Source organism: Phocaeicola coprocola, assembly GCF_041333015.1.
Lineage (GTDB): Bacteria > Bacteroidota > Bacteroidia > Bacteroidales > Bacteroidaceae > Phocaeicola > Phocaeicola coprocola.
In genome coordinates this window covers 1038086-1153428 of sequence record NZ_JBGKGM010000001.1, presented here as the reverse complement: position 1 = coordinate 1153428, position 115343 = coordinate 1038086, and the positions used below count along the sequence as shown (strand labels likewise).

83 protein-coding genes, 6 tRNA genes, 3 rRNA genes and 5 pseudogenes (2 of these 97 running past the window's edge) are annotated in these 115343 nt (G+C 42.1%); 48 read left to right on the top strand and 49 right to left on the bottom strand.

Annotated elements, in window-relative coordinates; translation table 11 throughout:
- Together ACDG22_RS04830 and ACDG22_RS04825 are read left to right on the top strand one after the other, a co-directional pair.
- Positions 1–462: the final stretch of an ISAon1 family transposase gene (locus ACDG22_RS04830; protein ID WP_370858798.1), read on the top strand. It extends 531 nt beyond the left edge of the window; the window shows 462 of its 993 coding nt (coding positions 532–993); its start codon lies off the left edge, out of view; its stop codon occupies positions 460–462.
- Positions 463–479: 17 nt separating this feature from the next.
- Positions 480–572: pseudogene (locus ACDG22_RS04825) on the top strand (amidohydrolase family protein); the annotation flags it as partial.
- A 76-nt stretch (positions 573–648) separates the two neighbouring features.
- Here the strand turns inward: ACDG22_RS04825 and rrf are convergent.
- The 5 genes from rrf to ACDG22_RS04800 all read right to left on the bottom strand — a co-directional run bounded on the left by rrf (position 649) and on the right by ACDG22_RS04800 (position 5711).
- A 5S ribosomal RNA gene (gene rrf / locus ACDG22_RS04820) occupies positions 649–757 on the bottom strand.
- An 86-nt stretch (positions 758–843) separates the two neighbouring features.
- Positions 844–3723: ribosomal RNA gene (locus ACDG22_RS04815) — 23S ribosomal RNA — on the bottom strand.
- 104 nt (positions 3724–3827) lie between these two features.
- Positions 3828–3904, bottom strand: a tRNA-Ala gene (locus ACDG22_RS04810).
- Positions 3905–3985: 81 nt separating this feature from the next.
- A tRNA-Ile gene (locus ACDG22_RS04805) sits at positions 3986–4059 on the bottom strand.
- A gap of 124 nt (positions 4060–4183) precedes the next feature.
- Positions 4184–5711 (bottom strand): 16S ribosomal RNA (locus tag ACDG22_RS04800).
- The 16S, 23S and 5S rRNA genes sit together here with 2 tRNA genes alongside, the layout of an rRNA operon.
- 516 nt (positions 5712–6227) lie before the next feature.
- Between ACDG22_RS04800 and ACDG22_RS04795 the strand changes: the two genes are divergently transcribed.
- The 5 genes from ACDG22_RS04795 to ACDG22_RS04775 all read left to right on the top strand — a co-directional run bounded on the left by ACDG22_RS04795 (position 6228) and on the right by ACDG22_RS04775 (position 14845).
- Positions 6228–6407, top strand: coding sequence for a hypothetical protein (locus tag ACDG22_RS04795; RefSeq protein WP_370858797.1), 180 nt, complete (start codon positions 6228–6230; stop codon positions 6405–6407).
- 508 nt (positions 6408–6915) lie between these two features.
- Positions 6916–9297, top strand: a complete 2382-nt coding sequence (locus ACDG22_RS04790; RefSeq protein WP_007568303.1) for an ABC transporter permease — start codon at positions 6916–6918, stop codon at positions 9295–9297.
- Between the two features lie 12 nt (positions 9298–9309).
- Entirely contained in the window at positions 9310–11682 is a 2373-nt protein-coding gene (locus tag ACDG22_RS04785; protein ID WP_022125695.1) for an ABC transporter permease, read from the top strand.
- A gap of 27 nt (positions 11683–11709) precedes the next feature.
- Entirely contained in the window at positions 11710–12387 is a 678-nt protein-coding gene (locus tag ACDG22_RS04780) for an ABC transporter ATP-binding protein (RefSeq protein WP_007568300.1), read from the top strand.
- 88 nt (positions 12388–12475) lie between these two features.
- On the top strand, positions 12476–14845 hold the full coding sequence (locus tag ACDG22_RS04775; protein ID WP_270230966.1) for an ABC transporter permease: 2370 nt from the start codon (positions 12476–12478) through the stop codon (positions 14843–14845).
- 206 nt (positions 14846–15051) lie between these two features.
- Here the strand turns inward: ACDG22_RS04775 and ACDG22_RS04770 are convergent.
- Together ACDG22_RS04770 and ACDG22_RS04765 are read right to left on the bottom strand one after the other, a co-directional pair.
- Positions 15052–15139: transfer RNA gene (locus ACDG22_RS04770), tRNA-Ser, on the bottom strand.
- A gap of 100 nt (positions 15140–15239) precedes the next feature.
- Entirely contained in the window at positions 15240–15944 is a 705-nt protein-coding gene (locus ACDG22_RS04765; RefSeq protein WP_040311962.1) for a M48 family metallopeptidase, read from the bottom strand.
- Between the two features lie 299 nt (positions 15945–16243).
- Between ACDG22_RS04765 and ACDG22_RS04760 the strand changes: the two genes are divergently transcribed.
- Together ACDG22_RS04760 and ACDG22_RS04755 are read left to right on the top strand one after the other, a co-directional pair.
- On the top strand, positions 16244–16555 hold the full coding sequence (locus tag ACDG22_RS04760) for a hypothetical protein (RefSeq protein WP_022125697.1): 312 nt from the start codon (positions 16244–16246) through the stop codon (positions 16553–16555).
- Positions 16556–16595: 40 nt separating this feature from the next.
- A pseudogene (locus ACDG22_RS04755) lies at positions 16596–17072 on the top strand (hypothetical protein); the annotation flags it as partial.
- Between the two features lie 347 nt (positions 17073–17419).
- Here ACDG22_RS04755 and ACDG22_RS04750 read toward each other — a convergent pair.
- From ACDG22_RS04750 to ACDG22_RS04710, 9 genes are all read right to left on the bottom strand, one after another.
- The gene (locus tag ACDG22_RS04750) at positions 17420–17884 is read right to left on the bottom strand and encodes a hypothetical protein (RefSeq protein WP_204460370.1); all 465 of its coding nucleotides are present in this window, start codon (positions 17882–17884) and stop codon (positions 17420–17422) included.
- Positions 17874–18383 carry an RNA polymerase sigma factor gene (locus ACDG22_RS04745; protein ID WP_007568294.1) on the bottom strand — a complete coding sequence of 170 codons (510 nt, stop codon included), beginning with the start codon at positions 18381–18383 and terminating at the stop codon, positions 17874–17876. The genes ACDG22_RS04750 and ACDG22_RS04745 overlap by 11 nt, the downstream gene beginning before the upstream one ends.
- Before the next feature lie 65 nt (positions 18384–18448).
- Positions 18449–19222 (bottom strand): acetylglutamate kinase, encoded by a 774-nt coding sequence (gene argB, locus ACDG22_RS04740; RefSeq protein ID WP_007568293.1) that lies wholly within the window; start codon positions 19220–19222, stop codon positions 18449–18451.
- A 17-nt stretch (positions 19223–19239) separates the two neighbouring features.
- The gene (gene speA, locus ACDG22_RS04735; protein ID WP_007568292.1) at positions 19240–21132 is read right to left on the bottom strand and encodes a biosynthetic arginine decarboxylase; all 1893 of its coding nucleotides are present in this window, start codon (positions 21130–21132) and stop codon (positions 19240–19242) included.
- Positions 21133–21160: 28 nt separating this feature from the next.
- A complete protein-coding gene (locus tag ACDG22_RS04730) occupies positions 21161–21688 on the bottom strand; it encodes a shikimate kinase (protein WP_007568291.1) in 528 nt (175 codons plus the stop codon).
- A complete protein-coding gene (topA, locus tag ACDG22_RS04725) occupies positions 21688–24018 on the bottom strand; it encodes a type I DNA topoisomerase (protein ID WP_007568290.1) in 2331 nt (776 codons plus the stop codon). Before topA ends, ACDG22_RS04730 begins: the two co-directional genes overlap by 1 nt.
- Before the next feature lie 224 nt (positions 24019–24242).
- Entirely contained in the window at positions 24243–25910 is a 1668-nt protein-coding gene (locus tag ACDG22_RS04720) for a TonB-dependent receptor (protein WP_022125699.1), read from the bottom strand.
- Positions 25907–28930, bottom strand: a complete 3024-nt coding sequence (locus ACDG22_RS04715) for a tetratricopeptide repeat protein (RefSeq protein ID WP_177593767.1) — start codon at positions 28928–28930, stop codon at positions 25907–25909. Before ACDG22_RS04715 ends, ACDG22_RS04720 begins: the two co-directional genes overlap by 4 nt.
- A 21-nt stretch (positions 28931–28951) precedes the next feature.
- Complete coding sequence (locus ACDG22_RS04710; protein ID WP_118482909.1) at positions 28952–29479, bottom strand: NUDIX hydrolase; 528 nt, start codon at positions 29477–29479, stop codon at positions 28952–28954.
- Positions 29480–29671: 192 nt separating this feature from the next.
- On the opposite strand from ACDG22_RS04710, the gene ACDG22_RS04705 reads away from it, so the two are divergent.
- The 3 genes from ACDG22_RS04705 to ACDG22_RS04695 all read left to right on the top strand — a co-directional run bounded on the left by ACDG22_RS04705 (position 29672) and on the right by ACDG22_RS04695 (position 30984).
- On the top strand, positions 29672–30079 hold the full coding sequence (locus ACDG22_RS04705) for a hypothetical protein (protein WP_270230280.1): 408 nt from the start codon (positions 29672–29674) through the stop codon (positions 30077–30079).
- Between the two features lie 114 nt (positions 30080–30193).
- On the top strand, positions 30194–30658 hold the full coding sequence (locus tag ACDG22_RS04700; protein WP_007568285.1) for an Lrp/AsnC family transcriptional regulator: 465 nt from the start codon (positions 30194–30196) through the stop codon (positions 30656–30658).
- A gap of 2 nt (positions 30659–30660) precedes the next feature.
- Positions 30661–30984 carry a DUF4491 family protein gene (locus ACDG22_RS04695; protein WP_007568284.1) on the top strand — a complete coding sequence of 108 codons (324 nt, stop codon included), beginning with the start codon at positions 30661–30663 and terminating at the stop codon, positions 30982–30984.
- Positions 30985–31096: 112 nt separating this feature from the next.
- On the opposite strand, the gene buk is transcribed toward ACDG22_RS04695, so the two are convergent.
- Both buk and ACDG22_RS04685 read right to left on the bottom strand, forming a co-directional pair.
- Positions 31097–32161 (bottom strand): butyrate kinase, encoded by a 1065-nt coding sequence (gene buk, locus ACDG22_RS04690; RefSeq protein WP_007568283.1) that lies wholly within the window; start codon positions 32159–32161, stop codon positions 31097–31099.
- 12 nt (positions 32162–32173) lie between these two features.
- Positions 32174–33094, bottom strand: a complete 921-nt coding sequence (locus ACDG22_RS04685; protein ID WP_022125702.1) for a phosphate acyltransferase — start codon at positions 33092–33094, stop codon at positions 32174–32176.
- An 81-nt stretch (positions 33095–33175) separates the two neighbouring features.
- Between ACDG22_RS04685 and ACDG22_RS04680 the strand changes: the two genes are divergently transcribed.
- Both ACDG22_RS04680 and ACDG22_RS04675 read left to right on the top strand, forming a co-directional pair.
- Positions 33176–34936, top strand: coding sequence for a gamma-glutamyl-gamma-aminobutyrate hydrolase family protein (locus tag ACDG22_RS04680; RefSeq protein WP_022125703.1), 1761 nt, complete (start codon positions 33176–33178; stop codon positions 34934–34936).
- Positions 34937–35163: 227 nt separating this feature from the next.
- Entirely contained in the window at positions 35164–36546 is a 1383-nt protein-coding gene (locus ACDG22_RS04675; protein WP_007568274.1) for a FimB/Mfa2 family fimbrial subunit, read from the top strand.
- A gap of 83 nt (positions 36547–36629) precedes the next feature.
- On the opposite strand, the gene ACDG22_RS04670 is transcribed toward ACDG22_RS04675, so the two are convergent.
- Positions 36630–37211, bottom strand: a complete 582-nt coding sequence (locus ACDG22_RS04670; RefSeq protein ID WP_007568272.1) for a DUF3109 family protein — start codon at positions 37209–37211, stop codon at positions 36630–36632.
- 213 nt (positions 37212–37424) lie between these two features.
- Here ACDG22_RS04670 and ahpC point away from each other — a divergent pair, with 213 nt between their 5' ends.
- The gene (gene ahpC / locus ACDG22_RS04665) at positions 37425–37991 is read left to right on the top strand and encodes an alkyl hydroperoxide reductase subunit C (RefSeq protein WP_007568270.1); all 567 of its coding nucleotides are present in this window, start codon (positions 37425–37427) and stop codon (positions 37989–37991) included.
- A gap of 21 nt (positions 37992–38012) precedes the next feature.
- Entirely contained in the window at positions 38013–39569 is a 1557-nt protein-coding gene (gene ahpF, locus ACDG22_RS04660; protein ID WP_022125705.1) for an alkyl hydroperoxide reductase subunit F, read from the top strand.
- An 89-nt stretch (positions 39570–39658) separates the two neighbouring features.
- Here the strand turns inward: ahpF and ACDG22_RS04655 are convergent, their stop codons facing one another.
- The 5 genes from ACDG22_RS04655 to ACDG22_RS04635 form a co-directional block, all read right to left on the bottom strand.
- The gene (locus tag ACDG22_RS04655; protein ID WP_270672607.1) at positions 39659–41188 is read right to left on the bottom strand and encodes a PH domain-containing protein; all 1530 of its coding nucleotides are present in this window, start codon (positions 41186–41188) and stop codon (positions 39659–39661) included.
- Positions 41175–41690 (bottom strand): PH domain-containing protein, encoded by a 516-nt coding sequence (locus ACDG22_RS04650; protein ID WP_270243486.1) that lies wholly within the window; start codon positions 41688–41690, stop codon positions 41175–41177. Before ACDG22_RS04650 ends, ACDG22_RS04655 begins: the two co-directional genes overlap by 14 nt.
- Before the next feature lie 306 nt (positions 41691–41996).
- Positions 41997–43511: a 2,3-bisphosphoglycerate-independent phosphoglycerate mutase gene (gene gpmI, locus ACDG22_RS04645; protein WP_007568260.1), complete on the bottom strand. Its 1515-nt coding sequence runs from the start codon at positions 43509–43511 to the stop codon at positions 41997–41999.
- 219 nt (positions 43512–43730) lie between these two features.
- A complete protein-coding gene (locus ACDG22_RS04640; RefSeq protein WP_270230284.1) occupies positions 43731–45164 on the bottom strand; it encodes a calcineurin-like phosphoesterase C-terminal domain-containing protein in 1434 nt (477 codons plus the stop codon).
- 194 nt (positions 45165–45358) lie between these two features.
- Positions 45359–45961 carry a ribonuclease HII gene (locus ACDG22_RS04635; RefSeq protein WP_007568256.1) on the bottom strand — a complete coding sequence of 201 codons (603 nt, stop codon included), beginning with the start codon at positions 45959–45961 and terminating at the stop codon, positions 45359–45361.
- Positions 45962–46136: 175 nt separating this feature from the next.
- On the opposite strand from ACDG22_RS04635, the gene ACDG22_RS04630 reads away from it, so the two are divergent.
- The 9 genes from ACDG22_RS04630 (at position 46137) to ACDG22_RS04590 (ending at position 61489) form a co-directional block, all read left to right on the top strand.
- Positions 46137–47756, top strand: a complete 1620-nt coding sequence (locus ACDG22_RS04630) for a tetratricopeptide repeat protein (RefSeq protein WP_370858796.1) — start codon at positions 46137–46139, stop codon at positions 47754–47756.
- 367 nt (positions 47757–48123) lie between these two features.
- Entirely contained in the window at positions 48124–51231 is a 3108-nt protein-coding gene (locus ACDG22_RS04625; RefSeq protein WP_022126270.1) for a SusC/RagA family TonB-linked outer membrane protein, read from the top strand.
- A 25-nt stretch (positions 51232–51256) separates the two neighbouring features.
- Positions 51257–52759: a RagB/SusD family nutrient uptake outer membrane protein gene (locus ACDG22_RS04620; protein WP_022126269.1), complete on the top strand. Its 1503-nt coding sequence runs from the start codon at positions 51257–51259 to the stop codon at positions 52757–52759.
- 83 nt (positions 52760–52842) lie between these two features.
- Positions 52843–53121 carry a LysO family transporter gene (locus tag ACDG22_RS04615; RefSeq protein ID WP_007568248.1) on the top strand — a complete coding sequence of 93 codons (279 nt, stop codon included), beginning with the start codon at positions 52843–52845 and terminating at the stop codon, positions 53119–53121.
- On the top strand, positions 53118–53720 hold the full coding sequence (locus ACDG22_RS04610; protein ID WP_007568246.1) for a lysine exporter LysO family protein: 603 nt from the start codon (positions 53118–53120) through the stop codon (positions 53718–53720). Before ACDG22_RS04615 ends, ACDG22_RS04610 begins: the two co-directional genes overlap by 4 nt.
- A gap of 17 nt (positions 53721–53737) precedes the next feature.
- Positions 53738–56905, top strand: coding sequence for a glycoside hydrolase family 2 TIM barrel-domain containing protein (locus tag ACDG22_RS04605; RefSeq protein ID WP_022126268.1), 3168 nt, complete (start codon positions 53738–53740; stop codon positions 56903–56905).
- Between the two features lie 43 nt (positions 56906–56948).
- Positions 56949–58868 (top strand): MGH1-like glycoside hydrolase domain-containing protein, encoded by a 1920-nt coding sequence (locus ACDG22_RS04600; protein WP_022126267.1) that lies wholly within the window; start codon positions 56949–56951, stop codon positions 58866–58868.
- A gap of 172 nt (positions 58869–59040) precedes the next feature.
- The gene (locus tag ACDG22_RS04595; RefSeq protein ID WP_022126266.1) at positions 59041–59415 is read left to right on the top strand and encodes a BlaI/MecI/CopY family transcriptional regulator; all 375 of its coding nucleotides are present in this window, start codon (positions 59041–59043) and stop codon (positions 59413–59415) included.
- 13 nt (positions 59416–59428) lie between these two features.
- The gene (locus ACDG22_RS04590) at positions 59429–61489 is read left to right on the top strand and encodes a M56 family metallopeptidase (RefSeq protein WP_177593775.1); all 2061 of its coding nucleotides are present in this window, start codon (positions 59429–59431) and stop codon (positions 61487–61489) included.
- Positions 61490–61844: 355 nt separating this feature from the next.
- On the opposite strand, the gene ACDG22_RS04585 is transcribed toward ACDG22_RS04590, so the two are convergent.
- The 8 genes from ACDG22_RS04585 to rimP all read right to left on the bottom strand — a co-directional run bounded on the left by ACDG22_RS04585 (position 61845) and on the right by rimP (position 72032).
- A complete protein-coding gene (locus tag ACDG22_RS04585) occupies positions 61845–63062 on the bottom strand; it encodes an aminotransferase class V-fold PLP-dependent enzyme (protein WP_022126264.1) in 1218 nt (405 codons plus the stop codon).
- Positions 63063–63074: 12 nt separating this feature from the next.
- Entirely contained in the window at positions 63075–64418 is a 1344-nt protein-coding gene (gene sufD / locus ACDG22_RS04580; RefSeq protein WP_022126263.1) for a Fe-S cluster assembly protein SufD, read from the bottom strand.
- A 2-nt stretch (positions 64419–64420) separates the two neighbouring features.
- Positions 64421–65173, bottom strand: coding sequence for a Fe-S cluster assembly ATPase SufC (gene sufC / locus ACDG22_RS04575; RefSeq protein ID WP_022126262.1), 753 nt, complete (start codon positions 65171–65173; stop codon positions 64421–64423).
- 15 nt (positions 65174–65188) lie between these two features.
- On the bottom strand, positions 65189–66664 hold the full coding sequence (gene sufB, locus ACDG22_RS04570; RefSeq protein WP_007568230.1) for a Fe-S cluster assembly protein SufB: 1476 nt from the start codon (positions 66662–66664) through the stop codon (positions 65189–65191).
- 13 nt (positions 66665–66677) lie between these two features.
- Complete coding sequence (locus ACDG22_RS04565) at positions 66678–67178, bottom strand: CvpA family protein (RefSeq protein WP_007568229.1); 501 nt, start codon at positions 67176–67178, stop codon at positions 66678–66680.
- A 130-nt stretch (positions 67179–67308) separates the two neighbouring features.
- Positions 67309–70230, bottom strand: a complete 2922-nt coding sequence (infB, locus tag ACDG22_RS04560) for a translation initiation factor IF-2 (protein WP_177593781.1) — start codon at positions 70228–70230, stop codon at positions 67309–67311.
- Between the two features lie 73 nt (positions 70231–70303).
- Positions 70304–71560, bottom strand: a complete 1257-nt coding sequence (nusA, locus tag ACDG22_RS04555) for a transcription termination factor NusA (protein WP_007568225.1) — start codon at positions 71558–71560, stop codon at positions 70304–70306.
- Positions 71561–71564: 4 nt separating this feature from the next.
- Entirely contained in the window at positions 71565–72032 is a 468-nt protein-coding gene (rimP, locus tag ACDG22_RS04550; RefSeq protein WP_007568223.1) for a ribosome assembly cofactor RimP, read from the bottom strand.
- Positions 72033–72213: 181 nt separating this feature from the next.
- Here rimP and ACDG22_RS04545 point away from each other — a divergent pair, with 181 nt between their 5' ends.
- A complete protein-coding gene (locus ACDG22_RS04545; protein ID WP_007568221.1) occupies positions 72214–72621 on the top strand; it encodes a hypothetical protein in 408 nt (135 codons plus the stop codon).
- A 12-nt stretch (positions 72622–72633) separates the two neighbouring features.
- Here ACDG22_RS04545 and ACDG22_RS04540 read toward each other — a convergent pair whose 3' ends face one another.
- Complete coding sequence (locus ACDG22_RS04540) at positions 72634–73938, bottom strand: sensor histidine kinase (protein WP_270243500.1); 1305 nt, start codon at positions 73936–73938, stop codon at positions 72634–72636.
- Positions 73928–75304 (bottom strand): sigma-54-dependent transcriptional regulator, encoded by a 1377-nt coding sequence (locus ACDG22_RS04535; RefSeq protein WP_007568217.1) that lies wholly within the window; start codon positions 75302–75304, stop codon positions 73928–73930. Before ACDG22_RS04535 ends, ACDG22_RS04540 begins: the two co-directional genes overlap by 11 nt.
- Before the next feature lie 200 nt (positions 75305–75504).
- Between ACDG22_RS04535 and ACDG22_RS04530 the strand changes: the two genes are divergently transcribed.
- From ACDG22_RS04530 to ACDG22_RS04505, 6 genes are read left to right on the top strand one after another with little or no spacing between them, the layout of a single operon-like run.
- Positions 75505–76863: a TolC family protein gene (locus ACDG22_RS04530; protein WP_302559108.1), complete on the top strand. Its 1359-nt coding sequence runs from the start codon at positions 75505–75507 to the stop codon at positions 76861–76863.
- Positions 76864–76877: 14 nt separating this feature from the next.
- A complete protein-coding gene (locus ACDG22_RS04525; protein ID WP_177593787.1) occupies positions 76878–78128 on the top strand; it encodes an efflux RND transporter periplasmic adaptor subunit in 1251 nt (416 codons plus the stop codon).
- Between the two features lie 12 nt (positions 78129–78140).
- A complete protein-coding gene (locus ACDG22_RS04520) occupies positions 78141–80495 on the top strand; it encodes an ABC transporter permease (RefSeq protein ID WP_370858795.1) in 2355 nt (784 codons plus the stop codon).
- An 11-nt stretch (positions 80496–80506) separates the two neighbouring features.
- On the top strand, positions 80507–82858 hold the full coding sequence (locus ACDG22_RS04515; protein ID WP_370858794.1) for an FtsX-like permease family protein: 2352 nt from the start codon (positions 80507–80509) through the stop codon (positions 82856–82858).
- 15 nt (positions 82859–82873) lie between these two features.
- A complete protein-coding gene (locus ACDG22_RS04510) occupies positions 82874–85237 on the top strand; it encodes an ABC transporter permease (protein WP_022126253.1) in 2364 nt (787 codons plus the stop codon).
- Between the two features lie 11 nt (positions 85238–85248).
- The gene (locus tag ACDG22_RS04505) at positions 85249–87576 is read left to right on the top strand and encodes an ABC transporter permease (RefSeq protein WP_022126252.1); all 2328 of its coding nucleotides are present in this window, start codon (positions 85249–85251) and stop codon (positions 87574–87576) included.
- 87 nt (positions 87577–87663) lie between these two features.
- Here ACDG22_RS04505 and ACDG22_RS04500 read toward each other — a convergent pair whose 3' ends face one another.
- Complete coding sequence (locus ACDG22_RS04500) at positions 87664–88074, bottom strand: PH domain-containing protein (protein ID WP_270230294.1); 411 nt, start codon at positions 88072–88074, stop codon at positions 87664–87666.
- A gap of 699 nt (positions 88075–88773) precedes the next feature.
- On the opposite strand from ACDG22_RS04500, the gene ACDG22_RS04495 reads away from it, so the two are divergent.
- The 7 genes from ACDG22_RS04495 (at position 88774) to ACDG22_RS04465 (ending at position 96529) form a co-directional block, all read left to right on the top strand.
- Positions 88774–89727 carry an IS110 family RNA-guided transposase gene (locus tag ACDG22_RS04495; RefSeq protein ID WP_007566304.1) on the top strand — a complete coding sequence of 318 codons (954 nt, stop codon included), beginning with the start codon at positions 88774–88776 and terminating at the stop codon, positions 89725–89727.
- Between the two features lie 565 nt (positions 89728–90292).
- Positions 90293–92059: a signal peptide peptidase SppA gene (sppA, locus tag ACDG22_RS04490; protein WP_007568203.1), complete on the top strand. Its 1767-nt coding sequence runs from the start codon at positions 90293–90295 to the stop codon at positions 92057–92059.
- 15 nt (positions 92060–92074) lie between these two features.
- Positions 92075–93184, top strand: coding sequence for a tetraacyldisaccharide 4'-kinase (gene lpxK, locus ACDG22_RS04485; protein ID WP_118482951.1), 1110 nt, complete (start codon positions 92075–92077; stop codon positions 93182–93184).
- Positions 93141–93950 (top strand): purine-nucleoside phosphorylase, encoded by an 810-nt coding sequence (locus ACDG22_RS04480; protein WP_007568200.1) that lies wholly within the window; start codon positions 93141–93143, stop codon positions 93948–93950. The genes lpxK and ACDG22_RS04480 overlap by 44 nt, the downstream gene beginning before the upstream one ends.
- 8 nt (positions 93951–93958) lie before the next feature.
- Positions 93959–94999 carry a thiamine-phosphate kinase gene (gene thiL / locus ACDG22_RS04475; protein ID WP_007568198.1) on the top strand — a complete coding sequence of 347 codons (1041 nt, stop codon included), beginning with the start codon at positions 93959–93961 and terminating at the stop codon, positions 94997–94999.
- Between the two features lie 159 nt (positions 95000–95158).
- Positions 95159–95231 (top strand) — tRNA-Phe (locus ACDG22_RS04470).
- 239 nt (positions 95232–95470) lie between these two features.
- Positions 95471–96529 (top strand): hypothetical protein, encoded by a 1059-nt coding sequence (locus ACDG22_RS04465; protein WP_270230917.1) that lies wholly within the window; start codon positions 95471–95473, stop codon positions 96527–96529.
- Between the two features lie 107 nt (positions 96530–96636).
- Here the strand turns inward: ACDG22_RS04465 and ACDG22_RS04460 are convergent.
- Both ACDG22_RS04460 and ACDG22_RS04455 read right to left on the bottom strand, forming a co-directional pair.
- Positions 96637–96744: pseudogene (locus ACDG22_RS04460) on the bottom strand (IS982 family transposase); the annotation flags it as partial.
- A 141-nt stretch (positions 96745–96885) separates the two neighbouring features.
- Positions 96886–97020, bottom strand: a pseudogene (locus tag ACDG22_RS04455) (transposase family protein); the annotation flags it as partial.
- A 15-nt stretch (positions 97021–97035) separates the two neighbouring features.
- On the opposite strand from ACDG22_RS04455, the gene ACDG22_RS04450 reads away from it, so the two are divergent.
- Positions 97036–97242 (top strand): hypothetical protein, encoded by a 207-nt coding sequence (locus ACDG22_RS04450; protein WP_270668863.1) that lies wholly within the window; start codon positions 97036–97038, stop codon positions 97240–97242.
- Between the two features lie 290 nt (positions 97243–97532).
- Here ACDG22_RS04450 and ACDG22_RS04445 read toward each other — a convergent pair whose 3' ends face one another.
- The 12 genes and pseudogenes from ACDG22_RS04445 to ACDG22_RS04390 all read right to left on the bottom strand — a co-directional run bounded on the left by ACDG22_RS04445 (position 97533) and on the right by ACDG22_RS04390 (position 106922).
- Positions 97533–98420, bottom strand: a complete 888-nt coding sequence (locus ACDG22_RS04445; protein ID WP_270230918.1) for a TraB/GumN family protein — start codon at positions 98418–98420, stop codon at positions 97533–97535.
- A 14-nt stretch (positions 98421–98434) separates the two neighbouring features.
- A complete protein-coding gene (locus ACDG22_RS04440) occupies positions 98435–99037 on the bottom strand; it encodes a hypothetical protein (RefSeq protein ID WP_270230919.1) in 603 nt (200 codons plus the stop codon).
- 15 nt (positions 99038–99052) lie between these two features.
- Positions 99053–99538 carry an RNA polymerase sigma factor gene (locus ACDG22_RS04435; protein ID WP_270230920.1) on the bottom strand — a complete coding sequence of 162 codons (486 nt, stop codon included), beginning with the start codon at positions 99536–99538 and terminating at the stop codon, positions 99053–99055.
- Positions 99539–99655: 117 nt separating this feature from the next.
- Positions 99656–99892, bottom strand: a complete 237-nt coding sequence (locus ACDG22_RS04430; RefSeq protein WP_270230921.1) for a hypothetical protein — start codon at positions 99890–99892, stop codon at positions 99656–99658.
- A gap of 88 nt (positions 99893–99980) precedes the next feature.
- Positions 99981–100187, bottom strand: a complete 207-nt coding sequence (locus ACDG22_RS04425; RefSeq protein ID WP_270230922.1) for a helix-turn-helix domain-containing protein — start codon at positions 100185–100187, stop codon at positions 99981–99983.
- A 26-nt stretch (positions 100188–100213) separates the two neighbouring features.
- Positions 100214–100837 (bottom strand): DUF2975 domain-containing protein, encoded by a 624-nt coding sequence (locus tag ACDG22_RS04420; protein WP_270230923.1) that lies wholly within the window; start codon positions 100835–100837, stop codon positions 100214–100216.
- A gap of 125 nt (positions 100838–100962) precedes the next feature.
- The gene (locus ACDG22_RS04415; RefSeq protein WP_270230924.1) at positions 100963–101433 is read right to left on the bottom strand and encodes a DUF2975 domain-containing protein; all 471 of its coding nucleotides are present in this window, start codon (positions 101431–101433) and stop codon (positions 100963–100965) included.
- Between the two features lie 50 nt (positions 101434–101483).
- Positions 101484–101981 (bottom strand): DUF3836 domain-containing protein, encoded by a 498-nt coding sequence (locus ACDG22_RS04410; protein WP_270230925.1) that lies wholly within the window; start codon positions 101979–101981, stop codon positions 101484–101486.
- 323 nt (positions 101982–102304) lie between these two features.
- A pseudogene (locus ACDG22_RS04405) lies at positions 102305–103186 on the bottom strand (RHS repeat-associated core domain-containing protein); the annotation flags it as partial.
- Between the two features lie 462 nt (positions 103187–103648).
- Entirely contained in the window at positions 103649–104191 is a 543-nt protein-coding gene (locus tag ACDG22_RS04400) for a hypothetical protein (protein WP_270230926.1), read from the bottom strand.
- Positions 104192–104246: 55 nt separating this feature from the next.
- Positions 104247–105254: an RHS repeat-associated core domain-containing protein gene (locus ACDG22_RS04395; RefSeq protein WP_370858793.1), complete on the bottom strand. Its 1008-nt coding sequence runs from the start codon at positions 105252–105254 to the stop codon at positions 104247–104249.
- 1595 nt (positions 105255–106849) lie between these two features.
- A tRNA-Phe gene (locus ACDG22_RS04390) sits at positions 106850–106922 on the bottom strand.
- A gap of 166 nt (positions 106923–107088) precedes the next feature.
- Between ACDG22_RS04390 and ACDG22_RS04385 the strand changes: the two genes are divergently transcribed.
- From ACDG22_RS04385 to ACDG22_RS04350, 8 genes are all read left to right on the top strand, one after another.
- Positions 107089–107161 (top strand) — tRNA-Pro (locus tag ACDG22_RS04385).
- Between the two features lie 639 nt (positions 107162–107800).
- On the top strand, positions 107801–109138 hold the full coding sequence (locus tag ACDG22_RS04380) for a site-specific integrase (RefSeq protein ID WP_178269884.1): 1338 nt from the start codon (positions 107801–107803) through the stop codon (positions 109136–109138).
- A gap of 6 nt (positions 109139–109144) precedes the next feature.
- Positions 109145–110095 (top strand): DUF6043 family protein, encoded by a 951-nt coding sequence (locus tag ACDG22_RS04375; RefSeq protein WP_178269885.1) that lies wholly within the window; start codon positions 109145–109147, stop codon positions 110093–110095.
- Positions 110096–110264: 169 nt separating this feature from the next.
- The gene (locus ACDG22_RS04370) at positions 110265–110579 is read left to right on the top strand and encodes a helix-turn-helix domain-containing protein (protein ID WP_005797547.1); all 315 of its coding nucleotides are present in this window, start codon (positions 110265–110267) and stop codon (positions 110577–110579) included.
- A 4-nt stretch (positions 110580–110583) separates the two neighbouring features.
- Positions 110584–111774 carry a primase-helicase family protein gene (locus tag ACDG22_RS04365; protein ID WP_022217652.1) on the top strand — a complete coding sequence of 397 codons (1191 nt, stop codon included), beginning with the start codon at positions 110584–110586 and terminating at the stop codon, positions 111772–111774.
- Positions 111775–112005: 231 nt separating this feature from the next.
- Positions 112006–112956 carry a toprim domain-containing protein gene (locus tag ACDG22_RS04360; RefSeq protein WP_177865714.1) on the top strand — a complete coding sequence of 317 codons (951 nt, stop codon included), beginning with the start codon at positions 112006–112008 and terminating at the stop codon, positions 112954–112956.
- Between the two features lie 223 nt (positions 112957–113179).
- Positions 113180–114583, top strand: a complete 1404-nt coding sequence (locus ACDG22_RS04355) for a coiled-coil domain-containing protein (RefSeq protein ID WP_270672840.1) — start codon at positions 113180–113182, stop codon at positions 114581–114583.
- A gap of 83 nt (positions 114584–114666) precedes the next feature.
- Positions 114667–115343, top strand: partial view of an immunoglobulin-like domain-containing protein gene (locus ACDG22_RS04350; protein WP_235300412.1) — the start only. The gene runs 823 nt beyond the window's last position; only the first 677 of its 1500 coding nucleotides appear in the window; its start codon is at positions 114667–114669; its stop codon lies off the right edge, out of view.

Below are 115343 nucleotides of genomic sequence, written 5' to 3'. Positions count from 1 at the left end.
GATTATGTCCCATACCGATATTCCAATGGCGACACCCGTAGGGAATTACTTATACGCTCCCGGTATCTGCTTTTCAAGTCAGCTGATAAATGGACGGAAAAACAGAAGCAAAGGGCAGCAATCCTATTTGAGGAATACCCTGACATCAAAAAGGCATACGGTTTGTGCCATTCCCTGCGGATGATTTTCTCTAAGAACACCATAAAGGACGCTGCACGTTTGGCTATGGCACGATGGTATAATAAAGTAGAAGAAGCAGGGATGCATTCTTTTAATGTCATTGCTGCTACTTTCTATGAGCACTATGATGAAATACTGAATTTCTACAACCATCGTTCTTCAAATGCGATGGCAGAATCGTTAAATGCAAAAATTAAACTGTTCAGAGCAAATCTAAGAGGAGTAGCTGATAAGAAGTTCTTTTTATTCCGCATTGCGAAGCTATATGCGTATCCCCACTAAATTTCTACTGACCCGCTATACCTCTTGCGGATGCTGTCCGTATGGCTTCAGAAACTCCGGCAAAGCTAATCGGCATCGACTCGTCGAAGGGCACTCTCCAGAAGGGCAAGAGCCGGCGGCGTTTTTTCTGCCCTCATGCAAAAAAGAAAGCCCCGCGGCACTTGTGATGCTGCAGGGCTTCTCCTAAGACGGCGACTACCTACTCTCCCACTTGCGCAGTACCATCGGCGTGACGAAGCTTAACTTCTCTGTTCGGAATGGGAAGAGGTGGAACCTTCGTGCAATAGTCACCTGAATATCCTTTATGTATTCATGACTAACAAGCAGGTAATTCAAGCACTTCTCAAGAAGCTGAAAGTATATATCACCCATCCTTCCTGACAAGGAAAGCATACGGGCAATTAGTAATGCTCGGCTTTGGTATCTCTACCTTTACACCTGCATCCTATCAACGTCATCGTCTTTGACGACCCTGAGAAATCTAATCTTGTGGCCGGCTTCGTACTTAGATGCTTTCAGCACTTATCCGATCCCGACTTAGATACCCGGCGATGCACCTGGCGGCACAACCGGTAAACCAGAGGTCGGTCCAACACGGTCCTCTCGTACTAGTGTCAGAGCCACGCAAATTTCATACGCCCACGATAGATAGAGACCGAACTGTCTCACGACGTTCTGAACCCAGCTCGCGTGCCACTTTAATGGGCGAACAGCCCAACCCTTGGGACCTTCTCCAGCCCCAGGATGTGACGAGCCGACATCGAGGTGCCAAACCACTCCGTCGATATGAGCTCTTGGGAGGGATCAGCCTGTTATCCCCGGAGTACCTTTTATCCTTTGAGCGATGTCCCTTCCATACGGAAACACCGGATCACTATGCTCTAGTTTCCTACCTGCTCGACTTGTCTGTCTCCCAGTCAAGCGCCCTTCTGCCATTACACTCTGCGGACGGTTACCGATCGTCCTGAGGGCACCTTTAGAAGCCTCCGTTACGCTTTTGGAGGCGACCACCCCAGTCAAACTACCCACCAAGCAATGTCCTCTTACCAAGAGTTAGAATTCAAACAAACAAAGGGTCGTATTTCAACAGCGGCTCCACAAACACTGGCGTGACTGCTTCAAAGCCTCCGACCTATCCTACACATCGCGTGCCCAAATTCAATGCTAAGCTATAGTAAAGGTTCACGGGGTCTTTTCGTCCCATCGCGGGTAATCGGCATCTTCACCGATACTACAATTTCACTGGGCTCACGGTTGAGACAGCGTCCGGATCATTACACCATTCGTGCAGGTCGGAACTTACCCGACAAGGAATTTCGCTACCTTAGGACCGTTATAGTTACGGCCGCCGTTTACTGGGGCTTCAATTCAATGCTTCTCTTGCGATGACATCTCCTCTTAACCTTCCAGCACCGGGCAGGTGTCAGGCTGTATACTTCTACTTTCATATTCGCACAGCCCTGTGTTTTTGTTAAACAGTTGCCTGGACCTATTCTCTGCGCCCTCTCTTGCGAGGAGGGACCCTTTATCCCGAAGTTACAGGGTCAGTTTGCCTAGTTCCTTAACCGTGATTCACCCAAGCGCCTTAGTATATTCAACCCGACTACGTGTGTCCGTTTGCGGTACGGGTACCTCTGAAGTTATGTTTAGCGGATTTTCTCGGCAGTCTGATTACCTGCGCTGTTGGATTGTCCCGAAGGACGCTCCATACTGTCAAGTTCGGCTCTTTCCGTGGATTTGCCTGCGGAAATCAACGCCTACACTCTTTAACGGGCTATTCCGTCAGCCCGCGGCAGTGTCACTACTGCTTCCCCACGTCACCCTCAAAGGTAGTAACGGAATATTAACCGTTTCTGCCATCGGCCTCGCCGTTCGGCTGAGCCTTAGGACCCGACTGACCCTGATCCGATTAGCGTTGATCAGGAAACCTTAGTCTTTCGGCGAGGGGGTTTCTCACCCCCTTTATCGTTACTTATACCTACATTTGCTTTTCCATACGCTCCAGAATGGCTCACGCCACGCCTTCGACGCGGAATGGAATGCTCCCCTACCGATCATTGCTGATCCCACGGCTTCGGTAGACAACTTCATACCCGATTATTATCCACGCCCGATTCCTCGACTAGTGAGCTGTTACGCACTCTTTAAATGAATGGCTGCTTCCAAGCCAACATCCTAGCTGTCTTAGCAATCAGACTTCGTTAGTTTAACTTAGCTGTCATTTCGGGACCTTAGCCGGTGGTCCGGATTCTTCTCCTCTCGGGCACGGACCTTAGCACCCATGCCCTCACTCCTGCGGTAGAACTGATGCGCATTCGGAGTTTGTCAGGACTTGATAGGCGGTGAAGCCCTCGCATCCAATCAGTCGCTCTACCTCACATCAGTAACCCGCAAGGCTGCACCTAAATGCATTTCGGGGAGTACGAGCTATCTCCAAGTTTGATTAGCCTTTCACCCCTACCCTCAGCTCATCCAGAAGCTTTTCAACGCTTATTGGTGCGGACCTCCATCTGGTGTTACCCAGACTTCATCCTGGCCAAGGGTAGATCACTTGGTTTCGCGTCTGCCGCCGCTGACTTGACGCCCTGTTCAGACTCGCTTTCGCTTCGGCTGCGGGACTCATGTCCCTTAACCTTGCCAAAGACGGCAACTCGTAGGTTCATTATGCAAAAGGCACGCCGTCACACTTTCGTGCTCCGACCGCTTGTAGGCGCACGGTTTCAGGTACTATTTCACTCTTCTGTTCGAAGTGCTTTTCACCTTTCCCTCACGGTACTGGTCCACTATCGGTCTCTCGGGAGTATTTAGCCTTACCGGATGGTCCCGGCAGATTCACGCAGAATTCCTCGTGTTCCGCGCTACTCAGGATACCGCTATGCTTCGTCTTGCTTAGAATACCGGGCTGTCACCGTCTTCGGCCGAACTTTCCAGATCGTTCTTCTCGCAAAATTTCTTGCAACGACGCGGTCCTACAACCCCGTCCATGCCGTAACATGAACGGTTTGGGCTCTTCCCCGTTCGCTCGCCACTACTGGGGGAATCATTGTTATTTTCTTTTCCTGCAGGTACTAAGATGTTTCAGTTCCCTGCGTTAGCCTCCATCATTGATGGATGTTACCTCTTCAAGGTAACGGGTTGTCCCATTCGGAGATTCACGGATCAAGGGTTATTTGCACCTCCCCGTGACTTATCGCAGCTTATCACGTCCTTCATCGCCTCCGAGAGCCAAGGCATCCGCCATGCGCCCTTTCCTACTTTCCTTATCACGTGCACACTATATATTATAGTGCGGGATGATATATACTTTTAGCTTTCGTACTAAAATTACTTTTTGCTTGTTACATCATGTCATAGACCTATCTTTATGGTGGAGAATAACGGATTCGAACCGTTGACCCCCTGCGTGCAAAGCAGGTGCTCTAGCCAGCTGAGCTAATCCCCCGTTTTTTGCGGCTGCAAAGGTAAGCGTTTTCCTTCGTTACTGCAAATTTTTAAGGAAGTTTTTTTCTTCCTTCCTTTCGGGTAGTCCCAGGCAGAGTTGAACTGCCGACCTCTACATTATCAGTGTAGCGCTCTAACCAACTGAGCTATAGGACTAGCTTTTGTGATTCAGTTCAACCTAGTCTGTTACCGACTCGGCTTCATCTTTCTCTCTTCTATATCGTTAAACAAACTCCCATGCAGCACAAGGGACAAAACCCTTATTCAGGTCACGCTCCAGAAAGGAGGTGTTCCAGCCGCACCTTCCGGTACGGCTACCTTGTTACGACTTAGCCCCAATTACCGGTTTTACCCTAGGGCGCTCCTTGCGGTTACGCACTTCAGGTACCCCCGGCTTTCATGGCTTGACGGGCGGTGTGTACAAGGCCCGGGAACGTATTCACCGCGCCGTGGCTGATGCGCGATTACTAGCGAATCCAGCTTCGTGGAGTCGGGTTGCAGACTCCAGTCCGAACTGAGAGAGGTTTTGGGGATTGGCATCCCGTTGCCGGGTAGCAGCCTTCTGTACCTCCCATTGTAACACGTGTGTAGCCCCGGACGTAAGGGCCGTGCTGATTTGACGTCATCCCCACCTTCCTCACATCTTACGATGGCAGTCTGGCCAGAGTCCTCAGCTTAACCTGTTAGTAACTGACCACGAGGGTTGCGCTCGTTATGGCACTTAAGCCGACACCTCACGGCACGAGCTGACGACAACCATGCAGCACCTTCACAGACGCCTTGCGGCTTACAAGTTTCCTCGTAATTCGTCTGCAATTTAAGCCCGGGTAAGGTTCCTCGCGTATCATCGAATTAAACCACATGTTCCTCCGCTTGTGCGGGCCCCCGTCAATTCCTTTGAGTTTCACCGTTGCCGGCGTACTCCCCAGGTGGGATACTTAATGCTTTCGCTTGGCCGCTGACAGTATATCGCCAACAGCGAGTATCCATCGTTTACCGTGTGGACTACCAGGGTATCTAATCCTGTTTGATACCCACACTTTCGAGCATGAACGTCAGTTACAGTTTAGCAAGCTGCCTTCGCAATCGGGGTTCTTCGTGATATCTAAGCATTTCACCGCTACACCACGAATTCCGCCTGCCTCAACTGCACTCAAGGAAACCAGTATCAACTGCAATTTTACGGTTGAGCCGCAAACTTTCACAACTGACTTAATCTCCCGTCTGCGCTCCCTTTAAACCCAATAAATCCGGATAACGCTCGCATCCTCCGTATTACCGCGGCTGCTGGCACGGAGTTAGCCGATGCTTATTCATACGGTACATACAAAATCCTACACGTAGGAAACTTTATTCCCGTATAAAAGAAGTTTACAATCCGTAGGACCTTCATCCTTCACGCTACTTGGCTGGTTCAGGCTCTCGCCCATTGACCAATATTCCTCACTGCTGCCTCCCGTAGGAGTTTGGACCGTGTCTCAGTTCCAATGTGGGGGACCTTCCTCTCAGAACCCCTATCCATCGCAGGCTAGGTGGGCCGTTACCCCGCCTACCACCTAATGGAACGCATCCCCATCGTTTACCAATAAATCTTTAATGGTGCCATCATGCAATCTCACCATACTATCAGGTATTAATCTTTCTTTCGAAAGGCTATCCCTGAGTAAACGGAAGGTTGGATACGTGTTACTCACCCGTGCGCCGGTCGCCATCAAACTTAGCAAGCTAAGTTCATGCTGCCCCTCGACTTGCATGTGTTAAGCCTGTAGCTAGCGTTCATCCTGAGCCAGGATCAAACTCTTCATTGTAAAATATCTTTTTCACTCTTGCGAGTACTTTTTGTCTCTGTTCAGGTGACCGAATGTTTCTTGATTATTTAATCAGATTGACGGTTTTATCACTTCATCACGGATACACATTATATATATCACATGACTACTGCTTGTACTACATTTCGTTTGTTTATCCAAAGTCTTTCAAAGAACTATCTCTTATTTCTAAGCTTCCGTTTGTTAGCGAAAGCGTTTGCAAAGGTAAGAGGTTTTTTCTTAACCACCAAATTTTTTCGAAGTTTTTTCGAAAAAATTTTCCAGCGGTCAGAAACCGGAACCGCAAGCCCTTCTCGCTCCCTTAGCACCGCTAAGGTAAGATACAAGGCAACAACCGATAAACCGGAAACCTCACGTTCACTCTGTCAATGCTTCAGCGCGTTTCTCTCTCGAAAGCGGGTGCAAAATTACGCACTTTTTCGCAAACTCCAACTTTTACACGACTTTTTTTTGACCGTTTCCCAAAGTTTTTTCGTAAGACACTGGAAAACAGCTATGTTACGCGGCATATTTTTTTACCGGACGCAGAAGGAGGAGGAAAACATGCACAATAATATTTATTGCGCGGGCGGGCGCATGTGCGCGAAGGAAAACACACCGCATTATCCGCAAAAAGCGGCACAATGGAAAAACAACGCCTTCTCTTCATCAAAACAACGGCATGTTTTCACCTAAAATACACCTTCTTTTTTTAAAATTACAGCATATTTTTTTCAGCATAACGAACAGACTGATTATCAGTACCGACGGAAATACACAAAGCGGCACTGTTTCTTCACGTAAAAATATACCATTCATGTCCGATGAACATGCTATTTAAGAATCTCGTGTCGCTCTAAACCGGAACTCTATAAATAAACATGACGAGAGTCTCTTGAAACTTAGAAGGGAGAAGATATTTTTATAACAGTGTCTAAAAATCATACACCCTGTGTCAAATTATTAGACAGTCATTTAAAACTAGCATAAAGATAGCATACTGATTAACAACAAGTTAATATAATGGCACGCTGTTTGTATCATAAAAAGCAAACGGCTAATAGATTTATGAAAGAATTAAAAACAGATTTTACTTTTTAAAATAGGAACAAAAGATGTGAAACGTCTGATGAAATTTACACTCATCAGACGGAATGTAACCCATGAGAGTCCTATAAAAACTTAAAAATAACATAGCAACATCATGAAAACAATATTACGCAATCTATTTTATACGCTTAAACGTTTTCGGACAGCTTCCGTACTCAACTTGTTGGGATTATCAACAGCTTTTGCTGCCTTCATGCTGATTATGATGAAAGCGAGCTACGAATACAACTTTGATACGTGTTATCCAGACTCCGACCGCCTGGTCATGCTAAATTTTGGAGAAGAAAAAGATAATTCGATCACTTTACTTCCAAGAGGCCCAATCGATTTCCTCATCCAACAAGTACCCGGCATCGAATATGGAACCATCTACGCTCCCTGCTGGCAGAAACAAGCGTTCTGCACCAATCCTGAAAATCCGCAATATTTCTATGAAACTCCGTGGGCTGTGTACCCTGATTTCGGAAAAGTTATCGGACTACAGTTCGTAAAAGGAAGCGACAAGGATATGGATAAGCCTGAAAGCATCATTATATCGGAAAGCTATGCCCATAAACTTTTCCCAAAAGGTAACGCTTTGGGCTCCTATCTCTATACGGAAGGCAATACTGGACTGGTAGCAGGAATAGACAAGTTCAGAATATGTGGAATCTTCAAAGACCTTCCTGAAAACTGCCAATTTAAAAATGACATATTCATCCGGATGAGTGATTTCCAGAAAGATGACTGGGGAAGTATGAACTTTTTTGCCTTTTTCCGACTGAAACCGGGAGTAAGCGCAACTGATATCAACTCACAAATCGAAGCCAGTGGAGCCAATAAACGACTGAATATTGTAGACAAAGGAAATCAACGGCTTTATGTATTCCCCATCCAAAAACTCTATTATGACATGTCGGCATCCTATTACCTCAAAACAGGAAACCGCAATACAATGATTCTTCTCGTAAGTATCGGATTACTGATTATCATTATCGCTTGCATTAATCTTATCAATTTCAGTACCGCCCTAGCACCAGTTCGCATGCGCAGTATCAATACTCAAAAAGTATTGGGCAGCAGCAACTGGGAATTACGCCGTGCCTTAAGTACCGAATCAGTCGGCATCATCTTGATCAGCTGGTTCTTATCACTGGGCATTGTCGAAATACTCATACGCCTGAAGATGCTCACTTTTATGGGATTCACCCCTTCATTGATTACCTACTGGCACATTATAGGATACACCGGAATCATCGCATTGGTGACAGGCGTAATTGCCGGAGTCTATCCAGCATGGTACATGACTTCTTTCCCTCCGGCCCTCGTATTGAAAGGAAACTGTGCCCTAAGCGGAAGAGGCAAACGCCTCCGCATGTTCCTTATCGGTTTTCAGTATATCGTTTCATTTGTTCTGATTGTGACAGCCGGATTCATTTTCTTACAAAACCGCTTTATGCAGAATTATATATCAGGCATCGATAAAGACCAGATACTAGTTGCCTCTCTTCCACAAATGCCTTACCAAAGCTCCGAATACCGCAATTTTACAAATACTCTAAAAAGTTTTGCTGAAATAGACGACATAGCTTATGCCAAATCAAGTCTGGGCGGAGAAAACGGATATACTCAATATGCTTTCTTATATAAAGAAAAAATGTACGGACATTACTACATTGATGTCACAACAAATTTCTGTAAGGTAATGGGTATGAAAATAGTATCAGGAGAAGACTTTCTTCCCAGCGACTCTATTCTTCATAATGATTTAAACTTTATCGCAACTCAGGATTTACAGCAAAAAACCGGTATTCCGGCTGGCTCAACACTGGATTTCTTCGTCTGGGGCATGAATGTCAAGCTAAAAGGATACGTCAACAACGTACAGTTCACCTCGCTCCGTTCTGAAGCACTGCCCTATATATTCTGTCCAAACGGGAAATACAGTAGTGATATTTTGCCTTTCGCCTACATTCGCGTAAAAGCCGGAAGCAATATGAGGACAGCCTTGAAGCATATTCGCCAGACATTAGCCAAATGTTTTATCGGCTATCCTGTTGAAGTAAAATTCTATGATCAGGTATACAGCCAACTTTATCAGAAAGAAGCTGAGCAGCAACGGATGATCACCTTATTCAGCTTGCTTGCCATCCTTATCTCACTGGTAGGAGTTTTCGGTCTTATCATCTTTGAAGCAGAACAGCGCCGCAAAGAAATCGGCATCCGAAAAGTATATGGAGCTCACACCTATCAAATTCTCTGGATATTCGGGCAATCGTATCTCACACTATCAATAGTCAGCTCCATTATTGCAACCCCGATAGCTTGGTATATCGTATCCAAGTGGCTGGAACAATTTACCGAACGAATAGACATCACACCGTGGATGTTCATTCTTACCTGCATCATTATCAGCCTCATCACACTGATAACCATCACTATACAGAATTACCGTGCTGCAACAAGTAACCCGATAAAAAACTTAAAAACAGAATAACATTGCAACATTATGAAAACAATATTACGCAACTTATTTTACACGCTCAAACGTTTTCGGACAGCTTCCGTACTCAATCTGTTGGGATTATCAACAGCTTTTGCTGCCTTCATCCTGATCATGATGAAGGTAAGTTACGAATACAACTTTGATACTTGTTATCCGGATTCCGACCGTATTGCTGTACTGAATCTCAGTGTAGACCATCACCCCAATGAACTGATTGTATTGCCCCGACCTTTTGTAGAAGGAGTGATAGAAGAAACACCTGCAATCGAATGTGGAGCTTTTTTTGATTGCTCTCCCAATTATGCAGAACTTATCTCAACCGATGCCAAGCAACCCCAGTACATTTACGAACCTGTTACCGTAGTAAGCCCAGATTTTGCCCGAACACTCGGCATGGCATTCATAACAGGAAATGATGAAGGATTACGCCAGCCTGGAGGAGCTATTATATCTGAAAGCCAGGCCCGAAAGCTTTTCCCGAAAGGAAATGCCGTAGGAAGTTATCTCTATATGCCAGAAAACAAGAAACTGCTCATCACTGGAGTATACAAAGACTTTCCTGAAAACAGTCAGTTTAAAAATGTTATCTACCGTGATATCGATAAACAAAAGAATAAAGACCGTTGGGGAACTCAGAGTTACTACGCTATCATCCGCATGAAACCCGGTATCAATATCCAAACTTTAAACGAACAGCTTAAAAGCAGTCATCTGGCAGAAAACATGACCATCTATTCTGAATCAGATCGAGAAGTCTGTGCAATGCCAATCCGCAACGTTTATTATGAAGCGAATCCCTGGATTTTCTATAAAGTCGGTGATCGCCAACATACCTGGTTGCTGATTACCATCGCCATTCTTACTATCAGCATTGCTGCCATCAACCTGATTAATTTCAGCACCGCACTCACTCCGATGCGTATTCGCAGTATCAATACTCAAAAAGTATTGGGCAGCCCTGTCAACCAACTCCGCATAGGACTAATATCAGAAACTATCGCCATCGTCCTTATCGGATGGTTACTTTCACTATTTATCGTGTGGATTCTAACACACATGAAACTACTCAGTCTGATAGGATTTACGCCTTCTTTTTTTACTTATCTACCTGTAATTCTGATATCAGGAGGCATTGCTTTGCTTACCGGTATAATAGCAGGTCTATACCCTGCATGGTATATGACTTCATTTCCTCCGGCTCTGATGCTGAAAGGTAATTATGCTCTCTCGGCCAAAGGCAGATTATTCCGCACCTTGCTTACGAGCTTCCAATATATCATATCATTTGCTCTATTAGTATGCTCCACATTCATTTGGCAACAAAACCAATACATGAAAATTCAAGATACCGGATTTGCACGTGACGAAATTGTGATAGCCGGACTTCCCCACAAAGGACAAGAACTATCACAATTCACCACTTTCAAACATGAACTTGAGAAATTCCCGGAATTTAAAGGTACTGCATATGTTTCTACCAAACTAGGCGCTAGCGATGTGTATAGTATGACCGGATCAAAATATGAAGGAGAAGAGTTTTATCATTATGAAATTCGTGTTTCACCCGATTTTGGTGAAGTTATGGGATTTAAGTTATTAGAAGGACGTTTCTTTCTAGCTTCGGATACAATATCCAGCAACAAATACACTTATTGCCTAGGTACTAAACGCATCAAAGATGAACAACATATCCCTACTGATACTCCTTTTAGAGGAAACCACTCAAAGAGTAACTATATCGTGGGATATATCGATGATGTAATCTTTACTTCAAGCCGGGTCAATGCATTTGCCTATAGCCCATTTTTATTCACAGTAGAATCCCAACTCACCAAGCTGCCTTATGCCTATATCCGTATTAAGGCAGGAAGTGATGTTTCTACTGCTCTCCGTCATATTCACGAAACCGCTGAGAAAATCTTCCCCGGATATCCGGTAGAAGTCAATTTCTTCAATACCTACTACCAACAACTGTATGAAAAAGAAACCAATCAACAGTACATGGTTACCCTCTTCAGTTTGCTGGCTATCATTATCTCATTGGTAGGAGTATTTGGCCTGACCATTTTCGAAACAGCATACCGGCGTAAGGAAATCGGCATACGCAAAGTATACGGAGCAAAAACTTCTGATATTCTATGGAACTTTAACCGTACTTACCTGCGCATCATAACAATCTGTTCAATCATCGCCAGTCCCTTTGCCTGGTTCTTCATGGACAAATGGCTACAAAACTTTATTATCCGAATCAACCTGTCACCGTGGGTTTTTCTGATAGCTTTTGCCATTATAATAATACTTACACTTACGATTGTAACTATACAGAATTACCGTGCTGCAACAAGCAACCCGACAGAGAACTTAAAAATAGAATAATATAATAATAATTTAATACTTACCACTATGATCAAAATTGAAAACCTTTGCAAGACATTCCGCACTACAGAAGTAGAAACAATTGCCTTAAACAATGTAAATCTGGAAGTTAATGAAAAAGAATTCGTCGCCATCATGGGACCATCCGGATGCGGAAAATCAACCTTACTGAACATCCTAGGCTTACTGGACAATCCGACTTCGGGCAACTATTATCTGGACAATAAAGAGGTAGGGCATCTGAAAGAAAAAGATCGTACCAATGTACGTAAAGGAAGTATTGGTTTTGTATTCCAAAGCTTCAACCTGATAGACGAACTGAATGTATTCGAAAACGTTGAGCTACCTCTTACTTACCTGAATATTCCTGCGGAAGAGCGCAAGAAACGAGTAACTGAAATTTTATCGCGCATGAATATCAGTCATCGTGCCAAACATTATCCACAACAGCTATCCGGTGGTCAGCAACAGCGTGTGGCTATCGCCCGTGCCGTAGTTTCCAATCCGAAAATTATCCTTGCCGACGAGCCGACTGGTAACCTGGATTCTAAAAACGGACTGGAGGTGATGGAGCTGCTTACCGAACTGAATAAAGAAGGTACTACCATCGTCATGGTAACCCATAGCCAGCGTGATGCAGGATTTGCCAGCCGTGTCATCAACCTGTTCGATGGACAGATCGTATCATCCATCAGTGAAATGTAATCTCTCTTAAGTTTATACAATGAAAAGAAGGTACACCGAAAGTGTGTCCGGATGTGCCTTCTTACTTTCTTTCAATCCATGCCAAACAATGAAAAGAGCTTTACAGAATCTTTTTCGAAAAGGAGAAGGAAACTTGATAAAAATTCTCTGTCTGGGTGTAGGAATGGCTATCGGACTGGTAATGCTTGCCGAAGTAATTTTCGAACGGTCGTATGATAACTTTATTCCCCATCTGGAAGACACTTATATCATACAGGAAAATTACAAGCAGCAAGGTAGTGATTGGTTAAACCACAGCAGTGTATCGGGAGCCATTGCTCCGGGTATCAAACGATATTGTCCAGAAGTAGAAGCCGCAACCCGTTTTACTATACTGAATGAAGATCTGTTGTTAACAACTGAGGATCAACGCATCATAAAAGGAAATGCTTATTTGTGTGACAGTTCATTCTTCGATGTCTTTCCACGAAAAATCTTAATGGGAGAAGAGCCACACAGCGGACTGGAAAAAGCCAACAATGCTTATATCTCAGCCAAACTGCTGAAAGTACTGGGTAATGATATTTTAGGCAAACAGCTGACATGGAAAGTTTTCCCAAACTTTCACATTACGGTAGCAGGGGTCTTTGAGGATTTCCCGGAAAACACTCATCTGCCGAAAATAGACATTGCCGTAGCTCTTCCTACTATCGGACAAATTATGGGGGACGGAAGAGATAACTGGCTAGGAAATGACCGTTATTCGGGCTATGTCCGCCTACACCCGGGTACTGATCCGAAAACATTGGAGCCCAACATCAAGCATATGCTGTATACCAATGCTCCAATGGAAGAACTAGAACGCTCGGGCAGCCAGTTTTACCTGAACCTGAAACCTGTAAACACGATCTTCCTGTCTTCGGAATACAATCGTATCATGAATATCGTTTTTCTGGCCTTTGCCTTTATTATGCTGGCAGTAGCAGTCCTGAATTATATCCTGCTGGTTGTTTCATCGGTAGTCAAACGAGCTAAAAGCATTGCTACTTACCGCTGTTACGGAGCAGAAAGTAAGGATATTTATCGCATGATACTGGCTGAATCGGTATTACACTGCTTCATCGCTCTGATACTTGCCATACTCATCATCTTCGGGCTGCAAGATTTTTTACAGGAGCAAATGGGACATAGTTTGCAAGCCTTATTTTCTCCCACAGCTTTAGTTCTGTGTTTAATAGTCGTTATTGCCATTGCTATAATTTGCGGTGTAATGCCCGGCTACATATATACACGTATACCTGTCACCTACGCTTACCGCCGATACACAGAAAACAAACGACAGTGGAAATTAGGACTTTTATTCGTACAGTTCATGCTGACAACTTTCTTTGTCTGTCTGCTTACCGTTATCGGCCTCCAGTATCAGGCATTGACAAACTACCGCACTGGCTTCGAATACAAAAATGTGCTCTACGTTTCTCTGCCCGGAACCCAAACAGTAGAACGTGAACGTTGCATACAGGAGTTAAAAAGACTTCCCAACGTAAGCGGAGTAACCTGGGGATATCAGGAAATGTTTATGAAATGCAGCGGAAACAATGTATACGACCCACAAAGCGGTAAAGAGTATATGAACATAGCCGACATGTACGACGTGGGTTCCGACTATCATAAGGTTTTCAGTATTCCTGTACTAGAAGGAAGTACTTTTACTACTGAACTGGGAGATAGTGCCAGCCAGGAAGTAATGGTAAGCCGTAACTTTATCAAACAAATGGAAAAACTTGCCGGGTGGACGGGCTCTCCTGTTGGTAAGCAAGTTTTTATCACAGAACATCAAGGCCCGTACACTATCTGTGGTATCTACGAAGAAATTCATCTAGGTTCTCAAGTTGCGGAAGATTTCGACGAGCGTCCGACAGTGATGTTCTATAACAGACATCCCAACCATCTTCTTTACATTCGTTTGAAAGAAATGGGTCCAGCACAAATCAAGGAGGTACAAGACATAGTCAGCCGTACCATGCCCAGCCAGGAGAAACACGTATATAGCCTCGACCTGGAAATGACTAATCAATACAACATGCTGTTACACGTGAGAAACAGTATACTTTTTGTCGGACTATGTATTCTGGTAATTGCACTTATCGGACTGATAGCCTATATCCGTGATGAAGTAAACCGCCGACGTTCGGAAATAGCTATCCGTATCATTCACGGAGCACAAGTAAAGGATGTACAACTCATCTTCCTGAAAGATATCCTGAAAATAGCTATTCCTGCTGTTCTAACCGGAAGCATATTCGCAATAATTATCAGTACCCGATTACTGGAGTTGTTTGCAACTAAAATTTCTCTTACATGGTATCTGTTTGGAGGATGCGTACTCGCTGTACTGATAATCATATTTGCAATCAGTTGTAGTATGATACTTAAAGCAGCACATAGCAACCCGATCAACAACTTAAGGACAGAATAGTTGATACTCGTGTTTTTTATGAAACAAAGAGGCTTGCTTTCATTCAACTAAAGGATGAAGCAACCTCTTTGCTTCATAAAAGGCTTTCCCTTATTAATGCTGTTATGCGCAAATAGAGTCAATTAGTTCAGCCATCAAAGTATTATTTTTGATGCTAACTTAGTTCACGAAAAAAATGAATGGGTAATATATTTCGAATTTAAAAGCGGAAAGAGTGGGATTCAAACCCACGGAACGGACAAGCCGTTCACCGGATTTCGAGTCCGGCCCATTCGGTCACTCTGGCATCTTTCCTTTATCGGCAGCGAATATACTGACTTTTCTTATCCGTTATCATCGTCAACAGCAGATTTTTTATGACGACAGTTCCCTGTCAATCATATTTGCTCCATTCTTAAAATACAGGACGATGCATGCGTAGTTCTTTACGCAATGCTAAAGCCTTGCCATCCGTCAACTGATTCAACAACTCCCAAAACTTAGGACCATGATTCATTTCGCGGGTATGTGCCAGCTCATGCAGAATCACATAATCCATTAAATGTGCCGGCAAAAGCATCAGGTAAAACGACAGACTTATATCCCGTTTGGAAGAGCAACTTCCCCAACGAGAACGAGCCTTTGATATCGTTACTTTATTATAAGGTAAATCAAACAAGCTCGACCAGTACTGTACTAAAGGAGGCAAGTATTCTTCTGCTTTTTTCCTCATCGCCCGCATAACAGCATTTTTTACTAAAGTCTGGACTCTGTCTGTTGTAAAATCGGCATGAGCTGGACAGGCTATCACTACCGTTTCATCCCTCATACTGACTGTAAAATTTTTCAATGGAGAAGTTTCGAGTTTTAATCGAAAACATTCTGCTTCGATAGAGAAATTTAAATCGAAAGGTTTCGGCTTTACTTCTGAACAGACATTGCGCAAACGTTCACGGAAAGGAGCAATTGCTTCAAGTAATGCTGTTATACTCCGGTAAGGAGGAGTAGTAACATGCAAGCCGTCTTCTTTTACACGCATCGTTATATTACGAGCTGAACGACGTACTACGAAATGTATCTTTCCAAAATCTTTATCTGAAATAATTTGTTTCTTACTTATCATACAGCAAACTTACGGAAAAAACTTCATTTTTTCATCTTCTATTTATATTCCGGCATATAAAGCCAAACGATTAGAAGGTCATACAAAATTAACTTTTTCCATGTAGATTTTCCGTGGCTTTCACATTTTCAACTCTACAGGTTCGAGGAAGAAATCCTCACTTTTTCAATATACAGGAAAGTATGAAATTAATTACAATATTAATAATCAAGAATTTACAACGCAGAACAAAAGTTTGGTACAGCCATTGTCTTTCTATTTACAGAAACAATTGTCAAACTTAAAAAATTACGATTATGAAAAAGATTTTTGTAGCAATAGCATTAATAGCAGGATTAGGCACATCATCAGTAGCATTTGCAAATGCAAAAACAACAAATGAAATCAGTATTCAACTGAATGTAGCCGATTACACTCCTATCGAAGTAAAAGACTTGCCTCAAGCTATACAGGACGCTCTGACCAAAAACTTTAGTGAATATACAGTAAAGAGTGCAGCTTATCAGGAAGACGAAGATGGCGTGAAGATTTATCAGGTAACAGTGGTAGATGAAGAAGGTACAGAAGCCAACATCTTTTTCACTGAAAAAGGAGAAATTATCGAATAAAAAAGCCCCGTTTCATACTTACTAACAGTAACACAAAAAGAATCGAGTAGGAGGAAAACGAAGTAGTTTTCTTCCTACTTTCGTTTTCCGACCTCTCACACCACCGTACGTGCCGTTCGGCATACGGCGGTTCTTTACTATGGATGCCTTTCGTATTCTTCGAAAGACACTTCCACGACATCTTCTTCAACCATCCATTTGTAGGTCTGCGCTCCTTTATACCCTTCGGATTCCGTCCTATCTCTTTAAAGGTAGCCCAATACTTCTGTTTTGGTTTTATGCATTCGTTCCAACAAACGGTAGTTTTCAGTTATGCCGTTTAAATAAAGTTTGGTCCTTCCCTATAGGCATACATGCCTTGGGTACTACGACCTCTGCTGACTTCTCACGGCAAGCTTTACTCCATCATGGTACTTCGAATCATTCATCCTCACCATATGTCCGTGAGACCTCCTCGGATAAGGGTATTAACTTTCAATCTTATGTCTGCTCCATTTACACTAACCGTCCCGAATAGCTATAGGGCTTTAGTTTGTTTCGCAACCTTACCCACGGTCATATGCCTTATATGAAGTTTCTGTTCGTCAGACCAGATGTTTGCCGCCAGCTTCTTTCAGATTCCAACTCGCGATGGACACCCTTGCTTTTGGCTGTATGATTCCCGCTATTAGGGCTCATTGGGGACTTGCACCCGTTAGCTAATACTCATGCCGAGCATACGAAAAGGATTACTGCTCACGCGGTAATCCTTTTTATTGAGTTAGTAATTTCTAATTTGAGAGAATTGAAACTTCACAGCCTCATCAATGATTTTTCTTAAATAAGCACTAACTATTTATATAAAAGCAAATGAAAATGTCAACTTTATTGTTTTTTCAAAGCAGATTGTTCCGAAACTTTCATCGGTGATTTTACCGAATCGGCTTTATAAGCCACTTGCGGATCATGAGTATCGTTCTCGAACTGATCGTAAACATATACTACTCCTGCTTTATTCCCTACCATAGAGTGCTTCACGACTCCTCCTATAGAAAACAGCAAGGCCATTACAGCTGCCGCCTTGAACAAAGGCATAAAACGCGTATGTAAAGTAAGGCGTCTTGCCTTGACTACCGGTCGTTCTATTTCCGCCAGAATACGTGAATCAAAGTCATCGCCCAACTTTATATCTTTCTCAGCCTCCTGATAGGCAAACAAAGATTTATAGCGGAGTAAATGTTCCGGAAGCTCTTTCTGGCGAAAAAAAGAACGCAATATCTGTTCTTCCTCCACCGAAGTTTCGCAATTCCAGTATTTCTCTAAAAGTTGTTCAATGTACTTATAGTCCATAGTTATCTATCTCGCTGTATTTTAACTTTATCCGTTGTCTCGCTCTGAACAAATTCACTTTTACCTGTTCCTCTGTCAGTTGCAAGACATCGGCTATTTCCTTATAACTCTTTCCCTCTATATCCCGAAGTTGTACGATAGTGCGTTGCTTTTCTGGCAGTTCATTAATTAAATGATGCACCAGCCTTAGTTGCTCATCCTGTTCGTACGCTCTGTCGGGAGTCAATGTATCGGGCATTTCTTGTGTTTCGGGAGTCAATTCAACATTCTGCGATTCCAGCTTTTGGCTTCGATCAATAGCAAGATTCCTTGCAACAGTCAGACAATAAGCTTCAATTGAATCGAATTGTGTCCATTCGTCCCTCTTGTTCCATACTCGAATCATAGTATCCTGCACGATATCTTCTGCCTCAGCACTGTCGAATGTTATCCGCAGTGCCAACCTGTAAAGTTTGTCTTTCAAAGGCAATATATCATTTCGGAAACTAATCTCTCGCATTGCTCTCTATACTAATGACGGGTGAGTTTCACAAAAGTTACACTCACCCGCCTATTTTTTTTGAATTATTTTTTTATTATCGTACCAGACTTACCGTCTATCGCTGAGGCTAAGGTTATTACAACTTGGGAAACTCCGGCTTCAACTGCCGAAAAAGAGTTCTCAAGCTTAGGAATCATACCGCCTTGTATCACTCCTTCATCGACATATTTCTTAAATAAGTCGGGAGTTATGACAGGTATTACACTATCTTCATCTTCGGCGTCACGCAAGACTCCTTTCTTTTCGAAACAATAAATAAGAGTGACATCAAAAGCTTCAGCCAGAGCTTTAGCCGTTTCTCCTGCTATCGTATCGGCATTTGTATTAAGCATATTGCCTTCACCATCATGAGTTAGCGGAGCCATAACCGGAACTACTCCACGGCTAATCAACGAAACAAGCACTTCGGCATCGACATGCTTCACATCTCCCACATAACCATAGTCTATTTCCTTTACAGGACGTTTTACCGAACGGATCACATTCATATCAGCACCAGTTAATCCAACGGCATTCACTCCCTTCGCCTGAAGGCCGGCTACAATATTCTTATTTACCAATCCTCCATAGACCATCGTTACCACCTTCAGGGTTTCAGCATCAGTAATACGGCGTCCATCTACCATTTTACTCTCTATACCCAGTTGGGCAGCAATTTTTGTTGCAGAGCGTCCACCACCATGTACCAACAGCTTATAGCCAGGAATTGCAGAAAAATCAGCAAGTAACTGACTCAATGTATCAGCTTCTTCAACAATTTTTCCACCAACTTTTACAATAGTCAACTTCTCTTTCATCGTATGCTTATTTTGTATTACTCCAAATATGTATATCCATATAATCCCGAACGGTAATTTGCCAGGAATTCCTTTCCTTCTTCCAAAGAGATTTTCCCTTCTTTTACCGATTTTGTCACCCATGTTTCGAGTGTACGCACCAGTTTCTTCGGACTATACTGTACATAATCTAACACCTCTGCTACAGTTTCACCGTCGATAACCTGATCGATGGTATAGCCTTTTTCGTTAACTGTTACATGCACAGCATTCGTATCTCCAAACAAGTTATGCATATCTCCCAAGATTTCCTGATAAGCTCCTACCAGGAATACACCTATATAGTAAGACTCTTTAGCCTTGATGGTGTGTACTGGTAAATCATGCGACACATTTCTTGTCGACACAAAGTTTGCTATCTTACCATCCGAGTCACAAGTTATATCTTGTAATGTAGCCGTACGATCCGGACGTTCATCCAGACGCTGAATAGGCATAATAGGGAAAATCTGGTCGATAGCCCATGAATCCGGCAGTGACTGGAACAAAGAGAAATTACAGAAATATTTATCAGCTAGTAATTTATCCAGATTGCGGAACTCATCGGGAGCATGCTTCAACCCTGAAACGATGTGATTAATTTCACGACAAACCGACCAGTACAAACGTTCTATCTGTGCACGAGTTTTCAAATCCACAATACCATGGCTAAACAGATCCAACGTTTCCTCACGAATCTGCTGAGCATCATGCCATGCTTCAAGCATACGGCTCTGGTTCAGATTATCCCATATCTGATATAATTCCTGTACCAGTTCATGATCTTCAGGGCTGACCTCAAACTCTTCTTCCATTTCCGGCAAAGAAGCTGTTTCAAGAACTTCAAAAATTAGGACAGAATGGTGAGCAGTGAGCGAACGACCACTCTCTGTAATGATATTAGGATGCGGAATATTGTTCTTGTTACTAGCATCCACCATGATAGAGATAGAATCGTTTACATACTCTTGTATAGAATAGTTCACACTACTTTCACTGTATGAAGAACGGGTTCCGTCGTAATCGACTCCCAATCCTCCACCTATATCAACAAATTCTACCGGGAATCCTAACTGATGTAACTGTACGTAAAATTGAGAAGCTTCACGCAATGCCGTCTTAATACGACGTATTTTAGTAACCTGACTTCCGATATGGAAATGGATAAGTTTCAAACAATCTTTCATTTCCTTTTTCTCGATAAAATCGAGAGCCTCAAGCAGTTCACTGGAGGTCAATCCGAATTTACTTGCATCTCCTCCACTTTCTTCCCATTTACCACTGCCCGAAGAAGCCAACTTTATTCGGATTCCGATATTGGGACGTACATTCAGTTGCTTGGCAATCTTGGCAATCAGACGAAGTTCATTCAGCTTTTCAACAACCAAGAAAATACGCTTACCCATCTTCTGCGCCAACAAAGCCAGTTCTATATAGCTTTCATCCTTATAGCCGTTACAAATGATCAACGAATCAGAATCCGTATTAATGGCAATCACAGCATGAAGTTCGGGTTTTGAACCAGCCTCCAGTCCCAGATTGAACTTCTTTCCATGACTGATGATTTCTTCGACAACCGGCCGCATCTGATTTACCTTAATAGGATAAATAATAAAATTCTGAGCCTGATATCCATACTCTTCGGAAGCAAGAGTAAAGCAATTGGATATTTTTTCGATACGGTTATCCAGAATATCGGGGAAACGCACTAGCATAGGTGCTGTGACATCCCGTAATTGAAGTTCGTCGACTAATTCTTTCAAATCGACTGCCACACCGTTTTTACGCGGAGTTACTACTACATGACCTTTGTCATTAATACCAAAGTATGAAACACCCCACCCAGTAATGTTGTAGAGTTCTTCAGAATCTTCAATACGCCATTTTCTCATTTCACAACATAAAGTCTACGTTTATAATCTATTTATCTAATAATAATTTCAGCTTTTTCACCGATTCACCGATTTGCTCATAGCTTTCCAGTCTTTCGGCATTGAATGTATACTTAGCCTGCCGGTAGAAGTCCATGCGCTTCTGCAAAGCACTTGTGATGACATTCATTAGTTCATCATCTGTCTTATCTGCCAGCAGCGGACGCTTCGCCTTGGCTATTTTCAAGCGCCGGAACAAAACTTCCGGATTGACATCCAGAAACACAGTATCTCCCACACTATTCATATAATCCATATTATCGAAAAAGCACGGAGTACCTCCTCCAGCAGCAATCAATACATCTTCAAAATCTCCAACTTCATGGAGCATATTTCTTTCTATCTCACGGAAGCCGTTCTCTCCACGTTCGGCAAACAACTCCTGTACTGTTTTATGAAAACGTTCTTCGATATACCAGTCCAAATCGATGAACTGGAGTTGCATGGCACGGGCAAACGCTTTTCCTAGCGTAGTTTTGCCCGATCCCATATAACCTATTAAAAAGATTCTTTTCATTATTTCTTTTTTACACCGCCACGTACCTTACGAACTTCAGCTTTTTCCTTCTGCAATTCAATAACCTTGAAGCATGCATCCAATGTCAGGTCGGCAGCTTCTACGCTGTCAGGTATCTTATAGTTCTTCTTCTGGTACGAAATATACGGTCCATAACGGCCATTTAAAATCTGCATATCCGGATCAGCATCAAAAGTCTTGATAACTTTTTTTGCAGCCGCATCTTGCTTTTCACGGATCAAAGTTTCGGCATCTTCCAGTGTAACAGACATCGGGTCCATATCTTTGGGTATGGAAACAAACGTATTATTATAACGTACATATGGTCCGAAACGTCCGGTTCCGACAGTTACAACAACGCCATCCAGTTCTCCTAGCGTACGAGGAAGTTTAAACAGATCGAGTGCCTCTTCCAGAGTTATAGTTTCCAAAGAATATTCTTTCTTCAGCTGAGCAAAGCGAGGCTTTTCCTCATCATCGGCAGTACCTATCTGCACTACCGGACCATAACGTCCGATTTTCACAGAAACCGGTTTTCCACTTACCGGATCAACTCCAAGCATACGTTCTCCTACCTTATGTTCCGACTTGGCAGCCATCGTATCTTCCACCAACGGATGGAAACCTTCATAAAAATGCTCCATCACATCAGTCCACTTTTTATCTCCTTCGGCAATTTCGTCAAACTGTTTTTCGACACTAGCCGTAAAATTATAATCCATGATTTGAGGGAAGTACTCTTTCAGGAAGTCATTAACAACCATTCCGACATCAGTAGGTATCAGCTTCGCTTTTTCACTTCCGGTAAGTTCTGTTTTGGTACTTTCCGTAATTTTGTTTCCTTTCAGTTGCAGAATTTCATAATTACGTTCTACTCCCTCACGGTTTCCTTTTTCAACATATCCTCGCTGCTGGATAGTAGAAATAGTAGGTGCATATGTAGAAGGACGTCCGATACCCAGTTCTTCCAACTTACGTACCAAGCTAGCTTCTGTATAACGTGGAGGAGCCTGAGTAAAGCGTTCCATTGCAACAATCTCCTTGCAGTCTAAGACCTGACCGACTTCCAACGCCGGAAGCAAATGCCCTTCATCTTCCTGCTCTACATCATCATCAAACGACTCTTTATACACACGTAAGAATCCGTCAAAGGTAACAACCTCACCTACAGCAATAAATTTATCCATATGACCGCTGATAGATATAGTCGCAGTAGTCTTCTCCAGTTCAGCATCTGCCATCTGTGAAGCAAGCGTACGCTTCCAGATCAAATCATACAGACGTTTTTCCTGAGAAGTTCCATCTATCGTTTCATTCGACATATAGGTCGGACGAATCGCTTCGTGGGCTTCTTGTGCACCTTTAGTCTTCGTCGTAAAATGGCGAGTATGCACATATTTTTCTCCCATCAGTGAAAGAATGGTATCCCGGCTGGTACTTAAAGCAAGATCTGACAAATTCACAGAGTCAGTACGCATATAAGTTATCAATCCGCTTTCATACAATCTCTGAGCCAGCATCATTGTCTGTGCTACCGTATAGCCCAACTTACGCGCAGCTTCCTGCTGCAAAGTTGAAGTTGTAAACGGAGCTGCCGGCGATTTTTTCATCGGACGGGTAGTGATATCTTCTATCTTAAATCCGGCATTCTTACAACTTTCAAGAAATGCCTTAGCTTCTTCTTTCGTCTTAAAACGCTTTCCTAAATCCGCCTTGATTTCTGAACCTTTATCATCGGTAAAAACAGCAGTCACCTTATACGAAGCTTCACTCACGAACGCATGTATGTCACGTTCACGTTCCACAATAAGGCGTACGGCAACCGACTGTACACGTCCGGCTGACAAAGAAGGTTTTATTTTCTTCCACAATACCGGCGACAGTTCAAAACCAACAATACGGTCGAGTACTCGACGTGCCTGCTGAGCATTAACCAAGTCTACATTTATATCACGTGGATGCTCGATAGCTTTTAATATAGCAGTTTTAGTAATTTCATGGAATACAATACGTTTCGTCTTCGCAGGGTCCAGTTCAAGCACCTCAAACAAATGCCAGGATATAGCTTCTCCTTCACGATCCTCATCGGATGCGAGCCATACCATGTCAGCTTTCTTTGCTTCCTTCTTCAACTCTGTTACCAGTTTCTTCTTATCTTCCGGCACTTCATATATTGGAGCGAAATGATCTTTTATGTCGATGCTGAACGCTTTCTGTTTCAAGTCGCGGATATGACCGTAACTTGAAAGAACTTTATACCCCTCTCCAAGAAACTTTTCAATAGTTTTTGCCTTTGCGGGGGACTCAACTATTACCAGATTATTTTGCATAACTTCTGTAATCCATTTAGTGATTTTGGGACAAATGTATGAAAAAACCTGAAGTACACCATATAATAAGGTGCGTTTTTCTAAATTTCTTATTTTTTAATATTTCCGAATATGGAAAACATACAGAAAAATCAGACGAAAAAGATTACACCTGAAGAGTATTATAACGTCAGGATACAACAAAGCCTGTAACGGATATATCCCGATACAGGCTTTTATTATTATCAGAAACGGAAGCTTACACCTGCCATGGCATTAAATCCTTGAACGGGGTAACCAGCCACGGTTATGTAATCTTGATTCAGTAAATTATTGAAACGTACAAAAACATTCAAGCTGTTAAAGAACTTATACCCTGCAGAAAGTGAAAGATTATTTATTGCATCGGCTTTTTCCAGTTCTCCAGCCTTTACACGTCCCTCATAACGATAGACTGCCGAAATCCAAAACTCATCATACACCTTTGCACGAGCAGAAGCATCTAATACAAATTCCGGCTTCAAGTAAAGCAACACTTTTGCTTCATCTTTTACATTCCAGCCATAATATGTTCCACCTACGGAGAAATCAAAAATATCTTTATATCCATAAGCAGCTTTTATTCCTCCATATCCAACTTTTGCCTTTTCTTGCATCAAGAGTGAATAGCAGTACGGGAAGTCGGTGTCTGTTATATCCGGATAAAGATGGAAAATCTCATCTTTAGTCACACGGTATCCTCCAAATAAATGGAAGCCCAGTCCAGGTAATGGAGATGCTTTAAAACCGACCTGAAGATCCGCCGGTGTATAGGAAGTACGCATCTGGTTTATTACTCCCCAGTATGGAGATTCTTCATTCTGCTGACGAAAATCGTTCAACCGGGTCCCTCCTGTCGCATGCAGATAAGCCACATAGGTATCAGCAAAAGTATAATCCAGCTTAACATCCGGAGCAGCTTTTATACCACTTCCATTGGCCGACTGCCAGTCAACATGAGCTCCCACACGCAACCGTATATTATCATTTTCAAGCGTATAATAAGGATTCAACTGCAACAATGTATAATCAGCCTGTTCCGCATCATAAATCAGGTTATCCATACCCAAAGCAATGCCTACATGCTGTTCCTCGTTCAACGCTCCGGAAATAAATCCGACAGTATGAAAAATATTTTCCGAACCGTGACGCATATAAGGAATGTCATACTTGCGGCTAAAGCTGCGCAAGCCTGTCTGTAAAGAGAATTCCACAGGCAATTCACCTTCTACAGAAGCTATGCCTACATATCCTTCACCTAAGGTATAACGCTGACGGCTCGTTTCATATAAATTCTGAATACTTTCATCTCTCACAGGCATATAATTGAATACCTGAGATACAAAAGCTCCACCTAAAGAAAGTGAAACAGTCCGGAAATCATGTTTATAATCCAATGATACATCTGTACGGTAAAAGCGCGACTTCCATTCTCCTTCTTCAGGAAGCAGAGAAGAAATATTTCCATTCATACCATATAGAGAAGCCATAAACTGTAAACGGTCCTTGCGAGAAATATCCCAAAGATACGAAGCCTTGAGGTCTACATTATTCCGGTTACCATAAGCTCCTCTGATATATCCTCGCGGCGCATCAACCTGCTTCTGTTCACTTGTTATGGCTTCCATCGGAGAAAAGCCCCAGCTTGTCAACGGACGAACCGATGTTGCATAATCTATATGCTGTTTGGCAACAGCAGGCTCTTCCACTTTCGGCAAGACATTCACTTTAAATGCGTCCATAACTTCAGGATTATACTGATTTTCCACTACAACCGTACGATTCAGTGTAGAATCTTTCACCTGTTCCTGTGCATAGCCTTTTACTACGGGCGACAATGCCGCAGCTACTAAAATTGCAGATATATGTTTCATTGTTTACTTCCCTTATTTAGTTTAGCCAATCGAGTTTCTATCATTTCCGCAATATCATCATCTGCCTGATAATTCTGCTGCAATGACAACAAATATTGCTTGGCATCCAAGTTACGTCCAAGTTTCATGTACACATCCGACAACAGGACAAAACTTCTGGCCAGCCAGTAAGCATGCGGGGTACTTACCTCTATATAATCAAGTACCTCTTTCTCTGCCTTTCCTGTTTCTCCATTGTCAAAATAAAGTTGAGCCAACAAATATTTAGCTTCAGCTCCATATACATTACGGGTATCTTTTGCCAAAACAGCCAAGTCGCCTGCTGCTTCCTTATTCTGTCCTTCGGCAAGAAGAGCTTTTGCACGATAATAATGCGCCTCATTAGCTAATTCGGGAGCCAGCTTGCTTTCAGCAATCAGACCCGAAGCCACAGAAATAATTTCCTGACAATCTTTCACCATCCAGGCACTGCGCATAGCTCCTGTACGTGCAGTCACACGTTCTTCCTGCGATACAGCACGATCTGCCATACGTTTATAAAGTCCCAATGACTTTTCATATTCTTTTTCACGATAAGCAATGTCAGCACACATAGCCATCGCTTCGCCAGAGAATTTATTATCAGGATATTCGACAACCTTATCCAAGTGTGAAACAGCCCCCGTGTAATTCTTCTCATTATAATCAATCAAGCCCAGATAATAATGAGCATCTACACTAAATGCTCCTTGTGGGAAAGATTGCAGGTAACGTACAAAGCTGTTTTTAGCTTCAGTGATATTTCCACGCATATACACACGTTCGGCTGCCACATACGTCAGCGAGTCACGTTCATTCACATCAAAATTGGCTCCTCCCGGAATCGTAGAAACAAAAGCCATATAGTCGTCTACCCGGTTCAGGTCAATATAGATAGATTTCAAATCGCGCTGAGCCAGACGAGCTTCTTCACTACCCGGATAAGTAGAAATTACTTTTTTGTATGCAGCTATAGCCTCATTATATTTATCATTCTGATAATACAACAAACCTATCTCATTTGCTGCCCGACGAGAAAGCGGACTTTCCGGATAACGTTGAACCAAAAGAGAATAACGCTTTACAGCATTATCATTGTCTTCCAGCTGCACGAAAGCACGTCCCTGTTCATAAAGTGCATCATCCAGATACTGTGACTCAGGGAATCCTGTTATCAAACGGTTCAGCAATTCAATTTTCTTACCATACTCACGCTGCAAGCCCTTGATAATACTCTGCTGGAACAACGAGTAATCTGATAACGACATCGAATAACCGGATGCTTGTGCATACTGCGCATCGGCTGCATCAAATCGGCGTGCATAGAAATTACAGTCACCCATTCGATTATACACATCAGCTACGACATCGTTCTCCAGACGAATCCCCGATTCTGCACAGCGGGTAAACCAAGTCAACGCCTTATCGTACTGCTTTTGCTTAAATGCTGTATAGCCCAGGTTATACAAAGCCAGTCCATACTCTGTAGAACGACGGTCGGGAGCAAACTCCAGATACTGGCGGTAATCGGATGCAGCAGCACCGTACTGTTCCAGACGATACTTTGACTCTCCACGCCAATAATAAGCATCAGCCTGAGTCTGCTGGTTATAACGTCCCAACTGAAGCGATTGAGAGAAATATTCTATAGCATTTTCGAAAGCAGCCTGTGCAAAAGCCTGCGTACCCAGACGGAACAACAATTTTTGCTTAGCTTCCAGAATACGGTTACCCGGACGGCTGATTTTAGCAATAGAATTAAGTGCAGCCATATAGCTGCGAGTATTCATATATACTTCTATCAAATAATCATTTACCTTTTCTGTATAAACAGAGTTAGGAAATTCATTCAGGAAACGTTCGAATACCGTAACCGATTCAGCAAACGGAGAATAGGATGTTTCGTGTATACACAAAGCATAATTATAAAAAGCCTGCTCCTTGATGTCACGGTCATAGTTCATCGCAGACGCCTGTTCAAAAGCCATTCGTGCCCGATTTCGTTCTTTCAATTGCAAATAAGCAAGTCCCATGTGCAAATAAGCATTCTGCGTCAAGGCATCTTGCACAGTAGTCACCTCACCCAATGCAGCAGCTGCTTCCGAGTAGACCCCCGTATAGAAGAAACTCATTCCTAACTTATACAAGGAATTTCTTTCAGCATGTTCCTCAGTCTCGCTGCGATAAGCTGACAGATAATCAATGGCAGCAGCATATTGCTTCAAGCCGTAACAAGCTTCTCCGCAAATGCGTTTCATCTCTATTGCCTTTTCCTGGCGTGGATAAGCTTCGAGATAAGTAGATGCGATCTGTCTGGCCTGCTGGTAATTTCCTCTGACCAGATGAATATCGGCTATATAGTAAGGCGACAAAGCCGCATACTTAGAAGATTCGCCTGTCTCACGAAATCCCTGCAAAGCCTTATCGTACTGTTTTTGCACATAATCGATATAAGCCAGATGATAAACGGCATCTATATGATATTCACTGCTCACCTCTTTCAGAATACTGAACCAGACAGCAGCTTCCTGCAAGTTTCCCATTTTCAGATAAGCAGTTCCCATACGCAAGGTACAGGCATCCCGCTCAGAATCAGCCAGCAAATCGAACTGGCATCCTTTAAAACAAGCAATAGCCTCTGGATATTTTTCCTGGAAGAAATAGGCAGAAGCGATAAGAGATTGCACCCGATTGGCATAACGCGAATCCGGATATTGTTCCAGATACCCTTCCAGCTGCTTAATACAGTCAGGAGATTTCAGTTCATACGACGTGCAAGCAATCATATAAGCGGCTTCATCAGCCAATGAAGCCTGCGGTTTCTGCTGTACAAAGCGCGACAAGGTCTGTTGCGCCGCTGCATAGTCACGACGAAGAAATAACTCTTTTCCATCGTCAAACAGACGACGGGAATCTGTCAGTGGCTCAGTCTGCTGTGCCATTCCCATCAAAGGCAATACACACATGGCTCCTGCCACCCATACATGTTTCTTGTTCTTCATATCTGCAAGATATTATTATTCTTATTTCTTTTTATGCTCTTCTAAAAAACGAGCAACACCCTGACGGACCGAATCCAGTCCAAATTCTTCCGGACGAACCTGATCCAAAGGCATCCAAAACGAATCGGCCACATCATCCATTGCCAGCAATTTGCTATCATCTGCCACCCGGCATAGAAAAAACAAATCGAGGGTATGTACCAGAAAACCAGAATACAAATACGTATTAGGAAGCGAAAACAAATAAGTTGCCTCTACAACCTGTAAACCGGTTTCTTCACGAACTTCACGTGCAACACCCTCCTCTCCAGTTTCTGCCATATCGATAAAGCCTCCCGAAAGGTCGAGTGTTCCCTTTGCCGGCTCTTTTCCTCTCCGGCATACCAAAAGTTCATTTCTAGCATTCAAAATAAAAGCAACCGTAGCGGCACTTGAATTAAAATAATAAGTAAAACCGCAGTCGGCACATTTTTTTGCTTTCTCATTTCTTATCTCGAAATGAGAGGATCCGCACTTGGGACAATATTTAAACAAATCCAGCGGGTGCATATCTTAAAAGATTTATAATATTTAACTCTACAAAGATAGGATAAATGAAAACACAACAGGGGAAGTTAACACAAAAAAATATATAAGTAAGGTATTCACCTGAGAAAGGAGTGATAAACATCCGTCTGCAAAAGTAAAAAGCTGTCAAAAAACTATCTATATTTGCCAGTCAAATTATAAAAAGAGAGAATCATGTTGGAACGAGATTACATTATGCGGTTAATCAGACAGTTTTTCGAAGCTTTGGAAAAATTAAAAGAAGAGAAAGCCGAAAAACAATCATCAACTCTTCAGCTGGAAATCCATAGCATGTATCGTGCCTATTTTCACCAGCCTGAAAGTTTTTTTTACGAACAAGATGCCGAATTCATCCTTCATTACCTCCAAACGGAATTTCCCAAGCAGGAATTCCTTCAACGGATAGAGATGCTCTCCGAACTGCTATGTTATGACGCTTCCATAAAAAGCTCTGCCAAAGAGAAAAAAGAACTATACCGTAAGGCACTGTATACGATGGAATACCTGGATACACATAGTGATACTTTTTCCTTCGAAAGAAGACGAAAAATGGGCGAAATCAAAGCAGAAGTAGACGAATAGCTAATATTTTCTGTTCTTTTCTGTAAAAAAAACATGTTTTTTATCGGCTTTTATAAGACTTATAAAAAAGTTTTCCTATATTTGCTTACAAAATGATAATATAGATTGCTTATTATGGAAAAAATTGATAACCTAGACAAACAGATTCTGGAAATTATTTCGCAGAATGCTCGTATTCCGTTTAAAGACGTTGCTGCCGACTGCGGTGTTTCACGTGCAGCCATTCATCAACGTGTACAGCGATTGATCGACTTGGGAGTTATCATTGGTTCGGGTTACCACGTAAATCCCAAAAGCCTGGGATATAGCACTTGTACATATGTAGGAATCAAGCTGGAAAAAGGTTCCATGTACAAAAGCGTAGTAGCCGAACTCGAAAAAATTCCTGAAATTGTAGAATGCCATTTTACTACCGGTCCGTACACAATGCTGACTAAGCTATATTCAACAGATAACGAGCATCTGATGGAATTGCTGAACTCCAGAATTCAGGAAATTCCCGGTGTGACTGCAACGGAAACCCTGATTTCACTCGAGCAGAGCATTAAGAAGGAAATTCCTATCCGCAAAGAAAAATAAGGATGGACTGGCTTGCAACTCTCCATTTTGAAGGAATAGTAATAGGCATATGTACTTTTCTAATAATAGGACTGTTTCATCCTATTGTAGTTAAAGCCGAATACTATTGGGGAACACGTTGCTGGTGGTGGTTCCTGCTGCTAGGCATTGCAGGTATCATTGGTTCGGTACTTATCGGTGACATATTGATATCGACATTACTGGGCGTATTCTCTTTTTCTTCTTTCTGGACCATCAAAGAAATATTCGAGCAGCGAGAACGGGTGCTGAAGGGATGGTTTCCCATGAACCCTAAACGTAAACATGAATACGAATCCCGATCTTGAAATTCTGCATCAGAAAACTATTTTATAATCACAGATTCCATTGGTTTAATTAATACTTGCATTAACGGACCAATGGAATCTGTGATTTTTATTATATCTTTATTGTTCCCGATCAATGCGGGTTATATTCCTGCAAAGGCAGTTCTCCTCTCAATGCTCCAAGTGCATTCATGGCCAAAGCTCCCATCTCATCCTCACCAGGAATAACTACAATACGAGCAATGCCTTCCAGCCATTCACGAAGTAAAGCTACACAATATTTGTTGTTGGCGATTCCTCCGGTCAGAATAACAGCATCTGTCTGTCCGTGTAAGGCAACATGCATCGCTCCTACCTGCTTGGCTACTGTATAAATCATAGACTCCAGCACCAGTTTATGTTTTTTATCGCCGGCATTTGCCCATCGTACAATAGTAGGTACGTCGGTTGTACCCAGATGAGCCAACAAGCCTCCTCTGCCATTCAGCATTTTACGAATTTCCTGATAAGTATATTTGCCGCTGAAGCACAAATCTACCAGTTGCCTGGCCGGAATTGTACCTGCACGTTCCGGGCTGAAAGGTCCTTCCCCGTTCAGCGCATTATTTACGTCAATCACTTTTCCGTAATGATGCGCACTGACAGAGATTCCTCCTCCCAGATGTACAACTATCAGATTAAGCTCCTCGTATTTTTTGCCAATCCGGGCTGCATAATTACGAGAAACCGCCCGACTGTTCAACGCATGGAAAATAGAGATACGAGGAATCTCCGGAATACCGGTCAGCCTGGCTACATCACACAGTTCGTCGGTGACTACCGGATCTGCAATAAAAGCAGGACATCCTGCCGAAGCAGCCAGTTCATCTGCTATCAGAGCTGCCAGATTGGAAGCGTGTTCCATATCAGCATGCCACAAATCGTGCTTGATACGCTCATTTATCCGATATACCCCACCGGGAGTAGGCTTCAGTAATCCCCCGCGGGCAATGATAGCATCGAAGCACAAGGGAATTCCAGCCTCCCGCAAAGCTTCTGTAACATGCAAGCGACGATATTCATATTGCTCATTAATATGATGAAAAACCGACAAGTCTTTTGCAGAATGAAATACACTTTTTCTCCAGACCTGTTCATTATCCTCGTAAACAGCCAGTTTGGTAGAAGTAGAACCGGGGTTGATCACTAGTATTTTCATATAATATCAATATTAATCGTTTTGATTACCAGCCATGCATGCCAATGCAAGACTATAAAATTTAGAATTTCCCGAGTCGCTCCGCGAAGGTACAACTACCGGAGCTATTGTCCCTGTAAGCATGCCTGCCATGTTCGCATCACCAAAAAGTGACAGTGTTTTATAAAAAGTATTGCCCGACTCGATATTCGGAAAAATCATAATATCGGCATTCCCGATGACCGGCGAACTTAATCCTTTTATCTCACCACTATGACGGTCGCAGGCAGTCTTGGCATCCATAGGTCCGTCTACAAAGACAGAACCGAATCGACCTAGCTGAGCTTCTTCTTTCAACTGTACATAGTCCAACGTATGCGGAAATTTTTCATTGACTTTTTCTGAACAATGTATTAATGCCACACGAGGCTGGTCATTGCCTAGCTTACGGCATATGGCAATATCGTTTGCTATCATTGCACGAAACTGCAACAGTCCCGGCCGAGGAATGACAGCCGCATCAGAAAAGAGCAGTAATTTATGATACAGTGGAATCTGTGCTACGGCAACATGGCTCAGCACCCCTCCCGGAGGTAACAATCCCTTCTCCTTTTTCAACACTGCACGCAGCAGATTGTCTGTATTAATAAGTCCTTTCATCAGGATATCAGCCTCCCCCGTACGTACCAGCTCTACAGCAAGCGCAGCTGCTTCATCGGGAGTGGAAGTTATATAAACACGGACAAAATCGGGAGAGGCAGCACGCAAGTTATGAGCGATTTCAACATGAGCTTCATCGGTAACCAGCAGATATTCGGCTATTTCCTCCCTTAAACTACGGATAATGACATATTCTGTATGAGGGTCATTGGGACATACCACAGCAACCCGCCGACGGATACCAAGCGAACGCAAATTATTCACCAGCTGAGTTAGGGTTCTAATCAATTCCATACCATTAGATTTTTAGCAAATATGAAAAATAAATCTGAATTTATCTCTATATTTGCTTGGTTTCTACGAAATATTTAACTTATGAAAACGTTTCAAACATTTGACATCGAAGCGGAATACGATGCGCTCCATAACCGATTTCCCAACCATAAAGATGCACCTGTAATAGGAATTACCGGGAATTTCAGTGAAGGAAATTTAACACTTGCTCCTGGATATTATACTTCCATTCTGAAAGCGGGAGGTACTCCTTTCATTATTCCCCCTTTCGAAAATACTGACATTCTGATAAGCCTTCTCGATAGTTTAGACGGCCTTCTACTGACAGGAGGAGCAGATATAAATCCCTTATTCCTGAAAGAAGAGCCAGTAAAAGAATTACACAACATCAATCCTTTCCGCGATCGTCAGGAACTACTTCTTACGCGACTTGCAGCCAACCGCCAGATTCCGATACTAGGCATTTGCCGTGGAATGCAAGTCATGAACGTAGCACTTGGCGGAAGTATCTATCAGGACATTCATGTACAGATGGAGGGCAAGCGTATCAAGCACAGCCAGGATATGGACAGAGCTTTCGCCTCACACACCATACAAATAGAACATGATAGTCTGCTGGCACGAATCATGAAAACAACTTCGCTGCCGGTCAATTCATTCCATCATCAGGCAATAAACGAAGCTGCTCCGGGATTCCGTATTTCAGCACGAGCTGCCGATCAGGTAGCAGAAGCCATAGAAAGTACTGAATACAAATCGATGCTGGGCGTACAATGGCATCCGGAGTGTTTCATTCTGAATGGTGATGAATACATGATGCCACTGTTCGAATGGTTATTGCAAGAAGCAACTTCCTTCCGTACAGCCAAGCAGATGCATCGCCGTATACTGACTCTGGACACTCACTGTGACACGCCGATGTTTTTCGGACAAGACATTAATTTTGCTACACGAGATGCCAAAATAAAAGTCGATCTACACAAAATGGCCGAAGGACGGCAGGATGCTACTATCATGGTTGCTTATCTGGCACAAAAAGAACGTACTGACGAAGCCTTACTTGCCGCTACAGCCAAAGCCGACCAGTTGCTGAACGAAATAGAGCGTATGGTAGCGATGAACTGCACCGCAGTAGATATTGCTTACACTCCAGCCGATCTATACCGTCTGAAACGAGAAGGGAAAAAGGCCATTATGCTAGGAATAGAAAATGGATATGCTATCGGAAAAGATTTGACGAATGTAGAACGCTTCCGCAACCGGGGAGTTGTTTACATGACACTTTGCCACAACGGAAATAATGATATCTGCGGTTCGGCACGATATAATGACGAATACATCGGAGTAACTCCTTTCGGCGAACAGGTTATCCGGGAGATGAACCGCATTGGTATGATGGTGGATCTCTCGCATGCGGGAGAACAGACCTTCTACGATACACTAGACATAAGCAGCAAGCCAGTGGTATGTTCACACTCTTCGAGCCGTGCATTATGTGACCACCCACGAAATCTGACGGATGAGCAGCTGAAAGCTATTGCCCGTAAAGGAGGTGTCGTACAAGTTTGTCTGTATAGTGGCTTCTTGCGTACAGATGCTCCTGCTACAATCTGCGATGCAATCGAACATCTGCATCATATGGTCAACATCATGGGCATAGAGCATGTAGGCATCGGAACCGACTTCGACGGCGACGGGGGAATTATCGGTTGTAATGATTCTTCGGAACTGATCAATCTGACACGCCGTATGTTATACGAACGTTACAGCGAGAACGATCTCCGATTGATTTGGGGAGGCAACTTCCTGAGAGTAATGGAGGAGGTACAAAAACAAGATTAGTTCCTCATTATCAGATCATTCTGATAGTCTCGAAAAACATGCTGATGCCTTCGAAAAAATATGCTGATATTTTCCGGAAAACATCAGCATGTTTTTTTATTTTTTGTACAAATTTTACGGTCCTCTCGATAATGTTTTTTTCAGAACCTTTTCAAGAAGTTTTTAATGAAACGTATACTTTTTCAAAAAGCAGCGTTACTAAAAGAAAAAAACAGTAGAAGGGACTCATGAAATTAACAAAAAGTATTTTATTGACAAGCTGCTTCTTCCTGCTATGTGCCTGTGGAGAATACAAACTAGAATCGGAAGAAAATGAAACAGTTCAGGATGAACAGACGGAAGCACGGTACACCTTACAGCTAAATGTGACTAGCCGTAACAATGCAAAAATCAATTATCCACTCTCACTTTTTCTGTTCGACGACGAAAACAACTGTGTAGTACGTGAAACGATTCCTACAGAAGAAAGTGAATTCAGTTCTTCCATATCTAAAGGAAAGTATACACTCATCCTGCTATCTGGCCTCAACGAGAATGATCATTCGTATCCGCTGGAGATTATTCCCGACAGTTATATCAGTCTCAAGACAGACAACTGCTCGGAAGAGCCTCTGCAAATAGGAAAAGCCAGTGTAAACCTCACTCAATCAACTCGAATTACAGTCATTCTTTCGTATGCAGTAGCCTCACTCAATTTCACCCTCAACGGTATTCCTCAAGATGTAACAGCTACCGAAGTAAAGGTCTCACCGGTAAGCTCTGCTGTTTCATTCAACGGAGATTATAAAAACGACAAACAACAATGTGTTATTCCCTGCCGGAAAGAAGGAAGCCAATGGGTCAGCGATGCAACGTATGTGTTCCCTAACGAAAGTTCGCAGACTCATCTGTCTATCAATCTTCAGTCTTCACAAGGAAATGAAGCTTACGGCTATACATATCAGGCAACACTGAAGGCTGGCTATCCATATCATTTCACGGGAAACTATAAAGGTGGAGTAACACTCGACGGAGAATTTCAGGCGGAAGGATGGCAACCGGAAATAGACTGTGAATTCGGCTTCGATGAGATTTTACCCGATGAGGGAGAAGATGACGGTAATGATGAAGGGACAAATGACGGCAATTCGGGAAATACCGGAGGAGAAGACAGTTCTGGTGACAATGACACGGAATATGACACATTCATCGTATCCGAAATGCCTGGTGCAGATAGTATATGGGGATATTTTTATGTCTGGCAGACTACCAGTATTTCCTCTACCGAAGCGGAAGCTATCATCATCGCCCCGGAACAATGGTATACATTGGCCGCAGATGCTCTGGATTTGCTGGATACTTATTCAGAAGACGGCATAGAAGGATGGAGAATGTTTACAACGGAAGAAGCTACAGCGTTCCGGAACCAATTTCAGGGATCGGTCAGTGAACTGAATGAATTTATCAGTGAATACGGACTTGCATTCTTTAAATATAGCGACGGAGCACGTTACTTATGCAACAATGCACAGTCTACTTTCAGCTTTGCCAACAATCGTATAATAGATGCAGGAAGAACTGTAAAATACTACCTCAGACCTGTAAAAAAAGTAAGATTTAAGCTGAAATAGCTTTCCAACTTCTTTATATATAAACAAGGTGTAAGAAAATAGGACGTATCACTCCAATATTCTTACACCTTGTTTATATCCGATTAAATGATATGCTGCTTTTCCAATTCTTCAGCGACATTCTCCAATTCGGCATACCATGCTTCGCCAAATTTTCTTATCAATGGTTCTTTCAAGAACTTGTAAACCGGTACATTTTCTTTCTTTCCCAATAAAACCGCAGCCTTGCATACATCCCAGCGATGATAATTCACTGCCTTATAAGGTCCGTAATCGCCTACACGAATAGGATATAAATGACACGATACTGGCTTGTAAAAATTACAGCGGCCTTCACGATAGGCTTTCTCTATTGCACAATAACAATAGCCTTTATCATCGTAACAAGTAAACACACAGTCTTTGCCATTCACGATAGAAGTAACCAGATCTCCCTCCGAATCGGTATAGACGACTCCCTGCTTATCGATTACCGCACGAGCTTCCGGAGAAAGTTCGTCCCATATAACAGGAAGTACCTCTTCCAGCTTTTCTACTTCTTCCAGCTCTACAGGAGCACCAGCATCTCCTTCAATGCAGCACTCTCCCTTACAGGCATCGAGATTACAAACAAACTTCTCACGAAATACATCCAAACTGACTATTACATCATCTATCTGTACCATTTTCTTTTTATCTATATCGGTTAGTCATTAATGCTGCAAAATTACAAAAAAGTATGGTAAAGAAGCAAATAGCAGAATTATAACAGTCACAACCAAGATTTTTCAACAAAGAAATATACCTAAAAGTAGGTATTGCCCGTACGGTAAGAGAAGCGTACCTTTGTATTGTAATAATTACAAATTTAAAAATAATCAACTAAAAACATATAAATTATGACTACAATTATCAACTCTAGAGTACCTGAATTTAAGGTACAGGCTTTTCACAATGGTCAGTTCATTACAGTATCAAACGAAGACATCAAAGGTAAATGGGCTATTTTCTTTTTCTATCCTGCCGATTTTACCTTTGTTTGCCCGACCGAGCTGGTAGATATGGCAGAGAAATACGAACAGTTTAAAGCAATGGGTGTGGAAGTTTATTCTGTAAGTACCGATTCACACTTTGTACATAAGGCATGGCATGATGCATCCGAAAGTATCCGTAAAATACAGTATCCGATGCTTGCCGATCCGACAGGAGCTTTATCACGTGCATTTGGAGTAATGATTGAAGAAGATGGAATGGCATACAGAGGTACATTTGTTGTGAATCCGGAAGGCCTTATCAAACTAGTAGAAATACAGGACAACAGTATCGGACGAAATGCTGATGAACTATTGAGAAAGGTAGAAGCAGCTCAGTTTGTAGCTTCTCACGACGGTGAGGTATGTCCTGCTAAGTGGAAAAAAGGTAAGGAAACATTGAAGCCAAGCATCGATCTGGTAGGTAAAATCTGATAATGAAAGGGAGGACTGTTTATGTTGGATACAGCGTTTAAAGAACAACTAAGACAGATTTTTGCCGGACTGGAAGCTGACTATGTATTCGACATTGCAGTACATCCTCAGCATGAGAGCCGCAATGAACTGATTGAGTTACTCGAAGATACAGCATCGTGTTCGGATAAAATATCGTGTACCGTCCGCGAAAGCGAAGGACTGGAGTTCCGGATTTTAAGAAATGGAGAAGACTTGCGTATCTGTTTTCAGGCAGTGCCCAACGGACATGAATTCAGTTCACTGCTGCTCGCAGTGCTGAATGCTGATGGCAAAGGGAAAAATCTTCCCGACGATGCTACCCGACGGAGAATTGAATGTCTGCAAGGAAATGCTACGGTAACAACTTATATGTCACTTTCTTGTACAAACTGTCCGGACGTAGTACAAGCGATCAATGTAATGACGCTGCTTAACCCTCGGCTCTCACACCGTATCGTAGACGGGGCATTACATGAAAATGAGGTTCAACAACTCAAGATTCAGGCAGTTCCTTCTGTCTGGTTGAATGGAGAATCCATACATGTAGGACGCAGTAACCTGGGAGAACTGCTGGATAAGCTGGAAAGTAAAATGGGAACTGACTCTTCTTCTCAACCTACAACAGAAGAGCGACACTTTGATGTATTGGTAGCAGGAGGGGGTCCCGCCGGTGTTTCTGCTGCCATTTATTCAGCACGAAAAGGGCTGAAGGTCGGACTGGTTGCCGGACGCATAGGAGGTCAGGTAAACGAAACAGTAGGAATCGAAAACGTAACTTCCATTCCTTACACCACTGGAAAAAACCTATCTTCCGATTTACGGACCCATCTGTCGCATTATGAAAACATCACAATATGTGACAACCGCCAGATAGAATCATTCTCCTTGCAGGGCAGTGATAAGCAATTGACCGTTAAAGGTGGAGAAAAATTTCTTGCACCCGCTCTAATTATCGCTACCGGAGCTTCCTGGCGTAAACTGAATGTGCCGGGAGAAAGCGAATATATCGGTCGTGGAGTAGCCTTCTGTCCGCATTGCGACGGTCCTTTCTACAAAGGAAAACATGTAGCCGTAATCGGTGGAGGAAATTCCGGAGTAGAAGCGGCTATCGATTTGGCAGGTATCTGTGCAAAAGTGACCGTGCTGGAATTTATGGATACACTGAAGGCCGACCAAGTGTTGCAGGATAAATTACGTTCACTGGAGAATGTCGAGGTTTCTACTTCGATACAGACCCTCGAAGTACAAGGCAACGGAGAGGCTATGACTGCGTTGCGCATCAAGAACCGCCTGGATGAAACAGAAAGCATATTACCGCTTGATGGTGTTTTTGTTCAGATCGGGCTCGCAGCAAACAGCCAGCCTTTCGCCGGAGAGCTGGATACCAACCGCATGGGAGAAATCTTAACCGACAGAAACTGTCGTACAGCCATACCTGGTGTTTATGCAGCCGGCGACGTGTCCGACGTAGCATATAAACAAATTATCATATCGATGGGTGAAGGAGCTAAGGCTGCCCTTTCTGCCTTTGAAGACAGAATAAAAGGTATTTGCTAATATTAAAGTGAGTCTGGTATAAAATGCAAGATCTGTCAGTAAGAATCTACTTACAGTTTCCTGATTTTATATCAGACTCGCCTTATTTATCATTTCAAGTTCCTATTACTCTTTTCTTGTTCCACACTATTACTTATCAGAAGCTCATACACATCTCTTGCTTCTGCCTCTTTCAGACTTCTCACTTTGAATGAAGTTCCATTTGTAGAAATAATAAGATTTACCCGGTGAAAGAAAGGAGTGAATGGCGTTTGTTTAAGACTTACAAACTCAACATTCGTATATTTAATGTAGTTTCTGATATCGGCCAACTTACCGTTGTTTATTTCAAGATAATCCTCTTTTAAGGTGATGCTGCTTCTGCAAGCGGCCAGAATTCCTTTTACTAAAGATATGAGCATATATACCACAGGTACTGCCAGCCATGAGTATAATTCGTAATAATATAATACGATGCAGACAATCAGCGAAACAGGGATATCAAACCTGACAGTATACCCTATAACCCCTTTACCGGATTTCGCAGATATTATACACTGCGAAGACACATAATCTTTGCCTAGCCACCAGTTCAGAAAATGTTCGGAAGTGTTCGATCCGTATATTTTCACATCACTCTCATTATCTTTTTGGGTTGCATTGAAGGCTTGCTTCAGCATAATCGTACAACAGCCCAGGTATTTTTCTATAATATTTTGTTTTACGTAAACTGTACAAACCTTATCGTACGAAAACCGACTGCTGAAACGAGTAAACAAACCACTCTCGAAAGACAACTGAGCTTTGTCTATCTGTACCTCCATATTGTAATACTGCATAAATACGTTCACAATCCACAATATCATTATGACAAGATATAATACGATAAAGCATATGACAAATACCGTTACCGACAAAGAAGCATAATCGGCATGTTCATTGACATAATCGATGAAGAGATTCAATATTCTATCGCTTGCCGAAAGTACTTTATCGTAAAATGTAAACAGAATACCCAGCAACACAATCATTCCCCGGAAATGATTCTGACAGAAGACCCCTTTTATCAGATTCAGATTACTCAGTTTCAGCGTGTATTTATTAGCAACAGGCTTTGCTTCTCGGATTACACAATTCTCTTCCGTCGGCTGTTTATCCTCCTCCGGCATTTGTTCCTGCTGTTCGATCCTTTCAATCAGGGCGTCCCAGTCCTTATAATCCAAAATGAGTTCTACTTCCGCTGCTTTGGACGCAAGTGTATCGAACGAAACACCTTTCATATCGAGCAGACGGTACATAAAGCCTCGTCGGGTTCTCAACGACTGTATTTTTTGCAACGGTATGACTGTTTCTTTCTTAAGAAATCCGTAAATAAAAATCAGATTTCCGTTTTTAATATAATACTTCTTGTAGTAATAACTGATAAATGCCGTCACTACAGAGAATACCAGATAACAGATAAACAGAAACAACAACATCTCCATTGTTTCCATAAGGGAACGCTGCCTGCCGGAATTGAACAGCTTGATAATAGCCCAAATAAGAAATGGACCGGCATAACTCAATAATTCCTTTACCAACAGGATGATAAAGGCACTCTTACTCATTCTGCGCGGTACAGAGAAGTCAGATCGTTCCATGTTGTATGTACTCCATTATGATTATTTTCATTTCGTCTGCTCTCGCTTTCGTCAGTCCCGGGATAACTGTTTCAGCCTCAAACTGTGCTCCGTTGACTATAGCTATCGAATACAGACCGAAAATCTTGCTGATAGGATTCTGCTGTATACTCACTTGCTGTACCTTACACAAAGGAATCGTCACAATAGTAGGGAAAAAGAGTCCGGACCGGTAGGTGATATCGTGCTCACGGAAAGCAAACCCTTTATAGGCATATGCCTTGGGTAGAAGAATCAGATTGATAATAGCTGAACAAAGCAGCAAACCTTCCATACCGGCAACAATGAAAGTACGATAGGATAATTTTTCTACCAAAAGGATGAACAACACAAGAAGCATCATACCGATATACGTCAATACAGTTCCTACGACCTGCACGTTGATGTATTTCTTTTCCAGAGATTCGTATGTAAGATTTTCTACTCTATGAATATTCTCAAAATTCAATTGTCGATTCGTCATAGCATATTTATATAAGTTCGATTTAAGATTGGAGCAACCTGTTAATTACTAAAATCATAAAGCTATCAAAACTGGCAATATCAATATAACAGGAAAAACAATTGCTCCTATTTTCAAAGTATAAAATTATGGAATTTTATTGTATCACAAAAGATTATTGCAAGGAGTTTTGTCGTACAACAAAGAAAACAGACACGAAAAAAGGCTCTGAAGACCTGAGCTGAGAAAAGAACATATAGATGTATCAATCAAAAAAAGGGAATAATCCAGTGAGATTATTCCCTTTTGATATAAAAAAGTATTTTATTACTTAATCAAATCTTTACCTGACATTTCAGCAGGCTGAGGCATTCCCATGATGTGCAGAATAGAAGGAGCAACATCAGCAAGTACACCGTTTTCTACTTTAGCATCCTTGTTTGCAGTTACATAAACAAACGGAACCGGATTCAAAGAGTGTGCTGTATTTGGAGTTCCATCTTCATTCAGTGCATGGTCTGCATTACCGTGGTCAGCAATGATGATAACTTCATAATCATTAGCTTTGGCAGCTTCTACAGTATCTTTCACGCAGTCGTCAATAGCTTTTACAGCTTTTTCGATAGCTTCATAAATACCAGTATGTCCTACCATATCACCGTTAGCATAGTTTACTACGATGAAATCGTACTTCTGAGTATTGATAGCTTCAACCAGTTTATCTTTCACTTCGTAAGCACTCATTTCAGGTTTCAAGTCGTAAGTAGCAACTTTCGGGCTCGGAACCAAGATACGATCTTCGTTATCGTACGGAGTTTCACGTCCACCGTTGAAGAAGAATGTTACGTGAGCATATTTTTCTGTTTCAGCAATGTGGAGCTGAGTCTTTCCATTGGCAGCCAGATATTCGCCCAATGTATTCTGTACATTTTCCTTATCGAACAGGATATGAACACCCTTGAAAGATGCATCATACGGAGTCATACAGTAATACTGCAATCCCGGAATAGTCTTCATACCTGCTTCAGGCATATCCTGCTGAGTCAATACAATAGTCAATTCCTTTGCACGGTCGTTACGATAGTTGAAGAAGATAACTACATCACCTTCCTTGATAGTACCATCGAAGTTTGCATTAACGATAGGTTTGATAAATTCATCAGTTACACCTTCGTCGTAAGATTCCTGCATAGCCTGAACCATATCAGTAGCTTTCTTTCCAATACCGTTTACCAACAGGCTGTAAGCTTCTTTTACACGTTCCCAACGTTTGTCACGGTCCATTGCATAGAAACGACCAACAATAGAAGCAATCTTACCAGCAGACTGTGCACAATGAGCTGTCAGTTCTTCGATAAATCCTTTACCACTCTTCGGGTCTGTATCACGACCATCCATGAAGCAGTGGATAAATGTATTTTCCAGTCCGTATTCTTTAGCAATGTCGCACAATTTGAACAAGTGATCCAATGAAGAGTGTACACCACCATTTGAAGTCAATCCCATGAAATGGATATTCTTTCCATGTTCCTTAGCATATGAGAAGGCTGAAACAACTTCTTTGTTTTGCATGATGCTACCGTCGGCACAAGCACGATTGATCTTCACCAAGTCCTGATAAACGATACGTCCTGCACCGATGTTCAAGTGACCTACTTCAGAGTTACCCATCTGGCCATCAGGCAAACCAACATTTTCACCGCTAGCCTGCAACTGTGAATGAGGATATTCTGCCAGCAAACTGTCCCAATACGGAGTAGGAGTGTTAAAGATCACATCATCTTTCTTGTGGTCGCCACATCCCCAACCATCAAGAATCATTAAAAGAGCTTTCTTAGCCATAATATTATTTTGTTTAAAAGTTGATATATCGAGTGTATGCTTTACAACATGCAAAAATACAAAATATCCCTCGTATTAAGCATAAGTTTTCACTCTTTTTATGTATCGTCCCAACTGAATATATCCCCTGATAAACAGAACCGTCAATAAAAACAAATCCCCCTTTCTATCTTCACACAGACTGAGAGGGGGAATAATCAAAATAAAAAACAGGTATTTCTACAATTCTACTTCCTGTATAAAGATTTCACCAAATCGATTCTTTACTTCAATTTTTATTTTTTTTGCTTGTTTAGAAGGACATGCCCGGAACAAATGACGGGTATGATAGCCAGTACGCTTGCCCTTCTTCATTGTCAGATAATCCTGGTCTTCGTCATCGAATTGCTGCATGGCACCTTTCAGCACTCCGTCTTCATACCAGTTTACAGTATAGGCTATATCCCAATCCCAAATATTGGCAACGACATATTGTTTCTGAGTTTCAAATTCGCCAGGCTTATATACACGGAACTGGTAGTCGGCCGGACGTCCGGTTGCCTTATAACGCCATTTCACATCATCACCTTTCACTGTTACAACCAGATAACCGTTTGGTGCTCCACAGCGGTTGACATGGCCTGCCCACCAGGCTCCACACGCAGCCCCGATATTATGCTCATAGATTCCGGCAGCAGGCAGTGTATTTTCATAATAATGTGTATGCCCTGAAAAGATATGAACTTTATAAGGTCGTAAGATACGGAATAAGGCATTGGCATTTCTTACATTATCACCCCCTTCAACCGTCGTATTCGCTACCGGAGCATGAATATTCAAAAAGACAGTTGTTCCTTCTGGTACATAACTTAAATCTTTTTTCAACCATTCAAGCTGCTCTTCGGTAAAACGTTCTACATACTTTTTCTTTCCTTCGTAATCTGTACTCTTCATTGCTATGACGTGTACCTTACCTATATTGAAAGAATAATTTGTTGGTCCGAATATCTCATAATAGTTCTTCTCTCCATATCCGTTTCCAGGATCTGCCGTACGTTCCATATCCGAATACAGTAAATTGAAATCATGGTTACCCATAACCTGAAACATAGTCAATCCCAAGTTGGATACAATTTTCCGGTAAGGAGCATACAAATCCATAGCATCCCATACCAGATCGCCCAATCCCATACCTACAACTTCTAAAGATTTCAGAGAATCGGCAGTATGAATCAAATCGGGAACGGTTTCTTTACGGAATCTATCCAACTGTGCTTCATTTTTAGCCTGAGGATCTGAAATAGGAATAAATACAAAATCATCGGTCTGTTTACTACGTTTCTGAAGAATAAAATCACAACGATTCTCCACTTTTGAAGTATCCTGATAGTGATAAAAGCCATCAGCCACTCCTTCCTTCTCGGGAAGAACATAATCAGCAGGAGTAGAAATATAAACCATTGGCTGACGGAACGGATCAGTATCCAACATATATATACCTTGTCTATCAGTAGCTGTCACATGCTTTCCATCTGTTACAACGACTCCTGCAATCGGATTGCCTTGAGTATCTTTCACAGTACCTGTTACCACCGCCTTATTTCCGGCAGCTTGCATCGTAATGTGGCAAAGCAGAGCCGCTATACCCAACCATTGTCTATACATTTTTTTCATATACTTACATCTGATTTATTGTTTGGGCAAAATAACGGAAACCATTTTAAGAATATACGACAGTACGTTTAATATAGGACGACAAAGGTGTTTCACCTCTATTACATCACTACAAATTATTAACAGCCTGTTGATAACTTCAAAGTTTTCAACAGGCTGTTAATAAATACTGGTTAATATAACCGTTTCTCTTTTTAAAAATCGAAGGAGAGTTGTCCGTCTCCCAGTAAATTATATGTCATCCGGTGGTAAGGAGTGGTCCCATAACGGGCAATCGCTTCCCGATGCTTCTTTGTCGGATAACCTTTATTCTTCTGCCAGTCATATAAAGGATACTCTTCTGCAAGCCGGTTCATATAGTCGTCACGATAAGTTTTTGCCAAAATAGAAGCAGCCGCAATCGACAGATACTTACCATCTCCCTTAACTACAGTCGTGTGAGGAAGATCCTCGTATTTATTGAATCGGTTTCCGTCAATCAGCAAATGTTGCGGACGTACCTTCAACTGGTCTATCGCACGATGCATTGCCAGAAAAGAAGCATTCAGAATGTTTATTTTATCGATTTCCTGAGGTGTCACTACCCCTACAGCCCATGCTATTGCATCCCTTTCTATCACTTCCCGAAGTGCATATCGCTGATGCTCTGTAAGCTTTTTGGAATCGTTCAGCTGCTGGTTCTCATAATCGGAAGGCAGGATTACTGCTGCCGCATACACGGCTCCAGCCAGACAACCACGTCCGGCTTCATCACATCCGGCTTCAATCAGGTCTTTATGCAAATAAGGCAATAACATATACGTCGTTTTATTTTCGGGGTGCAAAGGTACGGCTTTTTGAAGGAATTACGTATCTATTTTATTTCTAAGTTATCAATAACTTATCTACTATGATTGTTAATATTCCGTTTTTCATATCTTTTTTTTATGATTATAAGAGTTTTTATAACTTTGTAAAAATCAAAAAACAAAAATGAAAAACATCAGCTTTTATATAATAGGATTATTGTTCCTTTTTCTCCCCCAATTCATCCATGCCCAGACAACAGATACTGATGTCAACAGTTTCTTAGACAAGGCTGAGAAAGAATTGTATACGAATCCGCAACAAGCGGCATATTATGCAACAAAGGCACGAGCAATGGCAACCTCATCTTCTCAACAATCACAAGCATTCTATATTTATGCACAAGCTGAAAAATTACTTGGAGATTTCGACGGATGTATTCAAGCTTTATACGAAGCAGACGCATTAGTTTCCAAAAATGAGAATGACTTGAAAGGGCATATCTATAATTTAATGAGTGTAGGATACTGCAACTTGGGAGATTATACTAAAGCAATCAATCTAAGCGATAAAGCCATTTCACTGTTTAAAACGGAAAACGATTCCCTCAATTTAGCTTTATGCTATAACAACCGTGGTATCATACATACCTATATTAATGAATTTCAACAAGCGGAACGTTTCTTAAAACAAGCATTGGCCATTAACCGATCCTCAAAGAATCTTAAAAGCATAGCCAGTAATCTAAACAATTTATGTTTGTTCGAAGGTAATATAGAAGAACAGCTGGAATGGATAAATGAAGCAATCATTATCAACAAACACCTGAATGCGACATGGTCATTGGGAGAAAACTATAATAATCTAGGAAAACTTTATTATTATGCTCATAAATATCCACAAGCTATTGCTGCACTAGAGAAAGCCTATCAACTGGCCTTAAATATAGGAGCCAAAGGAGTTATATGTGACAATTACGAATATTCGGCATTAGTATATAGTGCCATAGGTGACTATCGGACTGCTTATGAAAAACAAACTTCACTGTATGCTTTAAGTAAAGAAATACAAAGTGAAAACAAACTTCGCACCGTAGAACAGCGCATTGCGCAGGAAAAGCTCCTGGCGCAACAGCAAAAAGAAGAGTTACAGCAACAAGAGTATAAAATCAGATTACTCCGACGCAATATCGTCACAATTCTGACTGTTGCTGCATTAGTGGCCATAATCGGTTTTCTACTACACCAGCGATTTAAACGTAAAAAGAAAATCCAGCTGCTTAATGCCCAATACCGAATAGAACAATCTGAACATGAAATAGCCAAACTCAAAATGCAAAAACAAAAGGCAGAGTTGGAAAATGTACAACATGCACTTGAAACCAGCAAACAAGAAACAACAAACTTTGCTGTATTCTTGCAAAGTCGTAATGAACTTCTGGACAAGATACAAGAGCAGGTGCGCCAAGGTTATCGGATGGAAAAGCAAGAATTAATCCCTCACCTAAAAAAGATCAATGCATTTATCAGCCAATATCAAGCCACCAACAAGAACAACAGCATGACACTACAGACAATAGACGAAAAAATGAAAGAATTTCTTGCTCACCTTACCGAACGCCATCCTAATTTGACGCAGGGAGAAAAGCATTTGGCAAGTCTATTACGTGTCAATTTGTCGACCAAAGAAATAGCTATGCTAACAGGAAACACACCAAAGACTATCAACATGAATCGTTATCGACTGCGTAAGGCATTAGGCTTATCCTCCGAAGAAGATCTTATCGCTTATATCCAGTCTATCTAAGTAAATCTCAAAATAAACTTATCTGATAAAAATCCCGGCAATAGTTACACAATAACCATTGCCGGGATTTTTACATTCTTAAACAAATTAAAACAACAGGAAGAGTAATCTGAACAGCAAGAAAAAGGATGTTTCTACGACTATTTTCCGTGACAATATCAAAATGCTCTTTTGTAGATATACAAGTAAAGCATATATTATTAATAATCAATACATTAGAATAACACGAGTAGACATAAAACAAGCGTAAAAATCCCTTATGTAGATACTTTGTAACAACAAAACATATTCACTTCAATGGCATTTTGAATATATTTGGATATCGAAAAAATCAGTTGACTAACCTTAACATAAACAAAAAACACAAATGAAAAAAGATGTTGTATCTAAAGTATGGCAGTTAATATTTCTGCTAGCTTTATCAATTCCGATGTCAGGATTTGCACAAGCAATCCAAGTGAAAGGAACGGTACTCGATGCATCAGGCATGACAGTTATCGGTGCCAGCGTATTAGAAAAAGGAACAACCAATGGAGTCATCACCGACATGGATGGTAACTTTGAATTAAGCGTGTCTCCTAAAGGTACTCTTGTTATTTCTTATGTAGGTTTCCAAACTCAGGAAATCGCAGTAAACAATCAACGCAATTTTAAAATTACACTTAAAGAAGATACAGAAGTTTTAGACGAAGTAGTCGTAGTAGGTTATGGTACAATGAAGAAAAGCGACATGACCGGAGCTATTTCATCAGTAGATGTTGACGAACTGACTAAGCGTACGACTACCAATCCGGCAGAAGCGCTGCAGGGAAAGATTGCCGGAGTCAATATCATGAAGTCGGGAGGTAATGCAGGAGCTGGAGTTTCTGTTAAGATTCGTGGTGTCAAATCATTCGGCGATAATGAACCTCTCTACATTATTGATGGATTCCCCGGTGATATCAACAGTGTAAACCCTGTCGATATTCAATCTATGGAAGTACTGAAAGACGGTGCAGCAGCTGCCATCTATGGTTCTGTAGCAGCAAACGGTGTAGTCATTATCACAACCAAGAACGGTAAAAAAGGTGAAACACACATTGATTTCAACACTTATCTGAGTATGACTACCGTAGCCAAACGTATGGAGTTCTTAAACGCAGAACAATATAAGTCTACTATCAAACAAATGTATATCAATGCAGGACGTGAAGACGAAATTCCTGCTTACTGTACAACCGACACAGGTGTAGACACTAACTGGCAAGACGAAATGATGCGCAACGGTCTTTCACAAAACTACATGTTCAGTGTACGTGGAGGTGGAGAAACAGCTCAATACTCTGTATCATATAATCATGCTGACGATAAAGGTATCTTCCTCGGAAACGATTTCCGTCAGGATAATGCGCGTATGAAACTCCACATGAGTAAATACATCTTTGATCTGGATGCTAACTTAGGCTTCCGCTATACAAAAAGTCATCAGCCGACTTATTCATTGAAAGAAGTCTACAACATTTCACCGCTTGTTCCGGTATACGATGAAAATGAAAAATATGGTTTCGGACTGACAGCCTCTCAGGGATTACCTTCGAACAATAACCCGATGGCAGACTATTACTATCAGGATGAAACAGAAAAAACATTCAGCACTACCGCAAATGTTTCTCTAGGTATTAAAATCACTTCATGGTTGAATTTCAAAACCAGCTACGCTTATCGTGGTAAACATTACCGTTACACTTTACATTATCCTGATTACATTTCAAATGCACAGCAAACACACTTATATCCTTACAACAGTGAATCTACTTATTATTGGGAAGAACAGACTATAGACAACATTTTAAACTTCAACAAGGAATTTGGCAAACACAGCCTGAACGCCATGATAGGTTCTTCTATCACTTCTACAAAAAATACTTCAAATGGTGTTGCAGTAGAAGGATTTGCAACCAGATATACAGTAGATAAAAACGGTAATTTGGTCAGCACCAACGAACCTTCAGGATTCCTGGATCCTAGTTTCGACACGATCGATGCAGGAAAAGGTGGTACATATACAGGAGAAGGAACAAAATACGAATATAACCGTGCCTCTTTCTTCGGACGTATCAACTATAACTTTGACAATCGCTATCTGATTCAGGCAACCATGCGTTACGACGGTTCTTCAAAATTCGGAAAGAACAACCGTTGGGGATGTTTCCCATCTATAGCATTAGGCTGGCGCATCAGTGAAGAAAAATTCTTCCCGAAGAATACATTTATCAATAACTTGAAGTTCCGCGTCAGCTGGGGACGTCTGGGTAATGAAAATGCATTAGGATATTACGATTTCCAGGCATTGATATCTTCTTACAATACTTATTACGGAGGTTACGTACAAGGTAGTGGAAGCAACCCATGGGCAGGTGCTGTTGCATGGAACATGGAGCGTAACGACTTGAAATGGGAAACAACAGATACCAAGAATATCGGATTCGACTACGCTATGTTCAATAACCGTCTGACTGGTAGCATCAACTACTATATCAACCAGACTGAAGATTTGCTGATTACCAAAAAACTTTCTCCGTCTGCCGGATATCAAAATCCGATTTTAAATGTCGGCAAAATCAGAAACAGAGGATTCGAATTAGAATTGAACTGGAACGACCGCATTAAAGACTTTGAATATGGCATCGGATTCAACCTCAGTACAACTCATAATGAAGTAATCAGCCTTGCAGATAAAGGTCAGGCTCTTTACTGTACAGGTCTGGTATATGGAACCGACTATACACCTGCTTATGCAACAGAAGGTAAGCCTATCAGTGCCTTCTACTTATATCGCACAGACGGTATTTTCCAGAGTGATGCTGAGGCAGCTGCATATGTAAATGCCAATGGTGAAAGACTTCAACCTAATGCTAAAGCCGGTGATATCCGTTTCAAGGATATCAATGGTGATGGAGTATTGGACGAAAACGACCGTGAATATTGTGGAACCGGTATTCCTAAAGTAGAAGCCAACCTGAACCTGACCGCAGGTTATAAAGGATTTGACCTGAGCCTTTTATTTGGAAGCGCATGGGGACATAAGCTGTTCAACGGTAACCGATATTTCTACGAAAGCATGCAGACACCGGGACAAATGCTGACCAGCGTGTTAGATGCATGGACACCGACAAATACGGATACAGACATGCCTCGTGCCGTATTGAACGATCCTAACAGAAACGCACGTGAATCTGACCGTTTCCTCGAAAACGGAAACTTTGTCCGCTTGCGTCAGGCTCAGCTCGGATATACCTTGCCGACAAATATCCTGAAGAAGGCATATATCGAAAAATTACGTTTCTATATCAGCGGTGAAAATCTGTTTACTATCACGAAGTATTCTGGAACAGATCCTGAATTCTCAAGAAGCAGTCCTCTGGATACAGGTATTGACAGTTACATTTTCCCATTTACCCGTTCATTTACAGTAGGAGCGCAATTAACATTCTAATACATACAAACTCAGCATTAAGAATATGAAAAAGATATTTTATTTAGCAAGTATAATATGCCTCGCCCTGTCATCTACTTCATGCGAGGACTTCCTGACCGTAGAGTCACCGGACGAACTGACAACAGACAATTACTGGAGAAATGAACAGGATGCACAAGCTGGACTGGCAGCAGCCTATTCACAACTCTATCATGGTGATACATATGCAACTAGTGAAGTGCGATGGCCAACCGAAGAATACCGTGCAGACATTGTCAATTTAGGTAGTGATGCCGGTAACTACGACCAGTGGGTAGCACTTTATTATTTCAACTATACCAATGGTAATACTCAGTTCTCTTATTATTATCAGGATTTATACAGAGGAATCAACTTTGCCAACCAGGTATTAGCCAATGTTCCGAATATCCCGAATCTGGATGAGAACAAGCGTAACGAACTTCTTAACGAAGCACATTTTCTGAGAGGATATTATCATATGATGTTATTGCTCAACTGGGAAAAAATCATCATCCGCAACGAATACATTAAAGAGTCTTCTCAATTGAACCGTCCGTTATCCGAACGTACAGCCTGCTGGGATTTCATTCTGGAAGAACTGGAAAACTACGCAGCCCAACTGCCGGAAAGCCGGAACGAAAATGAATTAGGACGTGCTACCAGCGGTACTGCTTATGCTTATATCGGTTTTGCCTATCTGACTCGTGCATACGAAGAACCTGAAAAGAAAAGCACTTATCTGGACAAAGCTCTTACAGCGCTGAACAATGTAAAAGGATATTCACTCGTAAGCGGAGAAAACCTGATAGGAATGTTTAACGGAACAAACAAAAACTGTTCTGAATCTATATTCGAAGTACAGTACAGCAAGAGCGAAGCAAATGGTTCTGTACACTATTCTTACCTGAACCAATGGATTGGTGCGAAAGAGTTGAACGGATATGATGAAATTCTGCCTAGCAACATGCTGATGGAAGAATATATGAAAGGAGGTAAGTTGAACGACGGACGCTATGACGAACGTCTGTACAACACAATCTACTTCCAGTGCGACTACTTCAACGACGGAACAGGAAGAGTTATGGGAAAAGAATATGACGAATTGTTTGGAGGTGAGAATAAACCGGTATTCCGTAGATTTACCTCTCCGACACTTGAAGAGATGCAAGAAGCATGCGCTATAAACATTCCATTGATGCGCCATGTGAATGTATTGCTCATGAAAGCTGAAGTATTAAACGAACAAAACCATCCAGAACAGGCTATTCCTATTATCAATGAAATTAGAAGTGTACATGGTAATATGCCTCCGATGGAAGGTACAACCCAGCAAGAGGTACGCGATCAGATAGAACATGAACGCATTCTTGAATTCCCATTGGAAAGTTACCGCTGGTATGATTTACGCCGGTGGGGAAAGACAGCGTCTGCATTACAAAAGGCAGGCCGCACAGGATTCGATGAAAGCAAGTTGTTCTACCCAATACCTAAATGGGAGATTGATGCAAATCCTGAAGTAAAATAAAGAAATCTTCCGGTTCGGAAGATGTTGCTCTTCCGAACCCTTTTCTTTACTTTTGCCCACAAAAAAGATTACAAAAAAAGAATATGTTTACTGTTATCGGATTAATGTTAGGAGGTATGGCAATAGGTTTCCTGCTCCGTCGCCAAGAATTTTCGTGGATAAATAAAGTCATAACATCACTAATCTGGGTACTCCTTTTTTTATTAGGAGTAGAAGTAGGAGGAAATCGCCAGATAGTAGAAGGACTTGCAACTTTAGGAGTAGAAGCCTTTACCATTACGCTGGCATGCGTATTGGGAAGTTGTATCTTCGCTTGGGGACTATGGTATCTCCTGTATAAAAAGAAAGGAGGAAAAGCATGAAAGGCAGTTTGATCATTGTCGGATTTTTTGTTCTTGGAACATTATGCGGGGCTTTTCATCTCATCCCTTTCGACGTAGCACAAAGCAATATCAGCTTCTATGCCTTATGTGCATTGATGTTCAGTGTAGGCCTAAGTATCGGAAACGATCCACAGACCTTGAGAAATTTCCGTTCGCTGAATCCAAGACTGATCTTCCTGCCTGTTGCTACTATACTGGGAACCATATCGGCAGCTGCACTGGTGAGCCTCATTCTTCCCCACCGGAGTGCCGCCGACTGTATGGCAGTTGGTTCGGGCTTTGGTTATTATTCACTATCCAGCATCTTCATTACGCAATATAAAGGACCGGAGCTAGGAACCATTGCTTTACTTTCTAACATAACCCGTGAAATAATTACTTTGTTGTGTGCCCCTCTACTGGTTCGGTGGTTCGGAAATCTGGCACCGATATCAGCAGGAGGAGCTACGACAATGGATACTACCCTGCCTATTATAACCCGTTATGCAGGTCAGCAATTTGTCGTAGTTTCCATTTTTCACGGATTCGTAACCGATTTTAGTGTACCATTTCTTGTCACCTTCTTTTGTTCCATCTAAGAAAAATACCAAATTCTATGAAGAAGCACTTTTTTTATCTAACATACATGTTTGCCCTTGCAGCTACATTGCCGGCCAATGCCGACAATGTGCCCTGGCAAAACCCACAGATAAACGAAATAAACCGTGAAGCAATGCATGCACACTTCATTCCATTCATCAATGAAGATGCAGCATTGGCACAGCAGGCATTACCTGACTTACAACGTTTCGAAATAAATTCAAAGACCGAACGACGTGTTTCACTTAACGGCACTTGGAAATTTCTTTTCTCCAAGAATAACGATGCTTGTCCTGCCGATTTTCATAAACCGGGATACAGCACACGCAAATGGAAAAACATAGAAGTACCAGGCAGTTGGGAACTTCAAGGATTTGATGCCCCCATTTATACCGACGTATCTTATCCATTCCCTTGCAATCCACCGTATGTACCAGCAGACTATAATCCGGTAGGAGCTTATGTCCGTGAATTCACAGTACCCGAAGACTGGGACGGAATGGATATCTTCCTCGACTTCGAAGGGGTAGAATCTGCATATTATTGCTGGGTAAACGGAGAACTTGCCGGATACAGCGAAGACAGCCGTCTGCCGGCTCACTTTAATGTAACCAAGTTATTAAAAAAAGGGAAAAACAAGCTGGCTGTCAAGGTATTCAGATACAGTGACGGATCTTACATGGAAGATCAGGACTACTGGAAATATAGCGGAATAGAACGAGATGTCTATTTGTATGCGCGTCCACAAAGCCGAGTAAAAGACTTCAAACTCACGGCCGAACTGATCAATCAATATAAAGACGGTGATTTTGATGTAAATATCACACTGAATCAGCCTCAGCAAGGTCAGCGTGTAGAGTTCAAATTACTGGATGCAAAAGGTAATGCTCTTTACACTCAGGATAAAGAAATAAAAAACAACACCGACACATTATTGTCTGGCAAAAAACTACTTAAGGATGCTCTGGCATGGACAGCCGAAACACCTAATCTTTACACACTGGTTGTCAACACATTCGACCAGCAAGGAAAACCGATGGAATCATTTGCACATCCATTCGGATTCCGCACTGTAGAAATGAAAAACGGACAACAACTTATTAATGGTGTACCCGTATTGTTCAAAGGAGTAAACCGACACGAACACGATCCATATAAAGGACGCTCCATCGATGTCGCAAGTATGTTGACGGATATCCGGCTGATGAAGCAATTCAACATAAACGCTGTACGTAACTGCCATTATCCAGACCACTACCAATGGTATGCATTGTGCGACAAGTACGGACTATATCTGGTTGGCGAAGCAAATATCGAGAGCCATGGAATGATGAGTCACAAAGATGGAACACTTGCCAATTATCCGGAATGGGAACCTGCATTCATGCAACGCATGAGCCGTATGGTTATGCGCGACCGCAACTGTACAGCTATTGTTACATGGTCATTAGGTAACGAATCAGGTTATGGTAAACATTTCGAAACAATATACGACTGGACCAAGAAAACAGATCCTACCCGTCCGGTACAATACGAAGGTGGAGGTTACGAAGCTAAATCGGATATTTATTGCCCGATGTATCCCCGCATCTGGTCGCTCCGTCGTCACATTAATCAGCGCGATGCACGCCCGATGATTATGTGCGAATATGCTCATGCAATGGGAAACAGTGTCGGCAACCTGCAAGATTATTGGGATTTAATCTATAAGTACGACCAGTTACAAGGTGGATTTATCTGGGACTGGGTAGACCAGACATTTGCAAAGAAAGACGAAAAAGGGAAAGATATCTGGGCGTATGGAGGAGATATGGGCTATGTAGGAGTACACAACGACTCCAACTTCTGTGCCAATGGACTGATTGCAGCCGACCGTTCTTTACATCCGCATATTTATGAAGTGAAGAAGGTATATCAGTACATTCACTTCCGTCCTGTAGCCTTTACTGCCAATCGGATTAATATCACTAACTGGCATGATTTCATCGACCTATCCGGTTATCAGTTGCGCTGGACAATAGAAGCTGACGGTAAAAGCATTCAGCAGGGAGTAATGGATTTTCCACAGATACCGGCACGACAAAGCCGGGAGATCGTACTTCCTATGCAGACTATTGCCGCAAGTGAAAAAGAATATTTCTTGAAACTGGAAGCAATTACCCGCCAGGATGCTCCTATGATTCCGGCAGGACATATAGCTGCAATGGAACAGTGGCAACTGCCTGTAGAGCAAATAGCTCAAAACATAGAGCCAATTGACGGTTCACTAAGATCTGAACGTACTCCGGAAAGCATCAGTCTGAGTGGAACTAACTTCCGTATCAGCTTCTCCACAGCCGACGGAGAAATGACGGCTTTAGAATATAACGGAAAGAATCTCATAAAAGAAGGTCTGCAAGCTAACTTCTGGCGTGGATTGACAGATAATGACGTAGCCAATGGCACTCCCGAACGTTGCAGAATCTGGAAAGAAGCAGGTAAGGATGCGAAACTGAAAGACTTGAAATTAAATGAAAGGAGCGACAAACGTCAGGCCATTGTCACTGCTACATACCGCATGGAAAAGCAAGATGCCGACCTTAATATTAATTATATAATCCGCCCTGACGGTGCAGTGAAAGTTACCATGTCATTTATCCCTGGTCAAAAACAATTACCAGAAATGCCTCGTCTGGGTATGCGTATGATTTTGCCTGCCGATTATGAAATGATGACATGGCTCGGACGCGGTCCACATGAAAACTATGCCGACCGTAAGAACAGTGCTGCAATAGGTGTCTACACTGCTAGCGTATGGGAACAGTATCATCCGTACGTACGTGCACAGGAAACAGCAAACAAATGTGATGTACGCTGGGTAGCATTACGTAGCCAGTCAGGAGAAGGTCTGCTTGTCACCGGAGAAGAACCTTTGAGTATCAGTGCATGGAACTTCCCACTTGAAGACATCGGCTATCGCCCATTCAGCGTAGAGCGTCATCATGGAGGAAGCATAGAAAAACAAGATCTGGTATGGCTGAACATCGATCACATGCAAATGGGAGTAGGTGGCGATAATACTTGGGGAGCACAGGTACATCCTGAATATACAATAACTCCTCATGCATGGCAGTACAGCTTCACCATTCAACCTCTGAATAAAGAAATGGATGCAGCCTCACAGGCTCATAAGAGATTCTTCTAAAAGAAGCGTTTTTGGTTTACATACTTAAAAACATCAATCAACAATGAAAAAAAATACAATAAAGGTTTTGCTTCTGGGACTGGCTGCCGGCATTTCAGCCTGCACCACAGGTTCCCGACAGAATATGGCTCAGGAAAGAAACCGATATGAATTCAGCAATATCCTGAATATTGCGCTGACACCCGATTCAACCGTTCATCGCGCAGGATGTTTTACCGATGCAGGTTCGTGGATGGGATTTACCATACCGCAACAAGATAAATGGGTAAACGGATTTTGCGGTCCGTTCAGCATTGACAACCGGATATGGTTTGCCCAATCGATCGTGGAAGCCAGTCTTATAGGAGAAACAACAGCAATGACTCCCGACTCGGCATCTTACTTTCCAGGTGAAGTATATATCTCCTCATCCTCCGGAACAGAAAGTATCAGCCAGCGAATGAATTTCATCAATGCTTCTACAGCTCTACTGCAAATAGAGAGTAACAGTGGAAAAGGACTTTGCTTCACAGCCAGACAATGGAATAATAATGTACATCTGGAAGCTGAACGCAACATCGTTACAGCACGTCACTCCAACGGAGAGATTGTAACGTTAACGTTCGATTCTGACATCACGTTGACATGCGACGGGAAAAATTATGTTGCACAGACTGAACCCGGATGTAAGAAAACTGATATTGCCATTTCGTTCTTCGCTTCCGAAAAAGAACTTCCAGTAAGCGAACAACGCATACAAGCTCTGCTGAACAATCCTTCACAAGAGCTGAAGGCAAATGCAGACCGATGGAACGGATATTTACAAAAGATTCTACGCAACGACATGAAGCCTGAGTACGACCGTATTGCCGTAAAGTCTGCTGTGACACTGATTTCCAACTGGCGTACACACCGCGAAGGATTGTTGCATGAAGGAGTTATTCCCAGCCATGCGGTAGGCTATTTCGTCGGATTCTGGGCCTGGGACAGCTGGCGTTTCTCAGCAGCTCTGGCAAGCTTTGCTCCCGAACTGGCGAAAAACAATATTCGCGCCATGTTCGACTACCAGTTGCCCGACGGTATGATTATCGACTGTATCTATACCAATTCGGCAGATAATAATGCCCGCGACAGTAAGCCACCTTTGGTTTGCTGGGCTGTAGATGAAATATTTACTCACACCCAAGATACCACCTTCGTAAAAGAGATGTATCCGCAACTGCTTGCCTATTACAAATGGTGGTATGCAAAACGCGACCACAACCGTAACGGCATCTGTGAGTTTGGTTCTACCGACGGCACCCTGGAAGCTGCCGCATGGGAAAGTGGTATGGACAATGCCATTCGCTTCGACAACACAAAGATGCTGAAAAATGCAGACGATGCATGGAGTATGGATCAGGAAAGTGTGGACCTGAATGCATATCTTGCCTACGAATGTAAGTTACTGAAGAAATTTGCTTCGTTGATCGGCATTAACTTTGATGGTCCCGACTACAGCGATAAAATCGCCGATTATTTCTTCGATGAAAAAATCGGATGGTTCTGTGACCGCCGGTTGAGTGATGGCAGCTTCATTGAAGAACCTGGATGCGAAGGATATACTCCGTTCTGGGTACAAATAGCCAGCAAGAAGCAAATGGATAAAGCCATTACACTGCTAACTGATACAACTAAGTTTTCAACTTATATCCCCTTCCCTACGGCTGCTGCCGATAATCCGAAATGTGATCCGAACGGATATTGGAGAGGTCCGATATGGCTCGACCAGACTTATCAGGCTATCAAGGGATTGCGTAACTATGGCTACGGAAAACTTGCAGATCAATATACGGAGCAAGTATTCGAACGCTGCCAAGGGCTGAAAGAAGATGCTCCTATACATGAAAACTATGGCACACACAACGGAGAGCGCCTCCAGGCTCCTCACTTCAGCTGGAGCTCGTCACATCTGCTGATGATGTACGAAGATTACGGAAAATAACATAACTCTTCATCTTACTTCAACAAGGGAAGGCTACTTTGTCTATCGGGTAGTCTTCCCTATTTTTTTACACCCATATAAATCACTCATTTCTCCTATTTTATTTATTTAACTATAAAAATTAGTTTATAAACTATATATTTTAGTTATTTGCAAAAAACAAGAGAAATATATGAAAAGACTCACTGCAAAAGAAGAAGAAATTATGGGTTTCTTTTGGACGAAAGGCCCTTTATTTGTAAAAGAACTGCTGGCTTTTTATGACGATCCTAAACCGCACTTCAATACCCTTTCCACCATTGTACGTGGATTAGAAGAAAAAGGTTATCTCTCGCACGAAGCATTCGGGAATACATATCGCTATTTCGCCACAGTAACAGAAGACAGCTTCCGTACCCGGACGTTGAAGAGTGTCATCAGTAAGTACTTTAATAATTCTTTTTTGGGAGCTGTATCGTCACTCGTAAAAGAAGAGGATATTTCCATCGAAGAACTAAAGGAACTGATACGGCAGGTGGAAGAAGGAGAAAACGAAAAGAAACAATAAACAATTCTGGATTATGGGAGCATTTTTTGTCTACATACTGAAATCATCGCTCTGTCTGGCTGTATTTTACCTGTTCTACCGGTTACTGTTAAGCAAGGAAACATTTCACCGCTGCAACCGGATAGCCTTACTGAGTATCATACTGCTTTCGTACATACTACCTCTGGCAACAATCACAACCAGTCAGCATACTATGGTCAGTACAGCTGTAACAACTGTAGAAGACTTGCTGATAATGTATGAGCAGCATGCGGTTCCCAATCAAGGATTACAGCCGGAATATGGTTTTCCCTGGCAAGAAATATTAATAATCTGTTATGTGGCAGGAGCTATATTTTTCATTCTTTGCCACCTCTGGTCGTTAGGGCGCATGCTCTATTTCATCCGTCACAATCAGCGCAAGCAACTCCCCGATGGAACGCTTCTGATAATTCACTCATGCAACTTTGCCCCTTTTAGCTGGATGAAATATATTGTTATTTCACAGGCCGACCTTAAAGAGAACGGACATGACATTCTGCTACATGAACAGGCACATATCCGTAATCATCACTCGTGGGATCTGCTGCTGGTTGAGGTTTGTAGCTGGCTACAATGGTTCAACCCCGCTATATGGCTACTCAAACAAGAACTGCAAAATATTCACGAATATGAAGCCGACGAAGAAGTCCTTCGTCAAGGAATCGATGCCAGACAATATCAAATGCTATTAATAAAAAAAGCCGTTGGCGCAAGGCTCTACTCTATTGCCAACAGCTTTAATCACAGTTCACTTAAAAAACGTATTACTATGATGATTCGAAAAAAATCCAATCCGTGGGCACGAGTCAAGTACTTGTATGTACTTCCACTGGCAACTGTTGCAGTTACCGTTTTTGCCCGTCCCGAAGTATCTCAACCATTAGAAAAGATTTCAAATGTCAAAGTTAGTGATTTATCGGATGCTATGAAAACGTATACCGACAAAAATCAACAAAACAATCAGTCTGCTCCGGATACAAAAATACGTCTGAGCATGAAAGTCGTAGACGAAACCGGACAGCCAGTACCACAAGCTACAGTAGTCATCACCAATACATCCAATGGTACACTTACAGACGATGACGGACATTTTTCACTGGAGGTAGGCGAAGATCAGAGTTTATGGATTTCGTATGTGGGTATGGAGTCGAAAAACATATCGGTAAAAGACTGTATCAAGCAGACGGATAAAACAATTCGACTAACAAGTGCTACCAATGAATTAGATCTGACAGTTTCTCCTTCTGCACCTAAACCTGCCGTACAGAATGGAGAAACATTTACTGTAGTAGAACAAATGCCGGAATATCCTGGGGGAATGAAAGCATTGATGGGTTATCTCGCAGAAAACATACAATATCCGGCAGAATGTCAGAGAGCAGGCATTCAGGGAAGGGTTATTGTCCAGTTTGTAGTAAAGGCAGACGGCTCACTCGACAACTTCGAAATAAAGCGTTCTGTAAATCCGTTATTAGATGCAGAAGCTTTAAGAGTTATAAAAACTACCCCTAAATGGAAACCCGGAACCCAACATGGAAAGCCTGTTGACGTAAAATTTACTATTCCGGTTACTTTCTCACTTCCTGACAAACAGAAAGAACATACACCAACAGGAAACATATCTGACAGCTCGCTTACATTAAAGAAAACACTCTTTATCATTGATGGTAAAGAAGTTGAGCCAAAAGCTCTGAATGAAATAAATCCCGACCAGATCAGCTCCATAAATGTTATTAAGGATGGAACGGGCATAACCATATTCGGCCCCAAAGCTCGTGATGGGGTAATACTGATAACGACAAAAAGATCTTCTACAACTTCTCAAGGCGAGTCGCTGGTTACAGGCCGTGTTACAGACGCTGCCGGAAACCCAGTTTCGGGAGCATGTATTACCATAAAAGGTACTACAACACAAACTACATCCGACAACGAAGGTAGGTTCACACTTACCGTTCCCAGGAAAGATGCCACACTGGAGGTCAGTTCCAGCAATATGAAAACCACTACAGTAGGTGCCCAGCCATTGCTAAAAGTCGCATTAGAAAAAGAATAGCAGCAAGTAGGCTTGCCTCTATTCAGGAGAGTAAAACTATAAGCAAAACAGTCTTCGTAAAGACTACTAAAAAGCATCAGCAACACCCGCGATTTTTTCGTACAAAAAATAAAAAAACTTCTCGATGTTTAAGAGAAAACATCGAGAAGTTTTTAGAAGTTTATGCTGATGATTTGACTAATATGCTACAAAGAGATTATAAACTGTAAAAACAGCTACTCAGAAAGAGATATAATACGTTTATAATCAAAAGTATAACAATAAAAAATCTCCTTATTCCATCTTGAGCACTTAATGTAAAGATTGGAATAAGGAGATTATTCTTTATGATACTGTCAAACAGCAAGTCCTGTTATCAAAACATCCGGCTTACCCGTTCTATGCCTGCTGCCAGTGCATCAATTTCTTCCTTCGTATTATACAAACCCAACGAAGCACGTACCGTTCCTTCAATTCCCATACGGTGCATTAACGGCTCGGCACAATGATGTCCTGTACGTACAGCTATACCCAGACGATCGAGCAATGTTCCCATATCAAAATGATGAATATTGCCCACCAGGAAAGAAATAACGCCTCCCTTATGTTCAGCCTCTCCGAAAATACGCATTCCCGGAATTTCCTTCAGTCTGTTCATGGCATATACTGTCAGTTCATGTTCATAGGCTGCAATCTTATCCATTCCAATTGCCGAAACATAATCGAGTGCTTTCGCCAGTGCTGTACTTCCAATATAGTCGGGAGTTCCAGCCTCGAACTTAAACGGCAGTTCGTTGAACGTGGTATGCTCGAAACTGACATTCTTTATCATTTCTCCTCCTCCCTGATAAGGCGGAAGTTTGTCGAGCCATGTTTCCTTGCCATAAAGCACACCGATACCCGTAGGGCCATACACCTTATGTCCGCTGAACACATAGAAATCGGCATCCAGATCCTGTACATCTATCGGCATATGAGGAATACTCTGTGCTCCGTCTATCAGAACAGGAACCCCGTGAGCATGTGCAGTGGCAATCATTTCCTTCACAGGATTGATTGTTCCAAGCACATTCGAAACATGTGCTACTGAAACCAGACGAGTACGTGTAGAGAAGAGCTTTTCATATTCATCAAGCAACAGTTCCCCACGGTCGTTCATCGGAATCACTTTCAAGACAATTCCTTTACGCGCTGCCTGCAACTGCCATGAAACAATGTTGCTGTGGTGCTCCATTACAGAAACAATCACTTCATCGCCTTCCTTCATCTGGCTGTCAGCAAAGGTAGATGCCACCAGATTGATGCTTTCGGTAGTACCACGTGTAAAGACTATTTCCGAAATGCTGCGCGCATTAATAAACTTACGTACTGTTTCACGCGAAGCTTCGTGCAAGTTGGTAGCCTGCTGCGAAAGGAAATGTACTCCACGGTGTACATTCGCATTGACCGAATAGTATTCGTCTGTTATCGACTCTACTACCTGACGGGGCTTCTGGGTAGTCGCTCCGTTATCAAGATAAATCAACGGTTTATTGTACACACTCCGTGAAAGTATCGGAAAGTCCTCTCTTATTTTTTGTACATCGTAAAACATGTCACACTAATTTTATTTACAAATAGCACATCCCTGACATTTATTCAATTCGCCACGGAAACGTTTCTCAACAAGTAAGTGCAGACGGTCTTTCAACGCATCCATACGGATATTGTCGATCACTTCATTCACAAAGGCAAACATCAGCAGCAAACGTGCTTCTTTCAGGCTGATACCACGCTGACGCATATAGAACAATGCATTTTCATCGAGTTGACCGACTGTTGCTCCATGCGAACACTTTACGTCATCGGCATATATCTCCAGCTGCGGCTGAGTATACATGCGGGCTTCACGTGTTGCACAAATATTACGGTTGGTCTGCTGTGAAGAAGTGTGCTGAGCTCCTTCACGTACCAATACTTTTCCGGCAAAAGCTCCTACAGCCTGATCGTCGAGTACATATTTGAACAACTCATTGCTGGTACAATCGGATACCTGATGATCAATGAATGTATTGTTATCCACTTGCTCGTTCTTGTCTGCAATAGCCATACCACACAAATTGACCTCTGCTCCACGTCCTGCCAGTGTTACTTCAGTTGTATTGCGTGTCGTTCCGTTATGAAGCGTCATACCATTCAACAACACGTTGCTGTTTGCCTCCTGATGTACGTACAGGTTGTTGAAACGTACTGTACTGTTATGTGTTTCTTCCAGCTCATAAAGGTCGAATACTGCGTTTTCACCGATAAAAGCTTCTACAACCTGCGTAGAGAGGAAATTCACCTCATCCATAGCATGGTCGCAAATCAGCAACTTGGCCTGTGCTCCTTCTTCGAGGATAATCAGAATACGACGGTTCACCATCGTATTGACATCGGCACGCAGGATATTAACCAACTGGACCGGTCTTTCCATTACCACATTCTTCGGAACATACATCAGTACACCGTCTTGTGCAAACATCGTATTGAACGCTACCACACCATCTTTCGACGTATCAGCCAACTTTCCGTAATATTTTTTCACCAGTTCCGGATGTTGTTCTGCCACATCCTTCAGACTGCCGAATATAACTCCTTCAGGTAATTGTGCAGAGGGATGTACGTGTTTGTCAAATGCATCGTTTACCACAAAATAGAGGGAAGTGCTCATATTCGGGACATCGCACTTGAACACTTCGTACGGATTGACCGGAAACTCCAGACGGTTCAGGTTCAGTCCGTAGTCGGGAGCAAAATACTTGCTCACCTCCGTGTATTTATACTTTTCCTGCTTGCGTGTAGGGAATCCCAGACGTTCGAAGTCGGCAAAGGCTTTTGCACGAGGAGCATTCAGCACCTCTGCACTATGCCGGCAAATCATCGCCTCACACTGCGAGAAAAGATCAATATATTGTTGTTCTGCTTTCATGCTTATTCTCCTAATTCTTTCTTTATCCAGTCGTAACCTTTTTCTTCAAGCTCAAGTGCCAGTTCCGGACCGGCAGTCTTTACGATGCGTCCTTTGTAAAGCACGTGTACGATATCGGGCTTGATATAATCTAACAGACGTTGATAGTGTGTAATCACAATACAACTTGTTTCAGGAGTTTTCAGCTTATTCACTCCTTCGGCTACAATACGGAGAGCGTCAATATCCAGTCCAGAATCTGTTTCATCGAGGATACTCAATTTCGGTTCCAGCATAGCCATCTGAAAGATCTCGTTACGTTTCTTTTCACCACCCGAGAATCCCTCGTTTACAGAGCGGTTGGCAAGCTTGCTGTCCAGCTCCACAATTTCACGTTTCTGACGCATCAGTTTCAGGAACTCACTTGCAGTCAGTGCCGGAAGCCCTTTATATTTGCGTTGTTCGTTGACAGCCGCACGCATAAAGTTAACCATGCTTACACCAGGAATTTCTACCGGATACTGAAATGAAAGAAACAGTCCTTCATGACTACGGTCTTCTGCACTCATTGCCAGTAAATCCTTTCCATCGAAAGTTACCGATCCTTTTGTTACTTCATAAGCCGGATGTCCTACCAGCACATTACTTAATGTACTCTTACCAGAACCATTCGGTCCCATGATAGCGTGTACCTCGCCAGACTTTACAGTCAGATTGATTCCTTTTAATATCTCTTTGCCATTAATCGTGGCATGCAAATCTTTTATTTCTAACATAGCTTTCTTTTTTATTTATCCTACACTGCCTTCCAATGAGATAGAAAGCAATTTCTGTGCCTCTACGGCAAATTCCATAGGAAGTTTGTTCAATACTTCTTTCGCGTAACCGTTTACAATCAGACCTACTGCATCTTCGGTAGGAATACCACGCTGGTTACAGTAGAACAACTGATCTTCCGAAATCTTCGATGTAGTAGCTTCATGCTCTACTATCGCTGTTTCATTGTGTATATCCATATATGGGAACGTATGAGCTCCGCAATGGCTTCCTAAAAGCAACGAGTCGCACTGACTATAGTTACGGGCATTGTCTGCACGTTCTGACACACGTACCAGACCACGATATGAGTTCTGACTCTTTCCGGCACTGATACCTTTGCTCACAATCGTTGAACGAGTATTCTTTCCCAGATGAATCATCTTAGTTCCGGTATCAGCTTGCTGGTAATTATTGGTTACTGCAACCGAATAGAATTCAGCTGTAGAATTATCTCCACTCAATATACAGCTCGGATATTTCCATGTAATGGCAGAACCGGTCTCTACCTGTGTCCACGATAATTTACTGTCTACACCTTTACAATTACCTCGTTTTGTTACGAAGTTGTATACACCTCCCTTGCCTTCTGCATCACCCGGATACCAGTTCTGCACAGTAGAATATTTTACTTCAGCACGGTCAAGTACAACGATTTCTACGATAGCAGCGTGTAATTGGTTTTCATCACGCATCGGCGCTGTACATCCTTCCAGATAAGACACATAACTATCATCATCTGCAACTATCAGCGTACGTTCAAACTGTCCGGTATTTGCAGCATTAATACGGAAATAAGTAGAAAGCTCCATAGGGCAACGTACGCCCTTTGGTATATAGACAAATGAGCCATCACTAAACACTGCCGAATTAAGAGCAGCAAAGAAATTATCTCGATAACCAACTACCGAACCCAGGTATTTCTTTACCAAATCGGGATGCTCACGTACAGCTTCGCTCATCGAACAGAAAATGATTCCTTTTTCCATCAGTGTTTCCTTGAAGGTTGTCTTGACAGAAACAGAATCCATCACGGCATCTACAGCCATTCCACTCAATGCCATCTGCTCTTCCAGAGGAATACCCAGTTTATTAAAAGTCTTCACCAGCTCAGGATCTACTTCATCCATGCTCTTAGGTCCTTCCTTCTTTTTAGTAGGATCTGCATAATATGAAATAGCCTGATAATCTATTTCAGGAATATTGAGATGAGCCCATGTCGGCATTTCCATTGTCAGCCAGTAACGATAAGCTTTCAGACGGAACTCCAATAACCATTCCGGTTCACCCTTCTTGGCCGAAATCAATCGCACCACATCTTCATTCAATCCCTTTTCAATGATGTCTGTATGTACTTCCGTAGTAAAACCATATTTATACTTTTCCTGCGTCAGTTGTTTTACAAACTCATTCTTTTGGGATTCTTCCTTTTTATTGAGTTCTTCTTGCATATATTTTATTATATCAGTCTATTAGTTGTTTAGTAACATTCTTCACAGTAGGGAAAAAGACTCCCGAAAAGCCTTCTATCGGATAATATAACAAAGAAGTACGTTTTACGGTTGACTTTATTAAGTTATCTTTAGAATCGACAAACTCTATAAAATGTACGAATAAGCTGACAAGCAATATGTACTTCAAGGCTCCCAGTGCGGCGCCTAAAATACGGTTGACAAAACCTAAATGTACAATTTCAATCACTCGTGTCAAAGCTGAAGCAAGCAACAGAAAGACAAGCGGAACCAGCAGCCATATCAGAATAAAGGCTACGACTTGGGCAAAGGTGAGTGATGTACCCAATTCTTCGGCAAGCTTTTCGCCTACAGAAGCAAATAATGCACGGGCCACAAGCAATCCAACTACCAAGCCTACAATAGAGGCTAATTGCCTTATAAATCCCTTTGTAAATCCAAGTATAGCTCCTATGCTTATTATTGCCACAATAATCCAATCGAGGACTGTCATACTCTATATCGTAATAAAAAAGGAAATGTCATGCTGAACGCAGAGAAGAATCTGCACACATCCGATAGCGTTCACAGATCCTTCGCTATGCTCAGGATGACATCACCTCATTAAATTTACTATAATGTAATTATAAAGTTTGTTTTACTTCCACTTCTTCATAAGTTTCAATAACGTCACCTACCTTCAAGTCATTGCAATTAGTCAGGCTAATACCACATTCAAAGTTAGTACCAACCTCTTTCACATCATCTTTAAAGCGTTTCAACGCATTGATGCTACCCGTAAAGATTACAATACCATCACGTATCAAACGAGCCTTGTCAGTACGTTTCACCTTACCAGTCTTAACCATCGCACCGGCAACCATACCGACTTTACTGATATTGAATACTTCACGAACTTCGATTGTTGCAGTAACCTGCTCTTTCAATGTAGGAGCAAGCATACCTTCCATAGCAGACTTCACTTCTTCGATAGCATCGTAAATAATAGAATACTTACGGATATCTACTCCTTCCTGTTCAGCCAGTTTAGCAGCATTGCTAGAAGGACGAACCTGGAATCCTACGATAATTGCATCTGATGCAGCAGCCAGTGATACATCTGATTCTGAAATCTGTCCAACACCTTTATGGATAACATTAACCTGAATCTGTTCGGTAGACAATTTAATCAATGAGTCACTCAACGCCTCAACAGAACCGTCCACGTCACCTTTCACAATTACATTCAGTTCATGGAAGTCACCCAATGCCAAACGACGTCCAACTTCATCCAATGTAAGCATCTTCTGAGTACGCAAGCCTTGCTCACGTGCCAACTGCTCACGTTTATTTGCAATTTCACGTGCTTCCTGATCTGTATCAAGCACATGGAATGTATCACCTGCAGCTGGGGCTCCATTTAATCCCAAAATCAATACCGGTTCAGAAGGACCTGCCTCTTTCAAGCGTTGATTACGTTCATTAAACATAGCCTTCACCTTACCATACGAAGTTCCAGCCAGCACAATATCTCCTACATGCAGTGTTCCATTAGAAATCAACACTGTTGCTACATATCCACGTCCCTTATCCAGAGAAGATTCAATAATTGAACCAGTAGCCTTACGGTTCGGATTTGCTTTCAAATCCAACATTTCAGCTTCCAGCAATACTTTCTCCAACAATTCAGGAACGCCTGTACCTTTCTTTGCAGAAATATCTTGTGACTGATACTTACCTCCCCATTCTTCTACCAGGAAGTTCATAGCAGCAAGTTCTTCCTTAATCTTATCAGGATTTGCATTCGGTTTATCTACCTTGTTGATTGCAAATACGATAGGTACACCGGCAGCCATTGCATGGTTAATAGCTTCCTTAGTCTGAGGCATTACGTTGTCATCGGCAGCAACAATGATAATAACGACATCGGTAACCTTAGCACCACGTGCACGCATGGCAGTAAATGCCTCATGTCCCGGAGTATCCAGGAAAGTAATACGACGTCCGTCTTCCAGTTTTACATTATATGCACCGATATGCTGTGTAATACCTCCAGCTTCACCAGCGATTACATTTGCCTTACGGATATAGTCCAGTAATGAAGTCTTACCATGGTCAACATGTCCCATGACTGTTACAATCGGAGCACGAGGCTGCAAATCTTCTTCAGCATCAGCTTCCTCTTCAATAGCCTGAGCAACTTCAGCACTTACATATTCGGTCTTATAGCCAAACTCTTCGGCTACCAAATTGATAGTTTCAGCATCCAGACGTTGATTGATAGATACCATGATACCCACACTCATACAAGTAGAGATAACCTGAGTTACTGAAATATCCATCATGTTTGCCAGCTCATTTGCAGTAACAAACTCTGTCAGTTTCAAGATCTTGCTTTCTTCCTGTTCAAGTTCCTCCTGTTCAAGCTGACGGTTCTGTATACTTTCACGTTTTTCCTTACGATATTTAGCAGCTTTATTCTTACCCTTATTAGTAAGACGAGCCAATGTTTCCTTTACCTGCTTAGCTACATCTTCATCGCTTACTTCAGGTTTTACTACCGGTTTCTTGAAGCGGTCTTTATTATGTTTGCCTCCACCCTGAGCCGCAGCATTAGAGTTAGCCTTTCCGCCTTTATCGCCGCGAGGTGAAACAATATTACCCGCTGCATTAATATCTACACGTTCTTTGTTGATACGATTACGTTTCTTCTTTCCCGAAGCGTCACTTTGACCACCTTTATCAGTTTTCTCGTCAGTCTTTCTTATTTCCTTGATGATAGCATCTTTCATCTGCTTACGCTGTTCCTGACGCAGTTTGTCTTTTTCCTCTCGTTCCTTACGTTTTTCTTCTTTTGTCTTCTTCTTCGGACGAGTAGACTGGTTCAATGCAGCCAGGTCAATCTGACCTACGACATTAATCTTCGACTTAAATTCCGTTGGACGGATTTTAAACACCTCATCTTCCTTGTCCTGCAGAACGGTTTGTACTTCGGGTACTTCTTTCTTTTCTTCCATTAAATCTGGTTTCAAATCTTCCGCCTTCTCCTGTTCCGGCTGTTTCTGTTGTTCATTAATCTGAGGTTGTGGTTGTACTGTTTCTGCTACAGGAGTTTCTTCCACATGTTGCGGTTCATTCTTTTCCACCGGTACAGATTCCTCTACCACTCCCTTTATTTCTTCCTTAGCAGGCTCCACCACAGCCGGCTTCACCTTCTTCTTATTAAGACTGTCCAAATCAATTTTGCCCACAGGCTTAAATTTCGGACGTGCATCTTCAGGCACAACTGCTTCTATCACCTCCGGCTTCGCTTCAGCCTGCAGGTCATCAATAGAAACAGAAGCTTTATTACGTTCTTTATTCTGCCGTTCTTGAAAAATCTTTTCAGACTCTATTTTCAAATCTTTGTCTTTGCTAAACTCTTTCACAAGTGCAGCATATTGTTCATCAGTAATTTTAGTATTCGGATTTGCTTCGATAGTATATCCTTTCTTTTGTAAAAAGTCCACCACCGTAGCAATACCTACATTCAAATTTCTTGTTACTTTGTTCAGTCTTATCGTCATAAATTCTTTTAGTTTTTAATAGAGTTCAGGAAAAAGTTTTTCAGTCACGGATAATCAATATGATTGACTATATTTATTCCTCGAACTCTGCCCTCAAAATTCTTAACACATCGTCTACTGTGTTCTCCTCCAAATCTGCCTTTTCAATCAGCATCTCACGTGGAGCGTTCAGTACACCTTTTGCCGTATCTATACCAATACCCTTGATGGCATTGATAACCCATTCATCAATTTCGTCTTTAAACTCATCCAGATAGATATCTTCGTCTGTTGCGTTTTCATCCAGTTCACGATATACATCAATGGTATATTCGGTCAACATACTTGCCAGCTTGATATTCATACCACCTTTACCGATAGCAAGAGATACTTCTTCCGGCTTCAGATATACTTCAGCTTTCTTCTCTTCTTCATGCATGATAATAGAAGAAACCTTAGCAGGACTCAACGCACGCTGTACGAACAGTTGTATATTCGAAGTATAATTGATAACATCAATATTTTCATTGCGTAACTCACGAACAATACCGTGAATACGAGAACCTTTTACTCCGACACATGCTCCAACCGGATCAATACGTTCATCGTAAGATTCTACAGCAATCTTTGCACGTTCACCAGGTATACGGGCAATTTTCTTGATAGTAATCAATCCGTCATTGATTTCCGGAACTTCCTGTTCAAACAGACGCTGCAAGAACATAGGCGAAGTACGGCTCAAAATAATCTTCGGATTATTATTCTTATTGTCTACCCGTGCAACTACTGCACGTACAGTTTCTCCCTTACGATAGAAATCGCTCGGAATCTGCTCAGTTTTCGGAAGCAGCAATTCATTACCTTCATCATCGAGTAACAAAATTTCCTTTTTCCAGATCTGATAAACTTCTGCAGCAATGATAGTACCGACCTTGTCAATATACTTATTGTACAAGCTGTCTTTTTCCAGTTCCAAAATCTTAGAAGCCAATGTCTGGCGAAGGTTCAAAATCGCACGGCGACCAAACTTTTCGAATATCACCTCATCTGTAACCTCCTCTCCCACTTCGTAAGATGCATCAATTTTACGCGCTTCAGTAAGCGAAATCTGCAAGTTCGGGTTCGTCAATTCATCATCAGCCACCACTTCACGATTACGCCATATTTCAAAGTCGCCTTTGTCGGGATTTACAATTACATCGTAATTTTCATCGGTTCCGAACATCTTTGCAATCACACTACGAAATGACTCTTCCAGTACGCTCACCATAGTGGTGCGATCGATATTCTTCAAATCTTTAAATTCCGAAAACGTGTCAATTAAACTGACAGTTGCTTCTTTCTTCGCCATAATTTTATTTAAAGCTTATTAAGTATTTGGTGTATTTTATTTCGTCATAAACAAAGGTTACATTCTGTTCTACCAGCTTCGGACGTTTTGCACCTTCCGGCTTTACTTTCACTTGTACCGTGATCGTAAAGTTCTCTTCATTGGCGTCCGTCAATACGCCGGTCCATTTTTTTCCATCCTTACCCAGCACTTCTACTTCTTTTCCGATATGGATTATATATTGCTGAAGCACCTTAAAAGGTTGTCCGATACCAGCCGACCCGACCTCAAGTTCATAATCTTCTTCCTCTCGGTTCAGCTTCGATTCGATATAACGGCTCAAGTCCACACAATCATCGATCCACACACCTTCCGCATGGTCGATTTCAACTACAATTTTGTCATCCGGAGTTACAGTGACATCCACCAGAAAATAATCTTTACCCTCCAGCCATTCTTCAACTATCCGGGTTACAACGTTTTTATCTATCATGTATTAACTATATAAGAACAAAAAAAGGAGCTTAACCGCCCCTCCACCTTTTCATCCATCTCGGTTGCAAAGATACAAATAATATAATGTACTGCAAAATATTAGAATAAATATTTCATTTTTAGCAAGATTTATCTTTTTAAGATATCTTTGTACACAAAATCAAACATAAATCTGCATTATGAACAATAAAAGCATCAACAGCAATAAACAGTTTATGATAGGAAACGGCATATTAGCCTTCGGAGTATTTTTCATTGTATGCCTGTTTCTTTATTTGAGTTTTCGTACTCCTCAAACAGCAGATCAGAGCAAAACATCTGCTGATTTATATACCATACAAGTAGAAAACAGTTTTGCCGGAGATAGCATTTCGGTTTATATAAACGACAGCCTTCTGCTCAACTGTACAATGGGATCGACAGCACTTACACTTCAGGTAAATCGCTTTGCCGAAGAAAATGCACTGATGATTGTCGATAACAAAAGCGACGAAATAACCCCGTTCAGCCTAAACCCGAAAGGGAGCATAGTCAACGTTGCGAAAAAGGACGGAAAAATATCAATACAAGAATCGGAAAGAGAATAAAAGACATCTACGTCATTCAAACTCCAAGACAAAAGTAGTATTCCAACCGTTCGTCCTTGGTCGCAGCAGGCTGATACTACCTCCCGACAACTTCATAATCTGTCGTGAAAGAGAAAGACCTATACCGCTTCCTTCACTACGGGTTGTAAAGAAAGGCACAAAAATCTGCTCTGCTTCTACCTCCGGTATAGCAGGGCCATCGTTACTGACATATACAAAGACATGCTCGTCAGCCGAGCTGTATGCACGCACGTGTATTCTTCCCTTCTCACCGCCAATCGCTTGTACCGCATTTTTAATCAGGTTGATGAGCACCTGACGTATCAGATTAGGATCAGCATAAAGCATCAGTTCGGCAGGTTCCACTTGCAAGGAAAGAATAATATTACCAGGAACAAGAGTTAACCCTTCAATTTGCCTGAGCAGATCCAACAAATAAAATGGTTCGGGTGAGGGTTTCTGTAAAGATGAGAACTTCCGGTAACTGTCAACAAATGAAATCAGCCCGACTGAAGTTTCATGAATAGCCCGAATACCATCGTACAAAGGTGTTCCTACCACATCCTTACGTTTCAAAAATGTTTCACTCAGCGAGGAAATCGGAGCAATGGAATTCATGATTTCATGTGTCAACACCCGAACCAGCTTAATCCACGAATCAAGCTCTTTTTCATCCAGCTCATTACGGATATCATTCAAAGCAAGAATACGCACTTTCCGTTCTCCCAGTTGCATAACAGAAGCCCGCACCAATAGCTGTACCTCGCCTTTCGAAGTAGACAGCTGTATATTACACCGCTCTCCAGCTCCCAATGAACGAAACACATGAGAAACTTCCGCTCCGTATCGTTCCAGCTGCTGCAAGGTACTCAAAACAGGAAGTCCCAAGAGGCGTGCTGCTGCCGGATTTGTCTGCACAACTTTCATACTTTCGTCCAACACAATAATTCCCGACGTAACACTGGAAAGGATCTGTTCATAAAACCGTTCTCGCTGCTCCATCAGTTGTTTCTGTTCGCTCATCAGTCCTCCGAAACGGTTAAGCGTATCTTGTAACACGCGTTCTCCTCCCGAAAAGCCATAAACCGGTAAACGAAACGAATAGTCACGATTTCGGATAGCCTCCAGCATCAGCCAACTCTTTTCACGCAGTTGCTGCTGCATTTTCCGGAAAATAAAAATGGAAGCGGTACATAGAAGAAGTCCTGCAACCAGCAATCCACCCTTCCCGTAGACAATCCCCAAAGTTACCAGTACAACTCCGCCAACAAGCAACAGTGTACGAACGGTAATCGAATAAATCCACCTATAACCCATAACGTTTCATTTTATTATAGAGTGTCTGACGGGTAATTCCCAACATAGCAGCTGCCTGCGAAAGATTCCCTTCACACTGATCGATAGCACGCTTCACCATGCTACGTTCCATTTCGTCAAGCGTATGGAAAGGCACTTCCGTTTCAGCATTTCCGGCAACAGGTTCAGGACCGGAGGCTGTAGAAGTGAGTTGCAACATATCCCCTCGCAACTCATCGCTATCGGACAAGATAACGGCTTTCTCTACCGTATGTTGTAATTCACGAATGTTACCATACCAGGGATGTTCCAGCAAACGGCGCGCAGCTTCAGGGCTGAAAGCTTGCACTTGTCTGCCATATTGCCTAGCATACTGTTCAAGAAAACGTTTCGCTAATGGAAGAATATCTTCCTTACGTTCACGCAAAGCAGGTATATGCAAATGAATGGTATTAATACGATAGAGCAGATCTTCACGGAACTCACCGTTTCTTACCATATCTTCCAAATTACGGTTGGTAGCACATATCAAACGAATATTAGTAGGCTGCTGCGTATTGCTTCCAACCTTTACGAAACACCGCTTCTGAATAGCCGTAAGTAGTTTCGCCTGCAGATGATAGGGCAGGTTAGCTATTTCATCCAAAAAAAGCGTTCCACCGTCAGCAGCTTCAAAGCGTCCTATGCGATCGGTATGTGCATCAGTAAACGAACCTTTCACATGACCAAACAATTCACTCTCAAATAAAGATTCCGTAATGGCGCCCATATCAACAGCTATCATCGGTCCTTCCTTACGATTGGAAAGACGATGTATCTCACGGGCCAGCATATCTTTTCCTGTTCCGTTTTCTCCTGTTATCAGAATATTGGCATCAGTCGTACTAACCTTCTCTACCAACATGCGCAACGGACGGATAGCCTGTGAATTTCCCCAATACATTCCGTCATCGGAAGCGACTGGTGGGACAGCTGTCTTTTTCTTACCCTTACGGGCTTCAACTATCCGGGAGTATGCTTCCTGAAGTGTCTGTACCAGCTGTGCATTTTCCCAAGGCTTTACTACAAAATCAGCAGCTCCCTCCTTTATTCCCGTAACTGCCAGGTTTATATCAGCATAAGCCGTAAAGAGTACCACTTCTGTCTGCGGACGAAGACGTTTTATCTCACGAAGCCAGTAAAGTCCTTCGTTTCCACTATTAATACCCGAAGAAAAATTCATATCAAGCAATACGATATCGACTGCCTCCCGATTCAGCAATGTAGGTATTGTAACCGGAGAATCTATTGTTATCACACGCTCAAAATATTCTCCCAGCAGATATTGTAACGAAGTCAGTATATTACGGTTGTCATCAACCACCAACAGGATTCCTTGTTTAGCCATATTCTTTTTATTTGCAGTATTGCAAAGATACGTAAAGATAACATAAAGAAACAGGTAACAGGTGACAAAAAATTAGACAGTGAGTGTCTAATTTTTTGACACATCGCTTAATGCACGCATTACCATACATACTGATTTTCAACAGCTTACCACTTTGGCACGATATTTGATTTTAATCAGGCAGATAAAAATGAAAACACATGAAAAAAAATAATAAGACCAAACAGTCATTGCTTCTGCTCGTAAGTCTGTGCAGCCTCAACATAACAGCTCAGGAGGTCTGGAATATCGACCAGTGTATGGCTTATGCAGTGGAACATAACCACATCGTAAAGCAGCGCCATCTGGAAGCAGACAATTACCGTATGGACCGTATGAAGGCTATCGGACAATTTCTGCCAGGAGTATCAGGCAATGTCAGCGCACAATATAATTTCGGACGTTCAGTCGACCCGGAAACTAATACATATATATCAAAATCAACCTTCAATAATGGTTATAGCATGGAAGCCTCCATTCCTATCTTCCGGGGAGGAAGCCTGATCAACCAAGTACGAAAAAGCAAAGCAAATTTACTGCTTGGCAAAGCAGCTCTGCAAGAAGCACGGGATAATACAGCTCTGGAAACATTTCAGGCCTACATTGATGCATTGTATTATTATGGTACTACCCGACTGGCAAAACAAAAACTTGCGGAAAGTGATTCATTATTATACAAAACTCGCCGACAGGAAACTCTAGGGTTAAAAGGAATGGCCGACGTTGCGCAAATGGAGGCACAGCAAGCAAGTGATGCTTACAACTTAACACATCAGCAAAACTTATATGAAACAGCTATGCTGACCTTAAAACAAAAAATGAATTTCCCCATTGAAGAGGCTTTGTTACTCGACACCTGTCTGCTGGAGCAATCTACACTAGAGCAAGAACAACTGACCATAGAACATGCCGACAATGTATTCCGTCTTGCGTTAAACTGCAATCCGGTTTTGAAACAGGCCGAAATGCAGAAACAGTCGGCAAATATGGACCGTAAAATTTCATGGAGTTCATTTGTTCCATCCATCAGTCTTTATGGAGGAATTTCAAGTTCTTATTATAAAGAATTACATCAAACAGGATACCCTCCGTTCCATACACAGTTTGAGAATAACTTCGGCTCATATTTTGGAATCAGCATGAATATACCTATCTTCAACCGTCTGTCGGGCATTGCCAACATGCGACAGGCACGAAACAACTACCGGATAGCAGCCGAACAGTATGAGGCGCAGAAAGAAGAGCTTCAGAAACTGGTACAGCAAGCCGTACAAGACCGCGAAGGCTACCTGAAAGAAAGTATCCAGATGGAGAAGAAAGTAGCTTCCGACTCACTTGCCTACCACGTGACGCGACGCAAGTACGAAGAAGGGCTTATGACCTCACTCGATGTACAGAACAATGCTGCCACATTGTTGGAAAGCCAGACCGGACTATTGCAGAGCAAACTTACCTACCTGATGAAATGCAGACTGGTAGATTATTATAAGGGACAAGATATTATCAGAAACAACGAATAAAAATATTACACACCATGGATATACAACTGGAAAAGAAAAAAGGCATTCAGAAGAAACACATTCCTTACATAGCCGGAGGAGCTGTTGTGATTTTATTATTAATCTGGATTATTTTCGGGAATCATGCATCAACACTGAGAGTAGACGCCGCTTCACTGAATATAGCCGATGTAACCTTCGGTAAGTTCAATGACTATATCCGTCTGAACGGACAAGTTCAGCCAATCTCCGTCGTCCAATTAAGTCCGGAAGAAGGAGGAATCGTACAGGAAAAGGTTGTAGAAGAAGGCGCCCATGTAAAAAAAGGAGATGTCATTCTCCGTCTCAGCAACTCAAACCTGGACTTACAGATTCTGAATGCAGAATCGGAACTTGCCGAAAAACAGAACTTACTGCGTAATACACAAGTAACCATGCAGCAAGATAAGCTGAACAACGAAACCGAAAAAGTACAGCTGGACATTGATACACGCCGAAAACAACGTACCTATCTCCAGTATGAACGTTTATATAAAGAACGTCTTATCAGTCGGGAAGAATATCTTCAGGCAAAAGAAGACTATGAAGTAGCACAGAAAAAGCACGGATTGATTACCGAACGTCTGGTACAAGATTCTATCTACCGTAACATACAGATGGACCAGATGGAGGACAATTTACAGAACATGAGAAAGAATGTACTGCTGATTCGTGAAAGAAAAGATAAACTGGAAGTCCGCGCTACAATCGATGGAGAACTTGGACTGCTGGATGCAGAGTTGGGACAGAATATCACTGCCGGACAAATGGTCGGGCAGATAAACGACCTTTCGGACTTCAAGATAGAAGCTATGATAGACGAACATTATATCGACCGTGTGACCAACGGACTGCCGGCTACGTTCGAACGTCAGGAAACCACATTCAACCTGAAAGTTCGCAAAGTATATCCCGAAGTACGTGAAGGACGATTCCGTACCGATTTTGTATTCGAGGGAAAACGCCCTGACAATATCCGGAGCGGACAAACTTACTACATCGATTTACAATTGGGGGAACCAACCGAAAGCGTACTTATTCCAAAAGGAACTTTTTTCCAAGTAACTGGAGGTAACTGGATTTTTGTAGTCGATAAAGAAGGGAAGAAAGCTTATCGCCGTCAGATACGTATCGGACGACAAAACCCACAATATTACGAAGTACTGGAGGGACTGGAAAAAGGAGAGCGTGTCATTGTATCCGGATACGAAAGTTATAAAGACAATGAAGTGCTTATTTTAAAATAATAAATACCTAAGATGAAAACAGTTATCCGTAACTTTTCGCATACGTTCAGGCGTTTCTTTACCGCAAGCATACTGAACTTGGCAGGACTGAGTATCGCTTTTACAGCCTGCTTTGTCATTCTGACTCAGGTTGATTACGACTATAATTACAACAAATGCTTTCCAGCCCACGAACGCATCTACCGGGTAGAAGTGAATCGAGGTGGAGAATACGACTGGCAAACCTGGTTGGCCCGTCCGTTCTGTGAGTTGCTAGGAGCTGCATCTCCTCATATACAGACCTTCTCAATCATCTCATTGTTAAGCACAACCAATGACTTCGAAGTAAATGACCATATTTATTCTGAGCCTTGGTTTATCGGATTTGGTGATTATCTAGAGGTGTTTCAACCTACTATGGTATGTGGTACGACGGCTTCACTTAATGAACCTAGCCAAGCTCTTATTCCTGCGTCCATGGCCCGTCGTTTTTTTGGTACTACAGATGCGATTGGCAAAATTATTTACGTAGACCGCAAATCCCTCAACCAGCCTTTAGTGATTGGAGGTGTCTATCAAGATATGCCGGAGAACTCCCAGTTGGGCAACTGTGTCTTCTCTTCTTTCCGTTCGGATTTGAACAAAGATTCCTGGACAAACTGGAGTTATACTCTGTATATCCGACTCGACAATCCAGCCTCTTTGCACGATGTGAAACTGTCGATGATAGAGGAGTGCAAGCAGAAACTTCCCCAAAATCGGATTTCCGGACAGGAAGACTGGGAAAACTATATTCATTTTACTCCGCTGGATGAAGTACACTATTCAACGATAGGTGACAAGGCTGCTACCAGCAAAGCCGCAGTATATCTGTTGCTGTGTGTATCAATACTAATTTTACTGACAGCAGCAGTCAACTACATGAATTTCTCACTGGCAGAAACTCCCATGCGATTGCGTTCCATCAATACTCAAAAGGTGTTAGGAGCTTCCACTTTCTCTTTACGGGGGTATTTATTGTTGGAATCTGTATTAGTTTGTATGTGTGGATTCCTGCTTTCATTACTCTGGCTCTATCTGTTGCAAGACACATTCCTGAATACCTTGGTGTCATCCGATCTTTCTTTAATGAAACATCCTGTTCTACTGCTTACATTAAGCGGAATCGCCGTTTGCATGGGTTTACTTGCCGGAGCTTACCCTTCTTATTACGTCACTTCTTTCCAACCGGCATTAGTATTGAAAGGCTCATTCGGTCTTTCTCCCAAAGGTAAGCTACTGCGTACATTATTAGTTTGCTTCCAGTTCTTTGTTTCTTTCATGCTGATTATTTCTGTAGGCATTATGTATCTACAAAGTCATTATATACAGAACAGTGATTATGGTTACGACAAGAGTGTAGTTCTGGTGGGTGAGATTCCTAACGAACTGCTCAATCGAAGGGAGGCGATCGTCAGTGAGTTGTCCGGAATATCGGGCATAGAAGGTATCTCTATTTCCCAGTTCGTATTGAACTCTTCCGATGACTACATGTCGTGGGGCAGAGGAAATAGGGAGCGTTTTATCAATACGGTCTGTTTCCCGGTAGATTACCGCTACTTATCCGTGCTTGGGATCAAGATTACTGAAGGCCGGAACTTCAAGTCTGGTGATGGAGATGTGTATATCTTCAACGAAACAGCCCGGAAAAAATATCCCTGGATGAAAGTAGGTGAATTAGCAGCCCCCGAAGATTATCCGGTAGTGGGATTCTGTGAGAACATTCGCTTCAGCAGCTTCCGCAACAATGATGAAGAAATACCAATGGCTTTCTTTATTTACGGAAAAGATTATGCAGACTGGGATGCCAACAGCATCTTGAACATCCGGGTAGCTCCGGGAGTAGACAAGGCAGACATGCTCCACCGCTTAGCAAAGACAACTGAAAAGCTTGCACCGGACCATGACTTCAAGTTCCGTTTCATGGATCAAGTGATTGACCAGAATTACCATCTAGAATTGCGCTTCACCAGCCAGATTCTGCTATTCTCCTTGATTGCCATCGTACTCAGCATAATTGGTGTGTTCGGGCTTACCTCATTTGAGAGTGAATACCGCCGCAAGGAAATCGGTATCCGGAAAATCATGGGAAGTTCCACCAGCAAAATCCTCTATATGTTTACCAAACGTTATCTCGTCATGCTGGTCGTCTGCTTCGCATTGGCAGCTCCCTTCGGCTGGTGGATTGGACATGACTGGCTGGAAAGTTTTTCCGACAAAACTCCTATCCGTGCTTGGATATTCGTTATCTCCTTCCTGCTGGTCAGTCTCATTACGATACTGACAGTGACCTTCGAGTGCTGGAAGAATGCCAATGAAAATCCGGTAAACAGTATCAAAACCGAATAATATTATTTCTCATGAAAACAGTTATCCGTAACTTTTCGCATACGTTCAGGCGTTTCTTTACCGCAAGCATACTGAACATTCTAGGATTAAGCATAGCCTTTGCATCCTTCTTCGTCATCATGACACAGGTGGACTATGACTATAATTTCAATAAAGGATATAAGGACTATGAAAAAATATTCCGGATAGAAATCAACCCTAATCCAGATTCAGGCTGGCAACTGTGGACCCCTCGTCCGTTATGTGAGCAATTACAATCCGCTTCACCCTATATAAAGAGTATTTCACAAGTTGAATCATATCAGTCTGAAGATGAATATGAAGTGAACGGAAACCTATTTAAAGCAACAACCTGCACTGGTTTCGGTAATTTTCTGGAAACATTTCAGCCGGAAATGATAAACGGCTCTGCCGATGCGCTGAACCAGCCTAAAACGGTTCTCCTGTCCGAATCGACAGCAAAGAAATTCTTTGGTACAACCGACGTAATAGGCCAGACAATATTCAGAGGGAAACAAGCAGACAATAATGCATGGACCATAGGAGGCGTTTACAAAGATTACCCGGAAAACTCACAGATAAGAAACTGGGTTATGATGCCCAAAGAAGCCGATACTGATAAAGGAAACTGGAAAAACTGGAACTATATCTGCTATATGCGTCTCGAAAGTCCGTCTGCTGCCCCGGAAATAGAAAAACTTATCTTGCAGATTTTTGTGAAAAATTTTCCGGAACTGGAACAGGAAAGTGATATTTCACAGTTCATCCGCCTCACGCCACTTGTCGACGCACATTTTTCTACAGTAGGGAATAAAAGCGCAAGCAGCCGCACAACACTTTATCTGCTGATATGCGTTTCTTTCCTGATCGTAATTATAGCCACCATCAATTTCATGAATTTCTCGTTGGCTGAAACCCCGATGCGCATCAAGAGTATCAATACGCAGAAAGTACTGGGAGCAACCACACGTTCTCTTCGCCTCACCCTGATAACAGAAGCTATGTTTATCAGCTTTATAGCTTTTATTCTCGCACTTATATGGGTTGCGATACTTAAAGATTTTGGCTTACAGGAACTGGTAAATGCCCGGCTGACAATAACAGAGCATCCGATGCTGCTGCTTGCAACTTTCGGTTTGAGTCTGCTTATGGGACTGATGGCTGGACTTTATCCGTCTTATTACGTAACCTCTTTTCCGCCAGCACTGGCTTTGAAAGGCTCTTTCGGTCTTTCTCCCCAAGGACGCATTCTACGTACCGCACTGGTATGTATCCAGTTCTTTGTTGCCTACATGCTGATTATCGGAGTAGGAATCATGTACCTGCAAAGCAGATATATCCGTACTTCCGACTATGGATATGACAAGGACGCGATTATTGTAGGGAACATGACTAAAGAAACCCAATCACAAACGGATGCAGTAGTGGGAGAACTCTCTCAGATACCAGGAGTTAAAGGAGTGGCCGTATCGGAGTTTATCTTGAGTTCCGCCGACAATTACATGCATTGGGGACGTTCTAATGGTGACAAATATATCCAGTTCGATGCTTTTCCGGTAGACTGCCACTATCTGGAAGTTATGGGGATTCATATCGTCGAAGGGAGAAGCTTCAAGCCGGGTGATGAAGATGTCTATATCTTCAATGAATTTACACGTAAGAAATACCCGTGGCTAAAAGTCGACCAGCCCGCTCCGGACGACAATTTAGTTATAGGTTTTTGCGAGAACATCAAATACAGCAGCTTCCGCAATGATGACACCAATCAGACAATGGCTTTTCTTATCCCCGGCAAGAAGTTCGCCCAATGGGAATGGGAGTGGCGAAATTTCGTCAATGTCCGTATTTCGGCAGGTGTAGATAAAGTTGAGGTTATCCGCTCACTCCAGAAAACAATGGAAAAGTTTACCCCCGGACACGACTTCAATTTCCGGTTCATGGATGAAGTGCTCGATGCCAACTACCGGAACGAACTGCGTTTCACCAAGCAAATCCTGCTCTTCTCACTCATTGCCATTGCCATCAGCCTGACGGGAGTGTTCGGACTCACCATGTTCGAAAGCGAGTATCGAAAAAAGGAAATCGGAATCAGAAAGATTATGGGAAGCTCGACCACACAGATTCTGTACATGTTCAACCGAAGATATATACTTATACTCGCCGGATGCTTCATCGTGGCAGCACCGTTCGGATGGTGGATCGGGCAGCACTGGCTGCAAGGATTTGCAGAAAAAACACCCGTCACCCCGTGGATATTCATTTTGTCATTCCTGCTGGTTACACTCATTACCATGATTACCATTACTGTACAAAGCTGGAAAAATGCCAATGAGAATCCGGCAAACAGCATCAAAACCGAATAAAAACAGATTAATAATATGAAAGGACTCAAAACTTACCTCACTTTTCTACACCGTAACAAGTTATTTACGGTTGTCAATGTTGCAGGACTAAGTATCTCACTGATGTTTGTTCTGCTGATAGCCGACATGGTAACCCGCCAACTATCGGTAGACAAGAACTTGAAAGATACCGACCGTATCAGTGTATTTGCAAGCGAAAATACAGCTGCCGGACATTATCTGCTAGGAGAAAAACTGCAAAGCCGTTACCCTGAAATAGAGGAGTGGTGCGCTTATACCGGAAATTTCGGAATACAGACCAGCATCAACGAAAACCCTACCCAAATTCGTACACTCGTCGCCCGAAAGAACTTTTTTCAGTTCTTCGGCTATAAACTGGCAGAAGGAAATCCGGCACAAGTACTGGTAGATGACCATAGCATCGTTCTCAGCCGTTCATGCGCCAACCGTCTGTTCGGTAACGAGGCTGCTTTAGGAAAAGTACTGGAACTGAATACACCGGATTCAAAAGGAAGCGGCAACCAAAAGTTCACTGTAACCGGTATTATGGAAGACATCGAAAACTCTTTGATCAAAGAGTCTACAGAAGCCATTATCCCTTACGAAAACATCAACGAGCTAAACCCGACAATCAGCCTGACAGATGGCGAGATGGGCAATGCCACCAGCGCACTTGTATTCTTCCGTACCGTAAAAGGAAGCGATCTGAACACAAAGGCCAAAGACGCTCTCTCTTATCTGAAAGATTGCTGGTGGATCTATAACCGGGGTATATTCAAGAAAGTACAGTTCGTGCCATACAATCAGTTTTACTTCCACACAGAAACACCTTCCGGATCAACAGAAATCAACCAGTACAGCTTCCGTATGGTCGTACTTTTCCTTGTCACCGGTATCATCATCTTATTCATGGCAATATTCAACTACGTCAACATGAGTATTGCACAAACTACCTATCGCGCCAAGGAAATGGCAACCCGCAAGTTGCTCGGTTCTTCCCGCTCCGACATATTCTGGCGTATGATAGGCGAATCGTCTATTATGACTGTTATCGCTTTCATACTCGGATTTCTGCTTGCAAAAGCCGCCGAGCCTATTGCCATGGATCTACTGGGTGTAAAGCTCGACCTGACAGGCGATTTGTCTTTCATGACCTGTCTGTCCTACCTGCTGCTTATCGTCTTACTGTCATTCATCTCCGGCTTTGTACCTGCTACCATCTTGTCTAATTATAATCCACTGGACGTTGTAAAAGGACATTTCCGCCGGAAAACCAAAGCTGTATATTTACGCGTGCTGAACATCGTACAAGATGGACTGACTATTGCCATGCTGAGCTGTGCCTTCTACCTGAGCGTACAGATTCACAGCATATTGAACGAACCGCTGGGATATAGCTACGGAAATATTCTCTGCCTTACGCCGGCGGCAGATCAGGAAACTCTGCTTACTTTCCGCAATGAAGTACAAAAACTACCTTTTGTGAAACGGATAAGTTTCGCCCAAGGAACTCCTATAGACGGAGGGAATAATAATACAATGGTTGTTACGGTTAAAGGAGCTCCTAAGAACATGAGTTTTCAGACATTTAAAGTAGACTCAGCCTTTATCGACATGTATCAGATACAGATTTACGAAGACCGCAAAATGCCATTCGACAAGAATAACTGGTTTATCAGCGAATCGGCATCCAAAGACCTCGGAGGTGTTACCGACTATGTAAATGATGAGCGAGGTCGTAGTTTCTCCATTGCCGGATTATTCAGAGATTTTCATATACGCTCAGTCATGAGTGAACAACATCCTTTACGGCTCCAGATACTCCCAGCCGACAAAATTTATCCGTGGAGTATTTTGGTAGAAGTACAAGACGGCGATCTGGCAACTTACAGCAAACAAATCACTGATTTGTACAGTACACTGACAGAAAATGCACCATTCAGTTCGAGCTGGTATAAAGACCAGATTGTCAATCAGTACAGCGATATCATCAGCATGAATAAACTGATTAGTATTTTCACGTGTGCCGCACTGATTATTTCACTACTGGGACTGACTGCCATGAGTATCTATTTCATTGCCCAGCGTAAACGTGATATTGCCATTCGTAAAACCTTCGGTTCCAGTAGCCGCAATGAAATGCTGCAACTGATGAAATTTTCATTCTCATCTTTGCTCATCAGCCTGATAATAGCCATACCACTTATGGCTTTCGGCATACACACCATCGACAAGATTGTATCATACGATAGTGACTTCCCCTGGTGGGTGCCACCAACAGCATTTGCCGTCATCACCCTCATCTCACTGGGATCAGTATACCTTATCAGCCGGAAAGCTGTACGAGAGAATCCGGTAAACAGTATCAAAACCGAATAACAATAAATCTGATGAAAACACTTATTCGTAACTTTTCATATACATTCAGGCGCTTTTTTGCTGCAAGTGTCCTGAATATTGCAGGACTAAGTATTGCTTTTTCCTCTTTTTTCGTCATCATGACGCAAATAGATTATGACTATAATTTTAATAAAGGATATAAGGATTATAAAAAGATTTTCCGAGTAGAAGTATATTCAGATAACGAATGGACAGAAATTGCTCCTCGCCCAATATTAGAGTTAATATCTTCTAGCTCTCCACATATTCTTTCTTCTTCAATCATTACTTATACTGTCTCTAATCAAGATTTTAATATCAATGGACATATATTCAATGAAAAAGTACAAAAAGGATTTGGTAACTTCTTAGAAACTTTCCAACCACAAATGCTATGTGGTTCCACTAGTAACCTTAATTTTCCTAATATGGTACTTATTCCAGAATCAATGGCAATACGCTTTTATGGGCAAATAGATGTTATTGGGAAATCAGTTACAACAGAAAATACAACTTATACAATTGGGGGAGTATATAAAGACTTCCCTAAAAACTCTGAATTTGAAAATAATATATTTACACAATTACCTCAAAAAGAAAATCAAAACAAATGGGGAAACTGGAATTATTATTGCTATCTTCGTTTAGATCACCCTAACAACGTAAAGGAAATAGAAGAGCTAAGTACTCAAAAGTTACAGAAGGTTGATAATAATATTAAAAACTTATTTGATAAGACTAATCCTATCCGACTTACTCCATTGACAGAAACACATTTTTCTGTCATCAATAAAAATAATGCTAATCGTAGTACCATATACCTGCTACTATCTATTTCTCTATTAATAGTAATAATAGCTAGTATCAATTTCATGAATTTTTCGTTAGCAGAAGCGCCAATGCGCATCAAAAGTATTAATACACAAAAAATACTAGGAGCAACAGCTGACTCATTACGACAATATCTAATAATAGAATCTGTTCTCATCAGCACAATCTCCTATATTTTTGCCCTTATAATTCTTTTTATTGTAAAAGATACAGAAATACAAGAACTTGTTACAGCTGATTTGAATTTATTCCATCATCCTTTTCTCCTTTTGGTGACTTTCATATTAAGCTTGTTTATGGGAGCATTAGCAGGAATATATCCCTCCTATTATGTTACATCATTTACACCAGTTCTTGTAATAAAAGGTTCTTTGGGACTTTCACCCAAAGGTAAGACATTACGATCCTCACTTATCTGTTTACAATTTTTTACATCTTTTGTATTAATCATAGCTGTAGCAATTATGTATTCACAAGGACATTATATCTATAGCTCTGAATATGGATATAACAAAGATAATATAATTGTAGGTTGCATGAGTAAAGAAGCAGCTGCACAAACAGCCTCTGTAAAAAATGAGCTAAATAATATATCTGGAGTAAAAGGAGTTTCCATCTCATATTTTGCATTAAATTCATCAGACAGATACATGAACTGGGAGCGTGGAACAAACGAACAACGCATCCAATTCGACTGCTTGCCCGTAGATTATGATTTTTTGCAATTAATGGAAATTCCAATTATAGAAGGCCGTAATTTTAGACCTGATGATGGAGATGTGTACATATTCAATGAAGCTGCAAGAAATAAATATCCTATAATAAAAATAAATGAAAAAGCAGGAGGTTATCCCGTTATAGGTATTTGTAAAAATATACGATATAGTAGTTTCCGAAACAATGATTATTCACAGCCTCTCGCCTTTTTTGTTGCAGGAAGTGATTATAAAGACCGATGGTGGAAATGGCAGCAAACCATCAATGTTCGTGTATCGGCAGGAGTAAATAAAATTGCTATTATCCAATCGCTCCAGAAAACAATGGAAAAGTTTACCCCCGGACACGACTTCAATTTCCGGTTCATGGATGAAGTACTCGATGCCAACTACCGGAACGAACTGCGTTTCACCAAGCAGATCCTGCTTTTCTCACTCATTGCAATTGCCATCAGCCTGACAGGAGTGTTCGGACTCACCATGTTCGAGAGCGAATACAGAAGAAAGGAAATCGGAATCAGAAAGATTATGGGAAGCTCAACCAGACAGATTCTGTACATGTTCAACCGAAGATATATACTTATACTTACCGGATGCTTCATCGTGGCAGCACCATTCGGATGGTGGATCGGACAGCACTGGCTGCAAGGATTTGCAGAGAAAACGCCTGTTACCCCGTGGATATTCATTTTGTCATTCCTGCTGGTTACACTCATAACTATGACTACTATTACTGTACAGAGTTGGAAAAATGCCAATGAAAATCCGGTAAACAGTATCAAAACCGAATAACAATAAATCAGTTCAGGGCATTTCTTTCTCGAAAATGTCCTGAACTGATTCACTCTTATTTTATTTCTATAGCCCCAATAAAACTGTTTATATGTTCACACGAATATGATTTGCAGATATATCGCAAAGTTGCTTCACAAACTTCTGCTTATCTTTCGGAGACAGTACAACGCAATTCTTACCATACGTTATCTCGATTCTGTCTAAGGATGCCGCTGGAGCTGATAGAAACGTATGGGTATTGACAATCTCTGTTATCTCGTCAATATTAATGCATTCGCTATAAAAAAAGGAATAATCAACACGCAAAGTCTTTCCTTCTATCGTGTATTTTATACTGAAGAGAAGTGCCAATGTAAGCACAAGCATAAACAAAACAACACTGAATTTCACTGCTGAAAACTCGTTCCAAACTATAAATGTCAACGGTATGCCCCAAGCTGCCAGAATCAATATCAGCAACCAGATATCTATTTTTGATCTATATACTTGTTTCATAGTTTATCGGTTATCATTTAACGTGAATATAAGAGCATGTAGAACCTACCGGAAAAGAAAGACACGGCAATTAGGATATAAAATTTATAGTGCTAAATTACCACTTTTTCCTCAGAGTCTAAAGTTACAGAGATTTATTGTACAGCCGATGATTTCTGTAAGGAATTTACGTTACGACCGGGAAATATATGATTGCAAACAAGAATCCAGACACCGCTTCTTCTGCAACTTTGTTGTCAACTTCTCATCACCTATCGCAACATACGGTTTCGCAGCCGCAAGTAAACACCTTATCATCAACAGATTAAAAATGGCGAAATCATAATTACCGGCATCCCATAAAAGCCTTGCAGACACACAAAAAACAAGCTCCTGAATATCCTCTATTTTTTTGTACAAAAAATAAAAAAACATCGAGATGTTTTCCTGAACATATCAGCATGTTTTTCCTAAAAGATGCTGATATTTTATTTCACCTATGTCCGCTTCCGGTAAATACGTTGCAACTTCCTCTTCGGCATCAGGAAAAAATTCGTTTGCTTTTGGTTATTCCGTGAAAAAGACTAACTTTGTTATTTAATAAATCTCTAAAAACATCACACAATGAAATACCCATGAGATAAAAAATCACGCCCAAGAGAATGTAAATAGTCAAGCTGAAGTTACCTTTGTATAGTGTAACCCTAAAATGTATCAGTTATGGCAGAAGTGACATTCCCTCAGTTGATACAGCGCGCTTGCGGTATCGACGTCCACCTGAAGGTTGTGGTGGCGACAATTGACGGAGCAGGCATCCAACGCGAGACCCGCTCATTCAAAACCTTCACGAGTTCTTTGAATGAATTGAAAGAATGGCTATTGTCCAATGGTGTAACGCATGTGGGAATGGAGAGTACCGGTGTTTACTGGAAGCCAGTTTATAAGGTTCTTGAAGATTCCATTCCCAATGTCTGGATAGTCAATGCCCGTCACATTAAGAATGTTCCGGGTCACAAGACAGACAAGATGGACAGCGAATGGATCTGCAAGCTTCTTCTGGCAGGTCTTCTCAAACCGAGCTATATTCCTCCCAAGGAGCAGCGTCAGCTTCGTGACCTGACGCGTTACCGGAACAAGCTTATTCAGCAGATAGCTTCAGAGAAGAACCGTATGATGCGTATTCTTGAAGACTGCAACATCAAGCTTTCAAGTGTAGTAAGTAATACAAGCGGTACGACAGCTACTTCTCTTATTGATATGCTTTGTGAAGGCAAAGTCCTTACTCTTGATGATATAAATTCAGTTTATCACGGTAAACTGTCAGCCAGTCCTGAAGAATTGCTTGAGGCGTGTACCGGTTTTGTTGAAGAGCATCACATTTATCTTCTTCAGATGATCCGAAAGGATATAGACCAGACTCAGACTTTGGTTGATGATTTGTCCGAACGTATAAAGAGACTGTTGTCCAAGTACGAGAATGTCCTTGAACTTCTCAGGGAGATTCCCGGTTTTAGCACCAAGGTTGTAGAGGATCTGGTTTCTGAGATAGGTCTTGACATGTCCCACTTCCCTTCTGAAAAGCATCTTTCGTCCTGGGCCGGTCTTTCTCCGGGCAACAACGAGAGTGCGGGTAAAAAAAAAGCGCACGAATCACTCACGGAAACAAACAGGTAAAGGCGGTAATCACAGAAGCCGCATGGGCTGCGACCCGTACAAAGAATACGTTTTTTAGTGAGAGATACCATCGTATAGCTGCCCGCAGAGGAAAGAAACGTGCCTTGATTGCAGTGGGACATTCTCAGTTGATATCCGTTTATCTGATACTGAGTACAGGGTCCCGTTACCATGAACTTGGAGCACAATATATGCAATCCAAGATAGAGCAGAAACGCAAGGTATATTTGTCTTCTGAACTTAAAAAGCTTGGATACAATGTCTCACTTACTAAAGTTCCACAAGCTGTAACACTGAACTAATAATATAGACCAAAGGCCGACTTTTACTGGAATTACCATAGCCCGACAATGAAATTGGTCTCAACAGCTAAGCGCCAAAGATTGTGACTTATGTACACGTGTATGAAACTTTTAAATTCTTAGCTGTTGCTATTTATTATTGTACAATAGCCGCACTTGTGTTCTCATAAGTGCTAATCTTTCTTTTATCCAAAACCTCGGATTTATATCAATTTTAGTATAAACCTGTCCTACTTTGTGTGTAGGACGCTTAATATTTACGTATGAAAGAGTTTTTGAAATACACCTTCGCCACCGTCTGCGGTCTGATTCTGACGGGAGTAGTCTTCACAATATTAGGTATTATCAGTCTTGCCGGAATGGTTGCTTCAACTTCCGGTACAGAAACTATAGTGAAAGACCGTTCGGTATTCGTACTCGAACTGAAAGGTAGTGTAATGGAACGCTACCAGGAAAATCCAATCATGCAATTTTTAGGGGAAGACTATGCGACTTACGGGCTGGATGACATTCTGACCTCTATCCGCAAAGCTAAAGAAAATGACAAAATAAAAGGTATCTATATCGATGCAGGTGCTTTCGCCTGTCAGACAGCTTCCATGCAGGCTATACGACGTGCATTGGTTGATTTCAAAGAAAGCGGGAAGTTTATCGTCGCTTATGCCGGAGCATATTCACAAGGTACTTACTATATTGCAAGTGTTGCCGATAAGGTAATAGCCAATCCTTCGGGAAGTATAGGCTGGCACGGACTATCTGCACAGACCATGTTCCTGAAAGGTCTGCTCGACAAAGTCGGAGTGGAAATGCAGGTATTTCGTGTAGGAACATACAAATCGGCAGTAGAACCATATATCGCTACTGAAATGAGTCCGGCAAACCGTGAACAGACACAAGCATTCATCGGCTCTATCTGGCAGCAGATTCTGAATGAGGTTTCCGAATCAAGAAAGATTTCTGTTGACTCTCTGAATGCTCTTGCCAGCCGTAATATGGATCTCCAGCCGGCAGAACTTTATCTCAGCACCGGTCTGGCAGATACACTGATGTACAAAGATGAAGTACTGGCCTACCTGAAACAGCTGACCGACTGTAAGGAAGATGAAAAACTGAATACACTTTCGCTTGAGGATATGGTAAACGTAAAACGAAACGTACCGAAAGATAAAAGTGGAAACGTCATTGCCGTATATTATGCTTATGGTGAAATAGACGGTGATGAATCTGCTGACGGAGAAGGTATCAACTCCGAAAAAGTCATAAAGGATTTGCGTAAGTTACGCGAAGATGAAAGCGTGAAGGCAGTTGTACTGCGTGTTAACTCTCCGGGAGGAAGTGCCTACGGTTCAGAACAGATCTGGCGTGAAGTTTCACTGCTGAAACAGGAAAAACCCGTTATCGTTTCTATGGGTGACTATGCCGCTTCGGGCGGTTACTATATATCCTGCGCTGCCGACTGGATTGTAGCCGAACCGACAACCCTGACAGGGTCCATCGGAATCTTCGGTCTGGTTCCAAATGCAGAAGGACTCCTGAAAGATAAGCTGGGGCTGAATTTCGATGTTGTAAAAACAAACGAACTGGCAGACTTGGGAGATTTGACTCGTCCGTTCAATGAAGAAGAAAAGGCTCTGATGCAAGGTATGGTCAATAAAGGATATGAACTCTTTACCAAACGTTGTGCCGACGGCAGAAAAATGAATATTGAAGATATCAAAAAGATAGCTGAAGGACGTGTGTGGACCGGAGAAATGGCCAAAGACCTGAAACTGGTAGATGAGCTGGGTGGACTGGATGAAGCTGTTGAAGTTGCAGCCTCACATGCTAAAATAGAACGTTATACGCTGGTAAGCTATCCGGAAAAAGAAGATTTCCTGACTTCACTGCTTAATACCCGGCCAAGCCGTTATATCAGCAGCCGTATGCAGGAAAATTTCGGTGAATATTACAACGGACTCCGTTTTGTAAAAAATCTCAAGGATGCCGATCGCCTGCAGGCGCGCATGCCGTTTGATGTGGTTATCAAATAAAGCATCGGCTGCCTGATGAAACTTGAAAGAAAAATAAAGATTTACCACGGACTGTTGCCATTAGCATGCCTCTACCGTCTGGGAGTAAGTATACGCAACTGGATGTTTGACAGAGGCATACTTCATTCACAGTCATTTCCGCTACCCGTTATCTGCGTGGGTAATATCAGCGTGGGAGGAACCGGAAAGACTCCACACACAGAATACCTCATCCGGTTGTTACAGAATGAATTTCAGGTAGCTGTACTCAGCCGTGGATATAAACGTAAATCGAAAGGTTTCGTTCTGGCTACTCCCGAAACAGATGCCGACCAGATTGGCGATGAGCCTTATCAGATGGCACACAAGTTTCCGGATATCTATGTGGCTGTAGACCGAGACCGCTGTCACGGCATTAATCAGCTAACAGATGGACATACAGCTCCCGGCATAAAGGTTATTGTTCTGGACGATGCTTTCCAGCATCGCTACGTGAAGGCAGGACTGACCATTCTGCTTATAGATTATAACCGTCCGATACATCTCGACCGGATGTTACCAGCCGGACGACTGCGGGAGCCGGAAAGTGGAAAAAAGCGTGCCGACATCATCATCGTAAGTAAGTGTCCGGCACAAATGAGCGAAGCAGAACAACAGGCGTTGCGATATGATATAGCACCCCTCCCCTGTCAGCAACTTTATTTTACAACGCTGGCATACGGAAAACTACAGCCTCTCTTCTCGGAAGAACCGGAAAAGAAGCTTGAAGAAATCCGAAACGATGACCATATCCTGCTGGTTACAGGTATAGCCTCACCGGCAGCCATCATCAGTAAACTGTCGGCTTATACGCAGTTTGTTACTCCGTCGACTTTTCCTGACCATCACGATTTTGATGCAACGGACATGAAACGGATAGAAGATGCGTTCAGAAAACTGCCTGAGGGTAAACGTTTCATCATCACAACCGAAAAGGATGCGGCACGACTCATCGCTCATCCGCTACTGAGTGAAACGATGAAACCTTATATATATGTATTGCCGGTAGAGGTAGAATTTCTGAATAAAGAAGAACATTTATTTAACCAAAATATTATCGAGTATGTTAGAAAAAATTCAAGAAACAGCAGCTTTTCTAAAAGCTAGAATGCACACTCATCCCGAGACAGCCATCATTTTAGGTACAGGTCTGGGCAGTTTGGTACACGAAATTACCGATAAATATGAAATAAACTATTCCGAAATCCCCAACTTTCCGGTATCGACCGTAGAAGGCCATAGCGGTAAGCTGATTTTCGGTAAACTGGGCAACAAGGATATTATGGCCATGCAAGGTCGCTTCCACTTTTACGAAGGCTATTCAATGAAGGAAGTTACTTTCCCTGTACGTGTCATGCGCGAATTGGGTATCAAGACTTTGTTCGTTTCGAATGCAGCAGGAGGAACAAACCCGAATTTTGAAATCGGTGACCTGATGATTATCACTGACCATATCAACTTCTTCCCTGAACATCCGTTGCGTGGCAAGAACATCGAATACGGCCCCCGCTTCCCGGATATGAGTGAGGCTTACTCAAAAGAACTGATCGCAAAAGCTCTCGAAATTGCCGAAGAAAAAGGAATTAAGGTACAGCAGGGAGTATATATCGGAACACAGGGACCAACTTTCGAAACTCCGTCGGAATATAAGATGTTCCACATTCTGGGAGCCGATGCAGTAGGTATGTCTACTGTACCTGAAGTTATCGTAGCCAACCATTGCGGTATTAAGGTGTTCGGCGTTTCAGTTATCACTGACTTGGGAGTGGAAGGCAAAATTGTCGAAGTATCACACGAAGAGGTACAGAAGGCTGCCGATGAAGCACAGCCGCGTATGACCACCATTATGAGAGAACTTATCAACAGAGCGTAAAAAAAACTATGCACGAAGGAAATAGAACTGAAATATCAACTCTCGGTGAGTTCGGGCTGATAAAGCATCTCACCACAGACATCAAACTACAGAATGAAGAAAGCAAGTATGGAATAGGTGACGATGCTGCCGTACTTGACTTTGCAGGAAAGCAGGTGCTGGTTACAACCGACTTGCTGATGGAAGGTGTTCATTTTGATCTGGTCTATACTCCCCTGAAGCATTTGGGATATAAATCAGCAATGGTAAACTTCTCGGATATCTATGCAATGAACGGTACACCTAAGCAGATTACCGTATCTCTGGCTGTATCGAAGCGTTTTTGCATAGAAGATCTGGAGGATTTTTACGATGGACTGAAACTGGCTTGCCAGCTACATCACGTAGATATCGTAGGCGGTGATACTACTTCTTCTGTAACAGGTCTTGCAATCTCCATTACCTGTATCGGTGAAGCTGACAAAGATAAGGTGGTTTATCGTAATGGAGCCAAAGATACAGATTTGATTTGCGTAAGCGGAGATTTGGGAGCAGCTTATATGGGACTTCAGCTGATGGAACGTGAGAAAGCTGTTTTTCAGGGAGAAAAAGACGTCCAACCTGACTTTGCCGGCAAAGAATATCTGTTGGAACGCTTCTTAAAGCCAGAAGCACGCCGCGACATCATCGAACGACTGGCTGAAGCAGGCATCCGTCCAACAGCAATGATGGATATATCCGACGGTCTCTCTTCTGAACTGATGCATATCTGTTCGCAAAGTCAGACAGGCTGCCGTGTGTACGAAGACCGTATTCCTATCGACTATCAGACCGCAGTCATGGCAGAAGAATTTAATATGAATCTGACAACTTGCGCCCTGAATGGAGGTGAGGACTATGAACTGCTGTTCACTGTACCTCTGACCGATCACGAAAAAGTCTCACAAATAGAAGGAGTAAAAGTTATCGGACATATCACAAAATCGGAGTTAGGTTGTGCCCTGATTACTCGCGACGGCAACGAACTTGAATTAAAGGCTCAAGGATGGAATCCACTTAAAGGTGAATAATAACAGCCCACATACAGTTAAAATCCCACTATTTTATGAGTAATAGTGGGATTTTTCATGAAAATCCGCCCTATTTTAATTTTTTCTCATATTTTTTTCGAGAATAGTTTGCAGTTTCAAAAACTTTGCTTACCTTTGCAACCGCAAACGAGAAAGATTGGTGCCATAGCTCAGTTGGTAGAGCAAAGGACTGAAAATCCTTGTGTCCCCGGTTCGATTCCTGGTGGCACCACTTGTAAAACTCCGAAATACTTAATTATCAAGTGTTTCGGAGTTTTTCGTTTTAGTCACTACAAAAGTCACTATTTAAATAGGGTGTCCAGTTCTACGTTCTCGTTTTCAGTATTGATTTAACAACTTAAGATGTTGATTATATATAAACTTATCCTATCTTTGTCACCATATAATGGCAAAAGACATCTATTTGATAAACAAAATCAATAAATACAGGAATTAATAAATCGTTTTATCATGAAGAATATTTTCAAACATTCATTTCTTGTTGTAGCTTTATTATCGTTTATACAAACGACGATTCAAGCTCAGACTGTTATTAGGCCTTATAATGAGTGGGAAGCAACTCAATTCGTTGCTGTGAGTGGACATCAACCGGAAGACTATGTCCTTACAGATAATAATTGGGAAATACTTTATAATTTACGCAAACCACATACTCAAAACGAGCTTCGTAATATGGGAATAAAATGTTCTGATAGCCAATTGTTATTGCTGGAAGTAGGAGGGCTGATTAATAGAGAAAAAGGAAAATGGAAATGTACCATTCCTATTCTTGATAAAGGACAGACCAACTCTTTGAGAAATCTTAGTAAGGAGATTGCAAAATCTATGTATTCAAAAACTAAGAATGATTTTGTTTCTCTTGTACACACAATAAAAGACATGGGATTTGAAAAAAATGCACTTTCATTGGTCTTTTCATATCTTTTGGATGGCAGAATGTGGACAAAGCTGGTTCTCTTTGATGATATAAATAACCATGCTGGTTGGAGCGGTTGTTACTGGGTTTTATATGAGCCACGCAAAGACCTGAAATTCGGGACAAATGGTTTCGGTGATATGAATTTAATACTAACCTATCTTGATAGTGAAGTTTCACCAAGCGCTAAAACAATGGATGACAGCGCAAATGAAATATCTAAATATGGAAAAATACACAATCCGCAACTTATCTCTAAACTCATTTCATACGGCTTAACAAATAATAATGGAGATATTCTATTTCCTGTGATAAAAAAACAGCAAGACCGTTTTCACCAAATTATTGAAAAATTAGTTGACTCCATTTCTTCAGAATTAAAAAACAATTGTAGCAATATAGCAACTCAATATGATATAAGTGAAGAAAAAACAGCAATGGTTATTTTGTACCATGAAGTCATGTGGTATTTAATGGATAATCTTATTCAAGATAAAGTGTTACATATTCCGGCTGTTTATAAAGACCCTGTACAGAATAAACAACGATTAAATGAGGTGGTTTTCTTTATTGAAGGTGGATTAATGCAATAGTCAACTTCAAGTCAGTAATTATCTCAATGTATACTGCCAAACGCAATGTGGTTATAAATGTCCCAGTTAATACAACTTTGGCAATACATAACGTGAATTCGACGAATTCAGAACAATGCAAGCTGTGTGTCAACCGTTCGTGAAACATTGATACACAGCTTTTTTGGAAAGCAACAATATGCAGCAATACCAGCAAGAAGGTTAACAATAAAATTATATATGATACAGCCGCTTTTCAAGTCAACCACGATTGTCTTATATACCTGCCCTTTGCGGACAGCAAACTCATCTATGCCAATACTTTCTACACCTTCAAGAGAAGGAGGGGCATAATGATTTTCAAGATGGCGGGTATGTATCTCTTTGACGGTATCCCAAGATATGTCCAATAGATTGGCGGTATCTTTCAAGGTCATACCACGCAACAAATCAACTACATATTTTGCGAAACGGAGGGTATAGCCACAACTGCCTGTTGCAAAAGGTATCATTTGTTTTACAATCAGATGAGAAATCGCATAGCGTTAGTGTATATCGCTCACCTGAAAACACACTATCACGATAAACTGGCATTCAAAGAATTTGTTCGTCTTACAATAACCTACAACATAATTCGCAATAGTGAATGTATGATTGGGAATAATGGAAATTTGGAAGAAATGGAACTATTTTATGCAGTACTTGAATCAGAAAAAGATGAAGATAACTATTAGCGGATACAGACTATCTGGAGTTTTTGACTGAGACGGATCGCAGATGCACAAAGTTCGGAGCAGATGCTGAAACACTCACTTCTTCCAGCATCTGACTCTTTAGAGTAATGCTAATGCAAGTGTCTGGTTTCAATTCCGAGCATTCTATTTCTTTGGTATGATAGGATAAATATTGGAGTTTCATGTGGGAACAACAGAATACCAATAATTACTAACAGTTCTTTGATATACATATTTGCTAAAATAGTTATGCCGATAGAAAAGTTTACATTTACAACAAGAAACCTTGATTATTTTACAGGTTCCACTGTATAACCTTGCTGTTTCAGCAGGTTCAGGATTCCCCTTTCACCAATCAGATGACCGCAACCTACAGCAAAAAGCGTTGGTTGGTTGTGCATGATGGCAGGCATACTCTCTACCCATTTTGTATTGCGGTGATAGATCAAAGCATCCTCTTCTTCCGGAAGTACATCCACGGCTGTACCGAATTTTTGGTTCATCGTCTGTTCTAATTGTTTCAAATCCTGCGTCATGTAGGCGGTTGTCATGTTGCGGGCTTGTTGTTCCATATCGGCCAAGTGATTTATGCCGGCAAGCAACTGGGCAGCCTGGCGTTGCAAACTTTGGGCACCAAACAAAACACTCATATGAAAATCCACCGTTTCCAAACCGGCCACCTTCTTTCCTTGCTTTTGAGCCTCCGCCTGACACCATCCGTCCAGCTGTTGCTGAGGATTAAATCCGGGGACTGCTCTCATGGCTATTACCACACCCAATTGCGTAGTGAGAAAGGCCGGTTTCATCTTATCCATCATCTTCAAGTCCATACCCATGAGTTCTTTCACCTTTACGGCAAGAGAGTCGTATTGTGCAGGGGTATATAGCGTGTGCAAGGTGGTATCGCCCGGCAAGAGGATGGCTTGCTGCATCTGCTGCATGGCAGCCGGAGTCTGCATTTCCGCCATGACAATTTCACCGTATACTTGTTCTACTTCGGTCATCGCTTGCTTAATTCCTGCAATACTGTCCAATATAGACAGAGGTGCCAAATGATGCGTTCCTAACACATAAGATGCCTTAGGCAGATTCTTACCGGAAACTTTCCATAACAACTGGGCATTGGCGCTCAGAACTACGATGCATAAAAGCATCACAAAAGTTGAAATTCTTTTCATAGTGTAGTATTTCTTTAAATGGTTTCTTCATCGGACAAGTCTTTCTTCAACTGATCGATTTCCCGAATCAGTTCATCGTTGGTACGTTGCATCTTCCGGTATGCCAACAGCCCAATCCCCAAACCAAGCAGTCCACCAATCACTGCAAACGTAGAAAGCATAAAGGCATTTGCGCTACTTCTAAATACTTCAAGGACAAAAAAAGATAACCATATAATAACGAGCGGAATAGAAATTATTTCTCCCTTTTTTCGTCTTTGTTTCATCTGTACCAAAGTTTGACGGGCTGTCAGCAAATCGGCTTCCTGCCACTGATTATTTCCCATCTTATTGATTACCATACCGCATATAGTATCCAAAACTGCAAGCAGCACGGTAGATACATAGAATAGTAAAGACACTTGTCCTTTGCAGTAAAAAGTCTGAAAGCATAAAATAATTATCGGCAATCCCAGGAAAAACAGCCAATAATAGTATTTGTTGATGCTCTTCATCTTGGTTTTCATGACCGTACGTAGCAGTCGTTCGTTGTTGATTTCCTGAGATTCCAGTTTATCGGTAAGGATGGCAAACTGCTGTTTCAATTCTTCCATGTGATCTATTGTATTCTTTTCCATAATGATTCTTTTTAATTATTCGTGCATGTTTTTAAGTTGCTCCCGGATGCGGGAAAGTTTTACGGATACGTTCTTGGTAGAGATTCCTACGATGGCACCAATCTCATCGTAAGGCAGATTCTCCAACCAGAGCAGGATGATGGCTCTGTCGAACGGTTCCAGTTTGTTGATGCGGTTATAAAGCATCTTGATTTGTTTGGATTCCTGGTCCTTCTCTTCATACAGGTCGATGTCGATAGTCAGAGGAACCGTGTTCCGCTGTCTTTTCTTGCGGTCGAACGAAATACAAGTATTCAGACTCACCTTGTAAATCCAGGTTTTCAGTTCACTCCGGTGTTCGAAGTTACCGAATCCCTTCCAGAGGTTAATCGACACCTCCTGATACATATCCTCTACTTCCTCCTTATCTTTAGAGAACATGAAACATACCGTGTAGATGGTTGTCCGGTAGTCATGCAGCAGCTGTATGAAGGCGGCTTCTTTCTCTCCTTTCTTTTCCATTGTTTTGCATTTTAATTTGTTTCTTTACCTATTAGACGCACGATACATCTGAATCACTACAGAAAAAATAAAAAAAATACTTCGGCAAGTAAAATTACCGAAGCACTTGTTTTATTTCTATCCATGTCTGGTCAACACTTTCCACCAACTGGTGCAGACAACTACCCATTTCCAATACAATCCTTGGCAGAGGAACAACCAAAGCATCACTCCATAAATGCGCAGAAGTTTTGTTTCCAATAACGGCATAATCCATGCAAAATAGATAACGCTAGCCAACACCAGCATGAAGAACAAAGTAACCAGCACAGAGCAAGCTGCCACCCAATACTTTTTTGTTTTCAACAGTTCCATTCTACTATTTTTTACCTATAAATTATTCTTGTTTCTTTGCCTATTAGACACGAATGTATCTGAATCACTACAGAAATTTACAGAAAAATCATTCCCCCTCCCGATATTCCAGAATATCCCCCGGCTGACAATCCAATATCCGGCAGATTTCCTCTAGGGTGGAGAAACGGATGGCTTTCGCCTTTCCGGTTTTCAGAATGGAGAGGTTGGCAGGGGTAATACCAATCTTTTCGGCCAACTCGCCCAAAGACATTTTCCGGCGAGCCATCATGATATCAAGGTTCACTACTATCATAAAGTCAATACGTTTAGGTTAAACAATTAAATCGTCAGATCCTGTTCTTCTTTCAGCTTCACGCCCACTGCAAAAATCTCGGTAAAGAGTGCCAGCATGATATAACCGAACCACGCGCCTGTCAAAGAATAGCTCGCTACTTCATATCCTTCCAAGGTAATTTGGGGTGCTACCGACTGATAAAGAATCCATTGATGCAATTCCATTAAAATCCCAAAGACCAATAAAGAATAGACAAAATATCTCATTCGCGACACATTACGTTTCGTAAAAATAGAACCGCGTAAAACCGATACAATGAGCCTACCCACACAATAGATACCAAATAAAAAGAATAGAACCAAAGGAACTGACAGTACCATAAGAATCCAACTCCAAATAGGAGGCGTAATATTTTCTATCGTAATAGATTCCACCGTGTAAGGCAGAAACAACTGTCCGCTCTTATTATGAATGAAATTAACAGCTTGCTCTCCTCTAACAGCCTTCAACTGCAAAGTACACGTTTCTTTGCGATGTTCATGTTCTCTTTTTTCTACTTGCTCCTGATAATCTTCCCTTCCTCTCATAAAACCTGCAGCTGCATTACCAAGCACTTCTACCAAAAACATCACCAAGGCCAATACGGCCAATATCTTAATTGCTTTCATATCTTTTTTATTTTAAAAATCAATCATCCGTTTCTTTCCTGTATCCTATTCTTGTTTATTGTCATTCCCCTTTGAAGATGAAGACTTTAAATACAACTCTTTTTCTTCATTGTATTACGATTCTATTACACGGTTAAATCCTGTTCTTCCTGCATCTGGATGCCCAACTTAAACAGGCAATTGATAAACAAGAAAAAAACTCCTATCAACATGAAAATCAAATACTGTTGGCTGCCATCACTGCTAGCTGGAGACAAGTAATGAAGAATCATTAGCACCAATCCGTTGACTTCCAATGAAAAACCGATACCAGCAATCAGATTGGCATTCTGCAGAGTAAACACCTGCTTCCTGCGTACATTACGCATCATCAGAATCATTAAAACTCCACAAATCAGTAGAGAAAGCAACGTAACATTCTCCGGCAAAATTTGCCAGATAAAATCGGGCGTATCATCTTTTCCCAATCGATAACACAAAGTAAGGTTACGGATAATAGCCGAAAAAATGCCGCAACCGGCCATAATGCCCAAACAACGCATAATAGATGTGGTTTCTTCTGCCGAGTATTTCTTTTCTATCCATTTAAATTTCATAATTCCATTTTTTAGAGGGTGATTAACTTTAACTTCATGATCGAATCCTATTATTTCTCAGCCAGCAACTGCACTTCCTGAGCAGCCCAGGTATCGTGGCTGACCATCAGGTTCCAGTCCTGCAGATGCCGGTTCCACTCAAAGGCAAAATAGTTCACATTGCCGGCCTCCAACTGATAAACTGCCTTTTCCTTCGCTGCATCGAAAGCGTGAGTTTTTTCATTCCACAAGGCATATTCCATAGTCACTTCATCGTCTGCATAGTGATAGTTCAAACAGTAATAGCGTTCATAAGCCTGCGCATCCACATTCCATTTCCAGGCTTCTTTCTGAGTCAGGCGGTTCGCTGCATCGTAGTGGAATTCATATTTCAGGTGCTGCTTCAGATACTTGCCCTCTTCCACGTGATATACCGTCTGCGAAGTTACCTGTTCGCCGTTCTTTTCTACATTATAAGCAAACTTGCTTTCTACATTACCAGCCAAAACATTTACCAGATTACTTGCTGCAAATACCAAAATCAATCCCAAAGTTTTCATACTATTCAAATTTTTAAGTTATACTTCCGTTTGACGAATTTCGATAAGTATTTATCGTTTTTCGATATGCAAAGGAAATACTATTTTTTGAATCAGCAAAATAAAAAACAGATATTTTTTATCGATAAACGATATTTTTTTATTCTGTTGCGGTGATTAAGCATGATATTATTATATACCAGATAATCGGACTTAGAAGTCTTATCTCCATCTATAGGTTACGTTCAATAATTCCCACAAAAGTAATACCTGTTGTTTCACCTACTTGCTTGATGGTCTAAATACCGTTTTGATCCTGCTGTTTTCTATCATTCGTCCGTAGCATTCAAAGTGTCATCGGAAGCCGTCAGGCGGTTCTCCTCGTCCCAGCGTAGCTTGCGCTCGGCTGCGGTTGAATCCAACGCGCCGTCCTGCTTGATGCGGCCTGTATTGACATGGACCAGGTTGCCGTTGGCATCGTAAGTATAGGTATGGTTGTTGTCCACCTTGGCCACGGAGTCCGGATTCTCTTCCGTGCGGTAGTTCGCATCCTTCACTTCGGCCAGTTGGAACTTCCTGCCCTCAGTCTTGCCGTAGGTATAGGCCAGGTCATAGCCCACATGGAGCGTACCGTCGAACTGCACGCCCTGCTGCGTTAGATGCTGTTTCTTCGACACGATGCGGTGCATGTTGTCGTAGCTCATTTCCAGCCGGTAGGAAGCGGTCTTGCTGTCCGCTCCGGCATAGGTTCCCGTAGCACTTGCCAAGCGGTAGAGTGCGTCATACGTATAGGCATGCGCCATCTGTCCGCCCGCCTTTCCGCTTTCGGGAAGTGCGGCCTTGTTGGCAATGCTGAGCACATTGCTTACGGCATCGTAGGTATAGCCATTGTCCATGATGGACTTGCCGCCTGCGTTGACCGTCAGGTTCTGCAACCTGCGGCGTGCGGGTTCGTAGGTGTAGAAGGTCTCCGCACCGTTGCAGTATTTCAGGTAGGTGCGCTGCTCGAACTTGTCATAGCCGATGCGGTTCACATAGTCATAGCCGTAGGACTTGTAGCCGCGTACCTTCTCCAGCTGACCGCCGAGGTTGTAGGAGTAAGTGACCTTCTCCTCGTCCGGGTAGATCATTTCCAGGAGGCGGTTGTGGCTGTCGTAGGTCCACTGCGTCACATAGGTGGCAATCGCCTGGTTGGGCACAATCAGCGTGCGGCGGGTTTTGGTGACTTCGCCCATCTTGCCATAGAAGTACTCGATGGCTCCCGTTCCGTCCTCACGGAGCATCAGGCGACCGATGCGGTTCTGCGAGGCGTTGCGTCCGCCGTAGTAATACTTCACGTTGTTCTCCGGGTGGTCGGGATAGTTGATGCCCGTCAGCCGGTGATAATCGTAGTCGTAGGTAATGGACTTGCCTTCCTTGGCAAGGTTGGCTGTCTGCTTGTTCAGCACATTGCCGAGTGCATCATACGTAAAGGTGGTGATGCCGCTTGCAGGATGGTTCACCTCGGTGCGGCGGTCACCCATGTCGTAAGTGGAGGTCGTTACATTGCCCTCCTTGTCGGTGACACGGACAAGACGTTGTATGCCGTAGTGTTTGAACCTTGTAGATGGAAAATGTTTCAAAGATATAAGGGAATTATCCTCTGATAAGCCCAACTGAATTTTAAGGCGGTTTATAGCCTTGTTTTGTTGATACTTTCATATTTCTTCATTATCAAAATTTGATAGGAACCAAGAATATTTATCTCCACCTGCTATAATACTAATTTGCTTGAGATTTTCTTTCTTTTCTTTTTCTGTTATTGAGCCAAAAATATCCTTTTGGTTCAACTTTTCTATTTCTATTAAAATGTCTAAGAATGAACTTTGATCTTTAGCCATATAGCTTATAATATAGGTTGGGTCTTCCCAGTCAAGTTCAACAATTTCACCTGTTTCCTTCAATATGGCAAAAGGAAAGGCTTCTGCCCATCCTACATAAATATACTTATCGTCTTCTAATGTATCTGTATCTTTATTAAAGGATACAGTTAATATTCTTAAATTCGTCAAATCATAATTAAATATTAAATCAATTATGGCATTATCTGCAGAGATACTTACATTAGTGCTCTTTTTTACAATTTGCAAATCATTAATATAAGCATCTATAAATTCATCCGAAAAATCAGTATTTTTCTTTATCTCTGATTTATTCGGCTTGATTTTAGAAATTTCAGTAACAAAATTTATAGCTTTCATATTCTATATTAATTATGGACACACCATAAACTAATGGTGTGTCCTCGTTATTTAATTAATTTATCAGTAAAGGCTTGCCTGATTTATCAAAGTATTGTTTATTTGTCATATCAACACCTCTCCAAGTACCTCCAACTCTTTTATAATCCTTGTAGAATCTTACTTCGCGGATATTATTGTCACGTAAACTCCACTCATAAATTTGTCCTGTCATAAAATCTACATATGCTCTATTTTGCTTTCCTTCACCAGGGCTAAGAAACATATAAATTGGACTGTTAGGAGAATCGGTAAATATGGATACCATGCTAAACAAGGCTGTCATTGAAGACAAGAAGGATGTCCCCTTGACCATACGCACATTAGAATTAAATTTACTACCATTTATTTTGTGTAGTTGAGAAGTGAATTTTCTATGTACACTTTCTGGTAAAGGAACGGCAAATCGCCCTTGTTCTACATGATGATGTACCAACTTATTACCTTTATAATTAGCATGCATCTTGTTATATGAAATCCATTGTTCGTCAACAATTGGTGCTCTTTTTGCTTTTATCAGTTCGATATTTTTTTTACTGAACATTTCTGGATGCGTTTTCAACAATTGATTCCAAAAATATCTATTATCACGAGGGAATCCTTTGACAGTAACCGAACTTCCATTGGCTTTAGACATATCAACATATGGACCATTTTTCCAAAATTGCACTACATCATCACTATTGCCATCTTCGTCAATTCTATTAATAGGATTGACTGAACAATAATGATATGGCATGAACCAAGGTTTTTCTTCTTGTAAAGGATCTACACTTATCCACAAACTCAGTCTCGGGTCATAGTACCTCGCACCATAGTAATACAATCCCGTCTCCTCGTCGAATTCCTTCGCGTTGAAGAGATAAGGCGTATTCCAGATGCTGTTCCGCTCTTCAATGAACACTTCGCCGAACGGCACATACTCGATGTGCTGAACCACCTCGCCGTCCAGGTTGGTGATGTAGCTGCTGCTGCCCAAGTGGTCGGGATGGTAGTAGAACTGCAACTTCTCGTATGCGTCCAAATCCTGGAAGTTGTTTTCCAGTGCCAGGGCACGGGCTTGCGCAGCTTCGGGTGAACCGTCGTCGCAGCAGAATTATCGTGCCAACGAGCGAAATGCAAACTTGTTTGCAGATTTCCGAGTGCAGCCGATAATGCTAAAAGCAATCCCTGTCCGTCCACATAGTCGTTATTGTCCGTTCCGTTGTACGGCACCTCAAAGATAGCATAATTATCCTTGATTACCTGCTGTAGAGTGGAATATTTTGCTTGTAATCAGCCCAAAAATGTCCGTCTCACTACCGGCATACCGGATGCGTTTCAAAACAGAGGCATAGATTCACTTCAGCCAGCTGGAACTTCTTGCCATCAGTCTTGCCGTAGGTATAGATATTGTTCTTGGAAGCGGTTGTGTTAAGAGGTTATGTCATCTAAGATATAACCTAAACTTAGATATATTGAAAGCAGTGGTTTTGTTACATAGGCACAGAGTACAAAAGTAGTGTTTTGTTGTGGTGTATTTTACCTGTTTACCTGATGAAAAATGTATAAAGTAATGTGAATTAACTAATGTTTGATTGTGTTTGAGTTGTATGGGTATTTAATACATAAGAAACACAGAATAAATAACTTAAGTATTAGCGTTTAATAGCCTTAGATAGCACTGTTTGAGGGATAAATGAATTGAAGCAACTGAAAACAATCAATCTGACGACCAAGATGCTTTGTAACAAGGTAGCTTGTAACCACAGTTACCTTTAGCTGGTTCGTTTTCCTTTAAAACGTCCTCTTTCGCAAAGCGAAACAGCGATTTATCGCTCCGCTGCGGTAGTAGTCGGCAAGTTACTTTTGAGGGGGCAAAACGAATTTTGTGCCCACAAAAGTACAACTTGCTTGGCTCTAACTGCAAGCCTAAATCGACTAAAAAAGGATAGTTTCTCCGCTTTTTTCTTCAAGTTTATACCAAGGTTTGACAGACCAAGATACTTGTTGCTCTTGTTGTTGGTATCTTTGCTCATCTGATAGTGCAGTTGTGGTAACATTGCATATTGATATGTTTAGTCTCTCATGCCGAGTGCTCGATATTCAAGGGTGCAATACACTTTGTGTCCATGTTACGTAGGTTTTAGATAGCCTTGTATATGGGTTCGGTGTTCTATGGGCTGACGGTTATAAATATAAGGTTGTATGTAGCTCTCGGTTCTTCGGTTATAGGTATGATGGTTTATAATGTGGAAAAAGGGTAAAAGGTCAAAAAGTTCAATAAGGTCAAAGTGTCATTGTGTCATTGGGATTTTTGCGTTTTCTCTGTTTATGATGCACGTTTAAGGTAGTGTGCCTAATTTACGGGATTGTGCTTCTATGATGCTTTTGAAACGAGAGGAAAAAGAATGTAGTACGAATAAGAAGGGCGTGAGTGGCTGGCCTTTTTTATTGGCGCTTTAATCAGTTTGAAGATTAAAAGGAAGTCTTTAATGGTATTTAATCAAGGCGATTTAAGGCGATTTAAACAGTTTCAGATGATTACCTTATAGGTAACTTTATAGGTAACTCAGCACTATCTGCTAAAACGAAAAACTCCGAAACACTTGATAATTAAGTATTTCGGAGTTTTTTAGGTGGTGCCACCAGGAATCGAACCGGGGACACAAGGATTTTCAGTCCTTTGCTCTACCAACTGAGCTATGGCACCAATCTTTCTCGTTTGCGGTTGCAAAGGTAAGCAAAGTTTTGAAGTTTACAAATATTTTTCCATTATAAAATGAATCAAAATATTTTTATCCATTTTTTCACTTATTTATTTGGCTGGTTCCTAAAATATACATATCTTTGCAACCGCAAATAAGTAAAATTGCATTCGGAATGTAGCGCAGTTGGTAGCGCACTACGTTCGGGACGTAGGGGTCGGGCGTTCGAGTCGCCTCATTCCGACAGAAGGCGACAAGCAGTGAAAATTGCTTGTCGCTTTTGTTTTATCTTCTTTATAACTTGCTGATATTCTACAGAATATCTTAAATACTTCATTATCAAACAAGACGCCACCCGGAAACACTAATTTTTGTAACCCTTGGCGTAACTCAAAGTGATCAACGCAATAATCAGAGGAGTGATCTGGTAAAATTGTATATTTGCTTAAAACAAATCATCATCAATTATGGAAACTAACGGTTACCACTTTCTTCTTCCTAAAGTGACACTGAATTATTTCACCATTTCAGATGTAAAGTAAAGAAATCAACGTAAAAGAACTGAAAGATTTCACTGATCCTTTTTTGCACATATAGGAAAATGCAGGAGAATTAAAAAAAAGAAAAAGCTAAGTAATGAATTATCAATTACTTAGCCTTTCTTTCTGTACCCAGACCCGCATTTGAAATAATTAAAGTGGGGAAAATGTGGGTAAAAAGAAAAACGCAGAAAAATACAGCAATATAACTATATATCAATTATTTACAATCATATTAAATTTTAATCCGAATTAATCCAATTGCAAATTATTTAGCAGATGTGGGGAAAATGTGGGGAAAATATCTATATTTGCATCCAGATAGATATTTAACCTGCAAGCCTATGAAAGTAACTTTCATCATTAAAAAAGCGGCAAAACGGTATGATACAGAATCAACCGCAACTATTTATATCCGTCTGAGAAATGGAAGACAGCTTGATTCTGTTGCTCCTACCCAGCTTTCAATCAATCCCAATCTGTGGGATGACAAAGCAGAGTGTGTAAAAACAAAAGCTGTCTGCAACGAAGATTTAAGGACTGGCATAAATGAAGAGATACGAAAACTGAAAACCTATGTGGAAAAATCCTTTCATACGGAAAAAGAATCCGTTGATAAAGAATGGCTGAAACTGACCTTAGACAGATATTATCATCCTGAAAAGTATTTCACACCGGAAGAGATTGTCATCAAGCCGACTTTCGGAGAGCTGTTTGACAGCTTTCTGGAAAAGCATCCGTTATCGGAAGTAAGGAAAAAGAATTTCAGGGTGGTAAAAAGAGCCTTATTGCGTTATGAGCTGTATGTACGGGAAACAAAAAGAGGGCAAAAAGGATTTGTTCTTGATGTTGATACCGTCACACCTGAAACGCTGCGGGACATGTGGGACTTCTTCGAGAACGAATACCAGTATTATGAACTGTACCCAAGCATTTATGAAGCCATTCCAGAAAAGAGAACTCCGCAACCACGAGGGAAAAATACCCTGATAGACTGCTTTTCAAGAATACGCACATTCTTCCTGTGGTGCCTTGACAACAATCTGACCGCCAACAGACCGTTTGACAAGTTTCCGATAGAGGAGTGCAAATACGGAACCCCTGTTTATATCAACCTTGAAGAAAGAGACAAGATTTTCAATGCTGACCTGTCAGCCACTCCACAGCTGGAGATACAGAGGGACATCTTCATTTTCCAGACACTTATAGGATGCAGAGTAAGCGACCTGTACAGAATGACCAAACTGAACGTGGTAAATGAAGCCATTGAATACATACCGAAGAAAACCAAAGAGGGCAATCCTGTAACGGTACGTGTTCCGTTGAACGAAAAGGCAAAGGAAATTCTCGAACGGTATAAAGGACATGAGGGAAAACTCCTGCCGTTCATTTCCGAACAGAAATATAATGAGGCAATAAAAAAGATATTCAAACTTTCAGGAGTGGACAGGATTGTCACTATCTTAGACCCGTTGACACGTGATGAAGTCAAAAAACCGCTTTATGAAGTGGCAAGCAGCCACCTTGCAAGACGCACTTTCATCGGCAATATTTATAAGAAGGTGAAAGACCCGAATCTTGTTTCGGCACTGTCGGGACACAAGGAAGGCAGCAAGGCTTTCAGACGGTACAGGGATATTGACGAAGAGATGAAGAAAGACCTCGTTAAACTTTTAGACTAAGCCTATATGGGACAACAGGAATATGACAATTTCAAAAGACTGATAAGGGAGTGGCTTGACAGCCACCCCGATGAATATGCGACTTTCGTGGAAGAAATGAACGACAAGGAGTTCAAGGGATTCGTCAAGGTTTTCAAGGTTGCCACAACCTTGGTACCGAGATACAAGGAAGCCACACGCAGACGGATCGGAGACGACAAAATCTCCGATTTCGAGGAACTGGAGAATGTGCTTCTGGATTCTGACCTTGCTCAAAAGATTGTAAACGAGTTCCATCATTCAAAAAGGCGGAGTATCATACCTGCCATGCTCGCATGGTTGTACTACGGACGGAGCTATGAGTGCATGGTGAAACAGGGAGAGGAACTGGCCAAAAGAAAAGGTATTACCGGACTATACAAATGGCTTGTTTCCTACATGGTCAGGTTCATCATCAAGAAGAGCATCAGCAGCGGCATGAGAACCAAAGAGGACTGGGTGGCTTTCAGGAAGCAACAGAAAGCCATTGAGGAAAACAACCTCGTGGAATGGTCTATTGAGGATGAAGAAGACATTGAAGAAACCGAAACGGAAGATACGGACAGCCTGCAGCAAGGACAGCCCAAGAGCGCCGGACGAAAAGCCGACACACGCACCCTGCCGGAGCTGCTGATAGAGAACAGGGATGTCATTCTGGAAAGAATCGGAACAAGGCTGAAAACGCATACGACCGAAACAGACATCGCACGACTGTACATCGCACTGGTGGAATACCGCTTCATGCGACCTTGTCCCATAAAGACTTTCCGGAACGCACTGCAACAGCAATATACAGACCTCAGCATCGTACACGAAAGGGGAATACAGAAAGCGTACAGGAACCTTACCACACCTTTCGGAGGCAGCAAAAAACTGATAAAGGACATCGGGGAAGACCATGTTGCCATAGAGGAATTGAAAGCTTATCTATCCGCTTGAAACTCGTTTAATTCGTTTTTGGATTTTACGAATTTAACGCATTGAAACCCATTGATTTACGATTATTTTTCGTTATATATTTGTGCCACTATCCTAATCGGGGTAGTGGCTTTTCGTTTATAATACTGCCGAAACGGGAAGTCTTACAACCGGCAGTTTCAACAAGCCTATGACAGACCTGATGGCAATTATCCAAAGCGGAAACGGCAACATCAAACTGGAAGTGACAGGCGAAGACCTGCTCATGTTTTCAAACCAGCTGATAAGCCGTGCCAAGCATGAACTCTCCACCGCCATTGCGGAAGCGAGAAAGGAAAAGTACCTCACAAAGGAGGAAGTGAAGAAAATGTGCGACGTGTGCGACACCACCCTTTGGCACTGGGCAAAGAAGAACTATCTGAAACCCGTAAAGGTGGGGAACAAGGTCAGATACCGACAGTCGGACATACAGAAAATCCTGGGTGAACGCAATCCTTCAATCTGAGCCTATGAAAGAGGAAGAATACATGCGTGTGGGAACGACACTGTACAAGGTCGTAAACCAGCCCTGCGCCAGCGGAGGGTATGAGAAAAGACGTGTGATATGGAACAACAGCACACTCAGGCAGGACTACGGGAAGAACTATCTTGCGACCGTCCCGAAGTATGACGGATTCTGTACCGTTCCCGACCATCTGAACTACCGGAAGGAAATTGACGGTTTCCTGAATCTGTACGAACCGATAGAGCATACTCCGCAGATAGGGGATTTCCCGAACATACGTTCTCTGGTGCTACACATTTTCGGTGAGCAGTACAATCTGGGACTGGACTATCTGCAACTGCTGTTCCTGCAGCCGTTGCAGAAACTCCCCATACTCCTGCTGGTATCGGAAGAGAGGAACACGGGCAAGAGTACGTTCCTTAATTTCCTGAAAGCCGTATTCGGGGATAACGTGACATTCAACACCAACGAGGATTTCCGGAGCCAGTTCAATTCCGACTGGGCCGGAAAGCTGCTCATTGTCGTGGACGAGGTGCTGCTCAACCGCAGGGAAGACAGCGAGCGGTTGAAAAACCTGAGCACCACTTTCAATTACAAGGTGGAAGCCAAAGGGAAAGACCGCACGGAAATAGCCTTCTTCGCCAAGTTCGTATTGTGTTCAAACAACGAGTATCTGCCTGTTATCATTGACGCAGGAGAAACACGATACTGGGTAAGGAAGATAAATCCGCTGCAGAACGATGACACGAATTTCCTACAAAAGCTGAAAGAGGAAATTCCTGCCTTCCTGTTCTTCCTGACGCAAAGGGAGCTTTCAACGGAAAAGGAAAGCCGTATGTGGTTCAATCCGAAGCTGACACATACGGCAGCCCTGCAGAAAATCATCCGGAGCAACCGAAACCGTCTGGAGATAGAAATGGCTGAACTGTTCCTTGACATCATGTCAAACATGAATGTGGAAAGCGTATCATTCTGCCTGAATGACCTCATGACACTGCTCATATATTCGCAGGTAAAGGCAGAGAAACATCAGGTGCGGAAAGTGGTTCAGGAAGTATGGAAGCTGACTTCCGCACCGAACTCGCTTTCCTACACAGCCTATGAAATCGCCCCCACCCGAGACTGCCACTACGAGACGAAAAGGAAGACAGGAAGGTTCTACACGATAACCAAGGAACAGCTGACCGCTATATGATTATTTTGATGAAATGATGAATATGGTATATAACACATTGTATTACAATATAATATAATCTCATCATTCATTCATCGGAATATAATGCTGATGAAAAGAGAAATCATCATTTCTTTTTTGGCAAGCAGTCTGATGAAAAAATGATGAAGTGTTACCATTCTATATAACAGCTTATTACAAGCAAAGTTCATCAAATCATCGTTTTTTCACTCATCACAAAACCGTACGAAAATGACAACAGAAGAAGCAAAAAAGATAAGAATCGCAGACTATCTGCACAGTCTGGGGTATTTCCCAGTAAAGCAGCAGGGGGTAAACCTCTGGTACAAATCCCCGTTCAGGGAAGAGAACGAGCCCTCGTTCAAAGTAAACACAGAACGTGAACAATGGTTCGACTTCGGTCTGGGAAAGGGCGGCAACATCATCGCACTGGCAGCACACCTCTACGCAACGGAGAGTGTTCCGTATATCCTGAAACGCATAGAGGAACAGACACCGCATGTCCGTCCCGTGTCTTTCTCTTTTCGCAGGCAGTCTGCCACCGAGCCGAGTTTCCAGCAACTTGACATCGTGCAGCTGTCTTCTCCTGCCCTGCTCTCTTACCTGCAGGAAAGGGGGATAAATACGGCACTGGCGAAAAAAGAATGCCGTGAGGCACACTTCACCAACAACGGCAAACGGTATTTCGCCATTGCCTTTCCGAACATATCGGGTGGATATGAAATCCGCAACCGATATTTCAAGGGCTGCATCGCACCGAAAGAAATATCACATATCAGACAATCGGGAGAGCCGAGAAAAGCATGTTACGTTTTTGAGGGGTTCATGGACTACCTTTCCTTTCTGACACTAAGGCTTGAAAGCTGTCCGCAATTCCCTGATTTCGACAGACAGGACTACATGGTTCTGAACTCTGTTGCCAATGTTTCCAAGGCACTCTATCCGCTGGGCAGCTATGAACGCATCCACTGTTTCCTTGACAATGACCGTGCAGGAATGGAAGCCCTGCAGCAAATCAGAAAGGAGTATGACAATACCAGACATATACGTGACGCTTCACACATTTACAGCGGATGCAAGGATTTGAACGAATACCTGCAAAAACGGGCAGAGACAAAGAAACAGGCTCAATCCATCAAAGTGAAGACACCGCCCAATAAACCGGGAGGCTTTCGGTTATAGCCCACTATAACTACACGCTTCGCTTACGTAGTTGTGGGCTCTCCCGAGGGGATTAGGGTTTTACCCTAATAACCCACTCAGGGCGTTTCTCCCCTGAGAACCCAGAGCAAAGAGTGACCCTCTCTTTGCAATCTCCGCTTATGGGTTGCACCCCTAAGAACCCCATGCGTTTGCGGACAGCGGAAAAGCAAGCAATAAAGTACAAACCCAAAAACAGGTATCTATGGCAACAAAATCAAGCATACATATCAAGCCCTGCAACATCGCATCGAGCGAGGCTCACAACAGAAGGACTGCCGAATACATGCGCAACATCGGAGAGTCCAGAATCTATGTCGTTCCTGAACTCTCCACCGATAACGAGCAGTGGATAAATCCTGACTTCGGCAGTCCGGATTTGCGGACGCATTATGATAATATCAGACAGATGGTAAAGGAAAAGACCGGACGTGCCATGCAGGAAAAGGAACGGGAGCGCAAAGGCAAGAACGGCAAGACAGTCAAAATTGCGGGATGCTCCCCCATACGTGAAGGAGTGCTGCTTGTCAGGTCGGACACCACACTGGCAGACGTGCGTAAATTCGGTGAGGAATGTCAAAGACGCTGGGGAATCACACCGCTGCAAATCTTCCTGCACAAGGACGAAGGACATTGGCTGAACGGTCAGCCGGAAGCGAAAGACAGAGAAAGCTTCAAGGTCGGGGACAGATGGTTCAAGCCGAACTATCATGCCCATATCGTTTTCGATTGGATGAACCACGAAACCGGAAAGAGCCAAAAGCTTAATGACGATGACATGATGCAGATGCAGACCTTGGCATCTGACATCCTGCTGATGGAGCGTGGGCAATCAAAGGCTGTAACAGGTAAGGAACATCTGGAACGTAACGACTTTATCATCGAGAAACAGAAAGCCGAGCTGCAACGCATGGATGCAGCCAAACGGCACAAAGAAGAACAGATAAATCTTGCCGAACAGGAACTAAAACAGGTAAAATCAGAAATACGCACTGACAAGCTAAAGAAGACAGCCACCACAGCAGCGACAGCCATAACAAGCGGTGTTGCTTCTCTTTTCGGAAGCGGAAAACTGAAAGAACTGGAACAGGCTAACGAAAAATTGAATCAGGAGATTGCCAAGCGTGACAAAGTCATAGAAGAACTGAAAGTCAAGATGCAACAGATACAGGAACAGCACGGCAAACAGATACGCAATCTTCAAAGAATCCACAATCAGGAGCTTGAAACCAAAGACGGGGAAATATCACGGTTGAACTCCCTGCTTGAAAAGGTATTCGACTGGTTCCCGATGGTCAAAGAAATATTGAGAATGGAAAAACTGTTGGCTGTCATCGGATTCACCAAGGATATGATAGACAGGCTTCTAACAAAAAAAGAAGCTCTGCAATGCAGCGGAAAGATTTACTCCGAAGAGTACAGGCGAAGGTTTGAAACCAAGAATGACATTTTTAGAGTAGAGAAAAATCCGACAGATTGCAATAAGCTTATACTGACCATAAACGGACAGCCTATTTCTGATTGGTTCAAGGAACAATGGGAGAAACTACGGCAATCCATGCGCCCTGTCGTGCTGGAAGAGAAGAAAAGTAGAGGATTCAGAATGTAATTCAGCCGTATTGTGCAAATTATTAATGGAATTTCTTATTTTTGTAAATAGATTGTTTTACTTACAATAAACTGATATTGACTATGAGAAAGATGATTTTATATTTGTTATGTTTCTTCATAGTAGGATGTACAAGCAAACCGTCCAAAGAGAAGAATCTGCAAACTCCGATAGACAACACCGTTGGAGTAAATGACACGCTTGGAATTTCTCTGCGTCCAGAGTTTCCAGTCTATTCCACAAGTCAAAAAAGAATTATTTTCAAATTACGAAACAACGGTGATGCCAATATAGGTTTTGGCGGATATTACCATTACACCTATAAAGACGAAAACGGTACGTGGCGGAAAGTACCTATGGAACTTGTTGTATTCGATGAAGAACTCGTGCTTTTTCCAAATCATGAGTATCTCTATGACGCAGAAGTGTTTCAGCACACTCCTGGTATGTACCGATTTTTCTTGTCAATAAATAGATGTGGCAAAAGCCATACATTGATGACCGAATTCGAGTTGTCTTCAGATTCCGTTCTGAGGGAAAAGACATCACCCGTAGATTCATTGAAGACACAACCCAAAGACTCGTCACAGACTGTTTCTTTTGAGCTAAAGCCTATTCCTCGTGAAATCCCTAAAGGGGAAACTATCAGTTCGGATTTGCTTTCCATGCAGACTGAATACGATTATTATCCATTGTCAACAACGGAAGTAAATGTAATCATTACCAATCACTCTCATTTCGAATATAATTGTGGAGAAGG

Excerpts from the sequence above, each read along its gene's own strand:
- nusA (WP_007568225.1), bottom strand. The coding sequence starts at position 71,560 with ATGGCGAAGAAAGAAGCAACTGTCAGTTTAATTGACACGTTTTCGGAA.
- ACDG22_RS04745 (WP_007568294.1), bottom strand. The coding sequence starts at position 18,383 with ATGCGAGAGATTAGTTTCCGAAATGATATATTGCCTTTGAAAGACAAA.
- ACDG22_RS04365 (WP_022217652.1), top strand. The coding sequence starts at position 110,584 with ATGAAAGAGGAAGAATACATGCGTGTGGGAACGACACTGTACAAGGTC.
- ACDG22_RS04435 (WP_270230920.1), bottom strand. The coding sequence starts at position 99,538 with ATGGAAAAGAAAGGAGAGAAAGAAGCCGCCTTCATACAGCTGCTGCAT.
- sufD (WP_022126263.1), bottom strand. The coding sequence starts at position 64,418 with ATGAAAGCAGAACAACAATATATTGATCTTTTCTCGCAGTGTGAGGCG.
- ACDG22_RS04565 (WP_007568229.1), bottom strand. The coding sequence starts at position 67,178 with ATGACAGTCCTCGATTGGATTATTGTGGCAATAATAAGCATAGGAGCT.
- ACDG22_RS04785 (WP_022125695.1), top strand. The coding sequence starts at position 9,310 with ATGAAAACAATATTACGCAACTTATTTTACACGCTCAAACGTTTTCGG.
- ACDG22_RS04370 (WP_005797547.1), top strand. The coding sequence starts at position 110,265 with ATGACAGACCTGATGGCAATTATCCAAAGCGGAAACGGCAACATCAAA.
- ahpF (WP_022125705.1), top strand. The coding sequence starts at position 38,013 with ATGTTGGATACAGCGTTTAAAGAACAACTAAGACAGATTTTTGCCGGA.
- ACDG22_RS04495 (WP_007566304.1), top strand. The coding sequence starts at position 88,774 with ATGGCAGAAGTGACATTCCCTCAGTTGATACAGCGCGCTTGCGGTATC.
- ACDG22_RS04430 (WP_270230921.1), bottom strand. The coding sequence starts at position 99,892 with ATGGAACTGTTGAAAACAAAAAAGTATTGGGTGGCAGCTTGCTCTGTG.
- ACDG22_RS04520 (WP_370858795.1), top strand. The coding sequence starts at position 78,141 with ATGAAAACAGTTATCCGTAACTTTTCGCATACGTTCAGGCGTTTCTTT.
- ACDG22_RS04590 (WP_177593775.1), top strand. The coding sequence starts at position 59,429 with ATGGGAGCATTTTTTGTCTACATACTGAAATCATCGCTCTGTCTGGCT.
- ACDG22_RS04540 (WP_270243500.1), bottom strand. The coding sequence starts at position 73,938 with ATGGGTTATAGGTGGATTTATTCGATTACCGTTCGTACACTGTTGCTT.
- gpmI (WP_007568260.1), bottom strand. The coding sequence starts at position 43,511 with ATGGCTAAGAAAGCTCTTTTAATGATTCTTGATGGTTGGGGATGTGGC.
- lpxK (WP_118482951.1), top strand. The coding sequence starts at position 92,075 with ATGAAACTTGAAAGAAAAATAAAGATTTACCACGGACTGTTGCCATTA.
- ACDG22_RS04380 (WP_178269884.1), top strand. The coding sequence starts at position 107,801 with ATGAAAGTAACTTTCATCATTAAAAAAGCGGCAAAACGGTATGATACA.
- ACDG22_RS04615 (WP_007568248.1), top strand. The coding sequence starts at position 52,843 with ATGTTTACTGTTATCGGATTAATGTTAGGAGGTATGGCAATAGGTTTC.
- ACDG22_RS04635 (WP_007568256.1), bottom strand. The coding sequence starts at position 45,961 with ATGTTATTGCCTTATTTGCATAAAGACCTGATTGAAGCCGGATGTGAT.
- ACDG22_RS04710 (WP_118482909.1), bottom strand. The coding sequence starts at position 29,479 with ATGCACCCGCTGGATTTGTTTAAATATTGTCCCAAGTGCGGATCCTCT.
- ACDG22_RS04730 (WP_007568291.1), bottom strand. The coding sequence starts at position 21,688 with ATGAAAAGAATCTTTTTAATAGGTTATATGGGATCGGGCAAAACTACG.
- sufC (WP_022126262.1), bottom strand. The coding sequence starts at position 65,173 with ATGTTAGAAATAAAAGATTTGCATGCCACGATTAATGGCAAAGAGATA.
- ACDG22_RS04625 (WP_022126270.1), top strand. The coding sequence starts at position 48,124 with ATGAAAAAAGATGTTGTATCTAAAGTATGGCAGTTAATATTTCTGCTA.
- ACDG22_RS04535 (WP_007568217.1), bottom strand. The coding sequence starts at position 75,304 with ATGGCTAAACAAGGAATCCTGTTGGTGGTTGATGACAACCGTAATATA.
- ACDG22_RS04640 (WP_270230284.1), bottom strand. The coding sequence starts at position 45,164 with ATGAAAAAAATGTATAGACAATGGTTGGGTATAGCGGCTCTGCTTTGC.
- ACDG22_RS04500 (WP_270230294.1), bottom strand. The coding sequence starts at position 88,074 with ATGAAACAAGTATATAGATCAAAAATAGATATCTGGTTGCTGATATTG.
- ACDG22_RS04685 (WP_022125702.1), bottom strand. The coding sequence starts at position 33,094 with ATGGAATTGATTAGAACCCTAACTCAGCTGGTGAATAATTTGCGTTCG.
- ACDG22_RS04715 (WP_177593767.1), bottom strand. The coding sequence starts at position 28,930 with ATGAAGAACAAGAAACATGTATGGGTGGCAGGAGCCATGTGTGTATTG.
- ACDG22_RS04415 (WP_270230924.1), bottom strand. The coding sequence starts at position 101,433 with ATGAAATTTAAATGGATAGAAAAGAAATACTCGGCAGAAGAAACCACA.
- ACDG22_RS04445 (WP_270230918.1), bottom strand. The coding sequence starts at position 98,420 with ATGAAAAGAATTTCAACTTTTGTGATGCTTTTATGCATCGTAGTTCTG.
- ACDG22_RS04750 (WP_204460370.1), bottom strand. The coding sequence starts at position 17,884 with ATGGACTATAAGTACATTGAACAACTTTTAGAGAAATACTGGAATTGC.
- speA (WP_007568292.1), bottom strand. The coding sequence starts at position 21,132 with ATGAGAAAATGGCGTATTGAAGATTCTGAAGAACTCTACAACATTACT.
- ACDG22_RS04420 (WP_270230923.1), bottom strand. The coding sequence starts at position 100,837 with ATGAAAGCAATTAAGATATTGGCCGTATTGGCCTTGGTGATGTTTTTG.
- ACDG22_RS04525 (WP_177593787.1), top strand. The coding sequence starts at position 76,878 with ATGGATATACAACTGGAAAAGAAAAAAGGCATTCAGAAGAAACACATT.
- ACDG22_RS04605 (WP_022126268.1), top strand. The coding sequence starts at position 53,738 with ATGAAGAAGCACTTTTTTTATCTAACATACATGTTTGCCCTTGCAGCT.
- ACDG22_RS04530 (WP_302559108.1), top strand. The coding sequence starts at position 75,505 with ATGAAAAAAAATAATAAGACCAAACAGTCATTGCTTCTGCTCGTAAGT.
- rimP (WP_007568223.1), bottom strand. The coding sequence starts at position 72,032 with ATGATAGATAAAAACGTTGTAACCCGGATAGTTGAAGAATGGCTGGAG.
- topA (WP_007568290.1), bottom strand. The coding sequence starts at position 24,018 with ATGCAAAATAATCTGGTAATAGTTGAGTCCCCCGCAAAGGCAAAAACT.
- ACDG22_RS04650 (WP_270243486.1), bottom strand. The coding sequence starts at position 41,690 with ATGACGAATCGACAATTGAATTTTGAGAATATTCATAGAGTAGAAAAT.
- ACDG22_RS04630 (WP_370858796.1), top strand. The coding sequence starts at position 46,137 with ATGAAAAACATCAGCTTTTATATAATAGGATTATTGTTCCTTTTTCTC.
- ahpC (WP_007568270.1), top strand. The coding sequence starts at position 37,425 with ATGACTACAATTATCAACTCTAGAGTACCTGAATTTAAGGTACAGGCT.
- ACDG22_RS04775 (WP_270230966.1), top strand. The coding sequence starts at position 12,476 with ATGAAAAGAGCTTTACAGAATCTTTTTCGAAAAGGAGAAGGAAACTTG.
- ACDG22_RS04400 (WP_270230926.1), bottom strand. The coding sequence starts at position 104,191 with ATGAAAGCTATAAATTTTGTTACTGAAATTTCTAAAATCAAGCCGAAT.
- sppA (WP_007568203.1), top strand. The coding sequence starts at position 90,293 with ATGAAAGAGTTTTTGAAATACACCTTCGCCACCGTCTGCGGTCTGATT.
- ACDG22_RS04620 (WP_022126269.1), top strand. The coding sequence starts at position 51,257 with ATGAAAAAGATATTTTATTTAGCAAGTATAATATGCCTCGCCCTGTCA.
- ACDG22_RS04700 (WP_007568285.1), top strand. The coding sequence starts at position 30,194 with ATGGAAAAAATTGATAACCTAGACAAACAGATTCTGGAAATTATTTCG.
- argB (WP_007568293.1), bottom strand. The coding sequence starts at position 19,222 with ATGAAAGAGAAGTTGACTATTGTAAAAGTTGGTGGAAAAATTGTTGAA.
- ACDG22_RS04375 (WP_178269885.1), top strand. The coding sequence starts at position 109,145 with ATGGGACAACAGGAATATGACAATTTCAAAAGACTGATAAGGGAGTGG.
- ACDG22_RS04355 (WP_270672840.1), top strand. The coding sequence starts at position 113,180 with ATGGCAACAAAATCAAGCATACATATCAAGCCCTGCAACATCGCATCG.
- ACDG22_RS04760 (WP_022125697.1), top strand. The coding sequence starts at position 16,244 with ATGAAAAAGATTTTTGTAGCAATAGCATTAATAGCAGGATTAGGCACA.
- ACDG22_RS04440 (WP_270230919.1), bottom strand. The coding sequence starts at position 99,037 with ATGGAAAAGAATACAATAGATCACATGGAAGAATTGAAACAGCAGTTT.
- ACDG22_RS04675 (WP_007568274.1), top strand. The coding sequence starts at position 35,164 with ATGAAATTAACAAAAAGTATTTTATTGACAAGCTGCTTCTTCCTGCTA.
- ACDG22_RS04505 (WP_022126252.1), top strand. The coding sequence starts at position 85,249 with ATGAAAACACTTATTCGTAACTTTTCATATACATTCAGGCGCTTTTTT.
- ACDG22_RS04720 (WP_022125699.1), bottom strand. The coding sequence starts at position 25,910 with ATGAAACATATATCTGCAATTTTAGTAGCTGCGGCATTGTCGCCCGTA.
- ACDG22_RS04545 (WP_007568221.1), top strand. The coding sequence starts at position 72,214 with ATGAACAATAAAAGCATCAACAGCAATAAACAGTTTATGATAGGAAAC.
- ACDG22_RS04425 (WP_270230922.1), bottom strand. The coding sequence starts at position 100,187 with ATGATAGTAGTGAACCTTGATATCATGATGGCTCGCCGGAAAATGTCT.
- ACDG22_RS04670 (WP_007568272.1), bottom strand. The coding sequence starts at position 37,211 with ATGGTACAGATAGATGATGTAATAGTCAGTTTGGATGTATTTCGTGAG.
- ACDG22_RS04450 (WP_270668863.1), top strand. The coding sequence starts at position 97,036 with ATGAGAAATCGCATAGCGTTAGTGTATATCGCTCACCTGAAAACACAC.
- ACDG22_RS04510 (WP_022126253.1), top strand. The coding sequence starts at position 82,874 with ATGAAAGGACTCAAAACTTACCTCACTTTTCTACACCGTAACAAGTTA.
- buk (WP_007568283.1), bottom strand. The coding sequence starts at position 32,161 with ATGAAAATACTAGTGATCAACCCCGGTTCTACTTCTACCAAACTGGCT.
- ACDG22_RS04795 (WP_370858797.1), top strand. The coding sequence starts at position 6,228 with ATGTTACGCGGCATATTTTTTTACCGGACGCAGAAGGAGGAGGAAAAC.
- thiL (WP_007568198.1), top strand. The coding sequence starts at position 93,959 with ATGCACGAAGGAAATAGAACTGAAATATCAACTCTCGGTGAGTTCGGG.
- ACDG22_RS04595 (WP_022126266.1), top strand. The coding sequence starts at position 59,041 with ATGAAAAGACTCACTGCAAAAGAAGAAGAAATTATGGGTTTCTTTTGG.
- ACDG22_RS04610 (WP_007568246.1), top strand. The coding sequence starts at position 53,118 with ATGAAAGGCAGTTTGATCATTGTCGGATTTTTTGTTCTTGGAACATTA.
- sufB (WP_007568230.1), bottom strand. The coding sequence starts at position 66,664 with ATGCAAGAAGAACTCAATAAAAAGGAAGAATCCCAAAAGAATGAGTTT.
- ACDG22_RS04585 (WP_022126264.1), bottom strand. The coding sequence starts at position 63,062 with ATGTTTTACGATGTACAAAAAATAAGAGAGGACTTTCCGATACTTTCA.
- ACDG22_RS04360 (WP_177865714.1), top strand. The coding sequence starts at position 112,006 with ATGACAACAGAAGAAGCAAAAAAGATAAGAATCGCAGACTATCTGCAC.
- ACDG22_RS04695 (WP_007568284.1), top strand. The coding sequence starts at position 30,661 with ATGGACTGGCTTGCAACTCTCCATTTTGAAGGAATAGTAATAGGCATA.
- infB (WP_177593781.1), bottom strand. The coding sequence starts at position 70,230 with ATGACGATAAGACTGAACAAAGTAACAAGAAATTTGAATGTAGGTATT.
- ACDG22_RS04655 (WP_270672607.1), bottom strand. The coding sequence starts at position 41,188 with ATGGAACGATCTGACTTCTCTGTACCGCGCAGAATGAGTAAGAGTGCC.
- ACDG22_RS04680 (WP_022125703.1), top strand. The coding sequence starts at position 33,176 with ATGAAAACGTTTCAAACATTTGACATCGAAGCGGAATACGATGCGCTC.
- ACDG22_RS04480 (WP_007568200.1), top strand. The coding sequence starts at position 93,141 with ATGTTAGAAAAAATTCAAGAAACAGCAGCTTTTCTAAAAGCTAGAATG.
- ACDG22_RS04705 (WP_270230280.1), top strand. The coding sequence starts at position 29,672 with ATGTTGGAACGAGATTACATTATGCGGTTAATCAGACAGTTTTTCGAA.
- ACDG22_RS04790 (WP_007568303.1), top strand. The coding sequence starts at position 6,916 with ATGAAAACAATATTACGCAATCTATTTTATACGCTTAAACGTTTTCGG.
- ACDG22_RS04515 (WP_370858794.1), top strand. The coding sequence starts at position 80,507 with ATGAAAACAGTTATCCGTAACTTTTCGCATACGTTCAGGCGTTTCTTT.
- ACDG22_RS04600 (WP_022126267.1), top strand. The coding sequence starts at position 56,949 with ATGAAAAAAAATACAATAAAGGTTTTGCTTCTGGGACTGGCTGCCGGC.
- ACDG22_RS04780 (WP_007568300.1), top strand. The coding sequence starts at position 11,710 with ATGATCAAAATTGAAAACCTTTGCAAGACATTCCGCACTACAGAAGTA.
- ACDG22_RS04465 (WP_270230917.1), top strand. The coding sequence starts at position 95,471 with ATGAAGAATATTTTCAAACATTCATTTCTTGTTGTAGCTTTATTATCG.